100 protein-coding genes, 1 tRNA gene and 3 pseudogenes (2 of these 104 running past the window's edge) are annotated in these 115,343 nt (G+C 41.8%); 38 read left to right on the top strand and 66 right to left on the bottom strand.

Annotated elements, in window-relative coordinates:
- Positions 1-266, bottom strand: the beginning of a protein-coding gene (locus EJN84_RS01035; protein WP_129593687.1) for an alpha-ketoacid dehydrogenase subunit beta. 712 nt of this gene lie to the left of the window's left edge; 266 of the gene's 978 nt are visible here — the first part of the coding sequence; the start codon lies at positions 264-266; its stop codon lies off the left edge, out of view.
- Positions 263-1,372, bottom strand: coding sequence for a pyruvate dehydrogenase (acetyl-transferring) E1 component subunit alpha (pdhA, locus tag EJN84_RS01030; protein ID WP_129593686.1), 1,110 nt, complete (start codon positions 1,370-1,372; stop codon positions 263-265). The genes EJN84_RS01035 and pdhA overlap by 4 nt, the downstream gene beginning before the upstream one ends.
- A 248-nt stretch (positions 1,373-1,620) precedes the next feature.
- On the opposite strand from pdhA, the pseudogene EJN84_RS12510 reads away from it, so the two are divergent.
- Positions 1,621-1,839, top strand: a pseudogene (locus EJN84_RS12510) (hypothetical protein); the annotation flags it as partial.
- A gap of 34 nt (positions 1,840-1,873) precedes the next feature.
- A complete protein-coding gene (locus tag EJN84_RS01020) occupies positions 1,874-2,128 on the top strand; it encodes an IS3 family transposase (RefSeq protein WP_129593684.1) in 255 nt (84 codons plus the stop codon).
- 173 nt (positions 2,129-2,301) lie between these two features.
- On the opposite strand, the gene EJN84_RS01015 is transcribed toward EJN84_RS01020, so the two are convergent.
- Complete coding sequence (locus tag EJN84_RS01015; protein WP_129593683.1) at positions 2,302-5,469, bottom strand: N-6 DNA methylase; 3,168 nt, start codon at positions 5,467-5,469, stop codon at positions 2,302-2,304.
- Between the two features lie 163 nt (positions 5,470-5,632).
- Between EJN84_RS01015 and EJN84_RS01010 the strand changes: the two genes are divergently transcribed.
- Genes EJN84_RS01010 through EJN84_RS01000 form a run of 3 tightly spaced genes read left to right on the top strand, consistent with a single transcriptional unit; the run spans position 5,633 to position 9,074 of the window.
- On the top strand, positions 5,633-6,862 hold the full coding sequence (locus EJN84_RS01010; protein WP_238943884.1) for a glycosyltransferase family 4 protein: 1,230 nt from the start codon (positions 5,633-5,635) through the stop codon (positions 6,860-6,862).
- A 34-nt stretch (positions 6,863-6,896) separates the two neighbouring features.
- Positions 6,897-7,904 carry a lysylphosphatidylglycerol synthase transmembrane domain-containing protein gene (locus EJN84_RS01005; RefSeq protein ID WP_129593682.1) on the top strand — a complete coding sequence of 336 codons (1,008 nt, stop codon included), beginning with the start codon at positions 6,897-6,899 and terminating at the stop codon, positions 7,902-7,904.
- A complete protein-coding gene (locus tag EJN84_RS01000; RefSeq protein ID WP_129593681.1) occupies positions 7,905-9,074 on the top strand; it encodes a glycosyltransferase family 4 protein in 1,170 nt (389 codons plus the stop codon). It begins immediately after the preceding gene.
- A 27-nt stretch (positions 9,075-9,101) separates the two neighbouring features.
- Here EJN84_RS01000 and EJN84_RS00995 read toward each other — a convergent pair whose 3' ends face one another.
- The 5 genes from EJN84_RS00995 to EJN84_RS00975 all read right to left on the bottom strand — a co-directional run bounded on the left by EJN84_RS00995 (position 9,102) and on the right by EJN84_RS00975 (position 15,684).
- The gene (locus EJN84_RS00995) at positions 9,102-10,481 is read right to left on the bottom strand and encodes an MFS transporter (RefSeq protein ID WP_129593680.1); all 1,380 of its coding nucleotides are present in this window, start codon (positions 10,479-10,481) and stop codon (positions 9,102-9,104) included.
- A gap of 88 nt (positions 10,482-10,569) precedes the next feature.
- A complete protein-coding gene (nhaD, locus tag EJN84_RS00990; RefSeq protein WP_129593679.1) occupies positions 10,570-11,997 on the bottom strand; it encodes a sodium:proton antiporter NhaD in 1,428 nt (475 codons plus the stop codon).
- A gap of 180 nt (positions 11,998-12,177) precedes the next feature.
- Positions 12,178-12,705, bottom strand: coding sequence for a gamma carbonic anhydrase family protein (locus tag EJN84_RS00985; protein WP_129593678.1), 528 nt, complete (start codon positions 12,703-12,705; stop codon positions 12,178-12,180).
- 75 nt (positions 12,706-12,780) lie between these two features.
- On the bottom strand, positions 12,781-14,574 hold the full coding sequence (locus EJN84_RS00980) for an aminopeptidase P family protein (protein WP_129593677.1): 1,794 nt from the start codon (positions 14,572-14,574) through the stop codon (positions 12,781-12,783).
- Between the two features lie 234 nt (positions 14,575-14,808).
- The gene (locus EJN84_RS00975) at positions 14,809-15,684 is read right to left on the bottom strand and encodes a pirin family protein (protein WP_129593676.1); all 876 of its coding nucleotides are present in this window, start codon (positions 15,682-15,684) and stop codon (positions 14,809-14,811) included.
- A 130-nt stretch (positions 15,685-15,814) separates the two neighbouring features.
- Between EJN84_RS00975 and folB the strand changes: the two genes are divergently transcribed.
- The 4 genes from folB to def all read left to right on the top strand — a co-directional run bounded on the left by folB (position 15,815) and on the right by def (position 18,143).
- Positions 15,815-16,168 carry a dihydroneopterin aldolase gene (gene folB / locus EJN84_RS00970; RefSeq protein ID WP_129593675.1) on the top strand — a complete coding sequence of 118 codons (354 nt, stop codon included), beginning with the start codon at positions 15,815-15,817 and terminating at the stop codon, positions 16,166-16,168.
- A gap of 203 nt (positions 16,169-16,371) precedes the next feature.
- On the top strand, positions 16,372-17,142 hold the full coding sequence (gene lptB / locus EJN84_RS00965) for an LPS export ABC transporter ATP-binding protein (protein WP_129593871.1): 771 nt from the start codon (positions 16,372-16,374) through the stop codon (positions 17,140-17,142).
- 6 nt (positions 17,143-17,148) lie between these two features.
- Positions 17,149-17,574 carry a Holliday junction resolvase RuvX gene (gene ruvX, locus EJN84_RS00960; RefSeq protein ID WP_129593674.1) on the top strand — a complete coding sequence of 142 codons (426 nt, stop codon included), beginning with the start codon at positions 17,149-17,151 and terminating at the stop codon, positions 17,572-17,574.
- Positions 17,575-17,585: 11 nt separating this feature from the next.
- Positions 17,586-18,143: a peptide deformylase gene (gene def / locus EJN84_RS00955; protein WP_129593673.1), complete on the top strand. Its 558-nt coding sequence runs from the start codon at positions 17,586-17,588 to the stop codon at positions 18,141-18,143.
- 12 nt (positions 18,144-18,155) lie between these two features.
- Here the strand turns inward: def and pgl are convergent, their stop codons facing one another.
- Positions 18,156-18,878: a 6-phosphogluconolactonase gene (gene pgl, locus EJN84_RS00950; protein WP_129593672.1), complete on the bottom strand. Its 723-nt coding sequence runs from the start codon at positions 18,876-18,878 to the stop codon at positions 18,156-18,158.
- Between the two features lie 39 nt (positions 18,879-18,917).
- On the bottom strand, positions 18,918-20,447 hold the full coding sequence (gene zwf, locus EJN84_RS00945) for a glucose-6-phosphate dehydrogenase (protein ID WP_129593671.1): 1,530 nt from the start codon (positions 20,445-20,447) through the stop codon (positions 18,918-18,920).
- Between the two features lie 633 nt (positions 20,448-21,080).
- On the opposite strand from zwf, the gene dinB reads away from it, so the two are divergent.
- Positions 21,081-22,166, top strand: coding sequence for a DNA polymerase IV (dinB, locus tag EJN84_RS00940; protein ID WP_129593670.1), 1,086 nt, complete (start codon positions 21,081-21,083; stop codon positions 22,164-22,166).
- A gap of 26 nt (positions 22,167-22,192) precedes the next feature.
- Here dinB and EJN84_RS00935 read toward each other — a convergent pair whose 3' ends face one another.
- Together EJN84_RS00935 and EJN84_RS00930 are read right to left on the bottom strand one after the other, a co-directional pair.
- Positions 22,193-22,735, bottom strand: coding sequence for a 1-acyl-sn-glycerol-3-phosphate acyltransferase (locus EJN84_RS00935; RefSeq protein WP_129593870.1), 543 nt, complete (start codon positions 22,733-22,735; stop codon positions 22,193-22,195).
- A 17-nt stretch (positions 22,736-22,752) separates the two neighbouring features.
- Positions 22,753-23,328 carry an ATP-binding cassette domain-containing protein gene (locus EJN84_RS00930; protein ID WP_129593669.1) on the bottom strand — a complete coding sequence of 192 codons (576 nt, stop codon included), beginning with the start codon at positions 23,326-23,328 and terminating at the stop codon, positions 22,753-22,755.
- Positions 23,329-23,714: 386 nt separating this feature from the next.
- On the opposite strand from EJN84_RS00930, the gene EJN84_RS00925 reads away from it, so the two are divergent.
- Together EJN84_RS00925 and EJN84_RS00920 are read left to right on the top strand one after the other, a co-directional pair.
- Positions 23,715-24,830, top strand: a complete 1,116-nt coding sequence (locus EJN84_RS00925) for a DEAD/DEAH box helicase (RefSeq protein WP_129593668.1) — start codon at positions 23,715-23,717, stop codon at positions 24,828-24,830.
- An 82-nt stretch (positions 24,831-24,912) separates the two neighbouring features.
- Positions 24,913-25,356: a cold-shock protein gene (locus EJN84_RS00920; RefSeq protein ID WP_129593667.1), complete on the top strand. Its 444-nt coding sequence runs from the start codon at positions 24,913-24,915 to the stop codon at positions 25,354-25,356.
- Here the strand turns inward: EJN84_RS00920 and EJN84_RS12505 are convergent.
- From EJN84_RS12505 to EJN84_RS00845, 16 genes and pseudogenes are all read right to left on the bottom strand, one after another.
- On the bottom strand, positions 25,275-25,586 hold the full coding sequence (locus tag EJN84_RS12505) for a His/Gly/Thr/Pro-type tRNA ligase C-terminal domain-containing protein (protein WP_394343072.1): 312 nt from the start codon (positions 25,584-25,586) through the stop codon (positions 25,275-25,277). The two genes, EJN84_RS00920 and EJN84_RS12505, sit on opposite strands and share 82 nt — an antisense overlap.
- Before the next feature lie 56 nt (positions 25,587-25,642).
- Positions 25,643-25,816 carry a hypothetical protein gene (locus tag EJN84_RS12325; RefSeq protein WP_238943883.1) on the bottom strand — a complete coding sequence of 58 codons (174 nt, stop codon included), beginning with the start codon at positions 25,814-25,816 and terminating at the stop codon, positions 25,643-25,645.
- Between the two features lie 163 nt (positions 25,817-25,979).
- On the bottom strand, positions 25,980-27,530 hold the full coding sequence (locus tag EJN84_RS00910; RefSeq protein ID WP_129593665.1) for a sulfatase family protein: 1,551 nt from the start codon (positions 27,528-27,530) through the stop codon (positions 25,980-25,982).
- A gap of 153 nt (positions 27,531-27,683) precedes the next feature.
- On the bottom strand, positions 27,684-30,926 hold the full coding sequence (locus tag EJN84_RS00905; RefSeq protein ID WP_129593664.1) for an alpha-mannosidase: 3,243 nt from the start codon (positions 30,924-30,926) through the stop codon (positions 27,684-27,686).
- A gap of 158 nt (positions 30,927-31,084) precedes the next feature.
- Entirely contained in the window at positions 31,085-32,212 is a 1,128-nt protein-coding gene (locus tag EJN84_RS00900; protein WP_129593663.1) for a glycoside hydrolase family 130 protein, read from the bottom strand.
- A 198-nt stretch (positions 32,213-32,410) separates the two neighbouring features.
- Positions 32,411-33,305, bottom strand: a pseudogene (locus tag EJN84_RS00895) (IS1595 family transposase).
- A gap of 82 nt (positions 33,306-33,387) precedes the next feature.
- On the bottom strand, positions 33,388-34,851 hold the full coding sequence (locus tag EJN84_RS00890; RefSeq protein ID WP_129593662.1) for a glycosyl hydrolase family 28 protein: 1,464 nt from the start codon (positions 34,849-34,851) through the stop codon (positions 33,388-33,390).
- Between the two features lie 26 nt (positions 34,852-34,877).
- Positions 34,878-35,723, bottom strand: coding sequence for a 3-keto-disaccharide hydrolase (locus EJN84_RS00885; protein WP_238943882.1), 846 nt, complete (start codon positions 35,721-35,723; stop codon positions 34,878-34,880).
- A 44-nt stretch (positions 35,724-35,767) separates the two neighbouring features.
- Positions 35,768-37,216: a glycoside hydrolase family 28 protein gene (locus EJN84_RS00880; RefSeq protein WP_129593660.1), complete on the bottom strand. Its 1,449-nt coding sequence runs from the start codon at positions 37,214-37,216 to the stop codon at positions 35,768-35,770.
- A gap of 41 nt (positions 37,217-37,257) precedes the next feature.
- Entirely contained in the window at positions 37,258-38,682 is a 1,425-nt protein-coding gene (locus tag EJN84_RS00875) for a glycoside hydrolase family 140 protein (RefSeq protein WP_129593659.1), read from the bottom strand.
- Between the two features lie 288 nt (positions 38,683-38,970).
- Complete coding sequence (locus tag EJN84_RS00870) at positions 38,971-39,663, bottom strand: DUF3823 domain-containing protein (RefSeq protein WP_129593658.1); 693 nt, start codon at positions 39,661-39,663, stop codon at positions 38,971-38,973.
- 188 nt (positions 39,664-39,851) lie between these two features.
- Positions 39,852-41,768 carry a RagB/SusD family nutrient uptake outer membrane protein gene (locus EJN84_RS00865; RefSeq protein ID WP_129593657.1) on the bottom strand — a complete coding sequence of 639 codons (1,917 nt, stop codon included), beginning with the start codon at positions 41,766-41,768 and terminating at the stop codon, positions 39,852-39,854.
- Positions 41,769-41,792: 24 nt separating this feature from the next.
- A complete protein-coding gene (locus EJN84_RS00860) occupies positions 41,793-45,263 on the bottom strand; it encodes a SusC/RagA family TonB-linked outer membrane protein (RefSeq protein WP_129593656.1) in 3,471 nt (1,156 codons plus the stop codon).
- Positions 45,264-45,407: 144 nt separating this feature from the next.
- Complete coding sequence (locus EJN84_RS00855; RefSeq protein WP_129593655.1) at positions 45,408-46,325, bottom strand: FecR family protein; 918 nt, start codon at positions 46,323-46,325, stop codon at positions 45,408-45,410.
- A gap of 128 nt (positions 46,326-46,453) precedes the next feature.
- Entirely contained in the window at positions 46,454-47,572 is a 1,119-nt protein-coding gene (locus EJN84_RS00850) for a Gfo/Idh/MocA family protein (RefSeq protein WP_129593654.1), read from the bottom strand.
- 79 nt (positions 47,573-47,651) lie between these two features.
- Entirely contained in the window at positions 47,652-48,218 is a 567-nt protein-coding gene (locus EJN84_RS00845) for an RNA polymerase sigma-70 factor (RefSeq protein ID WP_129593653.1), read from the bottom strand.
- Positions 48,219-48,379: 161 nt separating this feature from the next.
- Between EJN84_RS00845 and EJN84_RS00840 the strand changes: the two genes are divergently transcribed.
- The 3 genes from EJN84_RS00840 to EJN84_RS00830 are packed head-to-tail and all read left to right on the top strand — an operon-like array spanning position 48,380 to position 50,239.
- A complete protein-coding gene (locus tag EJN84_RS00840; protein WP_129593652.1) occupies positions 48,380-49,069 on the top strand; it encodes a hypothetical protein in 690 nt (229 codons plus the stop codon).
- A gap of 6 nt (positions 49,070-49,075) precedes the next feature.
- Positions 49,076-49,705 (top strand): DUF4230 domain-containing protein, encoded by a 630-nt coding sequence (locus EJN84_RS00835; protein WP_129593651.1) that lies wholly within the window; start codon positions 49,076-49,078, stop codon positions 49,703-49,705.
- Positions 49,706-49,720: 15 nt separating this feature from the next.
- Entirely contained in the window at positions 49,721-50,239 is a 519-nt protein-coding gene (locus EJN84_RS00830; RefSeq protein ID WP_129593650.1) for a hypothetical protein, read from the top strand.
- A 2-nt stretch (positions 50,240-50,241) separates the two neighbouring features.
- On the opposite strand, the gene EJN84_RS00825 is transcribed toward EJN84_RS00830, so the two are convergent.
- The 8 genes from EJN84_RS00825 to EJN84_RS00790 form a co-directional block, all read right to left on the bottom strand.
- Positions 50,242-50,796: a GNAT family N-acetyltransferase gene (locus tag EJN84_RS00825; RefSeq protein WP_129593649.1), complete on the bottom strand. Its 555-nt coding sequence runs from the start codon at positions 50,794-50,796 to the stop codon at positions 50,242-50,244.
- A 31-nt stretch (positions 50,797-50,827) separates the two neighbouring features.
- Entirely contained in the window at positions 50,828-51,538 is a 711-nt protein-coding gene (locus EJN84_RS00820) for a DsbA family oxidoreductase (protein WP_165003992.1), read from the bottom strand.
- 178 nt (positions 51,539-51,716) lie between these two features.
- Positions 51,717-54,278, bottom strand: a complete 2,562-nt coding sequence (locus EJN84_RS00815) for an ATP-dependent Clp protease ATP-binding subunit (protein ID WP_129593647.1) — start codon at positions 54,276-54,278, stop codon at positions 51,717-51,719.
- A 159-nt stretch (positions 54,279-54,437) separates the two neighbouring features.
- Positions 54,438-54,911 (bottom strand): Dps family protein, encoded by a 474-nt coding sequence (locus tag EJN84_RS00810; protein ID WP_129593646.1) that lies wholly within the window; start codon positions 54,909-54,911, stop codon positions 54,438-54,440.
- A gap of 115 nt (positions 54,912-55,026) precedes the next feature.
- On the bottom strand, positions 55,027-56,037 hold the full coding sequence (locus tag EJN84_RS00805; RefSeq protein WP_129593645.1) for a FecCD family ABC transporter permease: 1,011 nt from the start codon (positions 56,035-56,037) through the stop codon (positions 55,027-55,029).
- A complete protein-coding gene (locus EJN84_RS00800; RefSeq protein ID WP_129593644.1) occupies positions 56,034-57,206 on the bottom strand; it encodes an ABC transporter substrate-binding protein in 1,173 nt (390 codons plus the stop codon). Before EJN84_RS00800 ends, EJN84_RS00805 begins: the two co-directional genes overlap by 4 nt.
- Positions 57,181-58,305 (bottom strand): AI-2E family transporter, encoded by a 1,125-nt coding sequence (locus EJN84_RS00795; protein WP_129593643.1) that lies wholly within the window; start codon positions 58,303-58,305, stop codon positions 57,181-57,183. Before EJN84_RS00795 ends, EJN84_RS00800 begins: the two co-directional genes overlap by 26 nt.
- A gap of 27 nt (positions 58,306-58,332) precedes the next feature.
- Positions 58,333-58,566: a hypothetical protein gene (locus EJN84_RS00790; RefSeq protein ID WP_129593642.1), complete on the bottom strand. Its 234-nt coding sequence runs from the start codon at positions 58,564-58,566 to the stop codon at positions 58,333-58,335.
- 107 nt (positions 58,567-58,673) lie between these two features.
- Between EJN84_RS00790 and EJN84_RS00785 the strand changes: the two genes are divergently transcribed.
- The 4 genes from EJN84_RS00785 (at position 58,674) to recG (ending at position 65,396) form a co-directional block, all read left to right on the top strand.
- Positions 58,674-59,435 carry an SDR family oxidoreductase gene (locus EJN84_RS00785; protein ID WP_129593641.1) on the top strand — a complete coding sequence of 254 codons (762 nt, stop codon included), beginning with the start codon at positions 58,674-58,676 and terminating at the stop codon, positions 59,433-59,435.
- Positions 59,436-59,570: 135 nt separating this feature from the next.
- Positions 59,571-60,950 (top strand): tyrosine phenol-lyase, encoded by a 1,380-nt coding sequence (locus EJN84_RS00780; RefSeq protein WP_129593640.1) that lies wholly within the window; start codon positions 59,571-59,573, stop codon positions 60,948-60,950.
- Between the two features lie 623 nt (positions 60,951-61,573).
- Positions 61,574-62,854, top strand: a complete 1,281-nt coding sequence (glyA, locus tag EJN84_RS00775; protein ID WP_129593639.1) for a serine hydroxymethyltransferase — start codon at positions 61,574-61,576, stop codon at positions 62,852-62,854.
- Positions 62,855-63,302: 448 nt separating this feature from the next.
- Entirely contained in the window at positions 63,303-65,396 is a 2,094-nt protein-coding gene (gene recG / locus EJN84_RS00770; protein WP_129593638.1) for an ATP-dependent DNA helicase RecG, read from the top strand.
- Positions 65,397-66,096: 700 nt separating this feature from the next.
- Here recG and EJN84_RS00760 read toward each other — a convergent pair.
- From EJN84_RS00760 to EJN84_RS00750, 3 genes are all read right to left on the bottom strand, one after another.
- A complete protein-coding gene (locus tag EJN84_RS00760) occupies positions 66,097-66,507 on the bottom strand; it encodes a structural protein P5 (RefSeq protein WP_129593636.1) in 411 nt (136 codons plus the stop codon).
- Positions 66,504-66,797 carry a hypothetical protein gene (locus EJN84_RS00755; RefSeq protein ID WP_129593635.1) on the bottom strand — a complete coding sequence of 98 codons (294 nt, stop codon included), beginning with the start codon at positions 66,795-66,797 and terminating at the stop codon, positions 66,504-66,506. The genes EJN84_RS00760 and EJN84_RS00755 overlap by 4 nt, the downstream gene beginning before the upstream one ends.
- 71 nt (positions 66,798-66,868) lie before the next feature.
- Complete coding sequence (locus EJN84_RS00750) at positions 66,869-67,504, bottom strand: DUF6266 family protein (protein WP_129593634.1); 636 nt, start codon at positions 67,502-67,504, stop codon at positions 66,869-66,871.
- Between the two features lie 159 nt (positions 67,505-67,663).
- On the opposite strand from EJN84_RS00750, the gene EJN84_RS00745 reads away from it, so the two are divergent.
- Positions 67,664-67,957, top strand: a complete 294-nt coding sequence (locus EJN84_RS00745; RefSeq protein ID WP_129593633.1) for a hypothetical protein — start codon at positions 67,664-67,666, stop codon at positions 67,955-67,957.
- 1,061 nt (positions 67,958-69,018) lie between these two features.
- On the opposite strand, the gene EJN84_RS00740 is transcribed toward EJN84_RS00745, so the two are convergent.
- The 17 genes from EJN84_RS00740 to EJN84_RS00660 all read right to left on the bottom strand — a co-directional run bounded on the left by EJN84_RS00740 (position 69,019) and on the right by EJN84_RS00660 (position 84,905).
- Complete coding sequence (locus EJN84_RS00740; protein ID WP_129593632.1) at positions 69,019-70,851, bottom strand: DUF3987 domain-containing protein; 1,833 nt, start codon at positions 70,849-70,851, stop codon at positions 69,019-69,021.
- Between the two features lie 28 nt (positions 70,852-70,879).
- On the bottom strand, positions 70,880-71,401 hold the full coding sequence (locus tag EJN84_RS12320) for a BT4734/BF3469 family protein (RefSeq protein ID WP_238943899.1): 522 nt from the start codon (positions 71,399-71,401) through the stop codon (positions 70,880-70,882).
- Positions 71,402-71,865: 464 nt separating this feature from the next.
- A complete protein-coding gene (locus EJN84_RS00730) occupies positions 71,866-72,216 on the bottom strand; it encodes a helix-turn-helix domain-containing protein (protein WP_129593630.1) in 351 nt (116 codons plus the stop codon).
- On the bottom strand, positions 72,213-72,563 hold the full coding sequence (locus tag EJN84_RS00725; protein ID WP_129593629.1) for a helix-turn-helix domain-containing protein: 351 nt from the start codon (positions 72,561-72,563) through the stop codon (positions 72,213-72,215). The genes EJN84_RS00730 and EJN84_RS00725 overlap by 4 nt, the downstream gene beginning before the upstream one ends.
- Positions 72,564-73,222: 659 nt before the next feature.
- Positions 73,223-74,932: an arsenical pump-driving ATPase gene (gene arsA, locus EJN84_RS00720; protein ID WP_129593628.1), complete on the bottom strand. Its 1,710-nt coding sequence runs from the start codon at positions 74,930-74,932 to the stop codon at positions 73,223-73,225.
- Positions 74,933-74,939: 7 nt separating this feature from the next.
- Entirely contained in the window at positions 74,940-75,275 is a 336-nt protein-coding gene (gene arsD, locus EJN84_RS00715; protein ID WP_129593627.1) for an arsenite efflux transporter metallochaperone ArsD, read from the bottom strand.
- 4 nt (positions 75,276-75,279) lie between these two features.
- Positions 75,280-75,519 (bottom strand): thioredoxin family protein, encoded by a 240-nt coding sequence (locus EJN84_RS00710; protein WP_129593626.1) that lies wholly within the window; start codon positions 75,517-75,519, stop codon positions 75,280-75,282.
- Between the two features lie 17 nt (positions 75,520-75,536).
- Positions 75,537-76,238, bottom strand: coding sequence for an aromatic aminobenezylarsenical efflux permease ArsG family transporter (locus EJN84_RS00705; protein ID WP_129593625.1), 702 nt, complete (start codon positions 76,236-76,238; stop codon positions 75,537-75,539).
- A gap of 6 nt (positions 76,239-76,244) precedes the next feature.
- A complete protein-coding gene (locus EJN84_RS00700) occupies positions 76,245-76,661 on the bottom strand; it encodes a nitrophenyl compound nitroreductase subunit ArsF family protein (protein ID WP_129593624.1) in 417 nt (138 codons plus the stop codon).
- Between the two features lie 11 nt (positions 76,662-76,672).
- Complete coding sequence (gene arsB, locus EJN84_RS00695; protein ID WP_129593623.1) at positions 76,673-77,743, bottom strand: ACR3 family arsenite efflux transporter; 1,071 nt, start codon at positions 77,741-77,743, stop codon at positions 76,673-76,675.
- A gap of 7 nt (positions 77,744-77,750) precedes the next feature.
- Positions 77,751-78,167: an arsenate reductase ArsC gene (locus tag EJN84_RS00690; RefSeq protein WP_129593622.1), complete on the bottom strand. Its 417-nt coding sequence runs from the start codon at positions 78,165-78,167 to the stop codon at positions 77,751-77,753.
- A 29-nt stretch (positions 78,168-78,196) separates the two neighbouring features.
- On the bottom strand, positions 78,197-79,027 hold the full coding sequence (locus tag EJN84_RS00685) for an arsenite methyltransferase (protein WP_129593621.1): 831 nt from the start codon (positions 79,025-79,027) through the stop codon (positions 78,197-78,199).
- A gap of 60 nt (positions 79,028-79,087) precedes the next feature.
- Complete coding sequence (locus tag EJN84_RS00680) at positions 79,088-79,405, bottom strand: ArsR/SmtB family transcription factor (RefSeq protein WP_129593620.1); 318 nt, start codon at positions 79,403-79,405, stop codon at positions 79,088-79,090.
- A 106-nt stretch (positions 79,406-79,511) separates the two neighbouring features.
- Entirely contained in the window at positions 79,512-80,648 is a 1,137-nt protein-coding gene (locus tag EJN84_RS00675) for a tyrosine-type recombinase/integrase (protein ID WP_129593619.1), read from the bottom strand.
- Between the two features lie 6 nt (positions 80,649-80,654).
- Positions 80,655-81,560 (bottom strand): helix-turn-helix domain-containing protein, encoded by a 906-nt coding sequence (locus EJN84_RS00670; RefSeq protein ID WP_129593618.1) that lies wholly within the window; start codon positions 81,558-81,560, stop codon positions 80,655-80,657.
- A gap of 256 nt (positions 81,561-81,816) precedes the next feature.
- Entirely contained in the window at positions 81,817-83,202 is a 1,386-nt protein-coding gene (mnmE, locus tag EJN84_RS00665) for a tRNA uridine-5-carboxymethylaminomethyl(34) synthesis GTPase MnmE (RefSeq protein ID WP_129593617.1), read from the bottom strand.
- A gap of 35 nt (positions 83,203-83,237) precedes the next feature.
- The gene (locus EJN84_RS00660; protein ID WP_129593616.1) at positions 83,238-84,905 is read right to left on the bottom strand and encodes a nucleoside kinase; all 1,668 of its coding nucleotides are present in this window, start codon (positions 84,903-84,905) and stop codon (positions 83,238-83,240) included.
- A gap of 114 nt (positions 84,906-85,019) precedes the next feature.
- On the opposite strand from EJN84_RS00660, the gene EJN84_RS00655 reads away from it, so the two are divergent.
- The 3 genes from EJN84_RS00655 to crcB are packed head-to-tail and all read left to right on the top strand — an operon-like array spanning position 85,020 to position 88,983.
- A complete protein-coding gene (locus tag EJN84_RS00655; protein ID WP_129593615.1) occupies positions 85,020-85,358 on the top strand; it encodes a translation initiation factor in 339 nt (112 codons plus the stop codon).
- Positions 85,336-88,587, top strand: a complete 3,252-nt coding sequence (locus EJN84_RS00650) for a UvrD-helicase domain-containing protein (RefSeq protein ID WP_129593614.1) — start codon at positions 85,336-85,338, stop codon at positions 88,585-88,587. Before EJN84_RS00655 ends, EJN84_RS00650 begins: the two co-directional genes overlap by 23 nt.
- A 21-nt stretch (positions 88,588-88,608) precedes the next feature.
- Entirely contained in the window at positions 88,609-88,983 is a 375-nt protein-coding gene (crcB, locus tag EJN84_RS00645; RefSeq protein ID WP_129593613.1) for a fluoride efflux transporter CrcB, read from the top strand.
- 74 nt (positions 88,984-89,057) lie between these two features.
- On the opposite strand, the gene EJN84_RS00640 is transcribed toward crcB, so the two are convergent.
- The gene (locus EJN84_RS00640) at positions 89,058-89,945 is read right to left on the bottom strand and encodes a cation diffusion facilitator family transporter (RefSeq protein ID WP_238943881.1); all 888 of its coding nucleotides are present in this window, start codon (positions 89,943-89,945) and stop codon (positions 89,058-89,060) included.
- Positions 89,946-90,011: 66 nt separating this feature from the next.
- The gene (locus EJN84_RS00635; RefSeq protein WP_129593611.1) at positions 90,012-90,509 is read right to left on the bottom strand and encodes a DMP19 family protein; all 498 of its coding nucleotides are present in this window, start codon (positions 90,507-90,509) and stop codon (positions 90,012-90,014) included.
- A 146-nt stretch (positions 90,510-90,655) separates the two neighbouring features.
- Between EJN84_RS00635 and EJN84_RS00630 the strand changes: the two genes are divergently transcribed.
- The 6 genes from EJN84_RS00630 to EJN84_RS00605 all read left to right on the top strand — a co-directional run bounded on the left by EJN84_RS00630 (position 90,656) and on the right by EJN84_RS00605 (position 98,701).
- Complete coding sequence (locus EJN84_RS00630) at positions 90,656-91,897, top strand: DUF1015 domain-containing protein (protein WP_129593610.1); 1,242 nt, start codon at positions 90,656-90,658, stop codon at positions 91,895-91,897.
- 25 nt (positions 91,898-91,922) lie between these two features.
- Entirely contained in the window at positions 91,923-93,122 is a 1,200-nt protein-coding gene (locus tag EJN84_RS00625; protein ID WP_129593609.1) for a M20 metallopeptidase family protein, read from the top strand.
- A gap of 83 nt (positions 93,123-93,205) precedes the next feature.
- Entirely contained in the window at positions 93,206-93,685 is a 480-nt protein-coding gene (locus EJN84_RS00620; RefSeq protein ID WP_129593608.1) for an Lrp/AsnC family transcriptional regulator, read from the top strand.
- Positions 93,682-94,881: a glycoside hydrolase family 76 protein gene (locus EJN84_RS00615; protein WP_165003991.1), complete on the top strand. Its 1,200-nt coding sequence runs from the start codon at positions 93,682-93,684 to the stop codon at positions 94,879-94,881. The genes EJN84_RS00620 and EJN84_RS00615 overlap by 4 nt, the downstream gene beginning before the upstream one ends.
- 82 nt (positions 94,882-94,963) lie before the next feature.
- The gene (locus tag EJN84_RS00610; protein ID WP_129593607.1) at positions 94,964-96,409 is read left to right on the top strand and encodes a glycoside hydrolase family 125 protein; all 1,446 of its coding nucleotides are present in this window, start codon (positions 94,964-94,966) and stop codon (positions 96,407-96,409) included.
- 3 nt (positions 96,410-96,412) lie between these two features.
- On the top strand, positions 96,413-98,701 hold the full coding sequence (locus EJN84_RS00605) for a GH92 family glycosyl hydrolase (protein ID WP_129593606.1): 2,289 nt from the start codon (positions 96,413-96,415) through the stop codon (positions 98,699-98,701).
- A 92-nt stretch (positions 98,702-98,793) separates the two neighbouring features.
- Here the strand turns inward: EJN84_RS00605 and EJN84_RS00600 are convergent, their stop codons facing one another.
- The 8 genes and pseudogenes from EJN84_RS00600 to EJN84_RS00565 all read right to left on the bottom strand — a co-directional run.
- On the bottom strand, positions 98,794-99,009 hold the full coding sequence (locus EJN84_RS00600; RefSeq protein ID WP_129593605.1) for a winged helix-turn-helix domain-containing protein: 216 nt from the start codon (positions 99,007-99,009) through the stop codon (positions 98,794-98,796).
- Between the two features lie 217 nt (positions 99,010-99,226).
- Positions 99,227-99,520, bottom strand: coding sequence for a PG0541 family transporter-associated protein (locus EJN84_RS00595; RefSeq protein ID WP_129593604.1), 294 nt, complete (start codon positions 99,518-99,520; stop codon positions 99,227-99,229).
- Between the two features lie 42 nt (positions 99,521-99,562).
- Entirely contained in the window at positions 99,563-102,727 is a 3,165-nt protein-coding gene (locus EJN84_RS00590; protein WP_129593603.1) for an efflux RND transporter permease subunit, read from the bottom strand.
- Between the two features lie 40 nt (positions 102,728-102,767).
- The gene (locus EJN84_RS00585; RefSeq protein ID WP_129593602.1) at positions 102,768-103,796 is read right to left on the bottom strand and encodes an efflux RND transporter periplasmic adaptor subunit; all 1,029 of its coding nucleotides are present in this window, start codon (positions 103,794-103,796) and stop codon (positions 102,768-102,770) included.
- A 37-nt stretch (positions 103,797-103,833) separates the two neighbouring features.
- Entirely contained in the window at positions 103,834-105,276 is a 1,443-nt protein-coding gene (locus tag EJN84_RS00580) for a TolC family protein (protein WP_238943880.1), read from the bottom strand.
- A 36-nt stretch (positions 105,277-105,312) separates the two neighbouring features.
- Entirely contained in the window at positions 105,313-105,924 is a 612-nt protein-coding gene (locus tag EJN84_RS00575; protein ID WP_129593601.1) for a TetR/AcrR family transcriptional regulator, read from the bottom strand.
- A gap of 240 nt (positions 105,925-106,164) precedes the next feature.
- Positions 106,165-106,380, bottom strand: a complete 216-nt coding sequence (locus EJN84_RS00570) for a DUF4113 domain-containing protein (protein WP_165003990.1) — start codon at positions 106,378-106,380, stop codon at positions 106,165-106,167.
- A gap of 8 nt (positions 106,381-106,388) precedes the next feature.
- Positions 106,389-106,598, bottom strand: a pseudogene (locus tag EJN84_RS00565) (DinB/UmuC family translesion DNA polymerase); the annotation flags it as partial.
- Positions 106,599-106,904: 306 nt separating this feature from the next.
- Between EJN84_RS00565 and EJN84_RS00560 the strand changes: the two are divergent.
- The 9 genes from EJN84_RS00560 to pncB form a co-directional block, all read left to right on the top strand.
- Positions 106,905-106,978, top strand: a tRNA-Met gene (locus EJN84_RS00560).
- Between the two features lie 193 nt (positions 106,979-107,171).
- Entirely contained in the window at positions 107,172-108,695 is a 1,524-nt protein-coding gene (gene purH, locus EJN84_RS00555) for a bifunctional phosphoribosylaminoimidazolecarboxamide formyltransferase/IMP cyclohydrolase (RefSeq protein WP_129593598.1), read from the top strand.
- Positions 108,696-108,807: 112 nt separating this feature from the next.
- Positions 108,808-109,836, top strand: coding sequence for a rod shape-determining protein (locus EJN84_RS00550; RefSeq protein ID WP_129593597.1), 1,029 nt, complete (start codon positions 108,808-108,810; stop codon positions 109,834-109,836).
- Positions 109,837-109,966: 130 nt separating this feature from the next.
- Complete coding sequence (gene mreC / locus EJN84_RS00545; RefSeq protein WP_129593596.1) at positions 109,967-110,821, top strand: rod shape-determining protein MreC; 855 nt, start codon at positions 109,967-109,969, stop codon at positions 110,819-110,821.
- Positions 110,818-111,336 carry a rod shape-determining protein MreD gene (mreD, locus tag EJN84_RS00540; RefSeq protein WP_129593595.1) on the top strand — a complete coding sequence of 173 codons (519 nt, stop codon included), beginning with the start codon at positions 110,818-110,820 and terminating at the stop codon, positions 111,334-111,336. The genes mreC and mreD overlap by 4 nt, the downstream gene beginning before the upstream one ends.
- Positions 111,320-113,227 (top strand): penicillin-binding protein 2, encoded by a 1,908-nt coding sequence (gene mrdA / locus EJN84_RS00535; protein WP_129593594.1) that lies wholly within the window; start codon positions 111,320-111,322, stop codon positions 113,225-113,227. The genes mreD and mrdA overlap by 17 nt, the downstream gene beginning before the upstream one ends.
- Positions 113,228-113,241: 14 nt before the next feature.
- Entirely contained in the window at positions 113,242-114,696 is a 1,455-nt protein-coding gene (gene rodA, locus EJN84_RS00530; RefSeq protein ID WP_129593593.1) for a rod shape-determining protein RodA, read from the top strand.
- Between the two features lie 63 nt (positions 114,697-114,759).
- Entirely contained in the window at positions 114,760-115,068 is a 309-nt protein-coding gene (locus EJN84_RS00525; RefSeq protein WP_238943879.1) for a TrmO family methyltransferase domain-containing protein, read from the top strand.
- Between the two features lie 45 nt (positions 115,069-115,113).
- Positions 115,114-115,343, top strand: the 5' portion of a protein-coding gene (pncB, locus tag EJN84_RS00520) for a nicotinate phosphoribosyltransferase (protein WP_129593592.1). It continues 946 nt past the right edge of the window; only the first 230 of its 1,176 coding nucleotides appear in the window; the start codon lies at positions 115,114-115,116; its stop codon lies beyond the right edge, outside the window.

Below are 115,343 nucleotides of genomic sequence, written 5' to 3'. Positions count from 1 at the left end.
GGATAGGTAAAGCCGTCGAATTGCAGTTCCACTATCGGCTTGAGTCCCGAGACAGCCATTCCCAGGGCTGTTCCCACGATGGCCGATTCCGCCAGTGGTGAATCGAACACCCGTTCCACCCCGTATTTCTTTTGCAAACCTTCGGTCACACGAAAAACACCTCCTTCCACACCCACATCTTCGCCGTAGATGACGACAGTGCTGTCTTCGTTCAGTTTGATATCAAGCGCGTTATTTATCGCTTGTACCATGGTCATCACACTCATTTTCTGTTCTCCTTCCAGCTTAAGAATTGTTCGTATTCGGCTTTTTGTCTCTTCAGATCGTCAGGCATATCGGTATACATATAGGCAAAGACCTCATCGTGCGAATACGCTTTGTTTTGCTCCGCCTCCAGAAACTGCTGATTGATCTGCTGTTTATATTCATCCGTCAACTTATCCACATCGATATTCCATATCCCTTCATTTTCCATATAGCGCCTCAGCCGGATCAACGGGTCGATCAGTCCCCACTCCGTCTCTTCCTTCTTTGAGCGGTATTTCGTGGGATCATCGGAGGTCGTATGTGCTCCCAGCCGGTAAGTAAAAGCTTCGATCAAAACCGGACCCTTTCCCGAGAGTGCATACCGGGCTGCTGTTTGATAGGCGAGATACATGGCAAAGAAATCGTTCCCGTCGACTTTGATACCCGGGATACCAAAGGCAACCGACTTGACGGCCAGGTTGATGGATTTTGTCTGCGACCTCGTTGGCACGGAGATGGCGTACTGGTTGTTCTGTATGGTGAAGACGACGGGCACCTGCCAGACGCCGGCGAAGTTCAATGCTTCGCTGAAATCGCCCTCTGAGGTGCCCCCATCGCCGATAAAGGTGAAGACAGCTTCGTTCTTTTTCCGGTATTTTACGGAGTAACCGATGCCGGTGGCGTGGTGCAACTGCGTCCCTATTGAGATGGAGATTGGCAACGTGTGGTTCGCGTTCTGAAAACTGCCTCCCTGTTCATTTCCCATATAAAACAGGAACATCTCTTTCATCGTCACTCCTTTCGCCAACAGGGTACCCATCTCGCGGAAGGCAGGCACTAACCAGTCCTCTTTGCGGATGTTCATTCCGGCGGCAATATGGATGGCTTCCTGTCCCAGATTCGGGGTATAGGTAAATATGCGTCCCTGACGCTGGTAAGAGATGGCCATTTCGTCGGCTACCCGCTCATAATACATCTGCTTATAGGCACTGACAATGGTTGCATCATCCAACGCCGGCATCCATTTCTTGTTCACGACATGTCCCTCATTGTCGATGATAGAGAGCATCTTATCTTCTATTGGGTTAAATTCACGAAAAATCGCGGGTAAATCGTTTTGGGTCATTTATCTGTCTATTTAGAACGAGTATAATTTATTAGCTGTGAATAATAGCACTGTATATAACAGTTCGACAAATAAATAGTTTTTAAGAAAGGAAAAAATGGAATGGAATTACTAACATTACCGGGACACAGGGTTAAGCATAGACGCCTATTTTTGTGTAATATGAAAAAACAAAGAACCCATTATGACATGACAAAGCATTCAAAGAGAATGCGGTCACGCTTGGCTTATAGCGCAAGAATGTTTCCGAGCTTGCACGGGAATTGGGCATAACCCTCTTTCTGTTCTATCGTTGGCGGAAAGAGTTCCAACAGAAAGGTGACTCCGGTTTACGCGGAAATGGAGTCCGGTCACTAGGTGAAGAAGCCAAAAGGATAGTTGAGCCGGAAAAACGCCCGGGTGATGCCGAAACGGAACGTGACGTATTAAAAAAAGCTTTGAGCATCATCTCCATGAGAGATCGTTGATTTTTCTGTTTATCAAGGAGTACAACTCGAAAGAATGGACGATTATAAGGTTGCTCCAAATCTGTTGATATCCTTGAACCCGGAGCAAAGTATGAGCGCAAAAGGCAATTGCCGGGATCATGCCGTGGCTGAAAACTTTTTCAAAACTTTCAAATCTGAATTGGTTTATGGAACCAAACTCAAAGCAAGAGAGCAGATGCGCTTGTGTGTATTCGGATATATTGAATCCCGATATAATCATAAAAGGAGATTCTCGGCATTGGTGAACTTAACCATTGATGAATTTTGAAATCAGTATAATACTAAAAAAGAGTCGATTAAAAATGTCGCTTAACTTTTTGTCTCTATTTAGTTTGCAAGTCCGTAATGATTCATGCTGTTTTTTTAAAACAATCCTATCCAAAAATTATGGCGATTTTCTTATGCAGTGCTTATTCAACAGGCATTGCATTCGCCTCGACTTCATTGTTTCATTACCTTTTTTACCAGCTTGTCGATCTGACTCAATTCTTCGGATAAAAATGCTTTGATGTCTAACCTGAGTTTCCCCAAAGTGTGTGGTGTTAATTCTTTTGTTGGCGGATTTGTTTCCATATATTTTGCCACCTTTTCGTGACAGACTCTCCCATATTCTGCTAACCTTGCATGCACTTCATCATCTGCATCAAATTTCGGAAAATAGATGTCCAAAATTTTCTTGTGAACATCTCTTGCCCCAAACAATCCTTTTGTCTGAAAGTCCTTCATCAAAAAATTTGGAATAGAGGAATTTAAAATAGCGGAAAGATAATAGGCTTCATTTTCATCAAGGGTATAATAAACATAAGATTTACTTTCGGCGATAAATTCCAAGTCGATGTCGGTGCGTTTCACAATCGCGGCATTCGCATCTTTAGCCGAAGAGTTGTATAAAACCACATATTCGGCATTTAAATTCTGACTTGTCAATTTATTTAACCAATTTAAATAATCGACTGCACTCATTGCCTTATTTTTTTCTGTTTTAGAAATATCCCATATTCTTTCGGCATTGCGAAACCAACGGGAAGCGTGCAGATAACCAAGATTCATTAAACTGTCAGAGTTGTGCAATCGGATTGCTTTACGATTATTTTCATCCTCTGCAATAATGATGGGCAGAACCACAAAATCGGGTCTGTAGATATGAAAGGGAAGCATGGATTTCGAAATTGCCGTTCTAAATAAAAACCGGCTTTCTATTCTTCCCGAGAAATCGAATTTCCAAGGAGCTTTGGCGTCCGCTTTAACAGACTCGGCAGTTTTTATGTTGATAATCCTGTCCACGAAATCATCGGGCATTTCCTGATTGAGGACAACAAAATAAAAAGCACGAGGCACGATAGTAGCACCCTGCTTAAAGAGATTTTTATAAGGATTGACGTCGTTCTTCTGCGAACCGTTTTTTCTATTTGAAAATGCCGAAGATTGGCCTTGTTTGATGTAATACCAAGCTACAGGGGTTTCGAGTAACCGATTTTTGGCAGTTTCGAAATTGCAATTATGGGTGGGCAGTTTCCCCGAAAATCTCACCCCCTGCAATCCTGAAGTCTTTATTATTCTTTTATCTTGTGCCTTCTCGGAAAACAATACGCAACAAGGCACCCTGAATAACGGAGATACCTCGCTTAAATCCCAGATATGGGTCAAACGAAACCCCTTGGCTGTACCGTTTCTCGAATTTTCGTGGTGATCGGCGCTAAGAAATGATCTGGGCAGGACAAAAGCCTGTTTTCCGGATGCTTTCAAAAAATAGCCGCTGCAATACGCTTGGAAAATAGCCGCAATTTCCAAATGCGGATAATTAGCTGCTTTCTTGGGTTTTACATCGTATCTGACGGCCAGTTCGTCAAGAATATTTTGATAATCCTCATTTTTGATCGAGCTGTAGGTAAACCACGGTGGATTGCCTATGACATAATCAAACTTTTCTGCCAAGAAATACGGTTTGTACAGATTAGACAGGATGAATTTCCAGATGCTGTCACGACCCTTTTCCTTCACTTTTTTGAATCCGGTATAAATCTGATAGAAACTTTCCACCGATTGAGGGGTTAATCCTCCTTTAGTTTGCTGATGAAGAATAGGTTCAAAAACCGAAAATTCAATCGATTTTTTGTTCATCGTCTGTTCCGACAATTCTTCACAAATATCGAGGACGGAATCGAATACCTCTACATTTTCGAGAACTTGGGTATTGATGACATACTTATCTCGATCGATTTGCATGACAAACTCGCTGCCGAACAAATTTTTCAAACCTTCAGGAGCAAGTAACGTGTTTGCCAGTATCACATTCAAGTGAACGGGCTTTCTCGACTTTGCAATATCTTTACCTAATGCCAGCAGCAGAGTGGTTTTGGCAATCTGCACCGAAAGCGGGTGGATATCAATGCCGTAAATCTGATTGTTAATATCTTCCGGAGTGTTGTCCGGATTCAGTTCTCTGATCCTGTGAACAAATGCACGCAGAAAAGAACCACTTCCGCAAGCAGGGTCCAATATCTTATCGCTCTTTTTAAATTCGAATTCGTTTACAATCCGTTCGCAAAGCCAGTCTGGCGTATAATATTCTCCCAGAGAATGACGCGTATCAATATCGATAAGTTCCTGATAAACGCCTTTCAGAATATCCTCGGTAACATCGGTAAAATCGAAGGTCGAAATTTCTTGGGCAATCAGGCGAAATACTTTTTTCAGTTTAGGATAATCGCGGTCCCCATTTACCCAGTGGAAGAAATCGTTATCGACAAAATTGGCAATATTAAAACTGTGAAAAATACTGCCGTCCAATATCTTCCGCATCTCGCCATCGTCGATATAATCGTCGTTGGATACTACGGCATAAGCAAGCATCTTCGAAAAAATGCTCAAATAGGTATGAATTAAGAATACATTTTCCTGCGCATCAAAAGAACCGTAAGCAATGCTTAAGAACCTGTGCCATTGCTCATAGGATACCTGTACGACACCGTATTTCTTTGCCTCGTTAAACCAACTATTTAATTCTCTGAAAGATTCGATAAACACGGGACTTTGATAACCAAAGGCTTCTTCGATACTTTTTAGCGTCGCTTTTTGCTTTTCTTCCTTAAATAAAAATCTGTCGATCCAATAGTAAAAATCCTCAGCATTCGACTCGTTCAGTACAAATGAAACACCCTCAATTTCATTCAGCATCAATTCATCTTCCTGTAAATAATCCAGTTTATCCAGACAGCCGATATCGGGTGCAAGAACTTTCCAATGGATAAAATCTGATGCAATCAGGGTGAAATTATAGCCGCTTCCCGATTTGAACTGCCCCAACAAATATCCGGCCAACTGTTCTTTTGCATGAGAATAGGAAACTTTCAAATCGTTTTCAAATTCGATGATGATATTGTTGAAAAGCGTGTCGGCGCTTCCACGGTGCAATTTATCTTTTCTGGGAATGTTAAGTACCGTTGTTTCAGCACCAAGCGTAATCTTGTCGATGATATTTTCGATGTCCTTATCCGATACATATAATCTGTTCAGTAAATCCTTAAAAGCTTCTTTTTTGGTCAATTCCTTATTTGAAGCAGTGACTTTTCGATAATACTGTCGGATAAGCTCTTTTTTGTCATTCATACGGATGCTGATTCAATCTCCCAAAAGTAATCAAATTATTTCGTTTTACTGCGGCTTCCAATGCCGAAAAAATTGTTAACAAATTCTTCATAAAATCGTAAGCAATTCGTAATTAAAGTTGGGTTTCTTTGCGCAGTATTCCTACAACGAAAAGTTTCTTGGCATGAGTTATGAACGAAAAATAAAGGTGGCTTTTTTTGCCGACATTCTCACTCGCAACTATGACGGGGCCATCAAAACAATGTATCATTTGATCGATAATGTACCTGAAAACAGGTTCGAGTTTATGTTTTGCACAGGGATTCCACCAAAGGAGAAACTGGATTATGCGGTTTTGGAAATACCGTCTGTTACGATGCCTTTTAATTCGAATTACAAAGCTTCGTTTCCGGCTTTGAAGCAACGAGAAATTACAAAAGCTCTTTCGGATTTCGACCCCGATGTTATTCATATTGCAACGCCTTCACCATTAGGATTTTTTGCATTGAATTATGCCAACCGTAATCGCATTCCTGTGCTATCGATTTATCATACGCATTTTCTTGCTTATGTCAAACACTATCTTAGTCGTTTGCCACTGTTGATATCACCTCTCGAAGGGTTGGTGAAACGAATTTATCGAAATTTCTATAATTTGTGTAAAATGGTGTATGTTCCCACTTTACAAATGATGGATGAGCTCACCGAGTGTGGCATTGTGGACAACAACCTGAAGCTGTGGCAAAGAGGAATTGATGGAGAGCTGTTTAATCCTTCGAAAAAAGACGTATTGTTTATGCAAAACCTGACAGGAAACGATAAACCGTCTATTTTGTTTGCTTCGCGATTGGTCTGGGAAAAAAATCTCGAAACGTTGTTTCGAATTTATGATGAAACAGAAGCTCAACATCTGGATGTTAATTTTGTTATAGCCGGCACCGGGGTTGCCGAAACGGAAGCACGAAAGAAAATGAAAAGCGCAGTGTTTCTCGGACAGTTGGATCAAGAGACATTGTCGAAGGTATATGCAACTTCCGATGTATTTGTTTTTCCGTCGGTATCCGAAACATTTGGCAATGTGGTTGTAGAAGCAATGGCATGCGGATGTGTTCCTGTGATTGCACGTGGCGGAGGTTCTCGAAACTTGGTACGCGATGGCGAAACCGGTTTTTTGTGCGATCCTTATGATGCGGCTTCGTATGTACAAAAAATAAAAGTATTGCTAAACAATACTTTCGTGAGAGAGTCCATGCAGTCGAACGGTGTAAAATTTGCCTCGACACTGAGCTGGGATGCTTTGGTGAATGAATATTTTGCCGATCTCGAAACTCTTGCAAGGAAACAAATTCCTTCCTATAGCAATCAAGATGTCGTTCTGTCGAATGAAGTTTATCCGGCTAATTTTGCAGTATAAGAATGGAAGCGGATAATCAGTATCATTGCACGGAATGACATTTTTTACCAAATACCGGAGACTGATTGTCTCCGTTTTGTTCGTCTCCGTTTTGATACTCGTCGGACGGTTTGTATCGAACATCGATTTTCGAATGTTAAGCAGATACCTGGATGAAATGCCGGGCATGTTTGCCTCAGTCATCGGATCTTCTTTTTTGGCCTATCTGTTTTCCACCGTCGGATGGAAGCTGTGTATGGGGGCCGATGGTCACAAAATTAGGCTTGCCGAAGCATTCAGAATTCGGCACGTGGGCGAAATGCTCGGGACGTTTAATCCGACAAGTGTCATTGCCGGCGATACGTTCAAAATTTCATTGCTGTCAAAATCGGGATTGTCCACCGAAAACGGTGTGACTTCGATTTTGTTGATGCGGATGATTAACCTGTTCTCTTCTGTTTTATTGATGACGGTTTCGATCATCTACCTGACTTTTGGCAGGTTCGGAGACAAAGACGAATTTATTTTGTTCGTGATGATTATCATTATGGGGGCGTTGTGTTTTTTGTTGGCCAAGTATTTTCTTAACGAAAAGCTGTATTTCGGTAAAACCGTGGAAAAGATTCGAGATAAAACCAAATGGACATTCCTTACTCCCAAAATTGTGGAATCGTGTTACGAAACCAATGCCATCGCTGCCCATTATTTCAGGACAAACAAATTGAAATTTTCGCTTGCTTTCGTTTTGATTGCTTTGCACTGGATGTTGGGAGCTCTCGAATTTTTTATTGTTTTGAAAACGTTGGGCATAGAAGTGTCGTTCATCGATGCTGTTTCGGTAGAAATGGGAGTTATTCTTTTTAAATCGATGGGGATGATCGTTCCCGGTCAACTCGGGGTGGAGGAGTATGGCAATAAAGTATTGCTCGATGTAATCGGGATCAACAGCAACGAAATATGGTTGATCGTATCGCTGGTGCGGCGTTCAAGACAATTGTTCTGGTTGGCGATTGCAGGTGTTTTCCTAATCATCATCACCAAAAAATCCTACAAAACAGCATAAATGCAGAAAGAGATACTGTGTATCACGCACAAATATCCGCCGTTTGTTGGAGGAATGGAAACTCAAAGTTATGAGTTAATCCGTGGATTGTCCGAATTCTATAGCGTGCATATTCTTGCTTATACCGGCGACGAAAACAAAGTATTATGGTTTTTGAGGTTGCCTCGTCGTGTACGAAATATTTTGAGAAAGAATTCGAACATTCGGCTCATTCATCTCAACGATGGGTCAATGGGTGTTGCATCGCTTTGGTTGCAAAGATTTACCGCCATACCGGTCATAGTTACCTATCACGGACTCGACATCACCTATCCGTTAACGCTCTTTCAGAAACAATTCGTCCCCCGACTTCGCAAATATCGTGGAGCTATCTGCGTGAGCGAGTTTACGCGTCAGGAATGCCTCCGACGAGGATTCGATGCAACAACCACTTTCACCGTCAACAATGGCGTCGATCACCATTCGGCAGATATTCCATTCGATCGGACCATCGTCGATAAATTGCAAAACGATTATGGAATCGATGTTTCCAACAAACGGGTAATTGTTTCTACCGGTCGTCCCGTAAAACGAAAGGGCTTTTCCTGGTTTCTAAAAAACGTAATGCCACATCTCGATGAAGATATTCTGTTTCTGATGATTGGTCCGTTAAAAAAAGAACAAACCGTGTTCGAAAGACTTTTAAGGATGATACCCGGCAAGATTGGGTACAAACTGCATTTATTGTTGGGGTTCTCCACCGACCGTCTCGAGGTTATCGAACAACTGAGCAAACAGAAAAACGCCTACCATTTGGGTAAAGTATCCGGCGAAGATCTCATGCAACTATTATCGTTAGCCAATCTTTTTGTCATGCCGAATATCTCTATTCCCGGTGATGTGGAAGGATTCGGCTTGGTGGCTCTCGAGGCAAGTATGCGGGAAACGTATGTATTGGCGTCGGCCATCGACGGCATTACAGATGCCGTTGTGGATGGCAAAAATGGTTCTCTCCTTCCTGCCGGTGACGCAAGTGCCTGGATTGATAAGATTCACGAATTGTTAAGCGATGAAGTTGCACTGCAAACCTTCTCGGAACAAGGAAAGGAATTTACCCGCCGGCATTTCTCGTGGAAAATTATGACAGAAGGTTACGTGAAGATTTTCAACCGATTGATTGATGTACCATAAATGTCGTAATAGACTCCTCGTTTGCCCTTAATCTCTATTCAGATTGCCGCGTGCGGAAGAGAAATAAATTCCCACAAATCCGATAAGGGCAAATGTGGCAAATCCCCGACGCACGGCCGACAGAAATGTTGGAACACTCACCTCGCTAACGGTTTCTCCATCAAAAAGAATTGCGAAAAACAGCGTGGCGATAGTCATACTGAAAATCTGCCCGATCATTCGCATGGAGGCTGCAGTGCCTGATGCCTGACCGTATTGTGTCTTTTTAACCGAGCTCATGATCGTATTCGTGTTGGGCGACGAAAACAGACCGAATCCCAATCCTACCCAAAGCAGAATGACGACGATAACCCATAGAGGCGTCTTTTCATCCAGAAAAGCAAATGCGGCCAAGCCTATTGTGCACATGGCCATTCCCAAAGTGGCAAAATATCTGGGTTGAATTTTATCGGACCAGCTGCCTACCAAGGGCGAAAAGATAGCCATCATCAGCGGTTGGGCGATGATGATCATGCCGGCATCCTGTGGGGCAAGCCCTTTTATTTTTTGCAGATAGAGGCTCAAAAAGAAAACGATGGCAAAAGTGGCCGTGTAATTGATGAGCGAGGCGATATTGGAGAATGCAAAGAGCCTATTGTGCGTAAACAGTTTTGTGTCGAACATTGGATTTGCTGCCCGACTTTCCAATACCCAGAACAGTATGAGCAGAATACTTCCCGTCACTAACAGCAGCCATCCCGCACCAGAGGGAATGAGTGATGAGCCGTAAGTAAGTGCCGGAAGTCCGATCATGAACAAAACAGTTCCCCGGTAATCGATTTTCGGCGATTCCTTTCGCAGTAAATGATCTTTTTCCAAAAACATAAATGCGATCATGGTTGCCAAAATTCCCAATAAACTTGCGACCCAAAATATCGAGTGCCAACCAATATGTTGTGTGAGAAATCCCCCAATTAGCGGGCCCACGGCCAATCCGGTGTAAACGGAAGCCACGTTGAATCCGATAACCTGTCCCCGTTGTTTTAGCGGAAAAGTCGATACCAGGATAGCTTGTCCTGTAGTGTTGGAGAAAGCGGAACCTACACCCTGAACAAAACGTGCAATGATGAGCCATGTTGCATTCGGCGCTATGGCGCAAAAAATGGAAGCAATCGTAAAAATGATGAGTCCAATTTTAAACAATCGGGCATTCCCCGATACGTCGCCCCATTTGCCTGCGGGCAGCAGAATCATGGCGCTCGCGAGAATGAAAGCCGTGACGACCCAACTCAAAGCAACTGCATCTAATCCAAAACTTTTTTCGATTGCGGGAAGAGAGATGTTGATAGAGGAAACCAAAAAAGTTCCCATGAACGAAGTAACGACAACCACAAGTAGTGTCGAGAGTTGTTTCTTTGACCAAGCCATTTTTTGATTTTCGATTGTTTTCTTTCCGTGTTGCTCTTTCTATGATGATTTTTAGAAGATATTATCTCGTAATTCGGCAATTATAAAGTCAGAAAAAATTATTTTGCAAAATATAAATAGCTGCACCACCCAGATAGCCCAACAACGCCAAAAATGAAATTCGTTTGAAATACCATCCGAAGGAAACTCTTTCGAGCCCCATAAAGACCACTCCGGCCGCCGAGCCGATGATCAATATGCTTCCTCCAACCCCTGCACAATAGGCCAGAAAATGCCAGAAAACACCATCTACGACAAAATTTTGCATAAAGCCCGGATCGGAAAAGTTTTGCACAAGTGCAGGGTCAATTGTCGGATACATCCCGATGGCAGCGGCAACGAGAGGAACATTGTCGATGATGGCGGATAATAATCCGATGCTGATTGCTTGAGAATAGACATTTGGCATTTTTTCGGACATGATCTGCGAGATGCCGTTTAATATCCCTGCACTTTGCAAAGCATCTACCGCCATCAGAATGCCCAAAAAGAACAAAAGGGTGGTAAAATCGAGCTTTCCGATAACCTTATCCAGTCTTTGTTTTATGTTTTCTTCTATATTTTTTTTGTGATTGTAGATCACTTCTGTGTATATCCACATCATACTTACTCCGAGTAACAACCATACAAATGGAGGGAGATGTGTAATGGCTTTAAAGATTGGGGCTGTGATTAATATCAAAACACCAAAAATTAAAATACCCACACGATCGGAGGTGTTCAGATGTCTTAATAGGACAGAATTTTCGTCGTTGACACTCATTGAAGTCGCAGATTTTATTTTTCCTTTCAGCATAAATTGTGCGATACATATTGGCAGCATCATCGAAATCAAGCTCGGGAAAAACAATTGAGGAATAACTTTGGTTGTTATGGCGCCTTCTACCCACAACATGATGGTCGTAACGTCTCCGATAGGCGACCATGCTCCTCCACTGTTTGCCGCAATCACAATGATGCTTCCGTAAATCAATCGATCCAGACGATCGGGTACAAGACGTTTGACAAGCATGATCATCACAATGGTGGTCGTCAAGTTGTCGAGGATGCTCGACATGAAAAAAGTGATAATCCCGATCAACCACAGTAGCAGCCTTTTATTGCGTGTGGTTATCAAATCCGTTATATACATAAACCCTCCGTGAACGTCAATCAGTTCTACGATGGTCATTGCGGCCATCAGAAACAACAATGTTTCGGAGATATCGCCCAACATCTCTATAATCTGATTGTTGATCACGAAATCTCGTACCTGTTCCCCATAGGGTTGCGATTGTATTTCGGGATGAGTGTGAATGAAGTGAGCAAATTGATCGGCCGAAACTTGCGGAATAACTTCGGGAGCAATATACAGATAAATAATCCAGAGAATAGTTCCAATGAAGAGAGCTGTACTCGCCTTGTTTATGCGTAGCGGGCGTTCGAAGGCTATCATTATATAGCCTATAACGAAAATTGCGATCATCAATGTTATCATGCCGACTGTTTTTTTAGAAAACTGACAAAAATACGATAAAAATGTAGCAATTCCGGGGTCAGCAGGGTGAAGGCGTGCGGAAATTGGTGTTACATAAAAATCGTGCGCAGAAGTAATTTATTCAATTACTCCCGATTAAAAATCATAATCCTGCCCGAATGATGAAGTGGAAAGAATAGTTTACCGATTATCTTCTTCCTTAAACCATCCGGAGTACATCAAGTAATTTGCAGCAATTTTTTGGTTCATTTCCTTAGCTTGTTCCGGATCGACTTTCTTGACAAATTTTGCGGGAACTCCGGCATAAATGCTGCCCGGTTCCACCTGTGTGCCACTGAGCACTACTGCGCCGGCAGCAATGATGGCGCCTTCGCCCACCACCGCATGATCGAGCACAATAGCTCCCATGCCGATCAGCGCCCCGTTCTTGATTTCTGCGCCGTGAATCACCACGTTGTGTCCGATGGAAACATCGTCTCCGATGATGGATACCGATTTTTGATAGAGTGTGTGAATGACCGTTCCGTCCTGTATGTTTACGCGATCGCCGATGCGGATGGAATTGACGTCGCCTCGTAGCACAGCGTTAAACCAGATGCTGCAATCTTTGCCGATAACAACATCACCTATCACCGTTGCATTGTCGGCCAAATAGGTATTTTCTCCAATTTCGGGGGTGAATCCCCGAACCGATTTTATGAGAGCCATGAGTTTTTTTTCTTGTTTGTTGCATTATGTAAAAGGTTGCGCGCAATGAGCAACCTTTTATGTCGAGTTCGTATTTTATATTGCTTTTGTTTTGTTTTTCAACCACGTTTTTTCTTCCTCATCGAGATGAGGAGCGAGTTTTTCGTACACCATAGCATGATAATGGTTGAGCCAATTCACTTCGTCTTCGGTCAGCAAATCTTTTTCGACGGGAGTCGTGTCGATGGGGCATAGCGTAATGGTTTCGAAATGATAGAATGTTCCGAAATCTTCGGTTTTTTTATATTCTTGCGTTACGATCAGGTTTTCGGTACGGATTCCGTATTCGTTGGCAAGATAAACGCCGGGCTCATTCGAAGTAACCATTCCTATTTCGAGTGGAGTTGGATTCTCTTCGAGGCGGATATTTTGCGGGCCTTCGTGCACATTGAGGAAATGTCCGATGCCGTGCCCCGTCCCATGCCAATAGGTTTTGCAAGTGTCCCAAATAGGTTTGCGAGCCAAGATATCGAGCTGCGAACCGCGTGTACCTTGCGGGAAAATAGCAGTTGCCAGAGCGATATGACCTTTCAATACATTGGTATAATCGATGCGCATTTGTTCGGTAGTTTCTCCCACAGCCCAAGTGCGAGTGATGTCGGTCGTGCCGTCCATAAACTGAGCACCCGAATCGATGAGGAGAAGTCCTTTGGGCTCCACTTTCACGTTGGTGGCTTCGGTTGCACTGTAGTGCACGATAGCGCCGTGTCCGGCATATCCGGCAATCGTGCTGAAACTTTCGCCCACATATTTGTCCTGTTTCGAGCGATATTCGCGCAATTTTTCGGCAATCGTCAGTTCGTCGAGTTCGCCGTCGGCAAGGGCTTTTTCCATCCATCGATAGAAGCGTACCAGCGCAACGCCGTCTCTGATCATGGCATTGCGAAAACCTTGCAGTTCGATGGGATTTTTCATGCTCTTCATCTTGTCGATGGGCGAAATGGGAACGTCAATCACCTTGCAGTTCGAAGGAATGGCCTGGCGGAGAGCATAATTTATTTTGCTGCCGGTGATGCAAAGTTTGGTAGAAGCCGGGAGTCCCTTAACGTATGCGTAAATATCGTTATATCCTGCGAGTTTCACCCCTTCGGCTTTCAGTTCGTTCGATACCTTTTCGGTAAGTTTGTCGGGATCGATAAACAGAATGGATTCGTTTTTCGAAACATAGCCATAAGCTACCCCTACAGGATTGAAATCGACGTCGTTGCCCCGAATATTAAATGTCCATGCCACAGCGTCAAGTGCAGCAATTATAATGCCGTCGGCATCGCATTTGTCGAGTTCGGCAATGATGCGGGCAATTTTGTGTCGGGTTGTTTCGCCCGAAATATCCTCTGGGAGGGTGAAAATGGGATTTTTGGGAATCGCAGGTCTGTCTGTCCAGATTGTGTCGAAAGGATTCAGTCCGGTTTCGAGCTTTATTCCTTTTGCCGAAAGCTTTTCTTTAAGGATGTTGGCTTCCGATGAGGCATACACCATCCCGTCGATGCCTACTGTGCCGTTGTTGCCGGCTTGATCGATCACCCATTCGATGAGGTCGGGAGTGTCGGCTACCCCCATTTTATACAGATCAAATCCCGTTCCGCTCAGTTGATCGGCAGCTTGCAGAAAGTAACGTGAATCGGTCCACAATCCTGCCTGATTTTTCGAGATTGCAGCAGTGCCGGCCGATCCGGTAAAGCCGGTGATCCATTTACGCGATTCCCATGCTTTGGGAGGATATTCGCTCAAATGAGGGTCGGTACTTGGAACGATAAACACGTCCAAATTGTGGTCTTCCATATACTTTCGCAAGGCGGAAAGTCTTTCGGGAATTTGATTCGTTTTCATATAGTCGATTTTTTTTGTGATTTTGAATAAACAAATATACGCACTTTCGGCGATACTTTGTCCGATGAAAGTTTATAAAGTTTGAAAGTTTGTGAAGTTGAAATATCGATATTCTCTCAATCTCACTGGTGTATTTCAAATTATCTGCGAACATCTGCGAGGAAAATCTGCGATGATTTGCGTGAACTTTTCTTGCGTCAGCTATCCGGAATAACAATCGAATAACATTAGCCTTCATTCTTCGAGGTAACCGAACTTTCCCTGATTAAAATCATCGAAAGCCTGAACGATTTCCCGGCGGGTATTCATGACGAATGGTCCGTAGGCTGCGATAGGTTCGTGAAGCGGTTGGCCACTCATAATCAGTGCAACGGCATTTTCGGGAGCTTCCAGCGTAAAAGATTCGCCTCCGTCCTCGAACTTTACGAATTGATCGGCTGATGCAGCTTCACCGTTTACTTTTACCCGGCCTTCTATTACAATCATTGCAGTGTGATAACCGGTGGGGAACGTGAATTCGGCTTTTCCGCTTTCGTTGAGTCGGGCGTTCATCAGGTAAATAGGCGAATGTACAGTCGCCGGACCTTTCACGCCATTGTATTCTCCTGCAATTATTTCGATATATCCGCCCTGATCGGGCAATTCAAAACGTCCCATCGTCGAACGCGGAATAGCCTGATAGTTGGGCTGACCCATTTTGTCTTTTGCAGGAAGATTTGTCCACAACTGCACCATCTGAAATGTGCCGCCTTGTTTGCTCCACTCCTTTTCGTGAAATTCCTTGTGCAGTATTCCGCCTGCGGCAGTCATCCATTGCACATCGCCTTCGCCAATAATGCCGCCTCCGCCGTTGCTGTCGTGATGTTCCACGCGGCCCTTGTAGGCTATCGTTACCGTTTCGAATCCGCGATGCGGATGAGGTCCAACTCCTTTTGGAGTATCGGATGGAGAAACGTGCATGGGCGCATTGTAATCGAGCAGGACGAATGGATCCATTGCTTGCATACTCAATTCAGGCATACCCGGAATGAAATTGTGGACTTTAAAGCCATTGCCCACCCAATGTGTTTTCGGCGGATCGAGAATGAACTGTATGTTTTTAGTTTTCATATCTTTCCTTACTTATGCAATCAAACGAATGTTTCGATGCTTTTGTTCATTTGTGAAACACTAATTTCGACCGAAGAAATTATTCGCAATATTTTGTCTATATTTGGGGGCAAACCATTATTTTTCGCGAATGAAAACGTACATCGAACTTAAAAACATGCGATTTCATGCCTATCATGGCGTGTTTCCCCAAGAAAAAAAGACGGGGAACGAATTTCGGGTCAATCTGAAGCTCCAGGTAGATGTTTCAAAGGCCTGTCTTTCCGATTCGTTGGAAGATACGGTGAATTATGCGGCTGTATATGACATCGTGAAGCACGAAATGGCAATTTCTTCGGCATTGATTGAGCATGTGGCCTATCGAATCGTGGAGCAAATAAAAAACCATTTTCCGGAAATTGAAACCGTCGAAATTCGGCTTGCCAAGATGACACCACCTGTAAATGGCGAAATGGAAGCTGCCGAAATTAGGATTATTGCATAAAAAATTCGATTCAAATTTCTGAATGTGTTTTTCGGATAGGTTAAATTTTTCTTCTTTCCTCTTATTCATTAAGTTCTATTTCGATTTTCGGACAAACAGAACTCCTTTCTTTTTTGTACCTTTGCAAAAATTTTGCGAAAAGGATGGATGAAAATCTCGAAGAAATAATGCTGTCGTCCGATGCTCCCGAGCCTGCAACAGAAATGTTTGAAGGGGAAGAAGGAGATGGGCTGATGCTGCGCACTGAAAATCTGGTGAAGAAGTACGGGAAGCGGACGGTGGTAAATCATGTTTCGATCAATGTGCGTCAGGGCGAGATTGTGGGATTGTTGGGACCAAACGGTGCCGGCAAAACTACCACTTTTTACATGACCGTAGGATTGATCGTTCCTAACGAAGGCGAAATTTATATCGGCAACCAAAACATTACCAAATATCCGGTCTATAAACGCGCGCAGAATGGAATCGGTTATCTGGCGCAGGAGGCATCTATTTTTCGAAAAATGTCGGTTGAGGATAATATACGTGCAGTGCTCGAATTTACCGACAAAACGCCTAACGAACAGAAGCAAAAACTCGAAAGTTTGATTTCGGAGTTTGGGTTGCAAAAAGTTCGCAAAAATCAGGGAGATCGACTTTCGGGAGGAGAACGTCGTCGTGCCGAAATAGCCCGATGTCTGGCTATCGATCCCAAATTTATCATGCTCGACGAGCCTTTTGCCGGCATCGATCCTATTGCCGTTCAGGATATTCAGTCCATCGTGGCACAACTCAAATATCGCAATATCGGCATCTTGATTACCGACCACAATGTGGACGAAACACTAAGTATTACCGATCGGGCATACCTGTTATTCGAGGGTAAAGTACTCTTCCAGGGTACGGCTGAAGAGCTCGCCGAAAATCCGATTGTACGCGAAAAATATTTGGGACGCGATTTTGAATTACGCCGCCGCACATTCGATATAGGATAACCTCTTATGGGAAGACTTCTTGCCATCGATTACGGGAAAAAACGCACCGGCATCGCCGTAAGCGATCCCCTCCAAATTATTGCCAACGGCCTTACTACTGTCGAAACGTCCCGTTTGTTGGATTTCCTGCACGATTATCTGCAAAAGGAAGAGGTTTCGACAATTGTGGTAGGGTTGCCCAAACAGATGAACAACGAACTTTCGGAAAATATTCGCCGGATTGAGCCATTCGTCAATCGTTTGCATAAGCTGTATCCCAATCTGCAAATCGAATATTTTGATGAACGCTTTACCTCGAAGATGGCTCATCAGTCGATGATCGATGGAGGTTTGAAAAAGAAAGATCGTCAAAACAAAGCGCTTGTGGACGAAATCAGTGCTACCATTATTCTTCAGGGATATATGGAAAGCAAAAGAATGAATTATAAATGAAATAATTAAAGATGATATTCCCGATTTATATTTACGGACATCCCATTTTACGAAAAGTTGCAAAAGATATCGATCCGGCCAATTATCCCAATTTGAAGGAATTGATCGACAATATGTTCGAAACCATGTATCATGCCGATGGAGTGGGGTTGGCTGCGCCGCAGGTTGGGATAGAAGATCGCATTTTTGTTGTCGATCTCGATCCGCTCAGCGATGAAAATCCCGAATTTAAGGGCTTTAAAAAAGTGTTTATCAATGCCCGCATCACCGAACGTTGGGGGGAATTGGAACTTGTGGAAGAGGGTTGTTTGAGCATTCCCGGCATTCACGAAAAAGTGCCACGCGAAGGAAATATCCGAATTGCTTATCTCGACGAAAATCTGCAACCACACGAAGATGAATTTTCGGGATTCATGGCTCGTGCCATTCAACACGAATACGATCACTTGGACGGAATCCTTTTCGTCGATAAAATTGCCCCCATTCGCAAAAGATTGATCAAAGGCAAACTCACCAATATGGCAAACGGAAGAACCAATTGCCACTATCGGGTGAAAACTGCAAAATAGAGGATGTGAGGGCTACTGTTTGGTTAGTTTTTGTGCCGCAGTGCGATCTAAAAACCACACCAAATTACCGGATTCCGGTTGCACTTGTGCTGCCGGATATTTTTTTGCCGCCTCCTGAGGATTTTCGATAATCTCGACAACTTTCTCCGCCTTATTTTCGCCGGTTACCAGCAAAGCAACATATCGGGCATGATTGATAACTTTCCCAGTCAGGCTGACTCTTTTTTGTCCGGATTGCGGATGCGTACCCACCACACACAGTTGATCGTTATTCCAGAGCGAAAGTTGATCAGGGAAAATAGAGGCCGTGTGTCCGTCATCCCCAATGCCGAGCATCACTACATCGAAGACAGGTACTCCGGCCACAATCGGTAACTCGTTGCGCAATACTTCGGCGTAGCGCTGAGCTTCGGCGTCGGGATCATCTTCGCCGTGAATGCGAAAAATATGATTTTCGGGTATCGACAGTTTGTCGAACAGGTGTTCGCGCGTCATCCTGTAATTGCTTTGTTCGTCGTCAGGCGGTACGCAACGTTCGTCGCCCCAAAAAAATCTTATCCGATCCCAATCGATATCGTCCCGATGATTCATCGACCACTCATCGAAAAGCGATTTGGGCGTTGAGCCCCCCGAAAGAGCTATATTGACGCAATCTTTGTTGCACGCAATTTCTTTCAACCAGTCGGTGAATGCCTGATTGAGCTGTGGCTGAGTATCAAAAATTCGAATTTCCATTTTTCTCTTTTAGTTTTTAAATAATCGACAAAAAGCGAATTACAATTCGCAATAAATGCCGTCGTCGGCCAGATTCTTGCAGGGATAACGCCAGGTATTATCTGCTCCTTCGATGAGATCGTCGGCAACATCCGGTCCCCACGAACCTGCCGGATAACCGTATAATGCAGCTTCGGGATGTTTTTCCCAATAGTCGAGAATGGGCTGCACAAACCGCCAGGTTTCTTCCACGGCTTCGCCTTGCATGAAAAGCGTATTGTCGCCCTGCATGCAATCGAGAATCAGTCGTTCATAAGCTTCGGGTATATAATGATCGGTGAGTTCGGAATAGTGGAAATCCATGTTCACCGATTTCACTTTGTCGCTGCTTCCGGGAACTTTCATCCCTGTCTTCAGCAAAATACCTTCGTCGGGTTGGATGCGCAAAATCAATTGGTTGAAGCCTTTGTTTTCTCCATCTTCATGCTTGTAGAGGGGCAGTGGCGATGGTCTGAAGTGGATGACAACTTCCGAAACACGCGTAGGCATTCGTTTGCCGGTGCGAACGTAGAAAGGTACGCCGGCCCACCGCCAATTGTCGATATAGAATTTCATGGCCACATATGTTTCCGTGCGCGATTCGCTGTTGACGCCGGGTTCTTCGCGATAACCCACGTAGTGTTTCCCACGAATGTTCGATGCCGTATATTGCCCTCTGATCACGTTGTTTTTCAGGTCATCTTCACTCAGTGGATGCAGTGCCCGAAAGACTTTCATCTTTTCGTAGCGGATATCTTCGGGCGTATTTTTGATGGGAGGCTCCATTGCCACGAGCGAAACCACTTGAAGCAAATGGTTTTGAATCATGTCGCGCAAGGCACCGGCGTTGTCGTAATATCCACCCCGATCTTCCACACCTAAACTCTCGGCTGCCGTGATTTCGACATGCTCTACATAATTTCTGTTCCACAGCGGTTCGTAAATTCCGTTTGCAAAGCGTGTAACCATAAGGTTTTGCACGGTTTCTTTTCCCAAATAATGATCGATGCGGTAGATCTGATCTTCACTGAAAAACTCGAGCAAAAGCTTGTTTAATTCGATGGCCGATTGCAAATCGTGCCCGAAGGGTTTTTCGATAATGATACGCCTGAATCCTTTTTCCTGAATCGTAAGTCCCTGTCCATAAAGAAATTTTGGAATGAGAGGATAGAGCGAAGGAGGCGTCGAAAGATAGAAAATATAGTTGTGTTGCAAATTGAACTTGTCATTCAGTTTGGAAAGTTTTTCCTTCACCAGTGCATAATCGTCTCCGTTTTCGGTATCGATACTCAGATAAAAGATTTTAGCCACGAAATCGTTGATCTTTTCATAGGCTGTATCTTTAAAATTCGAAAATTGACGAATACCTTCCGACATCTTTTTTCGGAATTCCTTATCGGTATATTTTGTGCGACTGACCCCCAAAACCACATATCCTTCGGGGAGCAGATTGTTCATATATAAATCGAAAACCGCCGGAATGAGTTTTCGATAGGTTAGGTCGCCCGATGCCCCGAAAATTACCAATGCCTGGTTGTTTGCTTTTTTCATATTTTCTTTCCTATTGTTGTTGTGAATGAAATTCTGTTGATTTTAAACAACGACCTTTACAAAAAGTTGTATCGTGTTCCGAAATAGGTTTACAGAAAAATGTGCCTTTGGTGTTGATTCGAACCAAGTATGACGCAAGTACGGCGATGGTAATTAAGAAGAAATGAAGAAGTTGGAAGTGAAGAAATATCATAACCCCTGTGCTGCCTGGCGGCAGCACTTGTCCCCTTATCTTAAGGGGACAGTTCAGATGGTATAATCCTATAATTACTCCCCTCTTAAGATAAGAGGGGTACTGCCGAAGGCAGGGAGGTGTTATGATGTAATGGATAATGGATAATTGAGAATTTAAGAAAGAAGTGAAGAAGTAGGAAATAAAGAAATAAAGAAATAAAGAAGGAGTCTACTTTAAAATGTTCAAAATCCAAGAATTTTACGTTGTAATAAACTGATAATCAAATGTTATTTTTTCAATAAATGACTTTTTAAAGTGGACTCAATAATAAATAATCTTCAAATATAAACAAAGTTGTGGCTTCTTCAATTCACGCATCCGAAGGCAACGAAGTTAATGAAACCCTCAATTTTTATGGGTTTATGTAAATGTATAAACTTTTATGTACATTTGCCCCTATGAACCGCAAGATCATCCATGTAGATATGGACGCCTTCTATGCGTCCATCGAGCAGCGCGACAATCCCGAATATCGCGGCAAGCCGGTTGCTGTGGGCTACGGAGAGAAGAGGGGTGTGGTGGCGGCTGCCAGCTATGAGGCGCGTCGCTATGGGATTCACTCCGCCATGCCGTCGGTCACGGCATTGCGCAAATGTCCCCATCTCATCTTCGTGATGCCGCGGTTCGATCTCTACCGCAATGTCTCCAACCAGATCATGCAGATCTTCCTTGAGTACACCGACAAGGTGGAGCCGTTGTCGCTCGACGAGGCTTTCCTCGATGTTACTGTTAACCATAAAGGGAACCGTTCGGCTACCCTCATTGCCAAAGAAATCAAACAAAAGATACTGAACCGAACGCGGCTCACCGCTTCGGCCGGTGTGTCGTACAATAAGTTTCTGGCAAAGATCGCCTCCGATTACAAGAAACCGGACGGACTCTTTGTCATTGAACCCGGTGATGCGGAGGCTTTCGTGGAGAAACTTCCGGTGGACAAGTTCTTCGGGGTGGGTAAAGTGACGGCAGCGCGCATGGAAAAGCTGGGCATTAAGACAGGAGCCGACCTGAAGCAGTGGTCAGAGGTTGATTTGGTGCGCGAGTTTGGTAAGGCCGGTATCTCCTATTATCATTTTGCGAGGGGCATCGACGACCGGGAGGTGGAGTCGGAGAGGGTGCGCAGGTCCCTCGGCGCCGAGGAAACATTCGCAGAAGATCTGAGCGAGATGATAGATATCCTCGGTGCGCTTGATCAGATCGCTGGAGAAGTACACCGCAGGACTGAAAAGAAAAAGTTTTTGGCGCGCACGCTGACGCTGAAGATCAAGTTTGCCGATTTTACGGTGATCACCCGCAGTCGTACCGTGGGGCATTACATCCGGTCACAGGAAGAGCTGTTTGATATCGGCAAGGAGCTGCTGCTGCAGGTGGACGATTTTCAGGAACAAAAGATCCGCCTGATGGGCCTCACGCTCAGGAATGCCGATGGCGATCATGTGCCGGTGCCCGTGGAGGGTGTACAGCTATCGCTTGAGTTTGAAGAGTAAAAACAGGGCGCTAAAGTTGCAGCATATCACAGGATAAAATTTTCCGGTTTCTTGGCCTGTATACCCTGATAGTGAGCCTTGATCTCCACGATATCTTTTCTGTAGTCACCCGTAGGATAGAAAAGGTCGAGCACCCTGGCTTCTTTCTTGTCGTAGTCGAGGCCAATCAGAATAATGGGTACCTTCGCTTTCATGGCGATAAAATAGAAGCCTTTCTTCCACTCCTTCACCGGCTTACGTGTACCCTCGGGAGTGATGCCAAGATGCATCCACTCGCGCGTTTGAAACTCCCGTACCAGTATATCCGTCAGTGAACCGCTTTTCTCCCTTTTCACCGGTATCCCGCCGATGCTGCTGAAGAAGATGTTGAAAGGAAAGAAAAACCACTCTGCTTTGATCAAAAAGTTGGCCTGACGGCCCAGGGAGGAGTAGAAAAGCTTACCTATCACGAAATCCCAGTTGCTGGTATGCGGTGCTACTGCCATCACACACTTGGGCACAACCGGATATTCGTTGATCACCTTCCATCCGAGGATCTTGGTTAAAATGAATTTGCTGAAATTGGCCATTCTTTTTTGTATAAAGTTTAGTGTGTAAACTTCTCTGGTTCTAACGTTAATCGTTCCCAATTGTTCATGACGCGATCCGGTTTTGCTTTGGCTTCCGGGTACTTTTGCAGTAATTCCGCGTCCGATGCCCCCTCCGGCGTAGGCAGTTCCTTCTCTGTGGCTGCCATCTCTGCCTCGACGTTGTGGATGCCCGACATCTGCAACAACTCCTGCAGGTCTGTCGCCCGCTCAATGATGTTATGGTAAGCCTCCGACTCGCAGTCGGTGCGCACTGCCATTTCCGTGTGCAGCTCCCCCGGCTTCTGTTCCATCTTCTGCAGATGGTCGTAAGCCATCGACGCTTTCTCCTTCACGGTGCGGCTGTCGCTCAGCTTCATCTGCTGCGACAGGTAGCCCACAGAGACCTCTTTCGGCAGGGAGATGGTGCCGTGTGTGGGTTGCTGCAAACCGGCCGTGATCTTGAGCAGGGTCGATTTGTCGGCGCCGTTCTTGCCCACCGGCGCCACGCGTTCATTTTTATTCGGTACGAACGATATCCGGTCGAGTAGGGTGAATCCCCCAAATTCAACAGTGATATTTTCGATAGAGACCATTTTTTCACATTTTGTGCATGCAAAGGAAACGCTTTTTGAGCAACTATGAAAATATATTTCCACGAAATCGGGAAATGAAATTGGGAATGGGAGCACAGAAATTCAAAAAGCAAACATCCGGCATTCAAAATCAAACATGCAGTGTATAGGGAAGTTCAATGGAATAAACCGGGAAAATTCTGCAGAAGACAGATCAGACAACATAATAAATCGGGTGCGATTGGTTAAATCGGAAAATTTTGATTAATTTTGTACCCGATAACATCTTGTGTGTTGGTTACGCTACCGTTCTCCCCCACCATTTGTTAAATTCAGGCCGTTTGAAGCAAATACCGGCCATTTATCAACAACCGCTACCCCGGCGAGGTGTAGCATAAACAAATTAAATGACATTTAAAGAATTAACATTGATCGAGCCTATCTTGAAGGCGCTCGACGAAAAAGGATATGCCATTCCCACACCTATCCAACAAGAAGCCATCCTTCCGGCATTGCGCAACCGCGATATACTGGGACTGGCACAAACCGGCACGGGAAAGACTGCAGCCTTCGCACTCCCTATCATTCAGCAATTGTATCTCGATAAAAGCCACGGAAAAAGAAGAGAGATCAAAGCATTGATCCTGACGCCCACCCGTGAGCTGGCCATTCAGATCGACGACAGTCTGCGGGAGTACACCACTTACACCGGCATCCGTCACACCGTTATTTATGGCGGAGTGAAACAACAGGCACAGGTAAGTGCACTGAAAAACGGCGTCGATATTCTGGTTGCCACGCCGGGCCGTTTGCTTGATCTGATCAACCAGCGTTATGTCAGTCTGCATGCCATCCGTCATTTTGTGCTGGATGAAGCCGACCGGATGCTCGATATGGGATTCATCCACGATATCAAGCGTCTGCTGCCACTGCTGCCCAGGGAGAAACAAACGCTTTTCTTCTCGGCCACCATGCCCTCATCCATCACTTCGCTCTCGCGTTCCATCCTGCATGATCCGGTGAGGGTAGAGGTTGATCCCACCTCCTCCGTGGTTGACACCATCGAACAATACATCTATTTTGTGGAGAAGCCGGAGAAAAAAGATCTGCTGATCGACCTGCTGAAAAAGGACAAGTGTAAATCGGTGCTGGTCTTTTCACGTACCAAGCATGGAGCCGATAAGATTGCCCAGTCGCTGAGCAAGGTCGGCATCGGCAGTGAGGCAATTCATGGCAACAAATCGCAGAATGCTCGTCAGCGTGCGCTCACCAATTTTAAATCACACGAAACAAGGGTACTGATCGCCACTGATATTGCTGCCCGCGGTATCGATATTGATCAGCTGGACATGGTGATTAATTATGATTTGCCAGATGTGGCAGAAACCTACGTGCACCGTATCGGCCGTACCGGCAGAGCCGGCAACAGTGGCACGGCACTGACTTTCTGCGCCCCCGATGAGCGGTCAATGCTGAAGGATATCCAAAAACTGACCGGCAGGGTTTTACCTGTGGCGAATTGAAATAAGGTATCAACATCGATTTTTAGGAACGACAAAATACGTAACAATAGAAACATCAAATTTATAAACTATACACATTTAAATGGCCAGATCAAATTCATTTCACAAAAAAGAGATCGAAAAGAGTAAACAACAGAAGAAAAAAGAGAAACTACAGCGCAGGGAAGAGCGCAAGAAGCAGGGCCCCAGCTCCTTTGAGGATATGATCGCTTACGTGGATGCCAATGGTGTAATCGTTGATGAGCCGCCAATACCCATTCGGAAAGACGAGATAGCTATTGAGGATATCGAAGTTTCCATACCCCGCAAGGAGAAGCCCGAAGAAGTGGGTGAGCCCACAGGCAGGGTGGACTTCTACGATGAGAGTCGTGGTTTCGGCTTCATCAAGGAGAAAAACAGTGTCAACAAGTACTTTTTTCACAAGAGCAATGCCGAGCCCGGTATTCAGGAAGACCACATGGTCACCTTCCGGCTGGAACGCGGTCTCAAGGGAATGAATGCCGTGGATGTGAAGATCATCCGATAATTGAACCAAAAAACTCCGGAATTTCCGGAGTTTTCTTTTTGGGATATTGTCAGCTGTGCAAACAGTTGTCTTTTTACTGATTTCTTCCGAACTTCGTTTTGGGAGATACTTTTCTGATCACCCGACTGCATGTTCTTCAGCGTAATCTTTTCCTCCTTCATCTCGTTCTCACCCACCATCACCACAAAGGGAATATGATTGCGGTCGGCATAGGAGAGTTGTTTTTTCATCTTTGCTGCCCCCGGATAGAGTTCGCAGCAGATGCCCGTGCGCCGCAATTGCGTGATCATTGGCAGCAGGTAATTTGCCTCCCGCTCACCGAAGTTGACGAAGAGCTGTCGGTGCTGTGTACAAAGCTCTCCGGAAAGAGGTTCAGCCGAGTAAGCACATCGTAGTGCAGTCCGCCCCGAAGGAGATTGTTTATTTGCAAAGCAGGAAAAGCATTGAATTTGCGTTTCATTATCTTGCCAAATTGCCCAAATGGCAATTTGGCAAGAATAAGAAATGAGCACAATGTTTGGGGTTTATTTTTGTGCCGGAATCTCGGCGAGTAGAGTGATAGCTGATGAAACCGATACAAAAGAATGAATTACACCTTTCCCATTTTGGGCCTTACCTCAATATCAGTAATTTCCCGTATTTCGATGATCGCCGTGTGGCCATTCAGTCCTTTTCAAGGGAATACTCATTCCGTCGGTTGATTCGAGCCAATTATACAGTTCGTGATTCAACGACTTTATCGTATCCTGACAGGCAGGATCTGCGATAAGGTTGTGCATTTCGTCAGGATCGTTTTTCAGATCGTAAAATTCGTTTGTATCCCAGATGCCGTGATATCGGATATATTTGTAGCGATCGGTACGAACTCCGTGCATGGTTGGTGTTTGTGGAAATTCGTACTCCCAATAATATTCGTAAAAAATCTTGTCGCGCCAAGGGATATTTTTCCCGAGCAAAAGTGGTACGAACGATTCTCCCACCATTTGCGGAGCTTTTTCCAATCCTGCGCAGTGCATCAGGGTAGGGGCAATATCGACATTCTGAACCATTTTTTCGATGACTTCGCCTCCGGGGAAAAGTCCGGGAGCCCAAACAAGCATCGGCACCCGTACCGATTCTTCATAAAACTGTCGTTTGTCGATCAATCCGTGTTCACCCCATGCAAAACCGTTGTCGCCCATGTAAATGACAATCGTATTTTTGTCCAGCCCCTTTTCAACGAGATAATCGAGCACGGCACCGATACTTTCGTCCACTGATCGGAGCGTTTCGCAATAGTTGCGCACTTGCGTTTCCCAAGGTCTGCCGTGATAAGAATAATCAACTCCGTGCCAACTTTCACGCTGGTTTTTCACCCAGTTGGGCATCATGTTTTCACCATAGAAGTCTTTTCCCGATGCTGCCTTTCCGGTTAGGCTGTTGATGGTTGGAGGCGTGGTAATTCCATACTTCGGAGTATTGAAGGAAGCGGGATATACCAACGGTTTGTCCCGATAACATCCTTTGTGTCGTTTGGCAGGTTGAAAATTGTCGTGCACCCCTTTGTGCGAAAGGTACACCATGAAGGGTTGATGATTTTTGGTTTGTTGATCGATGAAATCGATGGCGTGTTGCGTAAGTAAGTCGGTAACATACACACTATCGGCGTATTGAATCCACTTGCCGTTTGTGTTCAGTCGCGGATTGTAATATTCGCCCTGACCTTTGAATGCTTCCCAATGATCGAATCCCGGTTGGGGATCGCCCGAATCGTTTCCCATGTGCCATTTGCCGAAAAAAGCGGTTTTGTATCCGGTTTTTTGCAGATATTCGGGGAAAAAAGTCAATCCTTTGGGCAGGGGGGCCGTGTTATCTACCACTTTGTGAGAATGCGAATACATTCCGGTGAGAATGGATGCGCGGCTGGGAGAGGATAAGGAAGTGGTTACAAACGCGTTTTTCATCCATGCGCCTTCGTGTGCCATTCTGTCCATCGATGGCGTTTGCAACCAGGGAATTTTTTCGACAAATCCCATATAATCATAGCGATGATCATCGGAAAGGATGAATACGATGTTCATTTTTTTACCGATTGTTTTTTCACTGCTGCATGTTTCGTCGGCTTGTTGTGCCTGCATATTATGTCCTGCCAATGTAAGTGGTATGGACAAATAACCGAGAAACTTGTTGTTCATGACGAAAATTTATCGTTGTTTTAAATATTTGGCATCATTTCTCGTGGTTTATACTCAACGGAATAGAAATGAACTCCCAAATTTAAAAAAATCCCGGATAATTTCCGGGATTTTTTGGAGTAATAATGGACTGAAATGTATTCGATGTCAATATTATTTCGAACGTAAACTAAAGACAGGATTATCTTTGAAATTATCGTAGAGAGCCTGCAAGGGTTTCATTTCTTCTGCTTTAGGTGCTGCTACGGTCATGGCAACTATCTTAATGCCTCTGTTATTGGGCAATGTAATGCTTTTAGCCCCTACAGGAATCGGAATTTCGTATTTGAAAAGATAGCTGTATTGGTAAGCCTCGTTTTTCATCGGATAATTATTGTGACAGTGTGATGCGAACCATGCAATATTATTTGTTTTGGCAAATGGAGCTTTCATTTCAAGAACTTTATCCTCATCCAAATTCAGAACACGATTGTAGAACTGCCCTACATATCCCGTCCATCGTTGAATGGCCAAATTGGTAGGTTGTCCATCCACGATAAAATCGGCTTTGATATCGCCGGCTGCAGCAGCAAGTAGATAAAGTTTGGTGAAATTGCCGGCCGGTAACGATATAGTTTGTCCATTGCAAACGACAGCATTATTTTGCTCGTCGTCCTTATTGCCGATTTTAAAGCGAATACCTTCGCTTTCAACATATTCCGGCAGTTGCTCGGCAGGAAGCGATTGTCCGTTGAACATGGTACCGTCGTTACGATTTCCATCAGAACTGATAACATCTACATTATACGGAATTTCTACCGACTGTTGTTGCACCGGTGTAGGACTCATCCCTTTGAGTTTAACGGCAAAACTTTTTATCCCGTAATGGCCTAAATCGAATTGCAATCCGTTTTTAGCATATTTCACTTCTCCGATTTTCTTTTCCTGTCCATTTACTTCGTAGGCATCGATGATTTCGAGTGGAAGCGATATCTTGACGTTCTTCATATCTTTTCCTGTCAATTCATTTACGCGGATGATATAATAATCGCCCGATTCCATTTTTTTGAAAGCCATCAATCCGGCTTCGGGCCGATCGATCGAAATCATAGAATACGTTCCGTTGAATTCGCCATCGTGTTTAGCCGATTCGAAAGCCATCAACGGTTGATTAAAAAACTGTGCCTGCCATGCCGATTCGCCTTTTCGCCAATCGCCTTGATGTCCATATACTGCATATCGAACATCGTGAATGCCCCAGTCCTGGGTGCTTTGGTACATTGTCCATCGCCATCCCGGAAGGTTGATTTCAGGGGTATAAAGCAATGTTAAACGAAGCGTATTGTCATTTGGTTTGTCCGAACCAAATTTGCAATCCTCAAGAATCGATACACCATATTTTCCCGATTTATCGGTAAGGTCGAACCATTCTTTTGAAGGAACTTCGAATTTCTTTTCTTCATTATTCCCTCTTGCTATGGTGCCGACTCCAATGTTGTAAGTAGCTTTTTCATTGGAAACAGACAGCGGAAATGACGCCTTGAGGCTGACGCCTTGCGATTGCCAATCGATTTTGTTGCTTACTTCAAATCGTTTTCCTGCTTCACCGGCACTAAGACTGTAGAATTGTGTGATGACAGAATTTCGGCCTTCGCGTTCCACTTTTAGGGTTACTCTCACAGGCCCTTGTTCGACAATGGAAAGTTTTGCATTTTTGTCCAGAAAATCGAAAGCGGGTTTTTGACGATCTTTCCAATCCATGTTCCAAGCCGGCCACTCATTAGGCTTTTCGGCCAAAAATTCCAATCGGGCCGGTTTCGACAATAATTCTTTAGATGCTTTTTTGTCGAAAATGCTCGTGATATCCCCATTTGAAGCAACCTTCACGGTATAGTATGCGTTTTCGAGTGTATTATCCGAAATGGTGAGTTCAGTTGATTTTGTCGAACTTCCGGATTCGCGCACGTCATATACTTTCATGCCTGCCGAAGGCATATCGGCCAAAAACAAAAACTTGATTTTATTTCCACTTTTTTCAACAATCTGCGACGGAACTTCTTTCCCGCTTTTATCGAATACGGAAATTGTCTGTGGCAATGTAGCAAATTCGAGTTCGGCTTCCACAACATCTTGTCGGGTCTTGCAAACTGGATTGTAAACTACTACCGATCGGCCTGTTGTTTGTGTGTTCAGTTTCGAAGCTACGGAGCTAACGCCGTTTTTAAGAGCTTCCGCGAAACCGTTAGCAGCAATAAATTCATCATTCCATGCATATTCGTAAGCTTTGGGGATAGATGTTCCGGGCAATATATCATGGAATTGACTTCCCAAAACCAGATCCCATGAATTGTTCAATTTTTCCATTGGATAGGATGCTGTACCTGTCCAATCGGCTGCAACCGAAGCCAATTCAGCCGAAGATGCCAATAATTCGTTCTTTCGATTCATCCGTTTCATAAATGCCTGGGAGGTCAAAGATCCTGCACTGTGCTCGATGAGCAATAAATCGCCCGAATAAACCGGAAGTTTGGCTCTGATTTCGGGAGTGATGTCTTTGTACATTTGATCGGAAGAAGTCAGCAATACCTTGAAATTACTATCATCGTGATTCAGACTATTCACAGCACGTTTTACATCGTTGATTCGGGGAGCACCTCCCTGATCGCCTACGCCGTAGTAGCGATAGTCGAACGCATAGCCGGTTTTTGCCTTGTCTTCATCCAATCGTTTGCTCCATTCGGGATTCTTATCGAGGCGATTCTCGACTTCCGATGTGTAGCTTGTTGCATTGAGTGCTGCGATAATTCCTTTATCATCAGGTCCTTTCCAAACTCCAACATTGAATGGAACTCCTGCAGCTGATCGCCATGTCAGTTTTTGTGTGGAAAATCCCAAAATTCCGCAGTGATTGAGGATAGATGGCAGGTTCCATAAAAAACCGAAACAGTCGGGCAGCATATAATCGACACTTTCCTTACCAAATTCATTTCTGAAAAATTCGTTTCCATAAAGAACTTGTCGCACGAGTGACTCGGAAGAAGAAATGTTTACTTCACCTTCATCAACCGACGAACCGGAAACTTTCCACCGACCTTCGTCAATATATTTTTTGACTTTGTCGTAGAGCCTGGGGTAGTATTCTTTCATCATTTTATAACGACGTGAACCCGTGAAATTGAAGACATAATCGGGATATTTTTCAAAAAGATTGAAATTCTCGACCATGGTATTCAAAATCAATTCGTCAATGGTAGAGGGATAATCCCAATTCCATTCCGTATCGAGGTGAGCATATCCCACCGTGTAAAGCAGACGATCTTTGGTGATGTCGTAATCGCCGGGCTTCAACTTGGACTGCGCATTCAACAATGGAATAGCAGTTGTGCACAACAACAATAAATAAATAATTTTTTTCATTCTTAATGTGATGATTTTATGATTTGAAAATAAATAATTAAAAAGTTCTTAAGGATATGCTCGACGCGAATATATGAATTATGATTAATAGCCGTTTCTTTATTGATGAACCAACAAGAGGAAAATTTTGGCGAAAGAGGATAAAATATTATAACTTATTATTCCTTTGGATCATAAATAGCTACGCCGACTTTTGAATCGGCACAACCGTAATAAAGAAACCATTTTTTGTGAAAAAAGACGAGCCCTTCTATAAAAACCGTTCCATCAGGGTATTGACCACTTTTTTCGAAATCGGCACTTGGCTTGAAAAAAGGCAAATCCAATCTTGCGATAAGTTCCGAAGGATTATTTTTGTCGAAAAGAGCTTGTCCGGCACAATAACTTCCGTCCTTGAAACGAAAATCACGATCTTGGCCCTTACTATTTTTCCCGTTGTAAAGCAGTAAAATACCTTTGTCGGTGAGTAGTGCAGGTGGTCCGCATTCTGTCAGGGCACTGTCGAAGTATCCCTTTCGTGGATGCATTGCTGCTTTCAAATCTCCATTTTTTTCCAGTAACGGTTCCCAGTTGATCAGATCTTTCGACGTAGCCATATTTACCTGGTTTTCGCCCCAATACATTAAATAGTTACCCTTTATTTTAACGATGACCATCTTGTCATCTTTTAGTTTAGTAACAATAGATCCGGATTTGCATGCCATGTCCTTGAAGCGGCCCCTATATGCTTTGGCAAAAGCAGGTCCGTGTTTCTGCCAATTAACCAAATCTTTTGAAGTTGCTATACATAAACGAGGTGTTTTTCTGTTCCATGAAGTGTAAGTCATCACATATAATCCATTTTCAGTTTGGCAAACACGTGGATCTTCGCACCCTCCGGGCCAGTCATATATTTTCATGTTATCTTCATTGGGATACATAACCGGTTTGTTTCTGCGAGTCATTTTAATGCCGTCGGAACTTTCGGCAAGTCCTATGCGCGATGTCCTCTCTCCGATTCCGACGGCTGAATTGTCTTCTGCACGGTACAACACATATACTTTGCCGTCTTTGACTACTGCAGCCGGATTAAATGTGTCGCTTTCTTCCCATTTTACAATCTGTTTGCGCATCGGACAATAGAATTTGCTTTCGGAGTTGGGAATGATAATGGGCGGATCTATCGGTCGTACGAATTCGCCTAATGCCCATGATGGAAGTTGAGTATTTTGTGCAAATATTTTCGGCAGGATTATGGATAGAATTGCCAAAAAGATAAATCGTTTATTCACTGAAGCGTGTATCATGTGTAATCCTTAATTTGTTTTAATCATTTGTAAATGATTAGAGTAAACGTTACGATTTAATTGAAACGTCGTTTAAAATCTCTTCGTAGCGTTTACTCTTAATGAAATTGAAACAAAATGATAGCAAAATTATAATTTTTCAAACTTATTTCTGTTCATTTTTCGGTATAAGCGCTTAGAGCGCACCATTTAATATTCTCATAATCCTTGGATTGACTTATATCTCATCATCCTTACGACAAGGTTGTCGAAGATTGTCTCCATTTGACTTCTTCTGTTGTATCTATAATGATACTCATCAAGATAGCCCTGTAGGTGTTCCTTTGAGCAGTGATGATGTATTCCTCTCAACCACCCTTGTATGTTCATTATGTGGATATGAAGCTCATGGAAGTTTCGTCCTTTCCCTGACGGCTTCTGTTCAAGGAAAGGATATCTTTTCTTTAGGGGCAGGTAGCCTCTCCACTCATCAGTGACAACACGCGCCTGTGGTGAAATGTGGTTGTCGAAAAAGGGCTTGAACTCCTCACCTGAAGCGTGTTCTATCACCTTGGCATAAGCCCTTCCGACACCGCCTTTTCCCAGTACTTCCAATGCGACAACAACTAACCATTTTTTGCTGTCGGAGCTACGCCCGGTTTGATCTTCTTCATATTCTCCGATCAGAAACTCGTCAACATGCACCGTACCCGTGAGAGGGTATCGCATGGAGCTGCGCATCACTTGCTGCACTTTTCTTTTGAATTCCCAACAGGTCATTTGACGCAAATCAAATTCGTGGGACAACTCCGGAGAAGACATTCCTTTTTTTCTCGTACTTAGCTTGAATACGATATGAAATGCCAAATGGAGCGAAAACTTACATTTGTCGAACATCGTCCCTGCTGTTGGACTCTCATCGTACTTGCAACGTGTACAACGACGGGAATGAGGCTTTCTTCCACTGCAATAGTTGGTGTGCCCACACTTTTTGCACACGTAACCCTCTTCCCATTTTATTTCCGCCAGGTAATTATAACAGGACTCTTCATCCGGAAAACCGTTTGTAGAAAACAATGGAGTTTACTCCCATGAACCTATCTCGTTTATTCATGCTACAAAGGTAGCATCTTGTTTTTATTAGTGCGCTCTAAGCGCTTAAGCCTATAAATTGATTTTCATATCTCTGGTATTTTTTATTGTTTTATTTCAGGTTGTGGACGGACAAAAACGCGTCGTACATAGGAGTTACTGTGGATATCGTCCAACGTTAGGGCTTTGCGGTTAAAGAAAACATTTTCAAAGAGCACATCATCTACCAGATGCTTCTCGTCAAACCCCAACAGTTCTACATTGAGTAAATCACCTGTGGCCCATATATCTTTAAACACCACCCCCTGAATATGCCCTCGTTCTTTATCACGGCTCCACACTGCTTTGTTGATCCACAAAGAGATCAATTTCTGGGTTTCTTCAATCCGAATATTCTCGAAGCGTACATTTTTGACTAATGCTGCATCGGCGTGAAAAATTCTGAGCGTCCACTCTCTTCCTTTGTCATGAATGATATCACAATCAATAAACAGAACATTGTCAATGTCTTCACTGATCTCAGCGCCAAGGCTCAAAGCGTGTGCGACTTCGTTCCATAAAACACACTTTCGGGTTACAATATTTCTCGTTTCGCCATCTCCCTCATCCGATTTGACGACTACCAGATCATCAAGTGTCCGTATGAAACAGTTCTCGACCAACACATCGCGACTGTTGCATATATCAATACCATCAGAATTTGCCCGATAACCAAGAAGCTTTAAATTGTTGATGTGTACCCGGTCTGATCTTCTCACCGGGATGGTCCAGTGACTGGCATCCCTCAAAATAACGCCTTCCAGGTTTATATCAGCGCCTTCTACAAAAATCATGAACCGTGAGTGGGTGGTGCAAAGGCTGCCATCAATAATTCCACGTCCCCTGAAAGTAATATTTTTGCCCTGAAGGTGGAAGGTAGGCGTATAAAGCCGGAGCCCGCTATAGCCGCTGATGGTATATGGTTCTTCCGGTTTAATGACTCCCCGGACAATAGCACCGCCAGCGACATAAACTGTTTTGTTATCGCCAACGACCATATTACTGACTTCGTGGATACCAGGCCCGAAATAAATGACATCCGGATCATACGCGTCGGGGACATTCTCCTCAAAAGCATTGGCAAACAGGTGCAGTGAGCGAACCCATTCGCCATTAATTTCTATCGTGAGATTAACCGGTGAAGCCACGTTAAATGAAACAGTTTTGCCTTCAACATGAGAGACAATTCCTGCAGAGGAAGGCAGTATTTTAACTGAATGGATCTGTTCGCGGTTAGTTACTTCAATGGTGACCTCATCTTTCAAATCAAAATAGGCGAATGCCGCCTCTTCGAAATAATTGGCTGAATTCTTTTTGTCATCCATTGCTTTCCATCTCAATTGCTGATCTTTTGGCGCCACTTTTACCGAATACACTGGGATATTCTCACCTTCAATTGTCACCCAGTAATCCTCATTCAGTACTTCACCTGCTGGCGCTGGGTAAATCTGGTAGGATTTCCCGCCGGCATAAACTTGCCCGCTCAGAAGAAGGAGCATAAACAACATTAGATAGTTGCCTTTTTTCATAGCTACAGTTTAACAGTTTAATTGATTTATTGGAAAAGAGCCTTGAATTTATGAGGTATTTGTTTGATCCTCCTGATCTCAATATCCTTATAAAAAACCTCTGCGGCCTCGCTTTGTAATTGGATCTTACCTTTAACCAGCGGTTTGAGTGTTTCACCATCCCGGTAAACCGATTGTGAAAGGGCCATCACCGCATGGCCGTTGATGATATGGATACTTTTATCTTCAAAACAGATCAACTCCACCTCGTTCCATTCTCCTGGTTTTTCGTAATCGGCGCTGTGCTGAACAAACCCACTCCTGTTTCCACCTGCCCCCATCGCAGTATCAATTCCGTCAGGATCAAAGATGCCCATATCGCTTCTGCTACCGGGATCTTTTATCTTTATGTGGGAGCCACTATTGGCAATAGCCCAGTAATCACCAAACCCGCCTTCCATAATCTGAAATTCCTGGGCCAACATCCATGACCGCCAGTAATCCACTCCGGCCTCTCCCTGCGAATGGTATAGTATCCCCGAGTCCATGGGTTCATTCAGCCGCGGATCCCATTTTTTGGTTCCCCATTTTACCTTCATTTTCAGGTGATAATTTTCAAACTCCTGTTTGGTGAAAACGCAACCATAAATTTCACCCGATATCCTTAGAACCGGCACACCGTCTTGTTCAATTACCGAAAAGACATTTTGTCCTTTCTTATTATAACCTATTGGCTTTAAAGGTTTTCCTTCTTCATCTTGAGGAACCTGACCGTTATAGCCGGTTTGATGCCTGTAACTGAGGTAGGTTTCCCATGCGGTCAAATCTTTGTCAAGCAAACGAATCCACTCCTTTTGGTTGCTAAAGGAGCATATTGTACAGGATAAAATCACTGCAAGTACTATTTTAGTTATTTTTATGCCTTTTTTCATTCCCGTCAGTTAAATGGTTTGGAATTCAGATTTCTAACTTTTGTATACCCGGAATACCTTATCGCTTCCACTCCCGGCACAACGCGGTACGACATTCCATCTAAAAATACGCTATCCACTTTATCAAACCCCATCATAGGTCTCACCTCGTTTCCAGTATAATCCAAACGCACGTTTTCAAATGTTATATTCTTAACGTTACGCACATAAAATCCCCAAAACGGAAGTGGTCTTGATTCAGTCCGAGGCCTGTCGAACGCAGTTGTAGTTAAAATGTCTTTGTCATTAACATGATAGGCTATCGACACATTTTTGAACAAGACATTTTTAAACCGGCTTCCTTCGGGCCAGGCCTCTACCGAACAAGCATTCCGGTAAATTCCGGTCGCTGTCACATTTTCCACCCGGATATCATTTCCATTGTTACCTTCGTTTAGTACGATGGTCAAAGCCGTTTGAACATCTCTGATCCGAATGTCGTGAATAAATATCTGCTCCAGGTTTCCGTGACCGATCCCCCAGGCTCCTGGCTGCATGATGATTCCCGTCAGCGAGTTGGTAACCAGCGGATTGTTTAATGAGCCCCGCCTGTGTCCAAAAACCCCGGGCCCTGATATTTCACAATCTTTAATTTCAAGATTGGTTGCCGGCAAAATTAACCGCACACCATTACATGAACTGTTGATCAGGCATTCTGAAATTTGCACATTTTCCCAATATCCTCCTGCGATTGCATCATCACTGGTATAAATTTTACAATTTTCGATCTGTATATTTTTACCACCCCTGATATGAATGCCGTCCGATCCTTCTGTTATCGTCAGGTTGCTTAATTCAACATCTTCAATATTTGCTCCCAGAATATTGTAATTTCCTGACCTTGAAATCCTCACACCGGATATTTTCACATTTGACGATTCCCCAATCAGGATGCCATGCGGCCCCCGGAATCCTTCTTCACCCTGCTTATCGATGACTGTGCCCCCGTCAATTGTACCGGTACCGGTGATGGTAACATTCTGCACATTGTCAACCAGGATCAACGAACGGGACCATACTGAATTACCTTTGATAGGCAAATGAATAGGGCGGTCCGGGTTCTCCTTCCTAAAGTTGAAACTTTTGTACAGCCTGGTATCGTTTGTTCCAACGATAGTGGCATTATTTTCAAGATACAACGTAACATTGCTTTGAAGCAAAATTGTGCCGGTAACAAACTTTCCCTCGGGCACCAGTATGGTGCCGCCCCCGCTCGAAGCACAGGCATCAATTGCGCGGTTGATCGGTTCGGTATTAATTGTAACACCATCTCCAACAGCGCCAAACTCTTTGATGTTATAAACCGCCGCAGTGTCGCTTATTTGTTCTGGTTGAAAAGTACCGGCTAAACATAAGTCGGCGCAACATATGGATAAAAGTATAAAAATGGGCCAAAAAATATGTCTTTTCATCATAACATACGGGATATTTTTTTGTGGGCTGAAATTTAAATGATTTACATTTGGGCAGCTTCTAAAATCAAAATCCAGTCGTTACCATGTTGTCCAAATTCACCCGGTGGATCAAATAAACGGATTCCTTTATTTTCAACGAATCCTATTTCATCTATTGTTCCTTCACGCGGATTATACCAAGAGGCTGTTCCTGAACCGACCAATTTACTTAAGTTTACACTAACCTCTTGTCCCTTATTCAGGTACAATAAGATAAAAGACTTATCATTAGCAACAATTGCACGGATATTATCCTCATCTAAAAAATTAGTACCATAGATAACTGATTGATCCACATGAAAACTTCCCAAGGGAAATCGGGTGAAAAGCTTTTTCACATGTCTCATATCCTCAGCACCCGGACGATCCAATGCCTCATCCCAGAAGTTCAGACAGGGGACAGCATACCTTGTTCCCGGTTTATACATTTGCCAGATTGCATTATTCCCATAGGTATAGCCTGCCCCGCCCGAGAAGAAGGTCCAATAAGCTTCTATTCGAATATCATAATCATCAAAAAAGCCATGCTGGAAAAAATCCTTGTCTTTGATTAATCCATCTTCACCAATTACATCCTCCTTCTTTTTCCCAAATTGTGAATAATCATCGAAGTGCCAAAACAATACTGGAATATCTTCATAAGCAGGTTCGGCATTTACCCATGGTTTTATGGGGATAAGTTGTTGAAATACCATTCCAAATTCATAAATCTCTGTTTGAAATTTTTTGAAATGGCCACTTTGGATAATATTAAATGAAAGCCAAGGTTCATTATGAAACCAAAAATGAGAAGAAATCGGAGCAGTGGGATGATAAGAAATCAAATTTTTGCCACCAACTCCCGATTGCAAGCCTTTGCCCATTGCTTTCCAAATCAAATATTCCTGGTCAGTTTGGACATTCCTGTCTCCACCCAATATCCAAATGACAGGTTTATCTTTATATCTTTCGGAAAGGAATTTGCCATAGTTAAAAGCATTCTCAACGTTAAAATTAGCACCTCTCCCATTACGGTCAACCACATTATTTGCCCATGTTGGGAGTAACCCCATATACATCCCCCTCCTTTCTGCTTCATCTACAACAAAATCCACATATTCAAAATATTTTTCATTTGGCCGTGTTGGGTCCATATTTAAAAAAATGGAATCACCATAGGCATTCCTTTGATTAAATCCACCCATCATAATTGTTGCCTGTATAACCGTAAAGCCTTTCTCTTCCCGGTTATCAAGGTAAGAAACTACTTCTTCTTTGGTTAAATCATTAAATAATTCCCAGGCAGTATCCCCAATCCATAAAAATGGTTCGGTAGTTTCTGTTTCTATTATAGTTTTCCCCAATGTTACAAATAATCTCTGAGAGAAAACATCTGAATTAGGCAAAATTGAAATAAAGACCAAGAAGAATATAGACATATTTTTCATCTTTTTTAAATTAATATAGATTTATTTATAAATAGAGGGTTTCAACCATTCACCAATATCGTTCATTAAAATCATATTTTTATTACATAATCTTTTAATTTCCTTAATATTACCGGATATTATATCCAAATACATTAAGACATAAGACCTGATTTTTGTATGGATTAAATCTCCATACATTTCAAATTACAATTAAGTGGCAAAAGATTGAAAAAAGATATAAACGAGGCCGCCTCATAAAAATATTCATAAAAATTTTTCCAAGACAACCCCGCTTAATAAAAATTACTAAATGGTTATATTAATGGCCGGTGCGTAGTTAAACCTTGCTCCAGATGCACTACTTAAAGCTCCTATACGAAAATAATACGACCTTCCGGCTATAAAATAAGGATTATTTAAATCGATCTGAAGGGTATGAATTTTGTCCGGATCGGAATTTAAATCTGCTGTACTTTGCGACATTACAAGACTTGTATTGGCGCCTACAGCTATATTAGGATGTGAAAATAATCCAATACGGGCAATATTATCGCCGGTTGTTTTTTCAACTTTAAACGTAGCTGTAACAATATTTCCATTTCGAACAATCGAAGCATCTTTGATTCTTAAATAGGGAATTACTAAAAAATCAAGTTTGGTACTTCCTTTGATTTCGAAAGTGTCTATAGGAGCTATTGGTTGAAAATTTCCCTGTACTGCACTAATCTTATATTCACCTGGAAAAATCATACTGTTCCGATAAGTACCATCGTGTTTAACAACAAGCGTTTGTGTTATATTTGTTTGGCCTGACACCCACCCATGTTCAATAATTTGAATTACAGTACCTTGCACAATTTCACTCTGAACAGGTTCATTGGTTTCCGCATCAATAAAGGTACCAAACAATTCTGCACTGGGAGCATCATAATTATCTATTTCACAAGAATATACTAAAGCCAGCACGATAAAAAACATAATATATTTTAAACTATTCATAATTTTTAATTTTTAATTTTAAAATTCATTTCCTTTATAAAATTCTGTTGATGTTAGTATCAGATCTCAATTAGTTTGCATTATCCTACTACTATATCTATTGATATTCAAAACCCTTACTATTGAAAATAATTAAAACTATTAAGTGTTCTGTACTTACTCAGAAAATTTTTATAAACTCGTTTCATTTAACCCGTTGGATTTTGAATCAAACCGTTAGCTTCAATACCTGGGATTGGATAGTAATACCAGTTAATTGGAAATGGTCTTTCAACTGCTGCATGAAGGAGATCTCTTACAAAAATGTACTTGGGGGGACTTACGCTAAGATCTAATACCGGCAGCATTGCCCATGCCAACCGATTATTAAAATATACATGGTGTTCCCTTCTCCTTTTCATGTCTGCATCCCTTTTATTTTCAAAAAGGAGTTCGACCCTCCTCTCACGGAATATATTCTCTTGTGTAAGTGGAACCGGGGCCATAAAAGCAGCACGTCTTCTTATATCATTCAACGCTTTTGTAGCTTTATCAACATCCCCCAGTCCGCTTTCAATAACAGCTTCTGCATAATTTAATAAAACTTCGGCATACCTTATATCCATCCAATCAGAAGTTCCAGCATCCCTTTGTGCAGTACCTCTTTCCTGAAGAAATTTTCGCATTGAATATCCGGTTTTGGTGTTTCTGCTGGCCACACTGGAATTGGAATTAAATCCCGAATAATCATCCGGATTTTGTGCTCCCCATGGCCAATATGTCACTCCATTAAGGGTTATTCCCTCTGAAGGGATCCCTGTTCTTATCTGTGGGGTACCGTCCGGCATAATTAAACCGGCCTGTATTACAATCTTAACACCTCTCATTATACTACCCGGGAGGACAGTATAAGCGTGCAACCTGGCATCTTTGTCCCTGAAAGGATCCAAAGGTTCGTCAAAATGCAGATAAGTTTTTGATGGATTATATCCATTATAATCATCCACGTCATTGGGATCGGTAGTGGTAATAATTGGGGCCGGCTCCCCTGGATGAGAATATTCCTCAAAAAGATCAACCATTTCAACCAGTGGATTCATACGCCCCGGATATGGGGCTCCAGCTCTTACCTGAGCAGGACTGAACCAGAAATCATAGTTATGCCCTCTTCCTACAACATTAAACCCGCGGATAAATATAGCTTCCATTGGGGCAATATTGGGATCCTGAAACATTTTAATATAATTTTCAGTTGCTTCTTCAGGTGTACTTGGCGTGGGTGCATACAATGAATATTTACCTGAATTTATTACTGTTTCAGATGCTGCTATGGAAGCAGCAAAGAATGCTTCTGCATCACTAGGAACCATACCCACTAACTTTTTATCAACTGCTTCTCCCTGTAAAGGTGCTAAATGCCAGTATTTGGCCAAAGAACCGGCATAAAGCCCGACCCTTGATTTAAGTGCCTGCGCAACCATTTTACTGGCTCTTCTTCCTTCTTCTTCTCCCCAGGAATCAGGTAATTTTTCTGTTGCCGCATCCAGTTCATCCAATATAAATTCAAATGTTTCCTTCTCGGTACTTCTCGGTACTTTGAGAGACTCCAGATCATTGGGATCATATTTCTGGCTTTCTTTTATTAATGGTAAACCGCCATAACGCATAGCTAACCCAAAATAAGCATAAGCCCGGATGAAAAGAGCTTCTCCCGTCATGTAATCTTTAATCTGGTCTGTCACTTCTAATGTGGGTATCGCATCTAATAATAAATGGACATCTCTTATCAAGCGATAACCTTGTTCCCAGTAATGAGGAGCCGCATAACTAGTCGCCACACCATAATTACCTATCCATTCGGTATGTATCGCTTCATCCGTGTACATTGCCCTGTTTCTCCCACCATTTGTATTGGAATGCCAACCTTCTTCACCATAACGGAAATCTTCAACAGGCATTTGGTAATACAAATTTGCTAAGTAAAGTTTTAGGCCATTTGGATCACTAAGTACATTTTCTATGGGCATTTTATCTTGAGGTTGCAAGTCCAGAACATCATTGCACCCAGATGCTATCAATAGAGTTACTAAAAGTAAAGCTGATGTTATATATTTTAAAGTTTTCATACTTATAAATTTTTTAATAATTCACTAAAATGTCACATTTAGACCAATGTTAAAATTCTTGGTCAAAGGATAATTGTGACCATATGTGGCTGTACCAGGGCCTGCAGTTTTCTCCGGATCTAATTTTTTTACTAACGGATCTTTAGTCCAGGTTAAAAGATTAAAGGCGTTTGTATATACACGAAGACGCTGAACCTTTATTAGTTCCAATATCTCAGGTTTAAAAGTATATCCGATTTCCAGATTCTTCAATCTGACATACGTTGCGTCTCTTCTCCATAAATCACTCTCCACCTCTTTTTGCATAGTTTGGGTTGCATTAGGCCTGGGAGCAGGCCACTTCCCAGGTATCCATTCACTATTTATATCATATGGATCGGCCTGATGCCACCTATCCATAAAATATGCTGGCAAGCTACCTGAAAACCAAAACCACTCGGCAAGTGTTTCAGTATATCTCACAGTATATCCACTTGCCCCCTGAAACAGTATTGCTGCATCAAAACCTTTCCAATTAAGATTAAGCATCAACCCAAAATTTAATAACGGAGTGGCGCCAAATTTATAAGGAACTACGCCATCGTTATTATTAATAATCCCATCATTGTTTCTGTCTTTAAATCTGTAGTCTCCCGGTAATTCTCTGATAGATTGAAATTGCTGAAGAGGAGAATTATTTATTTCTTCAAAGCTTGTAAATTGACCGTCCGTTTGATATCCGCGGACAAAGTTTGTCCATCTGTTCGGTGCATCATTACTTAACCATCTGTCGTATTGGCTTTGAAAAGGGCCCCGTTCTCTATGGCGTATCATTGTCCGGGCCCAGTTCATATTCCCACGGATTTCATAGTTAAATCCGTTGATGTTGTTCCTGTGTCCAAGTTCCAAGTCAAAACCAGTTTGACGATTGCTATTCAGGTTTTCCTGTGGAAGGGTTGTTCCAAATGTATTTGGTAAAGATACTGCCCGTGTAGCTAATAGTCCCTTTTGTTCCCTGTTGTACACATCAAAAGTCACATCTAGTTTTCCATTCCATAAGCTCAGATCAAAACCTATATCGGTAGTTTCATTAGTTAACCACGATAATAAGTTATTCGTAAGCGCAGGAGATTGAAGTCCATTTAACTGAGTTCCGTTTGTAAATTCCCAAAAACTGGGTCCTCCAAATGTGAAACCGGGCAAGTATTGAAAAGGATTTCCCGCATCTGTTCCCAATACACCATAGGAGGCACGTAATTTTAAATTTGAAATAACGTCATTGTTTTTTAAAAAATTTTCCTCAGATATTCTCCATGCGCCGGAGACAACTGGGAAGAAGCCAAATCGATTGTCTGGATGGTAACGATAAGAGCCGTTGTAGTTAAATGCGAAATCAATCAGATACTTTTGAGCAAAAGCATAATTTAACCTTCCAATATAACTGATCCTTGCATTTTGATCCTCCCACCCATTGGTCGTTTGGTTAGCTTCATTGGCAAAACGAAGCTGATCGTTTGTAAAAAAATCTCCATAGTATCTTCTGCCTTCCAGCCCACGAAGCCAACCTTTGTACTGTTCAGCAACCAGCATTAATTTGACATCATGATCCGCCCCAATTACTATGTTATAATCTGCGCCGATACGCAGCATATAAGTGTTATTAACAGTAGACTGGTTATAAAGATTCTGATCGGGTCGGCGAAAGATGGGATTGTAAGTATCTGTTTCAGCATTATACGTATATGTATAAAATGCTTTATAAAGATTTTTATTTAAGTAAGTTCCTTGATCATACGATCCAAGACCTGTTATAACTAAATTTTTAAGAAAAGGAACAGTGTATTTCAACTCAAGACTTGATTGTAAATTTCTATTTTCATTCTCATTGAAACCTGTCAATTCTCTTTGCGATGCTGCCAATGGAGTAACTCCAAGGTTGGTGGTGGCAGGATATAACGGATTGTTATTTGCATATGGATATTCTGTAGGTAGAGTTACAATTGTATTTCTAGCAATCTGTTGAAAACTTTCCCCTGGTTGATATGCTTTATCATATAAACCAGCAATGTTTACCCGCACACGAAGATCTTTTGTTAGGTTGGCGGTAACATTACTCCTTAAATTAGCACGGTCATAGCCCAGATCACCGCTTTGTAACATTCCATTATCTTTAACATATTCCAACCCTATATAATAGGTTACATTTTCATTTCCTCCGTTAGCTGATAGATTATGTTGAGTTTGAGTTGAGAAATCCTTCATTGTTAATTTCCACCAGTCAGTGCCTTCATAACCTGGAAGGGTTCCGTCCTGCCATTTTTGTAACTCTTCTCGTTCAAAAGCAGGTGAAGAAATTCTACCTGGGTTAGAATATAGTGCAGCTTCGTTTAGCATCATTGTATACTCAGCCGCTGTCGCTTGCCTGACACGATCAGTAATAGCAGATGTTCCTACTACTGCTGAATAATTAAATGTTGTTTTGCCTTTAGTACCTTGGTTTGTTGTAACAATAATTACTCCATTTGCAGCTCCGATGCCATAAATTGCTGCAGAAGCATCCTTAAGTACACTTATACTTTCAATATCTTCAGGATTTAATTTTTGAAACGCCCCGGCATCATTCCTGATGACACCATCAATAACATACAATGGATTTCCAAAACCACGAATTTGTATATTATTGTCAAATTGTCCCGGTTGTCCGGAATTTTGACGGATATTTAAGCCAGCTACTTTTCCTTGTAGTTTTTGGGCAAGACTTGAATGGGTTGCAGTCTGTATGTTTTCTGTTCTTACGGATGAAATTGAACCTGTCAGGTTAATTTTTTTTTGCGTCCCATACCCCACAACAACAACTTCCTCTAACGTTTGTGTATCCTCTACTAGGGTAATGTTTAGGGTATTTTTGCCGGATGTATTCACTTCTTGTTCGAGATATCCGATATAGGAAATTCGAATAGTGGCATTATCTGAAACATCTAAAGTGAATTTTCCATCCATGTCGGTTACCGTTCCATTGGTAGTGCCCACTTCAATGATATTGGCGCCAATAATGGGTTGCCCATTTTCGTCAAGTACTGTACCCGAGATTCGTTTTTTCTGTTGTTGTTGGGTGTTTGCTTCGATCTGGTTTTCAGGCGATTCATTTTTATTCGTTGAGAGGATGATATGATTTCCTTCCATCGAATATTTTATGTCTTTATCTTTCAGCATCGAATTTAGTACACTCGAAACTGCTTCTTGCTTAGCTTTCACCGATACTTTTTCGTTGGCATTTACTTCATCGTTGTAAATGAACAGATAATCGGTTTGCTTTTCGATTTCATTCAGTATTTCCTTAATGGTTGCATTCCGTTTATTGATGGTTACGCGAGCATTTTGAGTATAGCTCAACTCGGCCATCGAACAAAAGACGCAGGTAAAAAGCAGGAAAATGGTTGTTCGCATGATCAATAAAAAATGGTTAATGGGTATTTTTTTTATCAAAAGGTTACCCGACGAATTGTTTTTATTCATACATTTGTAAGTGTTTTTAATTAATACAGTTAGGAATTAAATTGTGTTGATTTTTTACTCTGACCGGCAGGTGTTGCAGCACTCGCCGGTTTTTTTGTTTTTGCTATTGTTTCTTCATAGGCATTGCATTTTAGTGGTGAATGATTAGTTGATATAAATGATTTGTTTCTCGTCGTCTCTGTTGTAAGAAAAATGGATGCTTTTTTGCAAAACGCGTAGGGCATAATCTACGCCGTCAGCCTGACGAAATTTCCCTGTATAACGGTGTTGAGGTAATTTTTTGGTATTGATCTCGATTTGAATATCGAAATATTTTTCGAGCTCGAAAAGTATGTCTTCGAGTTTCATGTTGTCGAAGGCAATCAATCCGTCGCGCCAAAGGTATTCGTCGGTATTGTCGATAGTAGAGATAAAATAATGATCGTTTTGAAGCATCCCTTTCTGATTGGGTTTGAGTGTAGCAAGTTTGGTATTGTTTTGATATATGTCAACACTTCCTTCAAAAAGGCTGGTAACAAAGTTCTTATACTCCGAATAAGCTTCGAGATTGAAAGTTGTTCCCGTAACGCGAACTTCGCCTTGATCGGTTTTCACGATAAAAGGTTTTTTCTTGTTTTTGCTAACGTCGAACCATGCTTCGCCATCCAAAAATACTTCACGATTTTTTCGGGCAAATTTTGATGGATATCGAAACGTGGTATTGGCATTGAGCCAAACGTTGGTGTTATCGGCAAGAATCAGGTTAATGCGTTGACCCGGAGGCACGATAATGGTGTTATACTGTTGCGATTTCGAGCTTTCGGCATAAAAAAACAATCCGGTTGCAATAACGAGAAGTGCAATGGACGCTACCGTGGACACTATCCACGGGGTTATGTGTTGATGGAAGCTTTGTCTCGATATTTTTGAAGGCGTAGATAGCAGCAAAGCGTCGTATATCTTTCTTTCACGCAAAAAATCGGCATAGTTATCATCTGAAGACTCGATCCAATTTCTTACGGATTCTTCCTCCTCGATGGTTGCTGTTCCATCAAAAAAACGATATAACAGGTCTTTATTCATTCGCTTTTTTATTCCCTATATAATTAATAACAATCGAAGATGTGAATACCCTAATCAAAAATTAAAAATAAAAATTTTTAATGGAAATAAAGATTGAAGTTTTTTGAGAACAGTGTAATATCCTTTTATCATTTGAATCGAATAGTTTTGCCGGTTTTGACCGATTCTTTTGCTGCGTCCAATATTTTAACCACAGTCAGGTTATTTTTCAACGAATATAGTCCATAATCGGGCATTTGAATCTTGCCGCGAATTACATCTGCAAAATAAGAGAAAGGATCTTCATAAACCTGAATATCTTTTGCACTTACATGAATTACCTTTTCATCATTCATCCCTTCTTTCTTTATTCGTATTTCATTCCCATTTATCGCCTTTATGTAACCCGATTTGCCGTAAATTTCCATATCTTTTCGGTTGAAAGGCCAATTCCACGATGCTTGTATGATACATTCCGTTTCGGGGTAGGTAACAATGATGGTTGCATCATCTTCTACTTTCGGATAAATGTCCGGTTTGTAATGCATTGCAATCGCAGTTACGGATATTGGTTCGGCCCCCTTCATAAGATAAGTCATAAGATTGGCTCCATAACATCCAAAATCCATTAAAGCACCTCCTCCATTCTGTACAGGATCGGTCAGCCATTCCAAAAACTCTTTATTGACGCCTATTTCTTTGGGTCCTTGATGGCCATCATGCATAATCACTTTCGTTAAATTTCCTATAAAGCTGCTGTCATTAGCTAATTGAAAAGATTTCGCCGTGCTCGGATACCGGGATGTTTCGTAATCGGTGAGCAAATGGATATGATATTTTTCAGCCAGTTCTTCCATTCTTTTGGCATGGTCGATGTTGACCGCAAGCGGTTTTTCCATCATCACATCGATCCCTCGCGGTGCACAAGCTTCGACAACCGCCATATGTTCATAAATAGAGCCAAAAGCCACTACTGCTTCAGGCTTTACCTGATCGAGCATTTTCTCAAGATCGCTATAGATTAGTTTGGAATCAAATCCGTATTTTTGAGCGTACCTAAATGCCATCGTGGTGTTTGGCTCATAAACTCCAACTAACTGAAAATCTCCTTTATCGGGCCTTTCCAAAATAAAGCTGATATGTCCATGACTCACACCTGCGATAGCCAGTCGAATCGGCTTCGGATTTGTTGACTGTGCCTTCATTTCAGTGAAAAGTATAAATGTCAGAAAGCAAAACAATAGAGCTTTTTTTAAAATATTCTTCATTATCGTTTTTTTGATTATAAAAATCGCTATTAATCGGATTGAAAATATGTTCACTTGAAAATTTCTTTCATCAAATCATTTAACGATGCAACAGGATGAAAAGGAGCAGGCAGATAAAGTCCTTCAGAGCGAATCGGAGCGCACGGAGCGCTTTTGAAATATGATATTCGATGGTTTTTTGGCTTACATTCATTTTCAGGGCAATTTCGTTATAAGATAGTCCATCGAAACGATTGAGAAAAAAAATCTGACGGGTTTTTTGTGGCATTTTTTCGAGTGTCTCATTCAGGATATGCTGAATTTCATCTGAAAAAATGAAATCGGGATCGCACGCTTCCAACGTGTTCAGATTTGTTGTGAATACCCACTCTGAGTGGTCGTTGAGTTCTCTTTCTGCCTTTAAACGTATTTGCTCATGTTTCAGATAATTAATGCATTTGTTCTTTACAATGGTCAGAATATAAGCCCGTGGATTTGTTTCGTCCGAAAGAATGGCTCGATTTTCCCAAAAAGCAGCAAAAGCTTCCGAAGCGAAATCCTCGGCAACGGCAAGATCTCGTACATAACTCTTGGCAAATCGTACGATTCGTTCGTAGTATTCGTTGAATAATTCGTTAAATTGTTTTATGTCAGAATGCGAATTCATTTTTATACTCCCTAAATATCGCTACAAATGTAAAGATTATTTTACATGTAAATTAGTATTTTAACAGAAATATCTATTTTCGGCATCATAAATTTTAGTTAAAACTTCTTTTGTCATTATGGAATGATTATTTTTGTGAAACCTAAAAATATTATCACCCGATGGAACGTATAAAATTGGCAATTGCGGACAAGATTCTTGAGACCACTTCGCAAGATGACGAAACGATGAAGCAGAATCTGAGTAGGATACGGCGATTTAGCGATTTTGCAGAAGCATGCAAATCTCTAATGGTCAAGTATCCCGAAATTGAGGATGAGCTTTTGGAAATGGTTCGTACGAACGATTTTGATACTTCGCGCGCTTCGCGTCGTGTCGATTTCATCATTAACAAATCCACTCTCTCGGCCTCTTCATCTCATCCGTTGTCCATACAGGCAGATGTGGAAAATTCCGGACAACCTGTCGATATGGATCTTTCAGGTGAAAATGTTGACGAGCCCGATTCCCAAAAAAACACCGACGCACATGCAAATGACGCTTCATTCATATCGGAAAATGATGCCGGACATCATTATTCGGTGCATGCCGGTTACGTGGATGCTGATGAAGAAATCGTTTATGCGACATTAAACGAAGAGGAGGTACCCGACGATAGAAAACTGAAAAAACAAAAGCAACAGAAGATTTTTTCCATCGTGTGGAAAACACTTGCGGTTATATTGGTTTTAATTTTGATCTATCTCATCGTCAAATTTGTTGTCAATTATTGGAAATATATTTTAACAGTTCTCCTTGTGTTGGCCATAATAGTTGTATCGTGGGTCTATTACAAGAAAAGAAATAAGTAAACTGAAATGAAAAATCCGTTAAATAATGGGTGCAGGCCAAAAATCAATTATCTGACTGTTTTTTTTATCGGTACAACTATCATTCTTTTGGTTTTGCTGATAATAAACCAATCAAAATCTACAAAGACTGAGGAATATACGAGTGATATGGTTTTAAGCAAAATTGTTTATTTGCAAGAGTTGTCACTCGTCAAATACAACTACACGGGCGTTATCAGTTACAAGGATTACTACAAAATACTCAATATCAATGTTCCGCTTACCGAAAAATCTTTTTTGATTAAATATGGCGGTTATGTTAAAGCAGGGGTCGATTTTAGTCGAATCAAAGTTGATGTCGATAACCGAAGTGTGCATGTATCGGTTCCGAAAGCTAAAATTTTGGATACGGTTATCGACGAAAATTCGGTAAAAGTGTACGACGAAAGTCAAAATGCTTTTAATCCGATCAAAATCACGGATTACAATGAAGCTTTGAAAAAAGAAAAAAATACGATGATTGACGATGCTCTCAAACAGGGAATACTTAAGGAAGCTAATGAACAGGCAAAACTTGCAATTAGTGCTTTATTACAAGGACTGGGTTTTGAAAAAATAGAAGTTACCGAAGAAATTGCTTTGCCGGAACTTCATTGATAAATATTTGGAACAATGAAATTCACAACACAACTGTTGATTTATTGGATTGCGATATTGTCTCTCATTTATTTCCCTTTTTCGGTGATAATTTTGCCGATTTTGGGTGAAAGTGTAAATGGATGGATGCTGACGGGTGGATTTCTTCTTTTTTGTGCGCTTCCACCTGCATTTATAACGGCAATATTTTATAAAAAGCTCGATTATATGGAATCCGACGATCTAAATCCTCCTCGGTTTAAAGGACAGAGAGAAGCCGTGTTTCGTATCAATCCACGCAGCAGTCATCCATTCGATGATGTCTTGCAGCGTATCGATCGTCGTTGGATCGTTTCCTTTTCCGACCGGAAAAATCATGTTCTTAAATTTAGAACTGATTCGCGGATGATGGCTTGGGGTATTGGCGGATACGTAAAAATGAACGACGATTTGACTGTTCAAATCGTCGTATATCCTGTTTCAAGCAGTTCCTTGCTAACCGAAAAAGTGATGGAATCGACTCTTGCGAGTTTGCGCTCGCTTTTTGCGGATTGATTTCACTCGTTGGGAAGGCTCAATCGATGTCCTTCGCAATAGCGAATAATGGTCGTTTCCAAGAAATGTACGAATTCCTCGTGTTGTTCTTTGGTAATCATTTTAGGGTAACTCAAGATAAGTAGCTCCTGAGGCTCCGCTTCTAATCGGTAAGGCAAATGCACGAATCGATAAGGCGTAAGCGTAAATCCGGCTCTTTCATAAAATTGCAGGCGGCGTACCGACAAATCGTTTACGAGTGGATCGATTTCGAGAATAATGGTGTGCCCCGAATCACAAATCGATCGAAGTATTTGCGATCCGAATCCCTGACTTCTAATTTCGGGATTAACCGCAAGATATTCGATATAACGATAGGTATCCCATTCCCAATAAAATATAATTCCAATCAACCGGTCTTCATCCCATGCCGAAAGAGGAAAGAATTGTCGGTTTTCCGATGCACGGATATGGTCTTCCATTTTGCGTCGTTCGGCAAAGGGAAAACTCTCTTCGTACAATTTCCAAACTTCGTTCCACCGAATGGTATCCGATGGTTTTATTTTTAAAAATTCCATGAAAGAAAAACGTTTTTTGGGTATGATGTTTTCAAATTTCGCACATTCCGTCAGCCGAACACGATTGCCCTTTCGTTATGCTCAGCTCTTCCTTTTCCAAACGGTTTTTCCTGTTGTTGTATGCTTTGTTGAGCACTTTCACAAACAAATCTACCGGTTCAGATCCGATTATCGCCTGCCTGCGATCCATCAGAAAAGTTGGAACGGTATCGAACCCCAAATTTGCCGCTTCTTGCATATCTTGTTTTATTTCGTATAAAAAATCGTCGCTTGCCAACATTTGGCGAATTTCGGCTTCGTCCAAACCGGCATCTTTTCCAATCGAAATCAGTAAATCGGGATCGCTATAATCGAGGCCGTCTTCAAAATAAGCTTTTCCCAACAGGGTAACAACGATATTGTCTGTCCCTTTTTGAGCAGCCAATTTTATCAATCGGTGAGCGTCGCGAGTGCTTGCTGCAACGGCATTCGGAAGATTGAATTTGACGCCTGCTTCGTTGGCGAGCTGTTCGATTCCTTTATACATTTGTTTCAAACTTTCTTCCGACATCCCCATATTTGTCAGATATTCCGATACCGGAATTCCATGTCCATTACCCGGCAAATCGGGGTTGAGTTGATAAGCTTTCCATTCAAGCTCTATTTCGTCGGCATGATCGAATCGGGCAAGTGCCTTTTCGTAATGTTTTTTGCCTATGTAGCAGTAAGGACACATAATATCCGTCCATACTTCAACTTTCATCTTTTGTTCAGTCATTTTTACTATCGAATTTTAATTCCGGGTGAATTCATTTAACAACATTACACGGGTTATTGTTTCCGCAATTTGCTGTGGAAACTAAATGATCCCTCAAAAATTAAACCGCCCGTTTTATGAATTTCAGGCGGTTTAATAGATAAGAGGGATTCTGTTAAAAGTTTCAGGCTTTGTTCTTGCTTGGCTGCTCCATTTGATTATTGGCAACTTTCATCGTAATTTGTTTGGTTTCGTTGTCAAAATCGATTACGAGCGTTTCCCCTTCTTTGATACTCGTTCTCAGTATCATTTCGGCCATTTCGTCTTCGATGTATTTTTGAATGGCTCGCTTGAGCGGGCGGGCTCCAAATTGTACATCATAACCTTTTTCGGCAAGGAATTCTTTGGCAGCTTCGGTAATCGTAACCTGATAACCAAGTTCGGCGATTCTTTTATAAAGTCCTTTCAATTCCAAATCGATGATTTTGAAAATCGATTCTTTGCTGAGCTGCTCGAACATGATAATGTCGTCCACACGATTCAGAAACTCGGGGGCAAATGCCTTGTTGAGGGCTTTCTGAATGATTCCTCGCGAATATTCGGCGTCAGCAACATTCGCGACCGTATTAAATCCGATTCCACGCCCAAAATCTTTCAATTGTCGTGTACCGATATTGGAGGTCATGATCAAAATCGTGTTTTTAAAGTCGATTTTTCTGCCCAAGCTGTCGGTAATATGTCCCTCGTCCAAAATCTGAAGTAAAAGATTGAAGACATCAGGGTGTGCTTTTTCGATTTCATCGAGCAAAACTACGGAGTAGGGACGACGTCTTACTTTTTCTGTCAATTGTCCGCCTTCTTCATATCCTACATATCCCGGAGGTGCTCCTACGAGGCGCGAAACGTTGAATTTTTCCATATATTCGCTCATGTCGATGCGAATGAGATTCTCGGGCGAATCAAACAGAAATTCGGCCAATTTTTTGGCAAGATGGGTTTTGCCTACTCCTGTTGGTCCCAGGAACATGAATGTGCCGATGGGTTTATTCGGATCTTTCAGTCCTACCCGGTTGCGTTGAATGGCTTTAACGACCTTGTCGATCGCTTCATCCTGCCCGATGACTTGCGATTTCAGCACATCTTTCATTTCGATGAGGCGTTCGCCTTCGGCTTGTGCAATACGCTGAACGGGAACTCCCGAAATCATTGCTACCACTTCGGCGACCTTATCTTCGTCCACAATTTCGGGCTTTTCCTTGATTTCCTTCTGCCAACGTTCTTCCTCGGCTTCGAGTGCAAGCAGCAGCTGACGCTGTTTGTCGCGGTAGCTGGCAGCCAATTCGTATTTTTGAGCCTTGACGGCTTCGGTTTTCAGCTGTTCAACCTCTTTCAGTTCGGCTTCCAACTTCTGGATAGTCTCCGGAATTACAATATTCGAAATGTGAACTCTTGCTCCTGCTTCATCGAGCGCATCGATTGCCTTATCGGGAAAAGTGCGGTCGCTGATGTATCTGTCTGTCAGTTTCACGCAAGCTTCAAGTGCTGCGTCGGTATATCTGACGTTGTGGTGCTCTTCGTAACGTTCCTTGATGTTTTTCAAAATCAATAATGTTTCCTCGGGTGAGGTTGGATCGACAATTACTTTTTGAAAACGACGTTCCAATGCACCGTCTTTTTCGATGTTCTTGCGATATTCGTCCAGCGTGGTTGCCCCGATGCATTGTATTTCGCCTCGTGCTAATGCCGGTTTCAGCATATTGGCGGCATCAAGAGATCCTGCCGCACCTCCGGCACCTACAATGGTGTGTATCTCGTCGATGAACAGGATGATATTGGGATTTTTCGAAAGTTCGTTCAAAATTGCCTTGATACGTTCCTCAAATTGTCCGCGATATTTTGTTCCTGCGACTATCGATGCCATATCGAGAGCTATGACACGTTTATCGAACAGTGTGCGCGATACCTTCTTCTGTACGATGCGCAATGCCAGTCCGTCAACAATGGCCGACTTTCCAACTCCCGGATCGCCGATGAGGACGGGATTGTTTTTCTTGCGACGACTCAAAATCTGAGCGATACGCTCGATTTCTTTTTCACGACCGACCACAGGGTCGAGTCGGTTTTCCATTGCAGCTCGTGTGATGTCGGTACCGAAATTGTCGAGAACGGGAGTATCTGATGTTTTGGCTTGTGGTGATCCTCCATGACTTCCCGGATTGAAAGATGATCTTTCGGACATGTCATCGTCGTCGTCATCCGTGAAATTAGGTCCCATTGTGGGGCTGTCTGCCTCCCCGTTTCCCTGACGATCTTCGAGTAGGTTCTTGATATACAAAAAGGTACTTGCATAATCCAAGTGAAATTGCTTTAAAATTGTATATATGAGCGTGTTCGAATCTTTGAGCAGAGCAAGCAAAATGTGTTCCGAATCGGTTTCCGCACTTTTTGTCAGTCTTGCTTCCAATATGCTCATTTTTAAAGCTTTTTCCGTATTCTTATTGATTACGAGTTCACCTGTACCTTCATATGGCTCCTGTACCTGACGAATATGCAAATCGATATTTTCTTTCAGAGCTTGAAGATCTACGTCGAAATCTTGCAGCACCTGAATTGCCATCCCTTCTCCATTTCGAAGTATGCCGAGCATTAGATGTTCGGGTCCGATATAATTGTTTTGGAGTCTCCCTGCTTCTTCACGGCTGTAAGCCATGATGTCGCGGACTCTTTGTGAAAAATTATTTTCCATTTTTTATTCCCTTTCGTAGCATGTATCGACTACAAATATACTTATAATTTTATTATATAAAAGAGATGCAAAAATAGTGCCAGATATTTTACAGTATTTTATGGGCAGAAAACAAAAAAAGGCGACCCGAAGAAGTCGCCTTTAAAGATATTTTTTTGCTTAGGCAAGATAAGAGGTAAGCATCCAAACGCTTTTTTCTTGTTCCGTCAAAAAATCGCTGATCATCGCTACCGTTACTTCGTCGGAGCCTTCTGCTGCCAGGTCGAGAACTTTTCTTTCTTGCGATATTAATATTTTCAATGATTCGAGTATGAGTTTTACAATTTCATCAGGATCGCTTACTACTCCGCTTTCTTTAATCTGAGAAGCTTTCAGATAATGGCTGAAATTGTGTGCAGGAACTTCTCCCAACATGAGGATTCGTTCTGCAATCTCATCTATTTTTTCGGCTGCGTCGTCGTACATTTTTTCGAACAACTCATGCAACTGATAAAATCCGCGCCCTTTCACGTTCCAATGAAAACCACGCATATTCGTATAAAATACCTGAAAATCGGCTAATAAGGTTTGCAACTCTTCTGCCACGTTTTTAGCCGTTTTGGCTTCTAACTGTGTGTAATCTAATGTTTTCATAATGCACTTTGTTTTAATTATTAATATTTATAACTGATGCAAATATATAAAGTATTTCGATATATTCAAAATAAATATCCAAGAATATATTATAGAAAATATTTATATTATGAATTTAAAGTTTTTTTCGTTTTAATACAATCCAAATGATCATCGGTGCTCCAAACAATGCTGTAACCGCATTGATCGGAAGCGTTCGATTCGATATAGGCACCTGTGATATGATGTCACAGATGATCATCAAAATGCCTCCGGACAGGAGTGTTGCAGGAATCACGATTCTATGATTGACAGTACCGAAAAGAGCTCTGGCAAAATGTGGAATTACGACACCAACAAACGCGATTGGCCCTGCGAATGCAGTAATGGTGCCTGTTACGAGTGCCGTTATTGTGATAAGCACAATGCGTATCGATTTTATATTTAAACCAACAGTCGAGGCATAATGTTCGCCTAAAAGCAGACTGTTAAGATTTTTTTGTAGAAAAAAAGAAGACAATATTCCGATGATCACAATCCCTGCCATGATAGGCATTTTGTTCCACGTGACGTTGCTCGTGCTCCCAAACGTCCATGTAACGAATACTTTCAACGAATCGGGATCTGCAAAACTTTGCAAGATGGTGACCGCTGCACTTGCAACGTATCCGAAAATCATACCTAACACCAAGATGGTGATCGAATCATTGATTCGAGAAGAGACGAACAAAATGAGCAGAAGTGTGAGTGCCGCTCCTGCGATAGCTGCAATCACCTGAGCCATGCTCCCAAGCGTAGAAATTATCGGATAAAGAAAAGAACCGTTCAGCATGGTCAGTAAAGCCACACCCAATCCGGCACCGGCGCTGACTCCCAATACATCGGGACCGGCAAGTGGATTTCTAAACAATGTCTGCATAAGCAAGCCGGCCACTGATAAAGATGCTCCGGCAAGAATCGATGTCAGTGCTTTAGGCATTCGATAGTTCCGCACGATCTCGTCGGTGATGGTATCGCCCGAGCTTCCCCAAAGTGCAGCCCATGTTTCGCGTATCGATATGTGAGCATTTCCCACGAAAAGATCGCAAAAAAAAGCTGTTAAGAGCAGGATTACGAGAATTGAAAAAAGTATGGCATTTCGTTTCACAAAGCATTATCCGTTTTGAGGGGTTTGATGTAAGTGAAATGGTATTGTGGCAGAAGCGCGGGATAAACTGCTTTGATGAAGTCCGAAAGAATCAAATCGGGATTGGCTATGGCGCTTTCAAAAAAATCGTTGCCTCCCGAGGGTGTTACCCTGTTTTTGTTGTTGAAAACGTGCTTATCCTTTACCGATTTTAGCAGTTTGTATTTTGGATCCTTTTCATTGAGCTCTTCGTACGAATCCGCCGTACACCCAAACCAATAATCGGCTTTTCCAAATTGTGTCAGGATGGTTTCGATGTCCAGTCCAATGCTGCCACTATTGTGGTCGTCCTCATAATAATAATTGAGATTGGCATCACGAAACAGGCAGGCGTTAAAACTTCGTCCGCCGGGCACGTACCATGTTCCCTGAAAATTATCGCCGGCCATAACCGAATATTTTTTTTCAACCCCGCCAACCTTTTCCTTCACTTTCAGATATCGTTTTTCAATTTGGTCGAAAATACGGTCTGCGTCCGCTTCCTTATCGAAAAATACGGCTATCATTTTTATCCACTCTGCACGAGCCAGTGGCGAGTTTTCCATCCATTCGAGGTTGTAAATAACCGGTATACCGGCTTGGACGAGGCGCTCCGAATACTGATCGCGTTGGGCGTAAGCCGACGTAAGGATCGCATTGGGTTTTAGAGCGAGCGTTTTTTCGAGATTCATTTTAAAGGGATCACCCAAATCCGCGATGCTGTCTTTTGCAATTCGTCGCAGAATATTAGGATTGTAAACTCTGAATCCATCGGTTATACCTGTGATCTTGTCAATTTGGCCTAATTGCTCTAAAAAATCAAAATAGGCGAATGTGTTCACTACAATTGATTCCAATGGAATTTTCAGATTTGTTCCTTCAGATGGAAGTTTATCCCCGTTCGTTTTGTAAAGATTGTAAGTTTGATACGGAGTCCAATTATTCCAGGGATTGAGAATTGTCAGGCGTGTGTATCCATCAAAATGTTCTATCCGAAAACCTTTGGCATATTTAATGGCCGTAAACGAATGCGGTTGACTCTCCGATGATGAATTGGAGGACTTTTGCTTTCCCGTGCAACCAATAATCAGAAAGACGAAAATGCCGAAAAACAGTGTTATTGCATTATTTTTTATTCGGAGTCGCTTCATTTTTTTGTTTTTTCTTGACAGAAGGCAATTTAACTTGTTGTACCTTCATTTTGGTTGTAACCCGGGGTTCGGCAGTCGAGCCGGGAATATATTCGTAGCGATACATGTTGAAAAACAGCAAGAAAAGTGAAAGCAACAACGGGCCAAATATCACTCCCCAAAATCCAAACATCGGAATCCCGATGAAAACGCCGAAAATAGTGATCAGCGGGTGAATATCGGCCAATTGTTTTTGTAGTAGAAATCGTATCACATTATCCACGCCACTAATTGCAATCGCACCATATAAGGCAAGTCCTATTCCACCAACTATGTTACCTTGAACAAAAAGTACTATGGCCAATGGAAGCCACACAATGGTGGTTCCCACAACCGGAAGGATGGTGGCAAATGCCGTAAAAATTCCGAAAAGTAAAGGATTGGATGTGCCGAAAAAAACATATCCCAAATATGCCACAAGGCCTTGAATGACTGCCAAAAGCGGTATCCCAATCGCATTTGCTTTGATAATCGATCGGGTTTCTTCGGCAAGAATTTGCTTGTTTTCCTCATTGAACGGAATTATTTCGCGAATAATTTTCCCGAACGATTGATAGTTGTAAAGCATGAAGTAAAGCACAAAAATAATAACGATTGCGTTGATGGAAAGTGAATAAACACTCGATCCGAGGATTTGTATCAAATTGCTTCCCAGTTTGGGAAGCATGGATAGGTTTTGGGGTGTAAAAATTTCGATATGCAATCGACTTTCTATTTTGTTTATGAACCCTGTTGTTTGTTCCAAAATCAGCTGAGGGTCAATATGTATGCCCGAAAGCGTATCTATTACCAACAATGCTACGCCTGTGAGTGGCAACAGAAAAAAGAGAAATGCTTCCAATAAAAGTATGATTGCGCTGAAAGCTTTTCCAAATTTTAGTTTTTCGCTCAAAAAAACCATCTGCCTGTTCAGTAGCACATAGAGTGTGAATGCGCCTAAAAGGCCGCTCATGTAGGGGCGCGTTTGGTTAAAAAGAATCAAACCCAACACTACAATCAATCCTATCAACGTGTAGCGTTGCTTTTTATTTATAGACTGTTCAATCGACTGTTGTTCCATATTTTTCAATTAATATTCATTGTCTGTTTATTCTTCAAAGTCTTCCGGTTTTGCAAATCCCCCTTCAATCAGGGCTTGTTTTGCGATCTCGGCATCTTCGCTTTTTACTTGCATCTCAATGTCGCCTAAAGTATAAGCTAATCGATTCGATGTCATATTTTTTAGATAGGTTTCGATTCCTCGCATATCCATGTAAGATTGTACTACCGCCACTTCTGACGGAAAGTTGAAGGTTTTGACAGTTACAAAGTCAGGTTTCATAGTGTCTGAAGTTAATATTCGGTTGTAAAATTACTTTTTTTCTTGCTACTTTTGATGTTTTCAGCTTTTTTTTGGGTACTTTTGGTTCGATTTAAATTCAATAATCTATGAACAAAATAGCATTGATTACCGGTGCTACTTCCGGAATAGGGGAAGCCACCGCCATGAAATTTGCAAATGAAGGATGGAATGTTATTATCACCGGACGCCGTTCTGATCGTCTCGAATTGCTTGCCGACAAACTTCGATCAACCTCCATACGGGTATTTCCTTTGGCTTTTGATGTTCGCGACAGGCACGAAGTCGAAATATATTTAGGTCATTTGCCTTCCGAATGGAGGGATGTAGATGTTTTGATCAATAATGCCGGGTTGGCTGCCGGTTTGTCGCCTATACAGGAAGGCGATATCGACGATTGGGAACGTATGATTGATACCAATGTAAAGGGAATGCTTTACGTTACGCGGGCAATTGCGCCCGGAATGATCGATCGCAAACAGGGACAAATCATCAACATTGGCTCCATTGCAGGTAAAGAAGTATATCCCAATGGCAATGTTTACTGTGCGAGTAAACATGCGGTGGATGCTATCTCCAAAGCCATGCGTATAGATATGTTGCCCTATAATATAAGGGTGACTCAAATTTGTCCGGGAGCAGTGGAAACGGAATTTTCGCTTGTGCGTTTTCACGGCGACCAACAACGTGCCGATCAGGTGTATGATGGCTTCGAAAATCTGGTTGCCGAAGATATCGCAGAGTGCATTTGGTTTTGTGTCTCGCGTCCGCCACACGTCAATATCAACGATATGATTGTGATGCCTACTGCTCAGGCCAATGGAACACTGTTTCATAAGGAAAACCGGTAATTCTTGCGTTACGGTTTTTCATTTATGCCTTAAATTGATATTTTGATAAAAATATTGTCATTATTCTTTGATATTTGGTCGTAATGCTATACATTTGTAAGGAAAAATAAACCAATTTTCTTAAATAATGCTATTATGAATTACGACAATTTTCCTGCCGAACCTTTTCGCATCAAAGCTGTAGAGACGGTAAAAATGAATACGCGTGACGAGCGTGCACAAATCATCAGAGATGCAGGTTACAACACTTTTCTTATCAATTCGGAAGATGTTTATATCGATTTGTTAACCGATAGTGGCACTAATGCCATGAGCGATCGTCAATGGGCCGGCATTATGATGGGTGACGAAGCTTATGCTGGCAGTCGCAACTTTTTTCATCTGCAGGAAACAGTACAGGAACTTTTTGGTTTCAAGCATATTGTGCCTACTCATCAAGGACGTGGCGCAGAGAATTTGCTCTCGCAAATTCACATCAAGCCGGGTCAGTATGTTCCCGGAAACATGTATTTCACTACCACGCGTTATCATCAGGAACGAAATGGAGGGATTTTTGTGGATGTAATTCGCGATGAAGCGCATGATGCACAACTGAACGTACCTTTCAAGGGCGATATCGATCTGGCTAAACTGCAACGGTTGATCGACGAACATGGCGCCGAAAATATTGCGTACATTTGTCTTGCCGTTACCGTAAATATGGCCGGAGGCCAACCTGTATCGATGAAAAATATGCGTGAGGTGCACAAACTTGCTCGTCAATATGGCATCGACATATTTTTCGATGCAACACGCTGTGTCGAAAATGCTTTTTTCATCAAGGAGCAGGAAAAAGGATATGCCGACAAAACTATTGCCGAAATTGTGCACGAGATGTTCAGTTACGCCGACGGTTGCACGATGAGTGGTAAAAAAGATTGCCTGGTGAACATCGGTGGTTTTCTTTGCATGAACGACGACGAATTGTTTGAGCAGGCCAAGGAATTGGTAGTTGCATACGAAGGTATGCCGTCTTATGGCGGCATGGCGGGCCGCGATATGGAAGCAATGGCTATCGGTCTGCGCGAATCGATGCAGTTCGATTATATACGTCATCGTGTGCTTCAAGTGCGTTATCTGGGCGAAAATCTCAAACAAGCAGGCATTCCGATTATCGAACCGGTGGGTGGGCATGCAGTTTTTCTCGATGCTCGTCGTTTTTGCCCGCATCTCAATCAGGAACAGTTTCCCGCACAAAGTCTGGCAGCTAATCTTTATCTCGAATCAGGGGTTCGCAGTATGGAAAGGGGGATCGTTTCTGCAGGACGCGATCCAAAAACAGGCGAGAATCATTATCCCAAACTCGAAACGGTTCGCCTGACTATTCCTCGCAGGGTTTACACTTATCGTCATATGGATGTTGTTGCCGAAGCCGTCGTCAATTTGTTCCGCAAAAGAGATCAGATCCGCGGACTGCGTTTTGTTTATGAACCCAAACAGTTGCGTTTCTTCACGGCTCGTTTCGAAGAAATTTAAATTTTCGGGTTCACTCCCATCATTTTATAGTTTTGCATTATTCTCATATTTAGTTATATATTGTTTAAATATGCAAACATATATCAATGATTTTGTGATACGGTCTTGTAGGGTTTTCGTCGTATTAAGTCCATACCAAGTCCGTACCAACGTCGTATTAATTTGTATGTTCGAAAAAACAATCAATCGTTACGTAATGTTAACTATGTCCAATTTTTCACTCGATGTATATCCGGAATTTAGTACTGCTTTTTAACTGATCCGGACAATCAGGCGAAGTCGTTTTTGCGAATTGAAAGCCAACATTCAAAATGAACGTACTGTCGTAACAATGAAAATTCTATTCAGGCTTTTTCTGCAAACAAGATGAAAAGTGTATCATTGGTTTGGATTATTGCATTTGGTGAAGATAACTGCAAATTTAAATAAAACTTTCTGTACATTTGCAGTCTGATTCATGCAGATTGGGAACGATTCGATTATGAGCACATACTGCTATCTGTCAATGTTTTAATTTTTCAAATTGTGTTTTGACGATTTATTTGTACAAACCACAATTAATCGATTTCCTTTTTTTGAATCGAAAACGATAGGTAATTTTCAATCACAATAATCAAGTTCAAATGAAAAGAGATTCTCAACTTTTCGAGATTATCGAAAAAGAAAAGCAACGTCAATTGAAAGGAATTGAGCTAATTGCATCGGAAAACTTTGTCAGCGATCAGGTACTCGAAGCTATGGGTTCGGTTTTGACGAACAAATATGCCGAAGGTTATCCCGGAAAACGTTACTATGGTGGCTGTGAGGTTGTGGATATGAGTGAACAACTGGCCATCGATCGTCTCAAAAAACTTTTCGATGCCGAATGGGTGAACGTGCAACCGCATTCGGGCGCTCAGGCTAATGCGGCGGTTTTTTTGGCTTGCCTCAAGGCCGGCGATAAATTTTTGGGGCTGAATCTTTCGCACGGTGGACACTTGTCGCACGGCTCGCCGGTCAACTTTTCGGGAATCATGTTTCGCGCGCTCGAATACAATGTTCGCGAAGACAATCAGCAGGTCGATTACGACCAACTCGAAAGCGTTGCACGTGCCGAACGTCCCAAATTGATTATTGCCGGTGCTTCGGCCTATACTCGTGAATGGGACTATGCACGCATTCGCAAGGTTGCCGATGAAATCGGAGCTATTTTCATGGTGGATATGGCACATCCGGCCGGATTAATTGCTGCCGGATTACTCGAAAATCCGTTGAAACATGCACACGTCGTTACCTCAACTACTCACAAAACGTTGCGCGGTCCACGTGGCGGAATCATTCTGATGGGAAAAGATTTCGAAAATCCGTGGGGATTGAAAACGCCCAAAGGCGAAAAAAAGATGATGTCGGCCATTCTCGATTCGGCTGTTTTTCCCGGAATGCAGGGCGGACCGCTCGAGCATGTGATTGCATCCAAAGCCGTTGCTTTTGGTGAAGCACTCGACGATTCATTTAAAACCTATCAGAAGCAGGTGAAAAAAAATGCGGCCATTATGGCTCAGGCATTTATGGATAAAGGATATAATGTGGTATCGGGGGGAACGGATAATCATTGCATTTTGGTGGATCTTCGTACAAAATTTCCGGATCTCACGGGGAAAGTTGCCGAAAAAGCATTGGTTTCGGCCGATATTACAACCAACAAAAACATGGTTCCGTTCGACAGTCGCAGTCCGTTCCAAACCTCGGGATTGCGCTTCGGTACGCCTGCCATCACCACGCGCGGTTTGAAAGAAGATTTCATGGGCGAAATCGTGGAAATGATCGATACGGTACTTTCGGACGTGGAAAACGAAAAAACGATCGCATCCGTTCGCGAGAAAGTGAATGCCACGATGAAACAATATCCCTTGTTTGCGTGGTAGTGCTGATAAACGATGATTTATAGAGAGATACACAGAGGGGCACAGAGGAAAACTTTGTGCTCCTTGTGTTTTTTCTGCAAAGTAGATATATTTGTATCTAACTTAAAGGTTGATTAATTTTTAAAACGAATATTTTTTAGTGACGGAATTGCAGAAAATATTTTCTTATCTCTGTGATTCTTTGTGACCCTCAGTGATACTCTGTGGAACTTATGATGTAATGGACATTCTTCAAACCGAATTTTAGTGCACGAAGATCAAAGAGAAAGCACTGAGTTCGCAGAGACATGAGATTGGTAAGCTGATTTCACGAACTAAAATAAAATCTTTGTATCTTTAGGTCAAATATGCAATGAATTTTAATGGATTACAATATAATTACCTTTGAATTTTAAGCTCTCTGTGTTCTCCGTGATCCTCGGCGTTACTCTGTGCAACAAAAGAAAAAATGGACATTCTTCAAACCGACATAAAATTTGTTCCCGGTGTCGGCCCCAAAAAAGCCGAAATACTGAATAAGGAAATTGATGTGTTCACACTTGGCGATTTGTTGCGCTGGTATCCCTATCGCTATGTTGATCGCAGTCGGATGTACTATGTGCACGAAATCGACGGCAGCATGCCTTTTATTCAGTTGAAGGGAAAAATCATGTCGTTCGAGACCTTCGGTGAAGGCCGAAAAAAACGATTAGTTGCCCATTTCACCGATGGAACCGGATTCATCGATTTGGTGTGGTTTCAGGGGTTGAAATATATCGAAAACAAATACAAACTCAATCAGGAATATATTGTTTTTGGCAAACCGACCTTGTTCAACAATCGATGGAACATCGCTCATCCCGAAATTGATCCTTACCTGAGTGAAGCCGATCGCCCCGAAGGTTTGATGGCCATGTACAACACGACGGAGAAAATGAAGAATCATTTTCTCCATTCAAAAGCGATTCACCAAATCATGGGAAATGCCTTTGCGATGATTCACGATCGCCTTCCCGAAACGCTTTCGCCTGATGTTTTGCAAGCGGCTCATCTGATGCCTTATCACGATGCGATAGAAAATATACATTTCCCCAAAAATCCCGTTCTTCTGCGCGATGCCGAATACCGCCTCAAATTCGAGGAGCTGTTTTATATCCAGCTGAATATTGTGCGCTATGCCGCCGACCGCAAGGCGAAGCTTAATAGATTTGTTTTCAGAAAAGTGGGAAAACATTTTAATACTTTTTACGAAAAACATCTCCCTTTCCCGCTGACGAATGCCCAAAAAAAGGTGATTAAGGAAATTCGCAAGGATACGGCTACGGGAAAGCAGATGAATCGTTTGCTGCAGGGCGATGTTGGAAGTGGTAAAACGCTGGTGGCACTTCTGTGCATGTTGATTGCAATTGATAACGGATTTCAGGCATGTTTGATGGCTCCCACCGAAATTCTGGCTTTGCAGCATTTCGGAACGTTTTCTCAACTTCTGGCCGATATGGATGTGAAGGTGGCATTGCTTACCGGATCCACCAGACCGAAGGAACGGGAAAAAATTCACGCCGATTTGCTGTCGGGTGATATCGATATTCTGATCGGAACACATGCATTGATAGAAGATGTGGTGCAGTTTCGCAATCTGGGTTTTGTGGTTATTGACGAGCAGCATCGGTTTGGGGTAGCGCAGCGTGCCAAATTGTGGACCAAAAACGAACATCCGCCTCATGTGCTTGTGATGACTGCTACGCCTATTCCGCGAACCCTTGCAATGACGGTTTACGGCGACCTGGATGTTTCCATCATCGACGAGCTTCCACCCGGTCGCAAACCGGTGAAAACGCTTCATCGGTTCGATAAAAATAGAGGCCAACTCTATCAGTTTATCCGTCAACAAATTCAATCGGGTAGGCAGATATATATTGTTTATCCGTTGATAGAAGAAAGTGAGAAGCTTGATTTAAAAAATCTGGAAGAAGGTTACGAACACATTTGTCAGGTTTTTCCCGAGTTTACCGTTTGCAAAATGCATGGCAGAATGAAGCCTGCCGAAAAGGATGAAGTGATGCGTCGTTTTGTTGCCAACGAAGTTCAAATCATGGTTTCGACAACGGTTATCGAAGTAGGGGTGAATGTGCCGAATGCTTCGGTGATGGTTATCGAAAGTGCGCAACGTTTTGGTTTGTCGCAGCTACATCAGTTGCGTGGCAGGGTAGGGCGCGGTGCCGATCAGTCGTACTGCATTCTCATCACTCCCTATGAGTTGTCGGCCGATACGCGTAAGCGGATGGAAATCATGACCGAGAGCAACGACGGTTTCGTCATCGCCGAAGCCGATCTCAAATTGCGCGGCCCCGGCGATTTGGAAGGCACGCAGCAGAGCGGCATTCCCTTCAGCCTGAAAATTGCCGATTTGGTGCGTGACAGTTCCATCCTGTATCGTGCACGCGAAATAGCCGAAAAAATTATCCAACACGACCCCAAACTCGAAGCACCGGATCATCAGATTCTCCGTCAGCAACTGAGTCGTCTGTCCGGCAATCGTTACGATTGGGGAAGGATTGGGTGAGAGTAATCAAGCCTTCCTGACAGTTTTTTAATAAACTATTTTCCTATACAAAAAATATACTTAATTGATTATTAGTATTCTATTTACTTAGTGGTACAAAAGCGGTACAAATATTTTATTTGTATAAAGAAATAAATATAAGTATCTATTGCACTATACAAAGATATGACTTTTTTGTTATAAGAAACTACAAGAGTGAGTACAGACAAGGAGTAATAAAAAAAACGGCGTTTTAATGCCGTTTTAATTGTTATTTATGCGTGCTTGGCGCAAGCAAATGCACGAAAAAAGCCGCTGCAAGCGGCTTTTTAAGATAAGATTTTTTTCAATCGAAGTACGAAGTACAACCCAACCAATAAGGCGATTGCAAGCAAAATCCGCCCGCACCATACTTGAAAATTTTGCCAACTTGTTAATGGTGCTTTGACTTGATTGATTACTTCTACCGGATAGGGAACACGGATTGTATCGATTTTGAAAATTGAATCTCTTATGATTTTATCCCTGTATAAGTACCGGTATCTCTCTAAAAATATTGTGTCGCCTTGGTCTTTTACAAAAACAGAATCGTATCTGAAAACAGAATCGCGAACAATTTTGTCCCGATATTCTGTTTTTACTGTTTCAACAGGAATATATTGCGGTGTTTTGCAGGAACTGCAAACGCAAAGCAATAAAGTTATGAAAATTCTTGCCTTTTTCATTGCATTGTAATTTTATTTTGCAAGGCAAAACCCGCTTTGATTTGGTTTATATCGGCGTTCTGTCCGTTTTCGACAAAACTCATTGCGGCAACAATCAGAATGTAGTCTGCACCATCAGAAGCGGTTAAAATCTTATCTTTCGGAATGCCCGAAAATTTTACTACTGTTGTAATATACGACTGTGTGTTATTTTCGCTTGGCGGTGCCCATCGTGATATGATTTTTTCGATTGTGTTCAAATTTCTTGAAAGATAGGTTGCAAGCGTAACAAACGCAGCTCGATAGCCGTAAGGCATTGTGGAAAAGGTTTTGAATGATTTATCATTCCCTTTGATTTCTCCTTGGAAAACATCGACATTGTGCCGAATATTTAAAGGATTATTGTTGCGTAATCCCCTTGGTGTCATAATTTTTTCTGTTTTTTTAATTCGCTTTTTACGGGACAATTCTCTTTTTCGTTACAATCTGAAATTCGGCTTATTGCCTGCTCTAATCGCTGTATTTTATGGCTCAAAATATCGATCCTTTTCGTGAGCGGGGCAATCAGATATTGGTCGTTCAACTGCAATAATTTTTCGGCGTGGTCGGATTTTATGATTTCGACTTCGGCAGCGGATTTGCGTCTGCCGCCCATCCAACCGACAATTAACGTGATTAACGATACCGAAAAAGGTAAAATATAATTTAGAAATTCCATACTATTTTGATATTTGAATGAGTGAATAAAAAATCCCGCACTTGGCGGGATTTGTAAGAAAATCGTTTGAATTACAATGAAACAACACCCAAATACACGCTGCTGGCAATCTCTTTGCCGTCTTCGGAGATAAATCCCAAATAAGTATGCAATTCGTCGTCCGCCCAATCAGCAGGAAGTGCGAGAGTTTGTGTTCCTTCCGAGCGTTCTGCGCCTGCGGTGTCGGTTATTGCTTCGCCTTTGGCGGGATTGAGTACTGCAATCAATGCTTTGTCGGTTTGTTTGGCAGAGTTTACGCCGCTGTTGTCGTCCCAACTGAAAATAATGTTTCCATTTTCGGATTTTACACTTGCATTGGCTGCGGTGGTTAATGCACCGCGAGAAACCAACACTTTGGCGGGATCAATCTCATAATCGGGATATGCTCCTGTGATAGCATTTGCTAACGTGTACGACATTGCCGCGTTGAACGGCGTTTGCTTGTTAGCGAAGAGTTTCCAACCTGTACGCAAAAGTGCCGTCATTGGTTTGAGTACACCGAGTGTAAGTGCAAACTTGGTGCGTTGGCTCATTTGTCCGTCTGTGCGGGGATTTTTGACTTTCTGCGGTAAGGAACGCATATAGCTAATGCCTTTCCAACTCGCGCCTACGACTGTCCCAACCTTACCGGAAAAGCCGCCTAAAATACCTTGTTTAATTGTTCCCATTTTGATAAGAATTTAATTTGTTGAACTTGATTTTGCTTGGACTTGGTACGGCTTTGGTATAGCCCTGTCCGCTTCCGATAACAAAAATACATTTCCGATTAATATCTACCTTATTATTGGTCTCTTGTGCTTTCGATTGCGCTATGTTGCTTTATGACAATGGAAAACAATCATTACTCTTTGCACAAAAAACAAGAAAAGGAAAAAGAAAATGTAAACATCCTATTACTGCAAGAAAAAGCGGAGAGAAACGGAGCGTTGAGGCTGTCAAGGTTTTTAGTATTAAAAAATGATAAAAACTACCCGCAGGGTGGAGTTTTGGCATTTTTTGATATTAAAACCCGGAGGGCTCGACCTTTACAGACTTATTTTCTTGCTGTTATCTTTGTGAACATTTTTTTGTCGCTCTTTGGCTGTATTTCAATAACCTGCGTGGTAACGCAAATAAAATGAAGAAATCAACTGAATTTAGGGGTGGGTGGTCGGGGGCTGTGCGTGGGCGTAGCACCAAAACAACGCAGGTAAAACAGCCCTGAGCCGGAACGGAGCGGTAAAAATATGCGGAGCAATAGCGGAGTAATTTTTTGCCTGCGTAGTGGAGAGGCGCGAGCCGACTGCGAGTGGAGCGAGGGTGGCGGACGGAGATAACACGAAGTGTGCCGGACGCCCACGGCTTTGCCGCAGGGGTGGCGCGATTTTTTGCCGTGCAGTGAAGTTTTTTTTGCGGGAAAAGCAAGGGCAGGAATGAATGAATGAAATGGAGCAGAGCGAAATGGAGTGAATGAATGACTGTGCTTGCCGGGTATAAAATGTGTGGTGGTGTGAGCGGAAAGAGTGCAGCCTGCGGAGCGACTGAAACGAACACGACCACGACCGCTGAAAAGAGTAGCAAAAAAACGAAACGGAACAAAGCAAAAAGCGTGACAGCCCGATTAGCCCGAGCGACCCGCAGGCGAGCACAACAATAAGCGGCGGCTGACCCCAATTTTTTGAGTTTATTTTGCTTTTTTCTGCGTTCGTCTTCGCACTCAATTTTCGGTCATTTACTAATGTAAACTTCCTTAATTTCGGCTCGACAGCCTTGAAAAAAGCAAAATAATTCTCAAAATCTTATTCGGAGCGAAGCGATACCTTATTGGGGTTTGGGGGCAGGAGTAGCCGCGAATGAGGATTGAGCGACCGTGTGAAACAAAACAAGCCGACACGCACGCAGGCGAGTACCTACCGGAACGCAGTGCGTGGTGTGGCGGCGGTGCTTGCAAGGGCGGCTAAAAAATACTACCCGCAGGGTGGAGATTTTTTAAAGCCGCTTGTTATACCCTTGCAAGTATGTTTTTGTGGAACAAAGGGAGTGATTGACGAATACCGCTTTACCTGCGTTGTTTTGGTGCGGGGGTACATCTATAAATGTTTATTCCGATTAAATTATAAAAAATAAATCCCCAAATACCCGCTTAGGAGATATTGGGGAAATAGAGGATTTATCTGTAATTTGTGTTAATTTCCTATATTTCCTACATTTCCCCAACTTCCTTTCTTATAGAGGAATGGGGATTTTTGTACTTATCGTGTGCAAAGTGGTTTATCAATCCGCTTTGTACGAAACGGGCAATGTGTTTTTCTGCGGTTTTGTGGGGTATGTTTAGGCTTTGGGCGGCTTTTAGGTATTCTTGCCGTGAAAATTCGGCGGGCAATATTTCTAAAAATTGTTGTTTTTGGTTGGGTTGTTTCGGCTTTTCGGTTTCAGCGGGCAAGGTTTCGTAAATGCGGGCAGCGTGTTGGATTAGGATTTTCACTAATTCCAAGGCGGTATTGAAATCGGTATCTTCGCAAATTAGCATATTTCCACAAGGGAGAGCGCCTGTGTCCATTACTCGTAAGGCGGTTAATATCATTGCCACGCGAAAAGTTATTAATCCTAAGCGGCGCACGGTTGCCAAATAATCAATGCCACAGAGATAGAGGTATTGATTTTGAGCTTGCGAAAAATAGGCGTTGAAATCTGTTTGCTGCGTTGCCGTAAGGCAAAAGCGCAACGGTTCGGATTGGTGTTGCAGGATTTTGTAAAAATCGAAAAACTGATTGCCTAAATGTTTGAAATAGTCGTCGAGTGTTTGGCTGTCATCGCCTGCAAATACATCTTTCCAAACGGGCAGAATGTTCATATAGTAGAAGATAAAACGGCTGAATAAGCCGTTTTCGGCGTTAGGTATCAAGGTTGAAACTTGTTTGGGTGTTCCGGAAAGCAACGCCGAGAGGCGTGGCGTTTCGAGTTCTACAAATTCGCGGTCTTTGCGGCGATTGTATGATATTATTTCGTGGTGGAACGCTTTGCGGAAACCATCGGAATAATTACCGTGTTCGGATTTGAATGTTTGTGCCAACGTATCGCCTTCGGTTTCAAAAATCAGTCCTATGCCTTTGTTGTCGTTTAGAATTTGAAAAAGTCCTGTCGCACTGTTGTTGGCGGGAATGATTAACATTCGTAGTGGCGGTTCTTGCGGGCGTTCCCTGTCGGTTTTATCTTTTGTCGTTGTGTATTCAGTAAGTTGGCGTTGGTATTCCTGTTGTTCGGCTTTGGATTGTTCTCGCAATGCCCGGTGTATCGGCTCAATCAATTTACGGCACAATGTTAATCTTCCTTTTCCTGCTGAGGCTTGGGCAGTTACGAAAAGAAATAAATTCGGATATACGGTTCTCTCGGCATAGATACCGAAAATATTGGGCAGACAAGGCGAAATGGCAACCAAGGATCCTAACAGTAACAAGTCTTTATCTTCGGCAGAAGTGGCTTTTGTGGTTATTCTTTGCAGAAAATCGGGTAGATTGTTATATACTGTTTCAGGGATTGTGGGTAGTGGTTTTTCTTCTAAATCTTCTAAATCCCCTGTTTCCGCCGTTGGCGGATTTTGGGATTTAGGGGATTTTTCGGGGAAGGAGTGTGAGGACTTTAACGAGTTTGTGAGCGGGACTGTTTTTATTGAAACATCTATGCCTGCCGATTTTGCTAAATGGTATAGTGTTTTGATTGTTACGCCGTGTCCGCGGGCTTTTAGGCAATTGCTGAACTGCTTGTCGGTTTCGCTTTGGTTGTATTTGGGATAAAAGCGACTTATGCGGTGGTAGTAGGTGCGACCGCTTTCGCCCAACGCGTGAGCGAGGGCAAAGCCTACATCTCGCCAATCGGGGTAATTGGGGGCAATGTCGGTGGCGGCGGATTCTATTCTTTTTGTGATTGTTTCAAGGTCATTGTCGGAAGATAAGGACTTTGAGGTATTTAAGGAATTTAGGGATTGGTTTACCGCAGGCATTACCCAATCGTTTGGGTTGAATTTTTTCTTGCTCATACTACAAATTTTTACGAATTGTAACTAATTACACCAATTTGGGGTTTATAAACGCCTGTGGGTCGTGTGGCAGGAAACAGGCCCGCGAAGTATCTTTTCCCGATTTGTCAACTTCAATATTGTAAGTTGCTTTTAGATAGTTTGCTACCGACAAAAAATAATCCGCGTGTGTGGCTTGGGTTATATCAACTTGGATTATCCATTTCAACCCATTGCCCGAAGGGCTGACGAAAAGTAATTGTGTTTCAAAATATTCGTCTTGCAAAAGTTGAAAACGCAGTTTTTGAACATTTTGCAAGTGGTCGAAATCAAGACACAACAAACCCGAATGTTTTACTAATGCTTTGTCGTTCCGGGTAGTAAAAACACCCGAAAAGGTACAATAATCGAAGTTGGCGGCTTTGAAATGTCTTGCGGAATTAGACGGACGACCGTCCGTCACTACAAGCATTGCTTGCAATTTTTCGGTACGGTGTTTTGCATACTTGCCAACAATATAGTTGTAAATATCAAGCAACCTAACCGCTTTATGCGGTTTGGTGTTGGATATTGGGGCTTTGAAGAATGAAAATAGAGGATTAAAAGGACTGTAAGGACTTTTAGGACTGAAAACCGGACAAGGTTTTTCAGCATTTGCAAACGCTTGCCGTTTGGGATAAAAGTTTCTGTCCTCTCCTATACGCAAATTTAGTTCTCGATTAAGGGTTTGCAAAAGTTCATCGTCTTGCTGTTTGTAGTGTAGTTCGGCAAAGCCGAACGCATCGCCCGCGGGTATAGCGTTTTCGCTATCGGTATGTTTGGCAAATTCTCTGTCAAGAGAATTGCCTAAAATATTTTCTTTTTCAATGAAAATGTGCAATGTGTTTTTGTTGGCATTGAAAGGGTTGCGGCATAAGCCGCAATCTCTTCCAACCAATTTGATAACGACTTCATCGGGATAGTAGAGCCGTAAGATATGACTATAAATATTTAATCCATAGTTTGTTATTTCCAAAATTGATTTTTTTGTGACAGTCATCTACTACTTCCTTTCCGGCTGTAATTTTGTTTCAATATTTTTTCGACGTCTTGGCGGAGGTAGAAAATTTTACCGTTGCTAAATTTTGTGTAAGGCAAAGTACCGTTTGTGCGAAGTGTCTGCAAAGTGCGGGGACTTACGTGTAAAGTTTGCATAACAATTTGTCCATCTATCCAATCTTCGAGGAAAGAATTTTCGACCATCGTGTTTAATGTTTCGTTTGAAACCAAATCAAGATTTACAATTGGCTGAATGTTGAAATGACGACGAAACTCAATGGCGAACTGCTCCTGGCTATTCTGAAAGTAATCTTTCAGAATGTCGGCTAATAATCTTGGCTTGCTCATTTTCTGTTTCTTTTACCATATACAAATTGTTCGGCTTCGGTTTGGATTTCGGCGGCGGTTTTTCGTCTGCCTTGTTTGAGCCAATCGTCAATTTCATTTTTCAGAAACATTAATTTTTTGCCCTTTTTGTGGTATGGTATTGAACGTTGGCCTACCCACGCATAAACCGTAGGTTTTGCGGGACGGTCCGGGTGGTATTTGCACAAATCATCGAGGTTTAGCCATTGGTTTGTTTCTTGTGCTTGCGATTGTTTTGTGACTAACAAGGCTTCGATTTTCTCTACCTTGTTGATTAAATGTGCTACGGCTTTGGGCACATCGTTGAAAGAAATGTCATCAGAAAACATAATTATTTTTGTTTTCGGCGGTTGGATTTACTTTTGTGCCAATAAAAAGAAAACCACGACTTACGTTTATAAGCCGTGGTGCAAAAGAATAGGAAAAAGGAGTGTGTAATGGGTTACTGTAATCGGTTACAGATTATCGTTGCTTATTATATTTGATTGATATATCGCAGTTTAAATCTGTAAGTATTTTGTTTATTGTTTCGACTTCCGTTCTGTGGTACGAAGTTAATTCTTCGGTGTTTGAGAGGCGTTGCCTGATTTTCTCTTCGGAAAAACCTGTAAGGTAACTTATCAGTCGAGCCATTTTTGTTTTGTCGTCTGAGAGGACACTAATGCCTGATTTTTGCAAAAGTATTATCAGTACATCGGTAGTAACTTTCAGGGTTCGTGTTGTTCCGCTCTTTTGGGGATTGTCTTTTTCGGACGTATGAGACGGTTGTTGCAGGATTAGTATTTTCCTGTCGATAATTCCGCAAAGGTCGTGCGGATATTTTTTTTTGAATAAAGCAAAGTTGAGCACTTGAAGTAACTCAACTTGCTTTTGGTTAGAGAAGTTGTGTTGTGATAAAACTTCTAAAATGTCACTAACATTAATTGTTGAGTGATTTTTTTTGGGTTTTTGTACTTTGTGCTTTCATTTTTATTTATTTTTAAATTATTTAACTACTTTCCCATTTCATTACCACCGCATTTCCTTCCGATAATTTGTTTACCTCATCAATCCAACGTTTTTCGCCTTGTGCTTTTGATTTCAAGAATGGGTTTTGCGTATCAGTTAAAAGCAAACTGCTATTTATAAGCCACCACTTATTTGTAATTCCTGCGCGTTTTAAATCTTGTTGGAGGCGTTCGGCTTCAAATACGGGTGTTGCTTCGGGCAGGGTAACAATTACAACTTCGGTTTCCTGCGGGTTTCGTAATCTTGGCAACAGGTCTCGAACCGCGGGGGTAATGTTTCCTTGCGTACGCTCTACTTCGTGGTGGTAACTTAATGTGGCGTCGAGCAACAATAGCGTGTGTCCGGTTGGGGCGGTGTCTATTACCACGACTTGATTTTCGGACATTGCTACAATTTCGGCAAAGGCGTTGAACACTGCAATTTCTTGGGTGCAGGGCGAACGCAAATCTTCTTCAATGTAACTCAAATCGGCATCGCCCATTGTTTGACGGGCTTTGTTCAACACTTTTTTTTGATAGGCTTCCAATACCGCTTTTTCGTCTATGTGGCTCACGGATAATCCGTCTGTATTCACAAAACTTAAATGATTGGCAGGGTCGGTGGTGCTTAAATGCACTTTTACTCCACGCTCCGCCAAACCTTTGGCAATAGCGGCGGCAATGGTGGTTTTTCCTACTCCGCCTTTGCCCATTGTGAAGATTACACGTTTGTTGGTTTTGTAAAGGTCGTCAATCAGATTTTCAATGTTCAGAAAATCGTTTTTTATGGTTTCTATTTTTTCCAATTGTTCTGCCGTATCTTCCGTTAGCATATTGCGAATATTGGCTGTACCAACCATATTGTAAGAACGCAACGGAATGAAATAGGTCTGCATATTCAATAACGACTGCGGACGGTTTTTTAATGCGTTTTGCTGCCTGCTGTACAATGCTTTTGAGATTTTGTCGTTGTTGTCCGGTTGTTCTAAAATGCCGTTGATAATGAGATTTTGCGACTTAATATCGAGTTCTGCCAATTCGTTTGCCGAGCGTTCTACTTCTATTAACGGCGTTTCATCGGGACGGCTGACCAAAAACAACGTTGTTAAATCACTATCTGACAATGTATTTACTGCTAATTTATAAATATCTTTTCTGTCTTCTAATCCCGACAACTGCCCAAGACAAGACGCACCTGTGGTGTTTTCGTCAATGAAAGTGTTCCACGCCGAAGGCAATTGCAACATACGCAACGTGTGTCCTGTGGGGGCGGTATCGAAAATAATGTAGTCGAATTTTTCTCGCTTTTCATCGTTGGCGAGAATGTCGGAAAATTCATTGAAAGCCGCAATCTCAACCGTACAAGAGCCTGATAATTGTTCTTCCATATTGGTAATGACACTTTGGGGCAATTTGCCGCGATAGGGCGCTATCACGCTTTCGCGATATTCGGCTGCGGCTTGTTCGGGGTTGAGGTTGATAACGGTAAGTCCTTTCACTTCGGGAATTTCTGTGCCTTTGTTGTCTAAATTCAATTCAAAGACATCTTGTAAATTTGAAGCAGGATCGGTGCTTACCAACAAAACTTTCTTCCCGCTGTCGGCTAAATTAACTGCTGTTGCACAGGCTACGGAGGTTTTACCAACGCCGCCTTTTCCTGTGAAAAATATATATTTTGTAAATTGCTGTTCGGCAGGATTGTATTGTATCATTGGTGCATTATTTTTTTATCGTTAGTTCATCTTCTGACATTCCGTACCATTCGGCTATTTGGGCGTTGGTGGGATATGCGGCTGTTATTTCTATTTTTCCGTCAACGGTAGTTACAGGCAATTTTTCGGCTCCTTCTTTCATTAAAAAATCATTGATAACTTTGTTTGTAACATATACTTGTGGGTTGTCGCGCAGGTTAAACCGCTCCACAATAATTCCTTTTTTCTTTAACGTTTCAAGAACTACTGCAATGCGCATCAGTTCGGGGTCGATATTTACTCCGCATAAGCCGGTGGGGCAACACAGGGTTGGATCGTAAATTTTTATTTCTCTCGTGTTCATTTTTTCAATTTTTATTTGTTATTGCATTGATAATTTCATCTTCGGAAGGAACGTATCCTTTCAATTTTATTTCGCCATCTACTACAATAGCGGGCAAAGACATTACGTTGTATTTCACTATTTCGAGGATATCCTGCTCCTTTTTTAGTTCTGCCGAAATGTTTTGTTCTTTCAGCACTTTTGCAACTTTGTCATAAGTTGCGCTGCATTTGGCACATCCGGTGCCGAGAATTATTATTTCCATTTTGTTTGAGATATTAGTTAGCTGATTGCTAAGATTATGTAATAAATTCCGACTAAGATAAAAATCGCCGCAACGATACGTTTAAACCATTTTTCAAAGGTCTTCATATTGTTGTAAAACCTACCCACGTTTGAAATGCTGTAAGCCAACAGCCAAGCGATAATGAGAACGGGCAAACCCGTTGCAAGCGCAAAAACAGGCGGCAATAAAAGTCCTGTAGAACTCGCGAGCGTCAACGGAATAAGTGCGCCAAAATATAAAACGGCACTGTACGGACAAAAAGCCAAAGCAAATAAAACTCCCAATATAAATGCGCTCCAATAGTTTCGTTTGGTTTGTTTTTCGCTTACGCGTGAAGTCCATTTGTTTAAAAAGGGGATATTGATTTTGATAATATCCAACATCAGTACACCAATTACAACCAAGGCAACACCTATCCACAATCCGTCAATCTGCTGAAACCAACGGGAAATGTGAAACTTGCTCGCACCGAAATAAATAATGCTTGCCAAGGCGGTGTAGCTGAACATTCGCCCAAGCGTGTAAAAAAGTCCGTTGAAAAACACCCGTTGTTTGCTCTCAATGTCTTTGCTCAAATATGCTGTGGCAGTGATATTCATTGCCAAAGGGCAGGGGCTAATGGCTGTCATCAGTCCCAAAATAAATGCCGTGAGCAATGGAATATTCGAACTATCTGCTAACTGTTGCAACCATTCCATACGCAATTACAGTCTTTTATTTACTTCTTCATTGATTAGGTTGGTCAACGCATCGGGGCTGCTTAATGCGATTGCGAAGGCTTGCTCTGTTAAATCAATAAAATCTTCGCCTTTGGCAATTATCAGCGCGTTCCAAGTTACCTGATACTTTTCAACCAAACCAATGTTGGCTTTTTCGTCTGTTTTTATTTCTGTAAATACTACTTTTGAGTTGTCGGCATACGCTTTCTCAACTGTTTCTTGGGCTATATTGCCCACTGCAATACAGGTTTTACAACGTTGCTTTCCGTGAAAATAATAGACGCTTACCAATGTTGCATCTTCGGCTGGTGTGGTGGTTGCGGAATTGTCTGCTTTGTTTGCAGATTGATTACAGCCTGTTAGAACGGCTATCAATAAGAATACGAATACTGTTTTTTTCATTTTTGGAATTATTATTTATGATTACTAAAAAATTTTCGTTTGAGCCATAATGAAACATTTACCAACATAATAAGCGCCGGCACTTCTACCAACGGGCCTATAACGCCGGCAAATGCTTGTCCGCTGTTAATGCCGAATACGCCAATAGCAACGGCAATTGCCAATTCAAAATTGTTGCCTGCCGCGGTAAACGATAGTGCGGCATCTTGTTCGTAATCTGCACCCATTCGCTTACCCACAAAGAAGCTGACCAAAAACATCAGTCCGAAGTATATGAGCAAGGGAATGGCAATGCGTACCACATCGAGCGGTATTTGTACAATTAATTGACCTTTTAGGCTGAACATCAGTACAATTGTAAACAACAAAGCAATTAAAGTAATGGGCGAAATGAAAGGAATAAATTTTTTCCAAAACCATTCTTCGCCTTTTAACTTTACCAATACCAATTGACTTAATATGCCCATTGCAAACGGAATACCGAGATATATGGCTACACTTTTGGCAATTTCGCCCATCGTAATGTTTACACTTTCGGTTGAAATACCAAAAATGGGGAGCATCACGGAAACAAAAAAGTAAACGAAAACGCTGTAAAACAAGACTTGGAAAATGCTGTTGAGGGCAACCAATCCCGCGGCGTATTCGCGACTTCCGCCTGCGAGCTCGTTCCAAACTATTACCATAGCTATACATCGTGCCGAACCAATCAATATAAGTCCGACCAAATATTCGGGGTAGTCTCGCAGGAATATTACCGCCAAAGCGAACATCAAAATGGGACCAATTATCCAATTCAACAAAAGCGAGGCAGTGAGAACTTTTGTATTGCGAAATACTTTGCTCATTTGGTTGTAACGCACTTTTGCCAAAGGTGGGTACATCATCAGAATTAAGCCTATTGCCAAGGGTATGTTAGTTGTTCCGCTCGACATCGCGTTAATTCCATCTGCCACGGAAGGGAAAAAATATCCGGCTCCTACGCCTATTGCCATCGCAAGAAAAATCCAAAGGGTAAGGTAACGGTCGAGGAAACTTAGTCGTTTACGCTCTACCGTGGGATTACAATTATTTGCACTCATAACGGGTTTACAGATTTTCGTTGGTAAATTGTTGCGAATATTCTTTTATCATATTGCGCACTCGGCGAAACTCGGCTGTGATTTCTTCTTCTGTACCTTGCGCTTTTGCCGGGTCGGGAAAATTATGGTGAAACTTTTTGGCTTTTGTGGGGAAGTAGGGACAGCGTTCGCGGGCATTGTCGCAAACGGTTATTACGTAGTCAAAATTAATATCTCGGTATTCATCCACATTGTTTGAGGTGTGGCTCGAAATATCAATGTCGTCTTCTTTCATTGTTTCAATGGCACGCGGATTTACGCCGTGCGTTTCTACGCCCGCGCTGTAAATTTCGGCTTTGTCGCCTGCAAAGTGGCGCAGATATCCTTCGGCAATTTGACTACGGCAACTGTTGCCTGTGCAGAGTACTAAAATTTTCTTTTCCATTTTTTTTGTTTATTTGTTTATTTATTTGTTTAACAACATCCCGGATTGCAGTTACAATCGTTTGAGGGTTTTAAGCCTGTAACTGTTATTGAAAGTATAGGATTTTCTTTTTTGAAATTTTCTAGTTCGTCTGTTTCCAAATAATTAGATAAGATTTCATTAGGAATTATAATGTTTTTTTCTTTTTCTATTTTTACTTTCAGAAATCCTGCGCTGTATATGTCAACGATATATTTGTTTTTGTGGCTTGCACCCGCTACACAACCTGCATACATTTCGGCAGCTTCTTTTAATTTGTCGGGCAGTTCGTCTGTAAGTACCACATCTGAAATGCAGAAATGACCGCCGGGTTTCAACACTCTGTATATTTCCTTAAAAACTGCTTTTTTATTTGGGACAAGATTTAGTACACAGTTGCTTACAATTACGTCGGCCGCAGCTGCTGTTACGGGAATTTTTTCAATATCGCCCTGTCGAAATTCCACATTGTTATACCCTTTTTTTTCGGCATTGATACGTGCTTTTTTAATCATTTCGGGGGTAAAATCAATTCCTATGACTTTGCCCGCTTCGCCTGTTTCGGCTCTTGCTACAAAGCAATCGTTGCCCGCACCACTTCCTAAATCTATTACCGTATCGCCCTTTTTGATTTTAGCAAATTGCGTGGGTAGCCCACAACCCAAGCCCAAATCGGCATCGGGATTGTAGCCGTCTAAATGATTGTAATTTTCGTTCATCATATTGTACACTTCGGGCGAGCAACTTCCCTGACTGCAACAAGAGGCTGTTTCTTTGTCTTGCACAGCGATTTCACTGTATTTTTGCCTTACTGTTTCTTTGATTTGTTCTTCGTTCGTCATATTTCTACTATTTAATGGTTCGTATTTCGTAGAAACACGAACTGTTCATTTAAAAAATTTTCAACAATATTCTTTGTTGTCCATTTCTATGAATAAGTCGCTAAACATTTTTTTAGCTAACGTCCAATTTTCTTGATTAATACAGTATTTTATGGTCGGTGGTGTGATTGTTCCTTGAATTAATTCGGCATCTTTCAACTCGTTTAAATGTTGCGAAAGTGTGCTTTTGGCAATAGGTAAAATTTCGGACATATCGCCGTGATAGCAGCAACTTTCATTTGCTAACATTTGCAGGATAGCTATGCGAATGGGGTGTCCCAATGCTTTTGCAAAGCGTGCCAATTGTTCTTGTTCTTGTGTCAGTTCTTTTTTTGTCATAGTGAAAATTACTGTTCGCAAAGTTACGAACAATATTTTTATTGGCAATCAAAAAATATAAAAAAATATCAGAAAAAATAAAGGAAAATTGTTTCGATTGTTTTTTCTAATTGTTTTTCTGTTGTTTATCTTGGTCTTTATTGATATTCAGTTTTATAATATCTGCCGCTTGGCGTTTTTTCTCGTCTATCAAATCGGCATAAATTTGAGTAGTGGAAACGTTTTTATGCGTGAGCATTTTACTCACGGTATAAATTTCACTGCCATAAGATACAAGTAAGGTTGCGAATGTGTGCCGGAATGAATGGAATGTGATATGTTTGGTAATGCCCGCGGATTTTAACCAATTTGGAAGTATGCTTTGTAGCATTGTTTTTTTGAAACCTTTAAAGACTATACCTGTGGATTGTTCTCCGCAAAGTTCGTATGCTTCTTGGCTGATTGGATTTAGAATTTCTGCATCGGTTTTTTCGGTACGTAGCCTTATGCAGTGTCCGCCATCCGGGTAGGTTCCAAAGTCTTCCCATCGCAGGGCGACAATGTCGCTAAATCTTAATCCGGTGAGGCACGAAAAGAGCGAAGCGGTTTTGAGTACCGGCTCACGGCAAGGCGTGTTATAGAGTGCCTGTACTTCTGCGGCAGTAAGGAATTCGCGGCGTGTGTCTTTTGTTTCAATCTTATTGAGGTGTTCGTTGATATTCTCCAACAGGTATTTGTCTTTATGGGCGAGCGCCAACAATCCACGAAAAGTGGACCAATAGCCCGCCGCCGAATTTTGTGATAATTTGCGTTTTTTACTTCTTAACTGATTGGTAGTTAAAAGGTAGGTGCGAAAACCGTTGCATAAATCAACGGTAACATCGGCAAAAGTACATTTGGCATTGACATATTTTTCAAAATGCTTGTAGATTTTTTCCCACTTTTGGTCTTGATTGGGTAATTTTTCTTTGAAATACGCCAAAAAATCCATTTTTTGCCTGGTTTTATCAATGAAGCCAAATTGTTCGTTGATTAGCGATAATTCTCTTTGCGCTCGTATTGCTTCGGCTTGTTTCAGTTTTTCGGCGTTGATAATACGTTCATCAGTTGTTCTCGGATTTTTAACAAGGTATATTCCCAAATACTCACGACGGCTCATTTGCATTGTGCGCGGGTTGCGAATTGCAGGATAAAAATCAAGATAAAGTGTGATTTTTCCGCTTGGCAATTCTCGTTTTCTTAATGTTACTTTGGTTGCTGACATATTACTTTATCTTTTACGATTGTTCATAATGTTGTCTAACTCTTGGCGGTGTATCAGAATATTTTTTCCGCTTTTGATTTTTGGTAATTTATGCGCCCGGACTAAGTCGTATAAGTGACTTCGACCAATGGCGTATTTTTCGGTTGCCTGCGCAACGGTATAGTAACTTTCGCTTTCTGTCTGGTCTAATCCCCTGGATTTTTCCCAATGTAGTTTTGAAATGAAAACGGTTTTCCCTTCTCGTCTTTTCGGCATTTTATGGTCGCTTGTGTATTCATATACATATTGTTGCGATACTCCAAATTTTTCTACAATTTCGGCTACGGTGTACCATTCGGAAATATCGGCGTATTGTTTTTTTGCAAAAAGCGATTTCAACGCTTTTGCAGGATAAAGGGTTTTGCCTTCAATAATAGCCGGAAGTATTTTATTTTCTCTTACTTTCTTATGAAACCAACTCAACGAGATTTTAAATTGTTGCTGAGCTTCCGAAATGCTGATAAATTCTTCCTTTGCTTTGTTGATTTGAGCAATGGGTGTGTTTATGGGTGCAATAGTAGCTGTTGAATTTTGGTACAAATTCATTAAATCGGATTTTTTTACGCGAATTGTGCGTTTGCTTATGCGCAGCAACTTTATGTTTTTTGTTTTGAGCAGATTGTATAATGTCGGTCGGGAAATGGAAAGTAAAGCAGCGGCATCGGTAAGTGATAAATTTTCTTGCGAAAGTAAGTTTTGACGGTTGCGTTCTTTGATTGTTTCGCTCTCTTTCAGAAGTCGTTCCCGCCTGTCTTCGTCTTTCTTTCCGCGCTTAGCGCATCGCTCACTACAATATTTTGTAGTGGATTTTTGAGCGACAAATTCATTTCCACAGAATTTGCAGATTTTTTGATATTCAAAATTTGTTGCCATTTATTGCCTGTACATTGGATCTGTTTGCTATAACTTTTCGTCAATCTTTGTTTGTGGTTGTAATTATTTGTAAAACTACTGCACTACTTAGGATTACATATTTGCATCTGCATCAATAGTGGTACAAATACGGTACAAAAATAAGCAAAATATCTGTAAATAACAATAGAAAAGGATAAATAAATTGCAATAAATTATATCTAAATAGGTGTATTACAGAATAATAAATATTTTTGTTAATTGTTGATTTTAGGGGCTATTTTCCGATGCAAAACTTCGAAAAAATCGATCCTAAAATTTCGTCGGTAGTGATTTGGCCCGTAATTTCTCCCAAATAAAACATGCATTCGCGAATATCCTGACTGAGAAAATCGCCTGTAATCCCCGAATTGAGACCGTCGATAACGCGATGAATAGCTGTTTGAGCGTTTTTCAAGGCTTCGTAGTGGCGCAGATTGGTAACAATAACATCATGTTCGCCGATTTCGGGAAAATTTGCTGCATCCACCAATAGTTGTTGTAGTCGGTCAAAATTGATGTTTTTTTTGGCCGAAATCGGCAGTCGTTCGGCTTTCAAATTTGGGAAAATTCTCAATTTTGACTGAATTTCTTCCGGAGACAATAAATCGGATTTGTTAAACAGCATGATCACCTGTTTATCGGCAAGTGATGGAGCAAGCGATTGCGCCAGATGTTCGATTTGCTCGATGGGTGTTGTCAGATCAATCATCCATAATACGATGGAAGCTTGTTTTATTTTTTTGAATGTCCGTTCGATTCCCATTGTTTCGATTGCGTCGTTTGTTTCGCGAATGCCGGCGGTATCGATCAATCGAAATACAATCCCTTGAATGTTAACCGTATCTTCAATTACATCACGCGTAGTGCCGTGAATCTCCGAAACGATGGCTTTTTCTTCGTTGAGTAAGAGGTTGAGCAATGTCGATTTTCCTGCGTTGGTTTCCCCGATAATGGCAACCGGAATGCCATTTTTGATGGCATTTCCCAATTGAAAAGATTGGAGAAGGCGCGAAATGTCCGTTTTAATCTTTGTTGCCAGTTCAAGCAATTTTTCACGATTGGCAAATTCAACATCCTCTTCCGAAAAATCGAGTTCGAGCTCGATGAGCGATACAAATTGGAGCAACCCATCACGCAAAACCGACAACTGTTTTGCAAATCCACCTCTCATTTGATTCATCGCAACACGATGTGCGGCCTTGGATGACGATGCTATTAAATCGGCCACTGCTTCAGCCTGACTTAAATCGAACTTGCCGTTACCGAAAGCTCGCTGCGTGAATTCACCTGCTTGAGCCATGCGTGCACCTGCCTGCAAAAGCGTTTCAATTATTTTTTGCTGAATATACAACGATCCGTGACAGGATATTTCGACAATATCTTCTCCCGTAAAGGAATGTGGCGCACAAAAAACCGTTATGAGTACTTCGTCCAGAATTTCGTCATTCGAATATATTTGTCCGAAATGAACGGTATTGGGAGCAGCGTCCACCAATTTTTTGCCTGATGGCGAACAAAAAAGGGTATCTGTCAAAGCGATGCATCCTTCACCAGAGAGGCGTACAACCGCTATTGCTCCCATGCCAGGAGGTGTGGATATGGCACAAATAATATCTGACATGTTTTTTGTAATACTGTTTTTCAATAAAAACGGAATCAATATCTGAAACTGCTGCCTCCCAAAAATTCCCTCAACAATGAAGTTGGGGGCAATTCGCGATCGGTAATATAGTTGAAATAGCTCAAAAATTTCAGTAAACGATAGGCTTCGGCATATTCGGGATCGGTTTTGGGCACCTGTTGCAAGATGGGTTCGACATGTCGGCGAATGGCCGCGAGCTCATATATCATCGCCGAATTGAACATGACATCGGCATTTTCCTGATAAGGGAAAATCCATTTTTCTTCGCCACGACGAACACTTTCCCAGCGCGAAATTGTTTCTACAGCCGAATAACCACGATATCGATAATCACGAACCAACCTTCTCAACAAACGATTGTCGGCGGCAGGTATCCAGTTGTGATTGTCAAGCGAGATCGAAGTAAGTGCCGAAACATAAATCATAAATTTGTTGATTGCCGGAATTCGTTCCGTAAGTTCAGGATTCAAAGCGTGAATGCCTTCGACAATGAGAATGTTGTTGACACCCATTTTTAAACGGTTGCCTTTGAATTCGCGTTTACCCGATACAAAGTTATAGCTGGGCAATTCCACTTCGTTGCCGTTCATCAATGCAAGCAGATTTTCCTCGAAGAGATCCAAATCGAGCGCATACAATGATTCGTAGTCCTTCTCGCCGAATTCGTCGAGAGGCGTTTTATCTCTTTCCACAAAATAATCGTCGAGCGAAACGCCGATTGGTTTCAGCATTTCTACAAAAAGTTCTACCTCGAGACGTTTCCGAAAGGTCGTTTTTCCTGACGAGGATGGACCTGAAATGAGGATGAGTCGCACACCTTCGTCATATTTTTGACGAATTTGGGCAGCAATTTCGCCGATTTGTTTGGCTTGATAAGCTTCAGAAATTTGTATAACATCTGATATTCTTCCGTTGATTTTAGCTTTGTTTAAGTCGCCAACATTATTCAAATCACTTATTTTTAAGAATTTAAGATGCTCCCGATAGACATTTAGCAATTTTTCCTGTTTCACAATGGGTGCAAGTTGTTCAGGTTCGGTGCGGGATGGCACCTGGAGCAAAAATCCTCCATTATATTGTTGGATATCGAAAAGCTTGATATAACCTGTAGATGGCACAATGCAGCCGTAGTAATAATCGATATAATTACCGAGTTTGAAATAATATGCATATAGAAAGTCGGATGTTTCGAGCAAAAGCGCTTTGTCCTCCATCCGATGCTCCCGAAAAAGTTTTACCACATCGGTCGTTTCATCTTCAATAGATTCGAAAGGAATGTCCGCATCAACAATTTCGTGCATGCGGTTGCGAATATTATCGAGTTGTTCTTTGCCGATTATTTGTCCGGCATCAATTTGAAAATAATATCCGTTGGAAACCGAATGTTCGATGAAAATTTGGGCATCGGGGAATAAGTCGTCCACGGCTTTGGCAAGAATGAAGCAGAGCGAACGGACATAAGTGCGCATCGCCGATGAATTGCCGATATCAACATATTCGATGCGCTTAGGCCGATAGATGCGATAGGCAAGCGATTCGGTTTTGTTGTTGACTTTGGCATTGGCTATGAGATGCGGCATTTTTACACCGAAAACTTCAATCAACTCTTCGAGTGACGAACCCATCGGAACATCTTTTTTTTCGTTGGTGTTGATGCAATGAACCTGGACGGTATCTTTCATAATTTTCTGTTTTTCTCAATTGGAAACGCTAAAATACACTTTTTTCCTCATAGTAAAATGCTTTTCTTGGGCATACCAGCAAAAAATAATATCTTTGGAAAAACATTTCAGACAATGAACGACTGGAAAAAAAGACCGGATATAGTTTATTCCACCAATCCCGATTATCATTTTCAGGAGAATGAAAAATCGTCGATCGAAACTGTTGCAAAGGAAAAACAGCAATTACGCATCCAACTGGACAAGCGCAACCGAAACGGAAAAGCGGTAACGCTGATTACCGGTTTCGCGGGTTCAGACGATGATTTGCAGGCGCTTGCAAAGTTGTTGAAAGTAAGATGTGGAGTGGGAGGTTCGGCCAAGGAGGGCGAAATCATTATTCAGGGCGATCATCGACAAAAAGTGCTCGACATTCTTCAAAAGGAGGGTTATGCCAAATCGCGTATTATCTGAGAATGAAGTTTTGCATATTTATAAAGCTTCGGCAGGATCGGGCAAAACATATCGTCTGACCGGAGAGTATCTTCGTTTGCTTTATGGAGGCGAGAACAATTATAGGCATATTCTCGCGGTTACTTTCACCAACAAAGCTACGGATGAAATGAAGTCGCGCATCGTGAAAGAACTCCATCATCTCGCTACAAACCAAGAGTCCGGATATCTGGACGATCTGATGAAAGAGTTCGAAATGGACGAAACATCCATTCGTCAAAAAGCCAAAAATCTGCTCGAAACCATTCTTCATGATTATTCCGCTTTTTCGGTGAGCACCATCGACCGTTTTTTTCAGCAAACCGTGCGTGCTTTCACTCGTGAGATAGGATTGGCCGGCAATTACAATATCGAATTGGATCAAACCACTCTGCTCAACGAGGCCATAGATTTGCTGATTGCCGAATTGGATAAACCTGAAAACAAGGCAATTGCCGATTGGCTTCTTTCGATGATGAAATCACAAATTGGTGACAACAAGAGTTGGAACATCAGAAAAATCTTGCAGGATTTCGGAAAACAAATGTTCAAGGAAAATGTAAGGTTTCTTTCAGAAGATGAATTATCTACCATTCAGGATAAGGAAAAACTCGAATCTTATCGCAAGAAACTTGAGCAGATCAAACGAGAATATATAAATTCTGCGAAAGCTATCGGAAAAGAGGCCCTTGCTATCATGCAACGTCATGGCATAGCCTATGATGACATGAAATTTGGTAGAAATTCGGGCTTTTCGATCTTTTCGAAAGTGGCCAAAGGCGAATTATCCAAACCTTCTCCTCGACTTGTGAATGCTGCTAACAACATAGATAACTGGACGAAGGACGGCAATCCCAAAGCATCGCAGATTCGTGCGGCTTACGCTGATGGATTAAACGATTGCTTAAACCGAATTATTGCGTTATCAGAAGACGATTTGTTCTTTAATACAGCCAATAGTATTCTCGAAAATTTTTATGCACTCGGCATCCTTTCGGATATCGAGAAACGACTTCGTTTATTGCAACGAGAAACGGATACATTATTTTTGTCGGACACAACCGAGCTGCTCAATCATTTGATTTCGGAAAACGATTCCCCTTTCATCTATGAAAAAACAGGTACACGTTTGCTTCATTTTATGATTGATGAGTTTCAGGATACTTCTCCGCTGCAGTGGAACAATTTTTTGCCTCTTGTCCGTGAAAGTCTTGCTTCCAACCATTTCAATCTCATCGTAGGCGACGTGAAGCAAAGTATTTATCGATTCAGAAATGGCGATTGGCGACTGCTTGAAGATCAAATCGATCGAGATTTTCAACCTGCCCAAATCAATCATCATGCGCTCGATGTCAATTGGCGAAGCGAGCAGTGTATCGTGGAATTCAACAATTCTCTTTTTGCTCAGGTTCCCCGATTGCTTCAGGATGTTTACAACGATTCATTGGAGACCGCTGATGGAAGCCAATTTGCGAAATATGCACAGTCCAAAATCATCGAGATTTATGCACAGGCTTGTCAGACCATTCCCGAAAAGAAAAAAACGGCTCAAGGGTACGTTAAAATAACTTTTCTGCGCAATGAAAAAGAAGATGATTGGAAATCGGAATCGCTCAAAAGGCTGCCTCTCGACATCGAATCGCTTCAGGATCGTGGCTTTTCGCTTTCGCAGATTGCCATACTGGTGCGCAGTAACAAGGATGCCGTTCTTGTTGCCGAAAGTTTGTTGAATTACAAACGTGAGCATGCCGATTCTAAATATCGATATGACATAATTTCCAACGAAGCATTGCTGGTTGCCAACGCACAAAGCGTGAAAGCGGCAATAGCCATATTAAGGCATTTTCAGAATCCGGCGGATGAAACGCGTCGGCTGATGGCCATGTACGAACTCGTACGATTTCATCGGGCAATGACGCCCGGAGAAGCACTCGCTTTTTGCAACGATCCGGCTAATGCCGAAGCACTAGACGAAATGGGCGCTCGACTCACGCATATTTCGCAACTTCCGCTCTACGAAAGCGTTGAAGCATTTTTTGCAATGTCTTCGGAGGCAATGAATGAAAATGAAAATGCATTCGTTCAGGCTTTTCTCGATGTGGTATTGAAATTCAGTGCCGATGCGTCGTCCGATTTAAACAGTTTTCTCGAATGGTGGGATGAAGAAAGTCGGAGCTTGACGTTGTTTTCGCCCGATGGACAGGATGCCATCCGACTCATCACTATTCACAAGTCGAAAGGGCTTGAATTCGATGTCGTTCTCATGCCGTTTGTTGATTGGGAGGTGGATCATTCTTCCGGACATGCCGAATTTGTTTGGTGCATGCCCGATCGTGAACCCTTTAACGAATTGGCGATAGTCCCCGTGAAGTATAAGAAAGATATGGCCAATACTATTTTTCGTGAAGATTATTTGCGCGAAAAACTGCTATCGTATATCGATAATCTCAATCTGCTTTATGTGGCTCTCACTCGTCCAAAGCAACAGCTTATCTGTTATGCGCCCAAAGGCAAGGACAATATCACGAGAATTTCGGATTTGATTTATCGAGCCGTTTCCGAACCAATGGCTCTGTCCGACTCTATAAAGTCGGATATCGATCTGAAAAATTATTATTTCGAAAATGAGAATGAAAGTGTTTTCGAATATGGTATTCCCTCTAAAATTGAATCCTACAACAAACCCAATTCGATTGATGCCTGTAAAATGGAAGAATGGAGGTCGATCCCATTCGAAGGTCGATTGAAACTGCGATTGAATTCCATTGGTTATTTCAACGATGACGGCAGTCGTGCACGAGGCATGCTTATGCACGAAATTGTGAGCAGCATCAAAACGGTGAGTGATTTGTCCGGTGCGTTGCAACGTAGGGTAATGGAGGGCGAATTAACGGAAACAGAACAGAAAGAAGTTTTCGAAGAGATCACCGAAATGTTGTTGCTTCCTGAAGTTTCCGATTGGTACTCGGGAAAATATATCGTTCTTAACGAGATGCAAACACTCGATCCGGAATGGGGATTTAGTCGTCCCGACCGCATAATGATGGACGGCAACAAAGCCATAGTGGTGGACTATAAATTTGGCGAAGCGGAAGATCCTAAATATCGTCGACAGGTTCAACATTATGTGAAGCTGTTGCAAAAAATGGAATTTTCGGACGTAAAAGGATATATCTATTATGTGAAATTACGGAAAATAGAACAGGTTTAAAAAATGAATTAACGACTTCGTATGTTTAAAGATATATTGTTTGTAGGCATAGGTGGAGGTATTGGAAGCATTATGCGATTTCTTACTTCGCGGTTTATGGCACGATTGGTTGCAGCGCAATGGCTTTTCCTGGGAACGTTGGCAGCAAATCTGATCGGTTGTTTTCTCATCGGAATCTTATCGGGATGGATGCTTTCGCACATGCCCGACAATCAGCCATTCCGCTTGCTGTTTATTGTTGGCTTTTGCGGTGGATACACAACCTTTTCGACGTTTGCGTTCGAGAATTACCGTTTGATAGAAATGAATCAATGGGGAATTTTGTTGCTTTATTTGACGGCAAGCGTTGTGCTCGGAATTATAGCCGTATGGCTGGGAATGAAAATGGTAAGTTGAATATAATAATGTGAGGATACGGATCGAAAAAATTTACCTGTTTTGATGTTTCATGAATGTGGACGAGTCTTTTTTCAACTGTTCTTCTTCCGGTCAATACCTATATCTTTCAGTGATGCAGGATCTTCAACCGGTTCGATATGCGAAGTTACCGTAACAGGTTCGTCGAACATATCTTCAATCGTTTCTTCTATGATATCCGCATTTTCATGTCCTTGTTGCACCGTCCATGCTCCGGGTACGAGCAAATGAAACGAAATGAATTTTCGTTGCCCTGCCTGACGCGTCATCAGAGAATGATACGTGATATCTTTTTCTTTCAGACTATCGAGATATTTCTTTACTTGATCGATTTCGGTTTCCGAAATTGATGCATCCATCAATCCGTTGGTAGATCTGCTGATGAGGCGATAGCCCGTATAAACAATGTTGAGAGCTACCAATATGGCTATAATGGGGTCGAGAATGAGAATACCTGTAAATTTAACCAACAAAATGCCTGCAATCACACCTGCTGAAGTCCAGACATCGGTCATCAAATGTTTTCCGTCAGCTTCCACGAGAAGCGATTTGCTTTTCTTGCCATTGCGAATCAGCATCTGACCCACAGCAAGATTCACAAGCGATGCACCTACCGAAAACAGCAATCCGATATTGATATTTTCCAATGCAATTGGATGTATCAATCGTGGAACAGCCGACCAGATAATGCTGAAAGCCGCTAAAAGAATCAATGATCCCTCGATGGCACTCGAGAAATATTCAGCTTTGCTGTGCCCGAATTCATGCCCTTCGTCGGCAGGTTTTTCGGAGACATGGAGCATGATAAGTCCGAATACGGCTGCAAGAAGATTAACAATTGATTCTAAGGCGTCCGAAAAAAAGCCGATCGATCCTGTAACTTTATAGGCCGTAAATTTTAGTAAAATAGTAACAACGGCTGCAGCAATGGACAGATACATGAATTTTTTTAACGATTTGACTGTCATATCGGCAAAAATGAATGGGGCGTATATTAAAGGCGTATATTAAATAATTTGAGCGAATTCTTCGATATGGTTGTCCACAAACGAAGCAATTTTAGCGGTCTGTTCTTCTTCGATCAGAAAATAATTTTCTTCCAGCTCGTCGAACTGTTCGAAATCGACATACATGGCCGTAAATTCTTCATCGGTTGTTTCACGTTCCAATTCGGTGCGATGCGCATCATAGATTTCTTTGGCTTTGTACAGAATTTTTGCCGCTTCCGTTGCGCCAAATATTTTCCATGCTTTGGCCGTCGGATTGTCGAAAATATAACCTCCAAACCCGTTTTGAATGAGTTGAACGAATCCGCCTTGGTTTACTTCTTCCTGAAAAAACCGATAGGCGAGCAATGCATGTTGATAACCCGTAAGTTTTGGCATATTTTCAGCCGAAAGTGTGCCATCAACTTCATCGAGATATGCATCGGAAAATACTTTTAAAAATTCGTCCATACCTTGCCGGGCTGCATCAATAATTTTGTTTTCGGGAATTTGGATCATACCGTCAATTATATTTATTTCAAAAATACATATTTATTTCAAAATACACATTTTTCTCGAAAAATATTTGTTCGGGTTCTTCCTTTGTCAATATTATCATCTAAATTTGTGCAATAATAACCTTTGAAAAAAATTATCTAAAAAAGATGAAAGTAAAACCTTTTAAAGGCGTTCGACCCCCCAAAGAATGGGTTAAAGAGGTGGCATCGCGTCCTTATGATGTGTTAAATTCGGAAGAAGCCCGCTCAGAAGCCGAAGGGAATGAAAAATCGCTCTATCACATCATCAAACCCGAGATCGATTTTCCTGTGGGAAAAGACGAACACGACGCCGATGTGTATGAAAAGGCCGCAGAAAATTTTCGTTTGTTCCGGCAAAAAGGATGGCTTGTGCAAGACGATCGCGAAATGTATTACGTCTATGCCCAAACCATGAACGGAAAAACGCAATACGGCATTGTCGTCGGAGCTTATGTGGACGATTATATGACCGGAAAAATCAAGAAACACGAACTTACACGGCGCGATAAGGAAGAAGACCGCATGAAGCACGTCAGAATAACTAATGCCAATCTCGAGCCTGTTTTCTTTGCCTATCCGGATCGGCCGGAACTTGATGAAATAGTGAGGCGCATTACGTCCGGAGCTCCCGAATATGATTTTGTTTCGGAAGACGGTGTCGGACATCATTTCTGGCTCGTGTCCGATCAAAAAGACATCGATGCCATCACTCGCATTTTCGATTCGATTCCCGCCATGTACATTGCCGACGGCCATCACCGCTCGGCAGCGGCTGCACTAGTTGGTGCCGAAAAAGCTCGGAATAATCCGAACCACAAAGGCGATGAGGAATACAACTATTTCATGGCCGTATGTTTTCCGCAAAGTCAACTTACCATCATCGATTACAATCGGTTGGTAAAAGATTTGAACGGACTGACGCCTGAAGAGTTTTTGCAAAAACTCGGAAAAAATTTCATTGTCGAACCTACAGGAACCGAAATTCAGAAGCCTCGCGGATTACACAATTTTTCGATTTATCTCGATGGAAAATCGTTTAGTGTAACAGCACGTCCTTCGATAATCAATGATGACGATCCGATCGAGCAACTCGATGTTACCCTCACTTCTCGTTACATTCTCGATGAAATTTTGGGAATCAAAGACCTGCGCAGCGACAAACGCATCGATTTCGTGGGCGGAATTCGTGGCTTGGGTGAACTCAAAAAACGGGTGGACAGCGGCGAAATGGCTCTCGCCATCGCATTGTATCCTGTTTCGATGAAACAATTGATGGATATTGCAGATAGCGGTAATATTATGCCTCCCAAAACCACATGGTTTGAACCAAAATTGCGTTCGGGAATTGTAATTCATATACTCGATTGAGTGGAAATCATTTAGCTGAAAGTTAATGACAAAATTAGCAGAAACGATACAAAAATTTTCCGAACAGATTTTTCCTGAGGTTGTAGAACATTACCATTGGTTGCATCGACATCCGGAATTATCTTATCGCGAGAAGCTGACTTCGGAATATATTTGCCATTTTCTTGAAGTTGAAAATATTCCCTATCGAAAAAATATCGGAGGATATGGTATTTTAGCCTGGGTGGAAGGGTTAAAGTCCGGGAAAAGAAAAACACTTGCCTTTGTTGCCGATATGGATGCTTTACCTGTGCAGGAACAAAACGAGGTTGAATACAAATCGGAGAACGACGGCGTGATGCATGCCTGTGGACACGATGTCCAGTCGGCAGCAATGATGGGAGCGGCGAAAATCGTGTTTTCGCTTCGAAATGAATTTTCCGGAACGGCGCTTTTTGTTTTCCAGCCGGGGGAAGAACAATCACCGGGTGGCGCTGATTTGATGCTAAAAGATGGAGTTTTTCGCGATTTTCATCCCGACTTCATTGTCAAACAACATGCCTATATCGATTTGCCTGCCGGTACAGTCGGGTTTCAAGTCGGCACGATTATGGCTTCGGCCGACGAAGTGCATATCACTGTCCGAGGACAGGGAGGGCACGGCGCATTGCCTCACGAACTGAACGATACGGTGCTTGCGGCTTCGAATATCGTAGTTGCCATGCAGCAAGTAGTCAGCAGGCTGCGTAATCCGTTCAATCCGATGGTACTGTCCTTCGGCAAATTTATTGCCAATGGAGCAACGAATGTTGTTCCCGGTGCGGTTACACTTGCAGGATCGCTGCGTTGCATGGACGAAGAAGAGCGCCGGCGGATGCTCGAAGCTATTCCGCGCATTGCCAAGTCAACGGCTGATGCTTACGGATGTGTTTGTGAAACTGTTCTGCCCGATGGATATCCCTGTGTGGTGAATGATGAGGTTGTAAATCGAAAAGTGAGGGCGAAAGTCGTTGAATATCTTGGAGAAGCACATGTTTTGGAATTTCCGAAACGAATGACTGCCGACGATTTCGGCTTTTTTTCGCAACTTTATCCGTGCTGCTATTATCGATTTGGCGTTTCCGGAAATTCCGGCAAACCGGGAGCATTGCATTCCGATACCTTTCTGATCGACGAATCGGCACTGAAAACAGCCGTTGGTACCTTCGCCTATATAGCTTTAAGCAGTTTATCGTCGAATGATTGAAATAATTCATTCTCGGTTTCTGCCTATTTTTTTTGCTTGAGAGATTTAAATTTTATTTATTTACGATAAATTAATTATTTTTTATGGCATATCATGATTTGGATGAATTAGACGAAAAGATATTGAATCTAATTGTGAACAATGCGCGCATTCCTTTTCTGGAAGTTGCCCGCGAATGCGGTGTTTCGGGTGCGGCTATTCATCAGCGCGTTCAGAAACTCATGAATATTGGTGTGATTAAGGGGTCGGAATTTATCATTGATTTCGAAAAAATCGGATATGAAACTTGTGCATATATTGGGATTTTTCTCAACAATCCGAGTAGTTACGATCACGCAGTGAAGGAATTGGAAAAAATAGATGAGGTAGTGGAATGTTACTACACTACAGGCGATTATGATTTGTTGATAAAGGTTTATGTCCGCAACAATCACGATTTATTGTCGCTTATTCACGAAAAAATTCAACCAATTGGCTTGGCGCGCACCGAAACTTTGATTTGTTTCAAGGAAGCATTTCGCAAAAAATTGCCAATCAATTTTACAAAGGAGGTCGAAAAATGAAAACATTTCTTCGTATTTTATTAACGGCCACTCTTTTTTTCACACTTTCAGGTTTTTTGTCGGCAGAGGATAAATCGTTCTGCGATATCCAGAAAAAGGAAAACATCATGATTTCGGATTCTGTTTTGAATCGAGTACTGAGGCTTTATCATGTTCCCGAATATGGACTTTTGGCAGAAACTTATCCGAGAAAAATAGATAACAAGGTCGATTATCTTGCCGAAGGAGCTGATCAGCAACACCCGCAAGAGGTTTCTTACTTGTGGCCATATTCAGGCGTAATTTCAGGAGTTGTTGCTTTGTTTCGAGAAACGCGAGATCACAAATATCTCGATTTGCTCGAAAATCACCTTTTGCTGGGTTTGGAAAAATACTGGGATTCCGGTCGTGATCCCGCTGCGTATCAGTCATATCCCACTTTTGCCGGCAAAAGTGATCGTTATTATGACGACAATGTTTGGATAGCGCTCGATTTTTGTACCTTGTACGAAACAACCCATCGGCAAAAATATTTGCAAAAAGCCAAGCAACTTTATGATTTCATTATGAGCGGCAAAGACGATGTGTTGGGAGGTGGCGTGTATTGGTGCGAACAAAAGAAACATAGCAAAAACACATGCTCTAATGCTCCTACTGCAGTGTTGTGTGCACGCTTATACGAAATCACCCATGAAAAGAAATATCTCGACCAAGCCATCGAAATTTACAATTGGACAAAGCAGAATTTGCTTGATTTATCGGATAATGTCTATTGGGACAACGTGAACCTCGAAGGCCGGATAAGCAAACAAAAATATACATATAATACAGGTCAGATGATAGAAGCCGCAGCCAGACTTTATAAAATCACCAAAAAGAAGAATTATCTTCACGATGCTCAACTTTCTGCCGAAGGTGCTTATCATTTTTTTGTTAAAGAACAGGAGACGTCGGATGGGAAAATGCTTTTTTATCGCGAATCTCCATGGTTTAACGTGATTTTGCTTCGTGGTCTGAACGAACTATATTCTATCGATAGAAATGACGTATTTATTAAAACATTGAAAGATAATGCTTACTATGCTTTTTATCATACTTTGGACGAAAACGGATTGTTTGGCAATAGTTGGTATCGAAAAACAACCCAGCCTCACAAATCACTACTCGACAATGCTTGTATGATAGAACTTTTTGCCGAATTACCCGATTTGGAATAAGATTAATTGGCAATATCGACCTAAATTGTTAAATTTGGAGATTGTTTTTAGTTTCACCACAACATAATTATTTAAGCAAAAAATGACAACACGTAGAGAGTTTATCAAAAAAGGAAGTCTTGGATTGGTTGCGGCAGCTGCATCGCCTGAATGGATAATGGGTCAGACGAAAATATCGTCGAATGGAATGACTTATGTATCAAAACGCCCTGCTCTTGCCCGGCGTAATTTTAGTTCGAAATCGGTCGATCAAACCATTGAGAGGCTAAAATCGAAAATAAAGGATCCGAAACTTGCATGGATGTTTGAAAATTGTTATCCCAACACGCTGGATACTACAGTAAAATTTGGTTCTCGAAACGGGAAACCCGATACTTTTGTCATTACGGGCGACATTGATGCCATGTGGTTGCGCGATTCGTCCGCTCAGGTTTGGCCATATCTACCATTGACCGCAGAAGATGCTCATCTTCGCGAAATGATTTCCGGCGTTATTCATCGTCAAGCTCAGTGCATTCTCATCGATTCGTATGCCAATGCATTCAATCACGATCCAAAGCCGGACGGCGAATGGATGAAGGATTTTACAAAGATGAATCCGATGCTTCACGAACGGAAATGGGAAATCGATTCGCTGTGTTATCCTGTTCGCCTTTCGTATCACTATTGGAAAACGACCAACGATGCTTCTGTTTTTGATGAAGATTGGAAAAATGCGATGCATTCCGTATTGAAAACCTTCAAGGAACAACAGCGGAAAAACGGTTTAGGCCCGTATTCATTTCGTCGTGTAACCGATCGCCAATTGGATACGGTTTGCAATGATGGTTTTGGCAATCCGGTAAATCCTGTGGGTTTGATTGTTTCGTCATTTCGTCCTTCCGATGATGCCACGACGTTCGGATTTTTAGTGCCTTCCAATTTCTTTGCCGTTATTTCGCTTCGACAAATTGCCGAAATATCCGAGGAGGTTACCAATGAAAAGGATTTTGCCACAGCATGTCGTTCTTTGGCGAATGAGGTGGAGGAAGCTTTGCACAAATATGCAGTTCACACACATCCTAAGTATGGCAAAATCTATGCTTTCGAAGTTGATGGTTTTGGAAATCAATACATTATGGATGATGCCAATGTCCCGAGTTTGTTGGGACTTCCTTATCTCGGTGCTATTGACAATAATGATCCTATTTATCAAAATACGCGCAAATTTGTTTGGAGTAAAGATAATCCCTATTTTTTCGAAGGGAAAGCCGGACATGGTATTGGCGGTCCTCACATCGGTTATGACATGATTTGGCCAATGAGCATCATCATGCACGCCATGACCAGCAGCAATGATGAAGAAATCAGACAGGACATACGTATGTTGCGAGATACGGATGGAGATACCGGATTTATGCACGAATCGTTTCATAAGGACGATCCATCGCATTTCACCCGAAAATGGTTTGCATGGGCTAATACTTTGTTTGGCGAACTGATTGTGAAGTTGGAGAAGGAAAATAAATTGAACTTGTTAAAAAGCTGAGAAATGAAAATTTTTTTATGGTCATTCATTTTGGGATCGATTTTTTGTTCCGTTTCGATCCTGGCTCAAACCAAATACGATCCCGTTGATTATGTGAGTATTCTGGTAGGAACTCAATCGGAATTTGCTATTTCCAACGGAAATACGTATCCTGCCGTTGCTCGTCCGTGGGGTATGAATTTTTGGACACCGCAAACACGAAAAATGGGCGATGGTTGGCAATATGTTTACACCGACGGGAAAATCAACGGTTTCAAGCAAACCCATCAGCCAAGCCCATGGATCAACGATTATGGTCAGTTTGCCATCATGCCCCTCACCGGAAAGCCCGAATTCGATCAACAAAAGCGTGCCAGTTGGTATTCGCATAAAGCCGAAAAAGCAACGCCGTATTACTATAGTGCCTATTTGGCTGATTATGATGTTACAACCGAAATAACACCGACCGATCGTGCTGCTATTTTCCGTTTTACTTTTCCTGAAACAAAAGATGCGTTTGTGGTGATCGATGCTTTCGATAAAGGGTCGGCTGTTGAGATTATACCTTCGAAAAATGCTGTAATTGGGTTTACAACCCGCAACAGTGGTGGCGTCCCCGACAATTTCAAAAATTATTTTATAATCGTTTTCGATAAACCTTTTCAATATCGACAAATCGTTGATAATGGCAAATTTGTAGAAAATGCTTTGAAAATTGATGCTGATCATGCAGGAGCCATTGTGGGTTTTGCAACAAAGCGAGGCGAAAAAATTACGGCTAAAGTTGCTTCGTCGTTTATCAGTTACGATCAGGCATGGCAAAATCTGAAAGAAGTTTCGTCGAAAGATTTCGAAACCGTCATGGCCGATGGTCGCAAGGCATGGAACGATGTGTTGGGGAAAATCGAAATCGAAGGAGGAAACCTTGATCAACAACGCACATTTTATTCCACTCTTTACCGTTCGACGCTATTTCCACGCAAGTTATACGAAATCGATGCAAATGGAAAGGTAGTTCATTACAGCCCATATAATGGCCAGGTTTTACCCGGATATATGTACACCGATACCGGTTTTTGGGATACCTTCAGAGCTTTGTTCCCATTGCTCAATCTTGTTTATCCGTCTGTAAACAAGGAAATTCAGGAAGGATTGATAAATACCTACAAAGAAAGCGGATTTCTACCCGAATGGGCAAGTCCCGGGCATCGGAGTTGCATGGTTGGCAATAATTCCGCCTCCATCGTTGCCGATGCTTACCTGAAAGGGTTAAGAGGTTATGATATCGAAAAACTCTACGAAGCGGTAGTTTTTGGGGCCAATCATGTTCATCCCACTGTTTCATCAACTGGAAGATTGGGATACGAATATTACAACAAATTGGGGTACGTCCCTTACAATGTCGGTATTAACGAGAGTGCTGCACGTACGCTCGAATATACTTATGACGATTGGACGATCTATCGGTTGGCCCAAGCGCTCAAACGTCCGCAAAGCGAGATAGATCTTTACGCCAAACGTTGTCAGAATTATCGAAATCTATATTCGTCGGAATACAAACTCATGCGAGGGAAAAACGAAGACGGAACATTTCAATCGCCTTTCAGTCCATTTAAATGGGGAGATGCTTTCACCGAAGGCAACAGTTGGCATTATACTTGGTCCGTATTTCATGATCCGCAAGGATTGATCGATTTGATGGGAGGAAATCAAGTTTTTGTCAATATGCTTGATTCGGTATTTAAAATGCCGCCCGTTTTTGATGATAGCTATTATGGGGGCGTCATTCACGAAATTCGTGAAATGCAGATCATGAATATGGGGCAGTATGCTCATGGAAATCAGCCTATCCAGCATATGATTTATCTTTACAACTATGCCGGTGAGCCGTGGAAAGCTCAATATTGGGTTCGCGAAGTGATGGATAAACTCTATAACGCCCATCCCGATGGCTATTGTGGCGATGAGGACAATGGACAAACTTCGGCGTGGTACGTATTTTCGGCGTTGGGATTCTATCCGGTTTGTCCGGGAAGCAATGAATATGTGATCGGATCGCCTTTATTCAATAAGATGACTGTGAAGCTCGAGAATGGGAATACTATTCGGATAAATGCAGTCAATAACGATCCTTCGAAGCGATATATCAGGGAATTTCGATTGAATGGCAGACCTTATTCCAAAAATTATTTCGCACATGAAGATTTGTTGCGTGGTGCTACGATAGATATTACAATGTCGGAAACTCCAAACACGACACGCGGCATACAAAAAACAGACGCACCTTATTCTTTTTCTTTGAACGAGAGATAGAAAACAGCAAGAAATCTAAATACTCAAAACAGGCTGCTTCATTCCAACTTTTGAAGCAGCCTGTTTTGCATTTGAATCAGTTATTGTTTCAATCAAAAATAATTAATAATGAGATAATAGCATTCCGAACCGTCGGGACAAGTTTCAAATTCGATTTTGTCTTCTCGAGCCAACCATCCGATTGCCATCAACACTTCCCTTTCCGATAATCCGGAATCTTCCATCAATTTTTTGCAGTTCCATTTTTGGCCGTTATACAACAGATTCCAAATAATGCCTGCGTTTGTTCCGATTGTTTTCTTGTCCATAATGTTATATTTTATGAGTTGGAAGATGCTTTCTCATCTCCTTAATTATGTAATAATTTTCACAAATAGAACATTTCGAAATAACCTATTGTTCATATTTGGGGACTGAAATACAAAAAGTATTCAACTATTTAAAAAACAATCCCATAAAGATCCATCCGGATCTTTATGGGACTTAAAAAAGCATTATTTATCGCATAAAATTTTTTGAAAAGAATCAAATCATATCTTCAATATTCCATACGAAAGAGCGTAGTCCGAGATTCTCGTATTCCTTGTCCAATTTTTTCAAATAATTAAGCAAAGGTTTTACTTGATGATCTTCTACCACGGTTAGTATGGCGTTGTTGAGCGATGGCCAAGCATGAGTTCCATAATGCGGATATCCCGTATTGCTGCCTCTTCCATACACCGGTTTCCACGATGTAAACCCTCGAATATTGAGTTTGCTCAGTTGATTTGTAATATCATCGTAGTGAGCTTGGTCTAATATAATCATTACTGCTTTCATATCTTATTTTCAATGTTTTAGTTGAATGACGTTGGTTGCGCTTTAATTTTCGTTCGAGGGTTTATCTTGTTCGTTGGTTTCACTTTCAACAAGTAGTTTTTCGCGATGCTGTTTGCGCTTTCTGACTACTCCATAGCTTCCAAATATGGAATACAAGGCGGGAACGAAAATGAGCGTTACAATAGTGGAGAATGTCATACCACCTACAATCGAAATACCGAGCGATTTCCAAATTTCCGATCCTTGTCCGGTGCCAATAGCCAAAGGAATCATACCCAAAATGGTAGTTAAAGCAGTCATCAATACAGGCCGAAGTCTGGAATGTCCGCCGTGAACTACTGCCGAAATAATAGACATTCCTCGTTCGCGATTAAGATTGATATAATCGATGAGCACGATACCGTTTTTCACAACCATACCCACCAACATGATCAGACCGATGAATGCCATAATTCCAAGCGGAGTCCCGGTGATGGCAAGTAATAGCAACGATCCGATAAAGGCAAATGGAACAGATAATATAATGATGAAGGGGTAGGTGAGAGATTCGAATTGCGATGCCATCACAATGTAAACAAGCAGCGTGGAAACAATTAGGAGTATCAAGAGATCGCCAAAGGCTTCTTGTTGATCTTCGAGTGAACCCGTAATTTCAATGCTGATGCCGGCTGGAATAGAGGTACTGTTGATCGCCTGATTTACATCCATAACTACCTCATTTAGAGCTCTGTTCAGAATATTGGCTTGAACAGTGACAATGCGTTCTCGGTCTTTTCTATCTATTTGCGGAAGTGAAGAGCTTTCACTCACAGTTCCAAGATCGCGAACTTTTACGCCAACCCCCATGGGATTGTAAATCGTGATATTTTGAATATCTTCGATCGATTGGCGGTTTTTTTCATCGAAGCGTACGGTTATATCATACTCTTCTCCTTGTTCGCGATATTGAGATGTAATCAGACCGTTCACCCTGTTACGAATGGCGCTTGCAGCCGTACCCATCGTAAATCCGTTTAGAGAAAGTTTTTCTCGATCGAAATCTATTTGATATTCAATGCGGTAATCTTTACGAGAAATAGTTACGTCTCTTAGTCCATCTATCTTCGAAAGTTTTGTTTTCAACTCTGATGCTATTCTATCCGTTGTGGTTAAATCGTAGCCGTAGATATCCACATTCAAGTAGCTTCCACCCATAGTGGACATTCTTCCTCCTCCGGGTTGGACATTATATCGGTAAAGCTCCGGCATTTGGGCCAAATCGTTTCTAATTTCATCCGAAATTTCAAAAATCGTTTTCTTTCGTTCGCTTCCATCTACCATGCGAAGAGTAAAATTAATAAGGTTGGTGCCATTATCTTGCATTGAGGCAAACAGATTGTCTTCATCGGCCTGACCTACAGTAAATGTTGCAATCTGAATTTCGGGATATTTTTCGCTAAACAGTTTCTCAATTTTCAATCCGATTTCCCGTGTGATTTCGACACGTGTACCGGTTGGCATTTCTACGCTAATAGCAATCTGATCGTTATCGGCAGCAGGCATAAACTCGGTTTTAAGAGTGAGTGCCGAAATAATGGCTCCAGCAACAAAAATTACGGCTATCATTCCAATCGTAGTCCAACGATGACGTGTTGCCCAATTAATTAATCGTGCATATTGCTTATCAAGATTGTTAAGCAGTGGCAAGATTGTTTTTTGATACCATCTGTCGAAACCATTGTTATTCATATCTTTGGTTGCTCTCAACATGTGCGAGCTCATCATTGGTGTGAGGCTCAAAGCAATTGCCAAAGACAAACCGATAATAATCGTTACCATCCATCCGAGTTGTTCGAACATTATACCGGCAAGACCGGTTGTCATTGTCATCGGTAAGAATACGGCTATAATGGTGAGCGTGGATGCGATAATGGACAACGAAACCTCCTCCGTACCATAAACGGCTGCTTGTTTGGGGCGACTTCCCCGTTCCAAATGTGTAGTAATATTTTCGAGAACTACAATCGCATCGTCCACCACCATACCGATAGCTATTGAAAGAGAAGACAATGAAATGACATTAATGGTGTTCCCTGTGAGCATCAGGTAAATGAACGAACCGATAAGTGATATGGGAATGGTTGTCAACACAATGATGGTTGCTCTCCATCGTCCAAGGAAAAACAGTACTACAACTCCTACTATTATCAAGGCAAGCAAAATGGTTTCGGTCAAACTGTTGAGTGCTGCCTTGATGTAATCTGAAGTATCTGTAACTATTTCAAGTTTAATGTCGGGTGGGAGATTTTTTGTTAGTTCAGGAAGTCTTTCCTTTACAGCCTCTACTATATTTACCGAGTTTGCTCCCGTTTGTTTTTGAATGATGATGGTAGCACTGCGTTTGCCGTTGGTGTAGCTTTCCAGTACACGACTCTTAATCGTATCTACCACAAAGGCAACGTCATGCAAATATATGGGACTTCCTTTGCTGTTTCCCACAATCAGGTTGTTCAACTCTTTACTATCTCTCATTTCCCCTTCGAGACGCAACATATAAGTTTTGGAACCTACATCGAAATTTCCAGCGGGAATATTTACGTTTTCAGCTGCGATAACTTGGGCTATTTGCTCGAGAGGGAGTTGATAAGCTTCCAGTTTTTCGGGAGTTACATTCACTTGAACTTCACGCTGACTTGCTCCGGAAATTGCAACAGTACCGACTCCTTTTATTCTGTTCAGTGGATTTACGATTTGTTCATCCAGAATTTTGTACATGGCTTCTGAGCTTTGATCGGCTGTAGCCGAAAGCATCATCACGGGGATCATGTCTGTACTAAATTTCAATAACATGGGCGATGAGGCTCCATCCGGTAAAAATTGGGAGGATAGCTCCAGTTTGTCCCGAATATCGTTCATTGAAGCATCTGTATCGGTTCCATATTCGAATTCAAGCATGATAACCGAAACTCCGTCACGAGATTGCGAAGTGATATGTTTCAAGTTTTCGGTTGCGTTCAATACATCTTCCATCGGACGCGTTACGTTGGTTTCTACGTCATCCGCTCCGGCCCCGGGGTAATAAGTCATTACGGATATTACGTTCATTTCGATATCGGGTAGTAGGTCGACCGGTAACTGGAAATAGAAAATAAGTCCGATCAAAACAAGTCCGATATAGATTAATGCCGTACCTATAGGATTTTTTACTGCACTTTCGTATGGTTTCATTTGTAACGTTTTTTCGTGTAATTTATTGTTACGGGCAATTTTATTGGTTGATATTTGACACTACTTCAACTTCAGCGCCATCAATAAGTCCTGCGCTTCCGTCAACAATAATTCTGTCGCCTTCGTTCAAGCCCGAAACTATTTCATATTTATCATTTAATCTTGTACCTAATTCAACTTTTGTGTAAACGGCTTTTCCTCCTTTTTCGATGAAAACATATCGTTCATCCGTGCCAACCTGTTTTTGAACTGCTCTATCCGGTATTACGGGATGTTCTTTCGTCCCAAAGTTCATCGTTACTCTTGCAAACATACCCGGTCTGAGAATTGAGTTGGGATTGTTTACCGTGATCTCTACGGGAAAAGTATGGGAAATGGGATCTATGGTTGGATAAATAACCGAAATTTTCCCTTCGAAAGTTTGATCTCCGATTGCATCTGCCTGTATTTGGACAGGAGTGTTTTTGGATACTTGCTGATAATAGGTTTCTGAAACGTTGATCAATACTTTTACGGGGTTGATATTTTCTATTACCAGAATTGGTAATTGTGCAGCCACATCACCCGGATCGTAATTGCGAGCTGTAACTACTCCGCTAATAGGGCTTATAAGTGTCGTATTTTCGGTAAGGTTGGCGATCATTGATTCCATTACTTGGATTTGCGACTCCAACTGATCGAGTTGCTGTTTGGAAATACCTCCCACTTTATATAGTTCGAGATACCTTTCATGATCTCTTTTGAGTGTAGATAGTTGAGTTTGTTGTTGTGAAAGGTTTGTTTGATCCATTTCAACCAGTTTCTGCCCTTTCGAAACGGGAGACCCCACATCCACTAAAATATTCCTGATGCGCCCGCCCATGGCCGGAGCAATATTGTTTTTCAGATTGGCTTCAACGGTTGCCGTAAATTTTGCAAGCTGATCTACCGAAACCACTTGCACTTCCTCAACGGTAACTTTTCTTTTTTCCGTTTCGGTTTGTGTCGAAGATTCTTTGCCTCCGCATGAAGCGAGCAATAATACTGCCACTAAAGGAGCGCATTTGATGATGTTGAAAGATGTTTTCATAACAAAAAAATCATTACTTTATTATTGTTTTTTCTATTTATTTATCTACATTCACGGGTTCGATGGTATATCCAAGAACTTTTTCGAGATCGGCTTTGGCAGCAAGATAGTCGTAAATCGCATTTTTGTATTGCAATTCGGCATTGGTTACCCCTAATGCAGCCGAATTAAGTTCTACAATAGTGCCCATGCCGGTTTCGTAGCGCTTCAAAGTGATGTCGTACCCTTTTCGAGCTTGTTCTACCGACGATTGGGTAGCCACGATTTGTTCGATATTTTTATTAATCAGATCAATACTGTTTTTAACTGCAAGTTTCAGATTTCGCTGAAGATCTACGCGTTGATATTGAAGTTGATTTATCTGCAATTCTGTTTGTTTCAGATTGTTATATCGTTGCCCTCCGTTAAACAATGGTATTGATAAAGTAATTCCCACCGTGGAGTATGGATCCCATTTATAGTCGTTAAATTTGAAATCGTTGTTTTGACTTATATAGGTATATTGGAAGGATGACACCAATGACGGTGCAAATTGTAGTTTTTGCATTTCGTACATTTTTTTTACTTTTTCGGTTTGCAAATCAAACTGTCGTAAGTCGCTGTTCTGCAACAACGAGGTATCGGCCGGAATCACGGCATCAAACATGCTTTGATCGTAATCGTCCAGCGTACCGACTATTTTCAAAGGAATATCATTATCAATTCCCATGTGGAGTTTAAGCTGTAATTCGGCAATTTTCATCATGCTTTCAGCCTGTAACATGCTCGGTATGATGCTTTTCAATCTGACGTCAGCCGTGATCACATCATATTCAGGAACAATTCCCTGTTTGTATTTATTGGTGATATTTTCCAGATTGATGGAGTCGTTTACGTACGTTTTTCGGAAAAGCATATAACTGTCGTGTGCCAGCATAAGGCTATAAAACGATTTCGTCACTTGATTTACCAAATTGATTTTTGATGAACGAGCCTGTTCCATTGATGTTTGAATATCAATTTCGCTCATCTGGATATTTTTCCAGAGTGATGGCACCACCAAAGGCAGACTTATGTTCATTCCCCCTGTGTACATGTTCCAACGGCCTACCTGAATGCCGTCCTGAGCACCTTCGGCGGGTGTCATCATTTTACCGAGAACTTCCACTACTGTACGTTCCACTTCGGTAGTATATTGTGTAGGATCGATATCGCTACCGAAAAATCCTCCATCGAGATACATCGTTTGCTTTTTAATAGTCCGTTGGTATTGCCCAATCAGATTGATTTCCGGAAGCAAGGCTCCATAAGCACTCTTTTTAGCATATTGCTTTTTTGTAATTTCCATATCGGCAACCTTAATGTTCGGGTTTTCGCTCAAAGCAATTTCGAGAGCCGTGTTCAAGTCAATCGATAAGCTGTCGCGTTGTTGTGCGTTTGCATTTGATAATCCTAACAATCCGCAAACTAACATCATAATTTGAATAGTCTTTGCTTTCATCTTAATTGTTGTTTCTGTTTTTTGATGTATGTTTTTTTACTTTTCACAAGCGTTTTTTGCCAGATAATCGTCGATAATTTTTATCCCTTTCTCGGTAGAAATGCCACGAATGAAACTGATCATCATCGTGAAAAATAATTCCTGGAAAGAAAATGGTGGTTTTTCAAGATAGGATGCCCTAATGTATATGTTTGTACTTTCTTCCATCAAAAAAGCGGTAACATCCACATTTAAGTCTTTTCGGATATATTCCTCGCGGATACCTTTCTGCAATAATTTTTTTGCCTGATTGATAGATTTTTCATTTTCTTTCCTTATCCGTTCATAAATATCAGGATAGTATTTGTAGATATCTTCGAAAAATTTTACACTGATTAGCCGTTTGTTTCTGTGAAACTCAATGATGCGAATAAAGATCTCGGCAATATTGTCGCTTTTGTCGATGATTTGGGATAGTTCCTTCTCATTATCTTCTTTGGCCTGCAATAAAAATGTATTCAGTATCTCTTCCTTGTCTCTGAAATTCTCATAAATAGTGCGTTTCGAAATTCCTATAGAAGATGCCAGATAATCCATAGATACGTTTTTTATACCGTTCTCCAAAAATAATTTTCCGGCTTCTTTTACGATACGTTCCTTTACGTCCATCTTTATTGCAAATTAAAAACGCGCAAATATACGACGAAAACTTGAAAGCCAAAATTAGTTTTCTAAGTTTTAACAATATTTACCTACTATGTGATTTGCTTGCAGAAAGGCGTTGTGGTTGAAGTGGGAGAGCGTGAGGATGATCCTTTATGTAACTGTTTGGGCTAAAACGCCAAATGCCGATGAATTGTTCGATCATCTATTAAAAAATCAATTCCGTCAAATTTTCTGATTTGCCATTTATGTTACATCAACTTGTAAAATATCGTGAATGTCGGTAGTATATTCTTTTGTTAAATGTTGTTGTTTTTTTCGTAGTGGATCATTATCTTGGGCCGCCAATCGTATAATTTGTTTTCCATATTTGCCGTTGACGGCATCGACTTGAGCTATCAATTGTTTATGTTTGGGATTTGAATTGAAGAATAGTGAAGGCTGGTAGGCATTGTCGTCCACAAAATCGATTAAAATGACCCTGCTCTTTTGTAATGAAGTCCTTCGCGAAAGATGTGCTTCAGTCCTTTTACGGCAAATTCAACTATTTCGAGCGATGAAGAAGTCGGAAATGGAAATTTCATCTGCTCATTGTTGGCGTAAAAATCTTCGTGTCGATTAAATCTATTGGTTTCCACAAAAACAATCAATCTGCTGCACATCGAATGCTGATTTCGAAGCTTTTCGGCGCTGAGAGTGGCAAATCACCGTCGGCGAAATCTTCGGCCATCGAGCTGCCGGATTGGAAGAAATCGAAATTATCCGTTGAAACTAATGTATGCATAAGAAATACAACATAACAGTACAAAAATACACGATAATTTTTAAACAATATACCGAATTTGAAATTTGATAGAAATATTGCCGAGAAATTAGAAGTGTCAGTATTTTATTTTTCTATCAAATTTCAATTATCTATTGTAATATTCAAAAATAAATTCTACTTTTGCACCTCGAATTTCGAGTACTAATTCGTTGTACGTGATGGCGAGATAGCTCAGTTGGTTAGAGCGCATGATTCATAATCATGAGGTCGGGGGATCATGCCCCCCTCTCGCTACAATGTTAAGGAAAGAGGTTGATATACGAATATCAGCCTTTTTTGTTTTTTGAAGCCTATCTTTTTGATAAATAGAAGAATATGCTTTAAAAGCCGGAGGTTATTAAAAAAACACCAAATCGATGATATTTGCGATAATATAATAGGAATAGATTTTATACCTTTGTAGTTCTTTAAATATAGAAAGTTATATATGTCGAAGAAAATAAATGCTGCGCTCATCTCGGTATATCACAAAGACGGGTTGGATGAAATACTGGAGTTGCTCAACGATTTGAATGTGAGACTGATTTCCACTGGAGGAACGCAATCGTTTATCCAATCGCAGGGATATGAATGCGATTCGGTGGAAGATATTACCGGCTATCCATCCATATTGGGTGGTAGAGTGAAAACGCTTCATCCTAAAGTGTTTGGGGGTATCCTTTATCGTCGCGACAATGAAACTGATCGTAAACTGGTAAAATCTTATGATATACCATCGATCGATCTGGTTGTTGTTGATTTGTATCCTTTTGAAGAAACACTTAATCAAGGTGCAACAGAGGAGGAAATCATCGAGAAAATAGATATTGGTGGAATCTCGCTTATTCGCGCCGCTGCAAAAAACTTTCAGGACACAATTATTGTAGCTTCCAAAAATCAGTATCAACCATTGATTCGGTTGCTCAAAGAAAAAAAAGGCGATTCCGATCTCGACGATCGCAGATGGTTTGCAAAAGAAGCTTTCGCAGTATCATCTGCCTATGATGCAGCCATCTTCAATTATTTCGATCGTGAAAAAGCGTCAGCTCTCAGATTGGCGATAGATGGTTCACGATCGCTTCGTTACGGCGAAAATCCACATCAAAAGGGAATTTTCTACGGCGATTTCGAAGCTTACTTCGAACAATTGCATGGGAAGGAAATATCCTACAATAATCTGCTCGATATTGATGCTGCCGTTTCTTTAATGTCCGATTTTGACGAAACTTCCATCGCTATTCTCAAACACAACAATGCTTGCGGCTTGTCGTCTCGTCCTACGGTGAAAGAGGCCTGGCAAGCTGCACTCGAAGCCGATCCGGTTTCTGCCTATGGCGGCATAGTGATAGCTAATCGACGTGTTGATAAAGGAGCCGCCGAGTTGATCAACGAAATTTTTTTCGAAGTGATTATCGCCCCGGCATACAATGATGATGCGCTCGATATTTTGAAACAAAAGAAAAACCGTATAATTTTACGTTATAAATCGGAAGCAAATGCTTCTCAATCATTGTCATATCGTTCTGCTTTAAACGGAATATTGGCTCAGGAAAAAGATGCGAGCGTTCAATCAATATCCGACATGAAAGTTGTTACACGGACTGAGCCTACTTTGGCTGAAATGGAGGACTTGGTTTTTGCCAATAAAATAGTAAAACATACCAAATCGAATGCAATTGTTTTAGCTAAAAATAAACAGCTTATAGCTAGTGGAACGGGCCAAACTTCTCGTGTAGATGCACTTAAACAAGCGATCGAAAAAGCCGAATCATTTCACTTCGATTTGCATGGCGCGGTGATGGCTTCGGATGCTTTTTTTCCGTTCCCGGATTGTGTACAGATTGCTCACGAAGCCGGAATTACTGCCGTTGTGCAACCGGGAGGTTCTGTTCGTGACAATGAATCGATTGATTATTGCAACGATCATAGCATAAGCATGGTTGTTACCGGAATTCGTCATTTCAAACATTAACGAATCAAATTTTAAAAGACACTAATTAACAAAATTAATTATTTGATCGATAGATTTATGCGATGAATATTTAAAGCTCTCGGTCAGATTGTAAAATATATACATAACAACTATGGGATTATTTTCATTTACTCAGGAACTGGCGATGGATCTCGGAACGGCCAATTCCATCATCGTGAATAATGTTGGAAAGATATTGCTCGACGAGCCATCGATTGTGGCACTCGATCGCAAAACCGACAAAATGATTGCTTTGGGTGAAAAAGCAAGGCAAATGCATGGGAAGACGCACGAAAATATTCGTACCGTAAGACCGCTTCGTGATGGCGTGATTGCCGATTTCAACGCTGCCGAGCAAATGATTCGGGGAATGATTAAAATGGCCAATAAAAATCGTGGAAATGGTTTGTTTTCACCTTCATTGCGCATTGTGATATGCATTCCTTCGGGAAGTACAGAAGTCGAAATTCGCGCTGTTAGAGATTCGGCCGAACATGCAGGTGGGCGCGATGTCTATATGATCTTCGAGCCGATGGCTGCAGCGTTGGGTATAGGTCTCGACGTAGAAGCTCCCGAGGGAAACATGATTGTGGACATAGGCGGAGGTACCACAGAAATTGCAGTAATTTCTCTCGGCGGAATTGTTTCGAATAAATCTATCAAAATTGCAGGTGATGACCTTACTGAGGATATTATGGAATACATGGGTCGTCAGCACAACATGAAAGTAGGGGAACGTACGGCTGAGCAAATAAAAATAAATGTGGGTTCGGTTCTTACCGAATTACAAGATCCTCCGGAAGATTTTATCGTGCACGGACCCAATCGAATGACCTCGCTTCCGATGGATGTTCCTGTTTCGTATCAGGAAATTGCTCATTGCCTCGAGAAATCGATATCCAAAGTCGATTCGGCTGTTCTGAGCGCACTCGAGCAAACTCCCCCTGAATTGTATGCCGACATTGTTCGCAATGGCATTTATCTCACCGGTGGAGGTGCATTGCTTCGTGGTTTGGACAAACGACTGACCGAAAAAATCGGCATTCCGTTCAAGGTTGTGGACGATCCGCTTCATGTAGTTGCTAAAGGCACCGGCATAGCATTACGCAATATCGACAAGTTTAACTTCCTGATGAGATAAATTTCGGATTTATTCTTCAAAAATATTCGATTTGTTGTTCTTAACGATCTTATTTTTGCAACTCAAAAAGGAGAGTACGGAAATGTGCAATTTATAAACCGGACGACCGTTAAAAAGTGAATAGCTTCTCATGCGTAATTTTATCGATTTTCTGATCAAAAAGAGTTCGTGGATATGGGCTATTTTATTAACCGGTGTTAGTTTATATTTAGTATTCACTCAGAATTCATATCAACGAAGCGTCTATTTGACGTCGGCAAACCGAGTGACGGGTGAGATTTATAAATTTTCCAATCAAATTGTCTCCTACGTTCATATGCAACAAAATAATCGGCAACTTCTGGAAGAAAATGCCCGCCTGCATAACGAAGTGGAAACTTTGAAAAGTGTCATAGCCGGTTTCACGACGGATTCAATTTATTATAGTCACGCTTTTGCGAATGATTCTACTACGCGACCACCACAGTTCGATTTTATACCGGCTACTGTAGTGAATAAGAGCATTTCGGGGGTTAATAATTTTCTCACTCTCGACAAGGGGATACTTGATGGCGTAAAATCTGATATGGGGGTAATCTCTCAAACGGGAATAGTCGGCGTCGTTTTTAATGTTTCGGATCATTTTTCGGTTGTAATTCCTGTCGTCAACCCAAAATTCAGAGTGAGTGCCAAAATAAAAAATTCCGAAAATTCGGGATCGCTTGGATGGTCGGGACCCGAATTAAATATAGCTCAACTCGAGCAACTGCCAAAGCATGAACCTTTTCGTTCGGGAGATACAGTAGTAACGAGTTACTCACGTATATTCCCGAAAGATTTAGTGATTGGATATACTGTTTCTGTCGGAAAATCCAAGGATGATAATTTCAATTCGTTCAATATCGAGCTTGCATCCGATTTTCACAGCTTGCAGCATGTAATGATCATTCGCGACCGATTTTTTGATGAGCAGAGTAAACTTGAAGAATCTATCAGTATTCCATGAAGGTATCAATGATATTCGAAATAGTGCTTTTTGTAGTTTTGATAGCTTTTCAAACTACAATTTTTAGCCGGATTAGTGTTTTTGGCGTAGCTACACCTATTCTTTATATTTATTTTCTGATAAAATTGCCGATGGGCAGAAATGTGTTTTATGTCATTACTTCCGGATTTTTGATGGGACTTATTATTGATATCTTTCTGAATACTCCCGGAATGAATGCTGCAGCAACCACCATAATTGCTGCATTACGCAAACCATTGCTCAATGTTTTTTTCTCTCGTGACGATTATGAGGAATTTGTTCCAAGTATTTATTCTTCAACCAAATCGTTTATCCGTTTTGTTATTGTCATAACGATCATGCACCAAACGCTGCTGTTTTTCATCGAATCATTCACTTTTTTCAATTTATCGTACACAATTGTTCGCATCTGTGCATCATCGGTACTCACACTCGTACTGATTTTTGCACTGGATGGTTTAATGTATAGGAAATCAAGTGGAATACAGGCCTGATAATTTGTTTGAAAACCGAAAATTTGTCATCGGCGGCATTGTAATAGCCGTTGTCTTGCTTTATATTATCCAGCTTTTTCGATTACAAATTCTTAGTCCCGAATACAGAGCGTTTGCCGACAGCAATGCTTTTTTTCGTAAGACTTTATATCCGGCAAGAGGTTCTATTTACGACAGAAACGGAAAACTCATTGTTTTTAACGAGCCTACTTACGATATAATGATGAATGTGAGGGAAATGACGGCGAGTAACTTTGATACGCTTGATTTTTGCCGTGCGCTCGATATCGATAAGATGAAGTTTGAACAGCTCTTGTCCGACATGAAAGACCGTCGAAAAAATCCGGGATATTCGTCCTATACTCCACAATTATTTATGTCACAACTTGATGTCAGAGAGTTTGGCTTGTTGCAGGAGAAACTATATAAGTTTCCGGGAGTATATATACAAAATCGCACTCGTCGTCAATACAAATATCCGAATATGGGGTTAATTCTCGGATATGTTGCCGAGGTTGATAAAAACAAACTTGATTCGGATCCTTATTATGTCAGAGGCGATTATGCCGGAAAATCCGGAATAGAACGATTCTATGAAGAGGACTTACGAGGTGTAAAGGGCGTGGAGATACTCTTGCGCGATTCGAAAGGCAGAATTCAGGGAAAATACAAAAACGGAGCCGAAGACAAAGCTCCTCAGTCAGGCCGTGATCTGATGTTGGGTATCGATATCGATCTGCAGGCTTATGGCGAATATCTCATGCAGAACAAAATTGGTGCAATCGTGATGATTGAGCCCCGAACAGGAGAAATTTTATGTATGATTGCTTCTCCTTCCTACGATCCATCTCTTCTTACAGGGAAAGATTTCGGGAAAAATTATTTGGAATTGGAACGAAATCCATACAAACCACTCATCAATAGAGCCATTTCGGGTATGTACCCGCCCGGATCAACTTTTAAACCGTCACAGGGGGCAATTTTTCTACAAGAAAATATTATTAACACCCAAACTCAATTTAGTTGTTACCATGGATATCCGCCGTTAGGTGGCCGACCGGCATGTCACGGTCATCCTTCTCCTCTCTCCATAGTGCCGGCATTGGCTACTTCCTGCAACTCATTTTTTTGTTACGGATTCAACGCAATGCTCAGCAATAGAGAACATTATTCGTCACAAGATCAAGCTTTCGATATTTGGGGAAACTATATGTCGAATATGGGTTACGGACATAGATTGGGAATTGATCTTCCTTCGGAAAAAACGGGTTTTATACCGAACAATAAATTTTACAATAAACTCTGGAAAGATAATTGGAACGCACACCGGGTGATTTCGATTGCCATCGGACAAGGTGAAATCTTGGCTACGCCTTTGCAAATAGCTAATTTTGCTGCCATTGTAGCCAATAGAGGTTATTATTATGCTCCGCATGTTGTACGCCAACGCAAAGGAATTGCGCTCGATTCACTGTACAGTAGGAGGCACGAATCAGGAATTGATAAATCGGTTTTCGATATAATTGCAGACGGAATGGCAAATGCGGTAACTTCCGGCACTTGTAGAGCCGCAAACTTGGGGACGGATATTCAGGTTTGTGGAAAAACGGGAACGGCTGAAAATCCACACGGCGAAGATCATTCACTTTTTATGGCGTTTGCTCCGAAAAATGATCCGGAGGTAGCGATCGCCGTTGTTGTGGAGAATGGAGGGTTTGGTGCGCGTAATGCAGTGCCTATCGGTCGCCTTATGTTGCAAAAATATTTTCGCGATTCAATTCCCGAAAGTGATAAATGGATTGAGGAGCAGATTGCTTCACGAGAAATTTTACCTTTTGTTTATCAAAAAAATGCGATCATCAAAGGGCAGTCGGCGAATGTGAATCAGTAATTGAGATAAAAGAGATGTACAACGTATCCAACGGGACAACAGATAGGGGCAGAATCGACCGGTTTACGGCCGGTTTGTACCTTGTTTTTTTGTTTCTGGGTTGGTTGAGTGTTTATGCGGCCAGTTACGATTTGGAAAATGCAAAAAGCCTATTCGATCTTTCGGGAAGAGCAGGAATGCAGCTGATTTGGATAGGTACATCGCTTGTGTTGGCTTTCGCTCTCATGAAAAGCGATACCGGTTTTTTTGAGACTTATGCGTTTGTTTTTTATGCTTTTGGTATTGTATTGTTAATCATAACACTGGCTATAGCTCCCGAAATCAAAGGATCTCGATCATGGCTGGTATTGGGACCGGTGAGATTGCAGCCGGCCGAGTTTATGAAGTTTGTCATTGCTCTTGCTCTTGCCCGAGTCTTCAATACTTATGGCTTTCGACTTTTAGAGAGAAAAAATTTGCTACTCGTGCTTGCCATCATACTATTGCCCACAGCATTGGTAATTGCACAAAGTGAAACCGGAACTGCTTTGGTTTATTTGAGTTTACTACTGGTACTTTTTCGAGAGGGAATGCCTGGAGCAGTTTTTTTGATTGGTGTTGCTCTGGTTTTGTATTTCGTATTGGGTATAAAGTTTTCCGACATTCCTCTGGGATCCCTTTCTCGAGGTGAATTTATTTCGATTTTGCTAATTATTCTTTTCTCTGCCGGCATGGTATGGAGTTATATGAAACGAAAAGAAGTTCTTTCTTTCATGCTTGGAATTCCTTTTGTCGTTTTTCTGATTGCGCTAATCGCCGGCCTTTTCGGAATAGAAATTGATTATGGTCTTGTTGCCCTTATAGCTTTGTGTGGTGTTTTTCTTTATGTATTATATTTGGCTCTTCGGTTTCGAAAAAGAACTTATCTCCTTATTCTGATTTTTATGGCGGGATCTTTTGCTTTTCTCGAATCTGCCGAATACATGTTCAATGATGTGCTTAAACCACATCAACAGATGCGTATCAAAGTTACCCTCGGTATGGAACGCGATCTACATGGCGCAGGTTATCATGTTGAACAATCGAAAATAGCTATTGGCTCAGGCGGCCTGTGGGGTAAAGGTTTTCTTAATGGAACTCAAACAAAATTGAAATATGTGCCCGAACAAGATACCGATTTTATCTTTTGTACGATAGGCGAGGAAATGGGATTTGTCGGATCATCTATTATTTTGTTGCTCTATCTCATATTCATTCTTCGGCTTATCTATCTTGCCGAAAGGCAGACTTCTGTTTTCGGTCGGGTGTATGGATATTGTGTAGCGTCAATCTTTATTTTTCATGTAATGGTGAATATCGGTATGGTGGTTGGCATATTGCCGGTCATTGGCATTCCGTTGCCTTTTTTCAGTTATGGAGGTTCGTCACTTTGGGGCTTTACGATTCTCTTGTTTATTTTTTTACGTTTGGACAAAAATAGAAGAGTTTGATGACTTGAAGCATTTATAATCATTCAGATGTAGAGTTATTGTTAATTGGGGAATGACGATGTAATGAAAAGTATTTTCGAAATTAAATCGATTGTTCACGTTCGCACTGATTTTCCGGGCAAATTCGGAATACCGCATCAGAGTGGAATGGTGGAATCGCTTGAAGGAACAATCGTTTTCGAACCTGAATATCGAATTCGCGAGTCTCTGAGAGGGTTGAGAAATTACTCTCATTTGTGGCTTATTTGGGGATTTTCGGAAACTGTTTGTGAAGGTTGGTCGCCAACAGTTCGTTCTTTTCGTTTGGGCGGAAATATTCGTGGTGGACATTATGCCCTTAAAAGCAAAATAGTCGAACCATATTTTTATTGAAACGTTAATACAATCAAAATTGATATCGATAAAATACAACAAAAAATGGGAATAATTAGAAGCATTCTCGACACCGATCTCTACAAATTTACTACAAGCTATGCTTATTCCAAACTTTTCCCGCGTGCTTATGGCGAATTTGAGTTTATCGATCGCAGCAACGGCGATTATCCGGACGGTTTCGATCAGTTATTACGCAACGAATTGGAAGAAATGAGCAAACTTTATCTGACAGCGGATGAAGAAAAGTTTGTGCGAACCAAAATGCCTTATCT

The sequence above is a fragment of the Seramator thermalis genome (genome assembly GCF_004138125.1).
Classification (GTDB): Bacteria; Bacteroidota; Bacteroidia; order Bacteroidales; family Dysgonomonadaceae; genus Seramator; species Seramator thermalis.
Note: the sequence above shows the minus strand (reverse complement) of the source record. Positions and strands in the feature narration are given on the sequence as shown.

Bases quoted from the DNA above. Each gene is read 5' to 3' on its own strand.
- pdhA (WP_129593686.1), bottom strand. From the start codon at position 1,372: ATGACCCAAAACGATTTACCCGCGATTTTTCGTGAATTTAACCCAATA.
- EJN84_RS01020 (WP_129593684.1), top strand. From the start codon at position 1,874: ATGGACGATTATAAGGTTGCTCCAAATCTGTTGATATCCTTGAACCCG.
- EJN84_RS01015 (WP_129593683.1), bottom strand. From the start codon at position 5,469: ATGAATGACAAAAAAGAGCTTATCCGACAGTATTATCGAAAAGTCACT.
- EJN84_RS01010 (WP_238943884.1), top strand. From the start codon at position 5,633: ATGAGTTATGAACGAAAAATAAAGGTGGCTTTTTTTGCCGACATTCTC.
- EJN84_RS01005 (WP_129593682.1), top strand. From the start codon at position 6,897: ATGACATTTTTTACCAAATACCGGAGACTGATTGTCTCCGTTTTGTTC.
- EJN84_RS01000 (WP_129593681.1), top strand. From the start codon at position 7,905: ATGCAGAAAGAGATACTGTGTATCACGCACAAATATCCGCCGTTTGTT.
- EJN84_RS00995 (WP_129593680.1), bottom strand. From the start codon at position 10,481: ATGGCTTGGTCAAAGAAACAACTCTCGACACTACTTGTGGTTGTCGTT.
- nhaD (WP_129593679.1), bottom strand. From the start codon at position 11,997: ATGATAACATTGATGATCGCAATTTTCGTTATAGGCTATATAATGATA.
- EJN84_RS00985 (WP_129593678.1), bottom strand. From the start codon at position 12,705: ATGGCTCTCATAAAATCGGTTCGGGGATTCACCCCCGAAATTGGAGAA.
- EJN84_RS00980 (WP_129593677.1), bottom strand. From the start codon at position 14,574: ATGAAAACGAATCAAATTCCCGAAAGACTTTCCGCCTTGCGAAAGTAT.
- EJN84_RS00975 (WP_129593676.1), bottom strand. From the start codon at position 15,684: ATGAAAACTAAAAACATACAGTTCATTCTCGATCCGCCGAAAACACAT.
- folB (WP_129593675.1), top strand. From the start codon at position 15,815: ATGAAAACGTACATCGAACTTAAAAACATGCGATTTCATGCCTATCAT.
- lptB (WP_129593871.1), top strand. From the start codon at position 16,372: ATGTTTGAAGGGGAAGAAGGAGATGGGCTGATGCTGCGCACTGAAAAT.
- ruvX (WP_129593674.1), top strand. From the start codon at position 17,149: ATGGGAAGACTTCTTGCCATCGATTACGGGAAAAAACGCACCGGCATC.
- def (WP_129593673.1), top strand. From the start codon at position 17,586: ATGATATTCCCGATTTATATTTACGGACATCCCATTTTACGAAAAGTT.
- pgl (WP_129593672.1), bottom strand. From the start codon at position 18,878: ATGGAAATTCGAATTTTTGATACTCAGCCACAGCTCAATCAGGCATTC.
- zwf (WP_129593671.1), bottom strand. From the start codon at position 20,447: ATGAAAAAAGCAAACAACCAGGCATTGGTAATTTTCGGGGCATCGGGC.
- dinB (WP_129593670.1), top strand. From the start codon at position 21,081: ATGAACCGCAAGATCATCCATGTAGATATGGACGCCTTCTATGCGTCC.
- EJN84_RS00935 (WP_129593870.1), bottom strand. From the start codon at position 22,735: ATGGCCAATTTCAGCAAATTCATTTTAACCAAGATCCTCGGATGGAAG.
- EJN84_RS00930 (WP_129593669.1), bottom strand. From the start codon at position 23,328: ATGGTCTCTATCGAAAATATCACTGTTGAATTTGGGGGATTCACCCTA.
- EJN84_RS00925 (WP_129593668.1), top strand. From the start codon at position 23,715: ATGACATTTAAAGAATTAACATTGATCGAGCCTATCTTGAAGGCGCTC.
- EJN84_RS00920 (WP_129593667.1), top strand. From the start codon at position 24,913: ATGGCCAGATCAAATTCATTTCACAAAAAAGAGATCGAAAAGAGTAAA.
- EJN84_RS12505 (WP_394343072.1), bottom strand. From the start codon at position 25,586: ATGAAAAAACAACTCTCCTATGCCGACCGCAATCATATTCCCTTTGTG.
- EJN84_RS12325 (WP_238943883.1), bottom strand. From the start codon at position 25,816: ATGAAACGCAAATTCAATGCTTTTCCTGCTTTGCAAATAAACAATCTC.
- EJN84_RS00910 (WP_129593665.1), bottom strand. From the start codon at position 27,530: ATGAACAACAAGTTTCTCGGTTATTTGTCCATACCACTTACATTGGCA.
- EJN84_RS00905 (WP_129593664.1), bottom strand. From the start codon at position 30,926: ATGAAAAAAATTATTTATTTATTGTTGTTGTGCACAACTGCTATTCCA.
- EJN84_RS00900 (WP_129593663.1), bottom strand. From the start codon at position 32,212: ATGATACACGCTTCAGTGAATAAACGATTTATCTTTTTGGCAATTCTA.
- EJN84_RS00890 (WP_129593662.1), bottom strand. From the start codon at position 34,851: ATGAAAAAAGGCAACTATCTAATGTTGTTTATGCTCCTTCTTCTGAGC.
- EJN84_RS00880 (WP_129593660.1), bottom strand. From the start codon at position 37,216: ATGATGAAAAGACATATTTTTTGGCCCATTTTTATACTTTTATCCATA.
- EJN84_RS00875 (WP_129593659.1), bottom strand. From the start codon at position 38,682: ATGAAAAATATGTCTATATTCTTCTTGGTCTTTATTTCAATTTTGCCT.
- EJN84_RS00870 (WP_129593658.1), bottom strand. From the start codon at position 39,663: ATGAATAGTTTAAAATATATTATGTTTTTTATCGTGCTGGCTTTAGTA.
- EJN84_RS00865 (WP_129593657.1), bottom strand. From the start codon at position 41,768: ATGAAAACTTTAAAATATATAACATCAGCTTTACTTTTAGTAACTCTA.
- EJN84_RS00860 (WP_129593656.1), bottom strand. From the start codon at position 45,263: ATGAATAAAAACAATTCGTCGGGTAACCTTTTGATAAAAAAAATACCC.
- EJN84_RS00855 (WP_129593655.1), bottom strand. From the start codon at position 46,325: ATGAATAAAGACCTGTTATATCGTTTTTTTGATGGAACAGCAACCATC.
- EJN84_RS00850 (WP_129593654.1), bottom strand. From the start codon at position 47,572: ATGAAGAATATTTTAAAAAAAGCTCTATTGTTTTGCTTTCTGACATTT.
- EJN84_RS00845 (WP_129593653.1), bottom strand. From the start codon at position 48,218: ATGAATTCGCATTCTGACATAAAACAATTTAACGAATTATTCAACGAA.
- EJN84_RS00840 (WP_129593652.1), top strand. From the start codon at position 48,380: ATGGAACGTATAAAATTGGCAATTGCGGACAAGATTCTTGAGACCACT.
- EJN84_RS00835 (WP_129593651.1), top strand. From the start codon at position 49,076: ATGAAAAATCCGTTAAATAATGGGTGCAGGCCAAAAATCAATTATCTG.
- EJN84_RS00830 (WP_129593650.1), top strand. From the start codon at position 49,721: ATGAAATTCACAACACAACTGTTGATTTATTGGATTGCGATATTGTCT.
- EJN84_RS00825 (WP_129593649.1), bottom strand. From the start codon at position 50,796: ATGGAATTTTTAAAAATAAAACCATCGGATACCATTCGGTGGAACGAA.
- EJN84_RS00820 (WP_165003992.1), bottom strand. From the start codon at position 51,538: ATGAAAGTTGAAGTATGGACGGATATTATGTGTCCTTACTGCTACATA.
- EJN84_RS00815 (WP_129593647.1), bottom strand. From the start codon at position 54,278: ATGGAAAATAATTTTTCACAAAGAGTCCGCGACATCATGGCTTACAGC.
- EJN84_RS00810 (WP_129593646.1), bottom strand. From the start codon at position 54,911: ATGAAAACATTAGATTACACACAGTTAGAAGCCAAAACGGCTAAAAAC.
- EJN84_RS00800 (WP_129593644.1), bottom strand. From the start codon at position 57,206: ATGAAGCGACTCCGAATAAAAAATAATGCAATAACACTGTTTTTCGGC.
- EJN84_RS00795 (WP_129593643.1), bottom strand. From the start codon at position 58,305: ATGGAACAACAGTCGATTGAACAGTCTATAAATAAAAAGCAACGCTAC.
- EJN84_RS00790 (WP_129593642.1), bottom strand. From the start codon at position 58,566: ATGAAACCTGACTTTGTAACTGTCAAAACCTTCAACTTTCCGTCAGAA.
- EJN84_RS00785 (WP_129593641.1), top strand. From the start codon at position 58,674: ATGAACAAAATAGCATTGATTACCGGTGCTACTTCCGGAATAGGGGAA.
- EJN84_RS00780 (WP_129593640.1), top strand. From the start codon at position 59,571: ATGAATTACGACAATTTTCCTGCCGAACCTTTTCGCATCAAAGCTGTA.
- glyA (WP_129593639.1), top strand. From the start codon at position 61,574: ATGAAAAGAGATTCTCAACTTTTCGAGATTATCGAAAAAGAAAAGCAA.
- recG (WP_129593638.1), top strand. From the start codon at position 63,303: ATGGACATTCTTCAAACCGACATAAAATTTGTTCCCGGTGTCGGCCCC.
- EJN84_RS00760 (WP_129593636.1), bottom strand. From the start codon at position 66,507: ATGACACCAAGGGGATTACGCAACAATAATCCTTTAAATATTCGGCAC.
- EJN84_RS00755 (WP_129593635.1), bottom strand. From the start codon at position 66,797: ATGGAATTTCTAAATTATATTTTACCTTTTTCGGTATCGTTAATCACG.
- EJN84_RS00750 (WP_129593634.1), bottom strand. From the start codon at position 67,504: ATGGGAACAATTAAACAAGGTATTTTAGGCGGCTTTTCCGGTAAGGTT.
- EJN84_RS00745 (WP_129593633.1), top strand. From the start codon at position 67,664: ATGGAAAACAATCATTACTCTTTGCACAAAAAACAAGAAAAGGAAAAA.
- EJN84_RS00740 (WP_129593632.1), bottom strand. From the start codon at position 70,851: ATGAGCAAGAAAAAATTCAACCCAAACGATTGGGTAATGCCTGCGGTA.
- EJN84_RS00730 (WP_129593630.1), bottom strand. From the start codon at position 72,216: ATGAGCAAGCCAAGATTATTAGCCGACATTCTGAAAGATTACTTTCAG.
- EJN84_RS00725 (WP_129593629.1), bottom strand. From the start codon at position 72,563: ATGTTTTCTGATGACATTTCTTTCAACGATGTGCCCAAAGCCGTAGCA.
- arsA (WP_129593628.1), bottom strand. From the start codon at position 74,932: ATGATACAATACAATCCTGCCGAACAGCAATTTACAAAATATATATTT.
- arsD (WP_129593627.1), bottom strand. From the start codon at position 75,275: ATGAACACGAGAGAAATAAAAATTTACGATCCAACCCTGTGTTGCCCC.
- EJN84_RS00710 (WP_129593626.1), bottom strand. From the start codon at position 75,519: ATGGAAATAATAATTCTCGGCACCGGATGTGCCAAATGCAGCGCAACT.
- EJN84_RS00705 (WP_129593625.1), bottom strand. From the start codon at position 76,238: ATGGAATGGTTGCAACAGTTAGCAGATAGTTCGAATATTCCATTGCTC.
- EJN84_RS00700 (WP_129593624.1), bottom strand. From the start codon at position 76,661: ATGAAAAAAACAGTATTCGTATTCTTATTGATAGCCGTTCTAACAGGC.
- arsB (WP_129593623.1), bottom strand. From the start codon at position 77,743: ATGAGTGCAAATAATTGTAATCCCACGGTAGAGCGTAAACGACTAAGT.
- EJN84_RS00690 (WP_129593622.1), bottom strand. From the start codon at position 78,167: ATGGAAAAGAAAATTTTAGTACTCTGCACAGGCAACAGTTGCCGTAGT.
- EJN84_RS00685 (WP_129593621.1), bottom strand. From the start codon at position 79,027: ATGACGAACGAAGAACAAATCAAAGAAACAGTAAGGCAAAAATACAGT.
- EJN84_RS00680 (WP_129593620.1), bottom strand. From the start codon at position 79,405: ATGACAAAAAAAGAACTGACACAAGAACAAGAACAATTGGCACGCTTT.
- EJN84_RS00675 (WP_129593619.1), bottom strand. From the start codon at position 80,648: ATGTCAGCAACCAAAGTAACATTAAGAAAACGAGAATTGCCAAGCGGA.
- EJN84_RS00670 (WP_129593618.1), bottom strand. From the start codon at position 81,560: ATGGCAACAAATTTTGAATATCAAAAAATCTGCAAATTCTGTGGAAAT.
- mnmE (WP_129593617.1), bottom strand. From the start codon at position 83,202: ATGTCAGATATTATTTGTGCCATATCCACACCTCCTGGCATGGGAGCA.
- EJN84_RS00660 (WP_129593616.1), bottom strand. From the start codon at position 84,905: ATGAAAGATACCGTCCAGGTTCATTGCATCAACACCAACGAAAAAAAA.
- EJN84_RS00655 (WP_129593615.1), top strand. From the start codon at position 85,020: ATGAACGACTGGAAAAAAAGACCGGATATAGTTTATTCCACCAATCCC.
- EJN84_RS00650 (WP_129593614.1), top strand. From the start codon at position 85,336: ATGCCAAATCGCGTATTATCTGAGAATGAAGTTTTGCATATTTATAAA.
- crcB (WP_129593613.1), top strand. From the start codon at position 88,609: ATGTTTAAAGATATATTGTTTGTAGGCATAGGTGGAGGTATTGGAAGC.
- EJN84_RS00640 (WP_238943881.1), bottom strand. From the start codon at position 89,945: ATGTATCTGTCCATTGCTGCAGCCGTTGTTACTATTTTACTAAAATTT.
- EJN84_RS00635 (WP_129593611.1), bottom strand. From the start codon at position 90,509: ATGATCCAAATTCCCGAAAACAAAATTATTGATGCAGCCCGGCAAGGT.
- EJN84_RS00630 (WP_129593610.1), top strand. From the start codon at position 90,656: ATGAAAGTAAAACCTTTTAAAGGCGTTCGACCCCCCAAAGAATGGGTT.
- EJN84_RS00625 (WP_129593609.1), top strand. From the start codon at position 91,923: ATGACAAAATTAGCAGAAACGATACAAAAATTTTCCGAACAGATTTTT.
- EJN84_RS00620 (WP_129593608.1), top strand. From the start codon at position 93,206: ATGGCATATCATGATTTGGATGAATTAGACGAAAAGATATTGAATCTA.
- EJN84_RS00615 (WP_165003991.1), top strand. From the start codon at position 93,682: ATGAAAACATTTCTTCGTATTTTATTAACGGCCACTCTTTTTTTCACA.
- EJN84_RS00610 (WP_129593607.1), top strand. From the start codon at position 94,964: ATGACAACACGTAGAGAGTTTATCAAAAAAGGAAGTCTTGGATTGGTT.
- EJN84_RS00605 (WP_129593606.1), top strand. From the start codon at position 96,413: ATGAAAATTTTTTTATGGTCATTCATTTTGGGATCGATTTTTTGTTCC.
- EJN84_RS00600 (WP_129593605.1), bottom strand. From the start codon at position 99,009: ATGGACAAGAAAACAATCGGAACAAACGCAGGCATTATTTGGAATCTG.
- EJN84_RS00595 (WP_129593604.1), bottom strand. From the start codon at position 99,520: ATGAAAGCAGTAATGATTATATTAGACCAAGCTCACTACGATGATATT.
- EJN84_RS00590 (WP_129593603.1), bottom strand. From the start codon at position 102,727: ATGAAACCATACGAAAGTGCAGTAAAAAATCCTATAGGTACGGCATTA.
- EJN84_RS00585 (WP_129593602.1), bottom strand. From the start codon at position 103,796: ATGAAAACATCTTTCAACATCATCAAATGCGCTCCTTTAGTGGCAGTA.
- EJN84_RS00580 (WP_238943880.1), bottom strand. From the start codon at position 105,276: ATGAAAGCAAAGACTATTCAAATTATGATGTTAGTTTGCGGATTGTTA.
- EJN84_RS00575 (WP_129593601.1), bottom strand. From the start codon at position 105,924: ATGGACGTAAAGGAACGTATCGTAAAAGAAGCCGGAAAATTATTTTTG.
- purH (WP_129593598.1), top strand. From the start codon at position 107,172: ATGTCGAAGAAAATAAATGCTGCGCTCATCTCGGTATATCACAAAGAC.
- EJN84_RS00550 (WP_129593597.1), top strand. From the start codon at position 108,808: ATGGGATTATTTTCATTTACTCAGGAACTGGCGATGGATCTCGGAACG.
- mreC (WP_129593596.1), top strand. From the start codon at position 109,967: ATGCGTAATTTTATCGATTTTCTGATCAAAAAGAGTTCGTGGATATGG.
- mreD (WP_129593595.1), top strand. From the start codon at position 110,818: ATGAAGGTATCAATGATATTCGAAATAGTGCTTTTTGTAGTTTTGATA.
- rodA (WP_129593593.1), top strand. From the start codon at position 113,242: ATGTACAACGTATCCAACGGGACAACAGATAGGGGCAGAATCGACCGG.
- EJN84_RS00525 (WP_238943879.1), top strand. From the start codon at position 114,760: ATGAAAAGTATTTTCGAAATTAAATCGATTGTTCACGTTCGCACTGAT.